We start from the raw sequence: 114782 nt of genomic DNA, 5'->3' as shown, positions 1-114782 counted from the left end.
GCGCGCAAGCACTGCCCCCGAGAGCGAATTGCTGGCCTGGTTCGAAGACAAGGCCAGCAGCCGTGGCTATCAGCTCAGTGACGGCCAGCGCCAGGTCATCCAGTGCATGGCCGAGCAATTGGCGCAGCTTGATCAGGGGCAACCGCGCAGCCTGTACCTGTACGGCTCGGTCGGCCGTGGCAAAAGCTGGCTGCTCGACGGTTTTTTCCAGGCCGTACCGGTAGAGGCCAAGCGGCGCCTGCACTTCCATGATTTCTTTGCCCGCCTGCACCAGGGCATGCACCGCCACCGGGCGCTGGACGACGCGCTGGGGGCAACCCTGGACGAGTTGCTGGGCCAGTGCCGGGTACTGTGTTTCGACGAATTCCATGTGCATGACATTGGTGATGCCATGCTGCTCACCCGGCTGTTCACCGCGCTGTTCGAGCGTGGGGTATTCCTGTTGGTGACGTCGAACTACGCACCTGAAGGGCTGCTGCCCAACCCGCTGTACCACGAACGCTTTCTGCCGGTGATCCGCCTGATCAAGGGGCGGATGCAAGTACTGGAAGTTGGCGGCGACACTGACTTTCGCAGCCTGCCGGCCAACCGCGAGCACCAGCGGTTCACCCAGGGGCACTATGTGTGGCCCGGCACTGCCCAGCAACGACAGGCGCTGAATGTACCGAGTGCGCAGCCGACCACCCTGGACATCAATAAACGCAGCCTGCGCGCACTGGCCCATGAGGGCCGGCAGTTAATGTTCGCCTTCGATGACCTGTGCGAGCAGCCAACCGCTGTGATTGATTACCTGGCGCTGGCGGCGCATTACGATACGTGGATCATCGATGGGCTGGACGACTTGTCGGAATGTTCGCTGGCGGCGCAACAGCGGTTCGTGAACCTGGTGGATGTGCTGTATGACCAGGACAAACAGGTGACAGTGATCGGGCGACGGCCGCTGGACGAGAGCCTGGGCGGGGCGATTGCCGACCTGATGCGCACCCGCAGCCGGTTGGGGCAGTTGCATCAGGTGGGGCCTGAGTACGTTATTGGCTGAACTGGCGCATTCGCGGGGCAAGCCCGCTCCCACAGAACCTGAAAACCGAGGGATTCCCGTGGGAGCGGGCATGCCCCGCGAAAGGGCCATCAATGCCACCCAATCAACCCGCCCGTGGCAGGTCCGCCAACACCGCCTCGATCTCCCCCAGCACCGCCGGATCATCCAAGGTCGACGGCGGCACATAATCCTGCCCATCGGCAATCTTGCGCAGCACCGCCCGCAGAATTTTCCCCGACCGGGTCTTGGGCAACCGCTTGACCAACCGCACCCGGTTGAAACACGCCAGCGCGCCGATTTCCTCGCGCACACTGCCCACCAGGTCCACCAGCAGCTGCGATTCGGCAATGCCCTCGCCATCCTTGAGCACCACCAGTGCCAGCGGTACCTGGCCCTTGATATCGTCATGCACGCCGATGACCGCGCACTCGGCCACCGCCCGGTGACGCGCCACCAGGTCCTCCATCTCACCGGTGGACAGGCGATGCCCGGAAACGTTGATCACATCATCCGTGCGCCCCATGATGTAGACGAAGCCGTCATCGTCCAGGTAGCCACCATCGCCGGTGTGGTAATAGCCGGGGTAGGTGCGCAGGTACGCCTGCAGGTAGCGCTCGTGATCCCCCCACAGCGTCTGGCTGCAACCAGGCGGCAACGGCAGCGCGATCACAATCGAACCCTGGTGGTTCGGCCCCAGCAAATGGCCGTCATCGTCCAGCACACGCACGTTGTACCCCGGCACTGCACGGTTGCTTGAACCCGGTCGCGCCGCGCTACCCTCCAGCCCGACGCAGGGCGCAGTGACCGGCCAGCCGGTCTCGGTCTGCCACCAATGATCGTGCACCGGCTTGCCGCTGACCCGCTCCAGCCATTCATGGGTACTCGAATCGAGTTTTTCCCCGGCCAGGAACACCTGACGCAGCGAGCTCAGGTCGTGCCCTTTGATCCGCTCACCGTCCGGGTCTTCCTTGCGGATCGCACGCATGGCGGTCGGCGCGCAGAACAACGCGTTAACCTTGTACTGCTCGACCACGCGCCAGTAGGCGGAGGCGTCTGGGGTGCGTATCGGCTTGCCTTCGTAAAACACGGTGGTGCAGCCACTCATCAACGGCCCGTAGACGATCAGCGAATGGCCGACCACCCAGCCCACGTCGGAAATACCCCACCACACATCGCCTGCCTGCATGCCATAGATGTGGCGCATGGCATAGCACAGGGCGACCGCGTTGCCGCCGTTTTCACGCACGATGCCCTTGGGCTTTCCGGTGGTGCCGGAGGTGTACATGATGTACAGCGGGTCACCGGCATCCAGCTCGACAGGGGCGACCGGCTCGGCCGTTGCCAGCGCCTGCAGCCAGTCCAGGTCACGGCCTGGCTGCAGTTGGGCGCGGGCCTGGGGCCGTTGCAGTACCAGCACATTGCGGGGCTGGTGACGGGCCAGTTGCAGGGCGCGATCGACCAACGGCTTGTATTCGATCACCCGGTCGAATTCCAAGCCACAGGAGGCAGTAAGCAGCAACGTGGGCCGGGCATCATCGATGCGCAAGGCCAGCTCGTTGGCGGCAAAACCGCCAAACACCACCGAATGCACCGCGCCAATCCGCGCGCACGCCAGCATGGCCATGGCGGCCTGAGGCACCATGGGCATGTAGATGATCACCCCGTCCCCTTGGCTCACCCCCAACTGCCGCAGCAGGCCCGCCAGGCGTGCCACCTCATCGCGCAATTGGCGGTAGGTGTACGTCTGTTGCTGACCGGTCACAGGCGAGTCATAGATCAGCGCCAACTGCTCGCCACGGCCCTGCTCGATCTGGTGGTCGAGGGCCAGGTGGCAGCTGTTCAGGCGGCCGTCGGCAAACCAGCGGTGGGTGCCGTCAGGGTTTTCCTGCAGGGTCAGGGAAGGTTTGCGATGCCAGGCCAGGTGCGCGGCCTGTTCGGCCCAGAAAGCGGCAGGGTCGGCGATGGAATGGGCGTAGCTGTGCTGATAAGTCATGTCGAAGAGAACCCGGTACTTGTTGTTATTGAAGGGCGAAACTTGAGTATGGACCGCCACGCCGGGCCCGCCATGGGACTAAAGTCACAACCGACCTGCAAATTTGCAGACAACGCGAATACGCCCCATAACAGTGCAAATTCTCTAGAATAGGCCTCCCCTTCAGCCACAGAGCAGCCCATGGATATCGATCAGGCCCGTACCTTTCTGGAAATCGTGCGCTGCGGCAGCCTGGTCGCCGCCGCCGAACGCCTGTTCGTGTCACAGACTGCGATCACAGCACGGGTGCAGCGCCTGGAACAGCAACTGGGCTGTCAGCTGTTCGTGCGCAGCCGCAACGGCGCCAGCTTGACCAGCGATGGCGAGGCCTTCGTCAGTTATGCCAACCAGCTGGTGCAGACCTGGGAAGCGGCGCGCCGTGACCTGCCGCTGCCCGAAGGTTGCCAGCAAGTGCTGCATGTTGGCGGCGAAGTGAGCCTGGGTAACCCGATGATGCTCGACTGGGTCAGTGCGCTGCACCGGGAGCTGCCCAGCCATGCCATCCGCAGCGAGGTGAGCGATGGCGAATCGCTGCTGCGCAAGGTCGAAATGGGCCTGCTGGACGCTGCGCTGGTCTATCAGCCGACCTACGGCCCAGGCTTGCAGGTGGAGCAGTTGATGGAGGAGAAGCTGATCCGCGTGCGCCGGGTCGACCAACCAGATCCGTACATCTACATCGACTGGGGAGAGGCATTCCGCCGCCAGCACGACGCTGCCCTGCCCGACTGCGCACGCCCGGCACTGAGTTTCAACCTCGGCCCGCTCGCCCTGCAGTTCATCCTCGACCAAGGCGGCAGTGGCTACTTCCGCACCCGCGTGGTGCAGGCCTACCTAGACAACGGTGTCTTCGAGCGGGTGCCCCAGGCGCCGGAATTCACCTACCCGACGTTCCTGGTGTACCCACGCAAGCGCGACAGCGAAGCGCTGCAACAGGCGTTCGCGATACTGCGCCGGCTGGTGGCCGCCGGCGCCAGCGATTGGTCACAGCGCTGGGACCCGGTTATCTGAGGCGTTGCCAGCGGCACTGAGCAACTGGCGCTTGAGCCCAGCGATCAGGTCGGTCTGGGTGATCACCCCGACCAGCTTGCCACTGTCGAGCACCGGCAGGCAGTGCAACCCTTGTTCACACAGCAGTGGCAACAGGCGCTCCAGCGGGTGCTGACTGCCGACACTGATCACCCGTCGGCTCATCACCTGCTCCATGCGCACCGCCTTGCGCCGCAACAGGCCGCGCCAACGGAACTGCCCCCGCTGCATGGCCGGCCCGACCAAGTCGCTGAGGCTGACGATGCCCACCAGCTTGCCGTTTTGCAGCACCGGCAGGGTTTTCAGGTGATGGCTGGCCAGCATTTTCCACGCCTGCTCCAGGGTGGTGTCCGGTGACGCGAACTGCACATCGCGGGACATCACGGATGCCGCGGTGATACCGCCAAGGCTGCGTTGCAGGGCATGCTGTTCGGTGGCAAGGATGATGCGTTCCAGTTCGTCGCGGGTGACATCGACGAACTCGCCCAATTCTTCAAGCGCCTGGTCCAGGTCGGCGCCGCTGACCCCGACACGCTCGCTGGGCAGCGGGTCATGGGTGTGATGCAACTCTTTGCGTGGGGCAACGCCCTTGGGGTAGCGCACGCCGGTCAGGCGGTTGTAGATCACCGCCACCGCCACCAGGATCAACGCATTGAGCAGCACCGGCTCCAGCAAATGATCACCCAGCGCCGTCAGCCCCGAGTCGGCCAGCACCGCGCTCACCGCTACACCACCGCCTGGCGGGTGCAGGCAGCGCAGCAGGCACATCACCAGCACCGAGATCGCCAGGGCCGCAGCAGCCACCCACAGCTCAGGCCCGAAGCCCTGACGCATGGCCAGGCCGACGGCACCCGCCACGGCGTAACTGCCCAGCACGGGCCAAGGCTGGGCCAAAGGCCCCGAATGCACGGCAAACACCAGCACTGCCGAGGCAGCCAAGGGGCCCAGAAGATGCAAGGCGATGCCAGGGCCGTAGGCCATGCTGGTGAGCCAGCCGGCCAGGAACAGGCCGAGCAAGGCACCCGCTCCAGCACGCAGCCATTCTTTGGGGGGAATATTCAGGGGCGCGGGCAACAGCCGCTGCAGACGACTTTCGGAACGCGAGGCAGGCATGTGAATAATCGAAATCGTGGTTTTACTGTTTAAAAAGAAAGCCCAGCCGAGCTGGCCTGGGCCCTGTATTGCCAAAGCAATAACGCAAGGGGCTCCGTCCGTGGAGAGATGGAAACTGGGAAGTTTCGTGAGGGGATTGTGCCGGGCCGGGTTGGCGAGGGCCAATTCAAAAAAATGCCGCTGTACTGCAATTTTTTTGCAGTGGTGATCTGGTCATGGGGCCACTGCGCGCCGCTCTAGGACTCACGGCAATTTTGTGGGGGCGGCCTTGCACCGCGAAAGGGGCGCAAAGCGGCCCCGGCATTATCTAGCCCTGCGCGGCAAGTCGATGCTGACCCGCAACCCGCCCAATGGGCTCTGAAGCAGTGTCAGCCGCCCGCCCCAGGCCTCGACGATATCGCGCACGATGCCCAGCCCCAGGCCATGCCCATCGACCTGCTCATCCAGCCGCGACCCCCGCTCCAACACCTGCAGGCGCTGGCTTTCAGGAATGCCGGGGCCGTCGTCGTCAACCCACAACTGATAACCCGCGTCGCTCGGCGCAATCCCAAGGCGCACTTCGCTGTCGGCCCATTTGCAGGCGTTGTCCAGCAAATTGCCCAGCAACTCCAGCACGTCTTCGCGGTCCCACGGCAGCAGCAGCCCAGGCGGCACGTCCCGCGCCAGCAACAGGCCTTCGCCATGGATCATCCCCAACGTGCCCAAAAGCCCTGGCAATTCGGCGTCGCAGTCGAACTGGGCACCGGGCAAAGCGTCACCGGCCAGGCGAGCCCGATTGAGTTCGCGCGCCAGGCGCTGCTGAATCTGCTCAAGCTGTGCGCGCATTTGCTCGCGCACGTCGGGCAGGCCTTTCAAACGCTCGCTGGACGCCAGGCTCAGCAATACCGCCAACGGCGTCTTCAGCGCATGGCCAAGGTTGCCCAGGGCATTACGCGAGCGGCGCAGGCTGTCTTCGGTGTGGCTCAGCAAATGGTTGATCTGCCCCACCAGCGGCGCCAGCTCTACAGGGACTTCGGCGTCCAGCTGCGAGCGCTGGCCCTGTTGCAACTGGGCAATCTGCTGACGGGCACGCTCCAGCGGGCGCAACGAGCGCTTCACCGTGATGCGCTGGAGCACCAGCACCAGTATCAACGCCACCAGCCCCATGCCCAGGCCGATCTGCTGCATGCGCCGGAAGCCTTCGCGTACGGGTGAGTAATCCTGCGCCACGCTGATCGAGATGTCCTGCCCCAGGCGTCGATAGTCGGCACGCAGCGCCAGCAGTTGCTGCCCCTCAGGGCCTAGTTCGTGGCTATCAGACAGCCCAGGCGCAGCCGGCTTGGGCATGTCCAGGTCCCACAGCGAACGTGAGCGCCAGGTACCTTGGTCAAAATCGATGCGAAAGTAATAACCGGAAAACGGCCGCTGGTAGGCAGCGGAAATGCGTCGCTCGTCCAACTGCAACCCGGAAGGGCCGCGCACCAGGGCCACCAGCAGGTTCTCGCTTTCCTTGCGCAAGCCGTTTTCCAGGTAGCGCTGCAGGCCGGCCTCGAACAACCACAAGGTGAGTTGCGCAAGCACCACGCCGACCACCACCAGCACCGCCACCAGGCCCAGGCTCAAACGCGCCTGGATCGACTTCACTCGACGCTCCCGGCGTACAGGTAGCCCTGCCCCCGGCGGGTCTCGATCACACTGCGGCCCAACTTGCGGCGCAGGTGATTGACGTGCACTTCAAGGACATTGGAATCCCGCTCGGTCTCGCCATCGTAGAGGTGTTCGGCCAGGTGGCTTTTGGAGAGGATCTGCTGGGGATGCAACATGAAATAACGCAACAACCGAAACTCGGCAGCGGTCAGCTGGATATCGACCCCATCGCGGCGCACGCATTGGCGGCTTTCATCCAGGTGCAGGCCGGCAGCTTCCAGAGTGGGTTGATTGGCCAGGCCGCGCGCACGGCGCAGCAAGGCCTGGATGCGCAACTGCAGCTCTTCCGGGTGGAAGGGTTTGCTCAGGTAATCGTCGGCGCCGGCCTTCAGGCCCTCGATGCGTTCGGCCCAGGAACCGCGCGCCGTCAGCACCAGCACCGGCGTGGCCAGGCCGCCTGTGCGCCACTGGGCCAGCACGTCCAACCCCGGCAAACCTGGCAGGCCGAGGTCCAGGATAATCAGGTCGTAGGGTTCGCTCTGGCCCTGGTACACCGCATCGCGGCCATCGGCCAGCCAGTCCACGGCATAGCCCTGGCGCTGCAGACCGGCGATCAGTTCATCGGCCAGCGGCACATTGTCCTCGACAAGCAACAGGCGCATTCAGTCGTCTTCCTCGTCTTTGAGCAGGGCACCGGTACTGGCGTCGAGCTTGATTTCACGTACCACCCCTTCGGCGGTCAGCAATTCGACTTCATATTCGTAGCGATCGTCGTCTTGTTCCAGCTCGGCTTCCAGCAAACGCGCGCCAGGGTAACGCCCCAGGGCGGTTTCCAGCAGCTGTTCGAGCGGCAGGATGACGCCCTTCTGGCGCAATGCCAGGGCTTCATCCTGATCGAGGTCACGGGCAGCCGCCAGGGAACAGACGGCCAGCAGCGAAAGCGCCAAATATCGTGCCGGCCGCGGTAAGTGGATCATCAGCTGTCTCGCGCGTCCTTGAGTACTTCACCGGTCTTGGCATCCAGGTCGACGTCCCACTCGACGTTCTGCGCATCGCGCAGCTCGACCTTGTAGATGTAGCGGCCGTATTCGTCTTCGAGCTCCGAATCGGTCACGGTGGCACCTGGGTGCTTGGCCACGGCGGTGGCTTTGAGCTCATCCAGCGACTTGATGGTTTTGGCGTTGACCAGTTTGACCACTTCGTCGGGCTGAACGTCCTTGGCGAAAGCGGCATTGGCGCCCAGGGCAAGGGCGGCAGCGGTGAACAGGGCAGTCAAGGTTTTCATCGTGTCTTCTCTCCTGAGAAATGTTCAAGTTGTCTACGGGGTTAAGATTACCCAGCGGTCCTTAATTCAACCTGAAAACAGCTGGCGCCATGATAAACTGCGCGCATTATTGATTCATACAGAGTTCTGACAGCGTGGAAATTTTCAAAGAGTTCACATTCGAATCGGCCCACCGCCTGCCCCACGTCCCAGCCGGGCACAAATGCGGTCGCCTGCATGGCCATTCGTTCAAGGTCGGCCTGCACCTGACCGGCCCCCTTGATCCGCACACCGGGTGGATTCGCGATTTTTCCGAGATCAAGGCGATCTTCAAGCCGATCTACGAGCAGTTGGACCACAACTACCTCAATGACATTCCAGGGCTTGAAAACCCCACCAGCGAAGTGATCGCCAAGTGGATCTGGGAGCAGGTCAAGCCGCTGCTGCCAGAGCTGTCCAAGGTGCGCATTCATGAAACCTGCACCAGCGGGTGTGAGTATACCGGGGACTGATCCGAGACATATTCCGGCCTCTTCGCGGGGCAAGCCCGCTCCCACAAGTGCCCCACATATTCTGAATATTGTGGGGCACTTGTGGGAGCGGGCTTGCCCCGCGAAGAGGCCGGCAAATTCACGACAAGGGTATCAACCCTGCCCATTCTCCAGGGCATCGCGCAAGAAGCTTGGGGCGATATAGCGCTGGTAATGCGCCTCGGACAGCAAAAAGAACTCCCGGTCGATCGCATCACGCAATTGCGGCAGCTCCCAGCCACGAAACTCGGGCAGCAAGACCATGCCGTAAGCCTCCAGGTCGCGGATCATCCGTGCCCCACGGGCGATCAACTGGTAGGCCCAGCAGTACTCCGACTGTTGTTCCACAAAGCGGATGGAACGCTGCTCCAATTGCAGGCGCAGCAGGCTTTTGTCGAAGACTTCCAGCTTGGCCATCATCACTTGCACCAGCAACTGCTCCAGACGCAGCCACACGGCGCGCTTCTGATCGTCGTCGTAGCCGTTCCAGTTGATCACTTCGTGGTGAAAACGCTTGCAGCCACGGCATACCGTGTCTCCGTAGACGGTGGAGCACAGGCCGACGCAAGGGGTCTTGATGGACTTGTTGGACATGAAAAACAACGGCTTGGCGGTGGAACACGGGCCCATGTTAGCCCTTTGTCTAACCAGGGTCACTCGTTAAAGTCATCTTCGCCGCCTTACCTTCGGGCTTTTTTTGCCGTAGAATCACACCGCCTTTTCAAGGCAACAATGTCCGTTGGAAGCTGTTTTCAAAGCGTCACGAGCACAGTTAATCCGGTAGAACGGCGTTGGCCCGGGCCATGCACCCTCGCATGCCCGCGCCAGCCCTCATCAGCTCCCCGTTCTGCAGGCGTAAAACTTTGAAAGCAGCTTCTGTAAGGATTCTCTGCGACCCTGGCTGGGCGGCCCAAGAAGCCGTGATTGCGCATGGGTGCATTGAATGCTGGATGAGCGTCCCGGACTCCCTTTAGGGACCACTGATGAGGGTAATAACTGTGCTTGAAGCCTACCGCAAACACATCGAAGAGCGTGCCGCCCTGGGTATCGTGCCCCAGCCGCTGAACGCCGAACAAACTGCAGGCCTGGTCGAGCTGCTGAAAAACCCGCCGGCCGGCGAAGAAGCCTTCCTCGTAGACCTGATCACCAACCGCGTTCCACCAGGGGTGGACGAAGCTGCCTATGTCAAGGCCGCTTTCCTCTCCGCCGTGGCCAAGGGCGAAGCCAAATCCCCGCTGATCGACCGCAAGCTCGCCACCGAGCTGCTGGGCACCATGCAGGGCGGCTACAACATCGAGACGCTGGTCGCGCTGCTGGATGACGCCGAACTGGGCGCCGTCGCGGCCGAAAAGCTCAAGCACACCCTGCTGATGTTCGATGCCTTCCACGACGTGGCCGAAAAAGCCAAGGCGGGCAACGTCCACGCCAAGGCCGTGCTGGAGTCCTGGGCTGCCGGTGAGTGGTTCACCTCGCGTCCGGCCATCGCCGACAAGTACACCCTGACCGTGTTCAAGGTGCCTGGCGAAACCAACACCGACGACCTGTCCCCTGCCCCGGACGCCTGGTCGCGCCCTGACATCCCGCTGCACGCCCTGGCCATGCTGAAAATGGCCCGCGACGGCATCGAGCCACAGCAGCCAGGTTCGGTCGGCCCACTGGCCCAGATCGAAGCGGTCAAGGCCAAAGGCTTCCCGGTCGTCTACGTCGGTGACGTGGTCGGTACCGGTTCGTCGCGTAAATCCGCCACCAACTCGGTGCTGTGGTTCTTCGGTGACGACATTCCGTACGTGCCGAACAAGCGCGCCGGCGGTTTCTGCTTCGGCACCAAGATCGCCCCGATCTTCTACAACACCATGGAAGACGCCGGCGCCCTGCCGATCGAATTCGACTGCACCAACCTGGGCATGGGCGACGTCATCGACGTGTACCCGTACAAAGGTGAAGTGCGCCGTCACGGCAGCGACGAGCTGGTCACCAACTTCGCGCTGAAAACCGAAGTACTGCTGGACGAAGTCCGCGCTGGCGGCCGTATCCCGCTGATCGTCGGCCGTGGCCTGACCGAAAAAGCCCGTGCCGAACTGGGCCTGGGTGCTTCCGACCTGTTCAAAAAACCAGAGCAGCCAGCTGAGTCCGACAAGGGCTTCACCCTGGCGCAGAAGATGGTCGGCCGTGCTTGCGGTCTGCCAGAAGGCCAGGGCGTGCGCCCAGGTGCCTACTGCGAGCCGAAGATGACCACCGTCGGCTCCCAGGACACCACTGGCCCGATGACCCGTGACGAGCTGAAAGACCTGGCGTGCCTGGGCTTCTCCGCTGACCTGGTGATGCAGTCGTTCTGCCATACCGCGGCTTATCCGAAGCCGATCGACGTCACCACCCACCACACCCTGCCAGACTTCATCCGCACCCGTGGCGGCGTGTCGCTGCGCCCAGGCGACGGCATCATCCACAGCTGGCTGAACCGCATGCTGATGCCTGACACCGTCGGCACCGGTGGCGACTCGCACACCCGCTTCCCGATCGGCATCTCGTTCCCGGCCGGTTCCGGCCTGGTGGCCTTCGCCGCCGCCACCGGCGTCATGCCGCTGGACATGCCAGAGTCGATCCTGGTGCGCTTCAAGGGCAAACTGCAACCTGGTATCACCCTGCGTGACCTGGTTCATGCCATCCCTTACTACGCCATCCAGAAGGGCTTGCTGACCGTCGAGAAGAAGGGCAAGAAAAACGCCTTCTCCGGCCGCATCCTGGAAATCGAAGGCCTGGACGAACTGACTGTCGAGCAAGCGTTCGAACTGTCCGACGCCTCGGCCGAGCGTTCCGCTGCCGGCTGCACCATCAAGCTGCCGGAAAAGGCCATCGCCGAGTACCTGACTTCCAACATCACCCTGCTGCGCTGGATGATCGGCGAAGGCTACGGCGATGCCCGTACCCTGGAGCGTCGTGCCCAGGCCATGGAAGCCTGGCTGGCCAAGCCTGAGCTGCTGTCGGCCGACGCCGATGCCGAATACGCCGAAATCATCGAAATCGACCTGGCCGACGTCAAAGAGCCTGTGCTCTGCGCGCCGAACGACCCGGACGATGCCCGCCTGCTGTCTTCGGTACAGGGCGAGAAGATCGACGAAGTGTTCATCGGTTCGTGCATGACCAACATCGGTCACTTCCGCGCTGCCGGTAAGCTGCTGGAGAAGGTCAAGGGGGGCATCCCAACCCGTCTGTGGCTGGCTCCGCCAACCAAGATGGACGCTCACCAGCTGACCGAAGAAGGCTACTACGGCATCTACGGCAAGGCCGGTGCGCGCATGGAAATGCCAGGCTGCTCGCTGTGCATGGGTAACCAGGCACGTGTGCAGACCGGTTCGACCGTGGTTTCCACCTCGACCCGTAACTTCCCGAACCGTCTGGGCGACGCGACCAACGTGTACCTGGCATCGGCCGAGCTGGCTGCTGTCGCTTCGATCATCGGCAAACTGCCGACTGTCGAAGAGTACATGCAGTACGCGCAGGACATCGACAGCATGGCTGCCGACGTCTACCGCTACCTGAGCTTCGACCAGATCGCCGAGTTCCGCGAGGCTGCGGCCAACGCCAAGATCCCGGTTGTTCAGGCGTAATCAGCAGTAAGCTGTAAGAAAAAACCCCGGCAGAAATGCCGGGGTTTTTTTATGTTCTTTCGGGCCTTTTCGCGGGCAAGTCGGACCGCGAAGAGAAGCGCATTGGCAACCTCAAATCACGAACAAATCCACAAACCTGTGCACCGCCGTCGATTCCAGCTTTTGCTGATCCTCGCACAGCTCGAAAATCTCCACACACCGCTGCCGCGCAAACCGTGTCGCCAGGTTCTCCCTGAACTTCGCCTCCAGCAACGGTATGCCCTCCCCCCGCCGGCGCCGGTGCCCGACTGGGTACTCCACCACCACCTGCTCGGTACTGCCGCCATCTTTGAAGAACACCTGCAGACCGTTGGCAATCGAGCGTTTGTCGGCCTCCAGGTATTCACGTGTGAAGCGCGGGTCCTCGACCACCTCCATCTTGTCGCGCAAGCGGTCGATGCTCGGATGGGCAGCGTGAAAAACGTCCTCGTAATGCTCGGCCACCAGGTGGCCAAAAATCAGCGGCACCGCCACCATGTATTGCAGGCAATGATCGCGGTCGGCAGCATTGGCCAGCGGGCCGACCTTGGAGATGATGCGAATGGCCGACTCCTGGGTGGTGATGACAATACGGTCCACCTCGTGCAGGCGATTGCGCACCTGCGGGTGCAGCAGGACGGCCGCCTCACAGGCAGTCTGGGCATGAAACTCGGCCGCAAAACTGACCTTGAACAGCACGTTCTCCATCACATAGCTGGCCAGAGGCTGCGGCAGACGCAACTCCTGCTGGGCGGAGGGTTTAAGCGCCAGATCCTTGTTGGTATGGCTGAACGACACGTCGTAAAAACCCCACTGTGGTGCAGTCAGCACACCGGGCACACCCATCTCGCCACGCAGCGCGATATCGGCCAGGCGCACACCCCGGCTCGACGCATCACCGGCAGCCCAGGACTTGCGCGAGCCCGCATTGGGCGCATGGCGGTAAGTGCGCAGCGCCTGGCCATCGACGAAGGCATGGGACAACGCCGAGAGCAGTTGCTCGCGGTTGGCGCCCATCAGCTTGGCGCACACCGCCGTGGACGCCACCTTGACCAGTATCACGTGGTCCAGGCCGACGCGATTGAAGGAGTTCTCCAGCGCCAGCACACCCTGAATCTCGTGAGCCATGATCATGGCTTCGAGCACTTCGCGCATCAGCAGTGGGCTTTCACCTCTTGCCACGTGTTTTTGCGACAGGTGATCGGCCACGGCCAGAATGCCGCCCAGGTTATCCGAGGGGTGGGCCCACTCGGCGGCCAACCAGGTGTCGTTGTAGTCCAGCCAGCGCACGGTGCAACCGATATCCCAGGCAGCCTTGACCGGGTCCAGGCGGTAAGCGGTGCCGGGCACACGGGCGCCGTTGGGCACCACGGTGCCTTCCACCAGCGGGCCGAGGTGTTTGGTGCATTCGGGGAAGCGCAGGGCCAGCAGGCCGCAGCCAAGGGTGTCCATCAGGCAGTTGCGCGCGGTGTCCAGCGCCTCGGGTGATTCAACCCGGTAGGTGAGGACATAGTCGGCGAGGGTTTGCAGCACCCGGTCGTAATCCGGGCGGTCGTTCAGGTCCACGTTGGCGCTCATCATCTGCTCCCTTCAGAAGTACTGGGGCTGCTTTGCAGCCCCCTCTTGAAGCCGAGCGCCAGTGGTGCGTCAGAAGCTATCGCCAGGCACCCTCACCCAGCCTTCCATCAACACGCGAGCACTGCGGCTCATGATTGCCTTGGTCACCGTCCATTCGCCCTTCGCCAGACGCGCCTCGGCGCCAACCCGCAAGGTGCCGGAAGGATGACCGAAGCGCACGGCACTGCGCTCGCCCCCGCCTGCGGCGAGGTTGACCAGCGTGCCCGGAACGGCGGCAGCGGTACCGATGGCCACTGCGGCAGTGCCCATCATTGCGTGGTGCAGCTTGCCCATGGACAGCGCACGCACCAGCAGGTCGATGTCAGCCGCCGCGACAGCTTTGCCACTGGACGCAGTGTAGGCGCTCGGCGGCGCGACGAAGGCCACTTTCGGTGTGTGCTGACGCCCGGCCGCCTGATCGACATGCTCGATCAGCCCCATGCGCACGGCGCCATAGGCGCGAATGGTCTCGAACCGCAGCAATGCTTGCGGATCGCCGTTGATCGCGTCCTGCAGTTCGGTACCGGTGTAGCCGATGTCGCTGGCATTGATGAAGATGGTCGGGATCCCTGCATTGATCAGGGTCGCCTTGAAGGTGCCAACGCCGGGCACTTCCAGGTCATCCACCAGGTTACCGGTGGGGAACATCGACCCGCCGTCGCCCTCTTCATCGGCCGCCGGGTCGAGAAACTCCAGCTGAACCTCGGCGGCCGGGAAGGTGACGCCGTCGAGTTCGAAATCACCGGTTTCCTGGACTTCGCCCTCTGTGATCGGCACATGGGCGATGATGGTCTTGCCGATGTTGGCCTGCCAGATACGCACGGTGGCGATGCCATTGCGCGGCAGACGCGAAGGGTCGACCAGGCCGCTGCTGATGGCGAACGAGCCAACTGCGGCGGAGAGGTTGCCGCAGTTACCGCTCCAGTCGACAAAGGCCTTGTCGATGCTGACCTGACCGAAGAGGTAGTCGACATCGTGCTCGGGCTTGATGCTGCGCGAGAGGATCACCGTCTTGCTGGTGCTTGAGGTGGCGCCGCCCATGCCGTCGATCTGCTTGCCGTAAGGGTCGGGACTGCCGATGACCCGCAGCAGCAGCGCATCGCGGGCGGGGCCAGGGATCTGCGCCTGCTCGGGCAGGTCGTCGAGGCGGAAGAATACGCCTTTGCTGGTGCCGCCACGGATGTAGGTGGCGGGGATCTTGATTTGTGGTGCGTGTGCCATAGCTGTGCTGTCCTGTCTGAAAATACACCAACCCTTGGGGCCGCTGCGCGGCCCATTCGCGGGGCAAGCCCGCTCCCACAGATGCAGCGCAGGCCTGCAATACAACAGCAAACCTCCCACAGATGCAGCACAGGGATGCAATACAACAGCAAACCTGTGGGAGCGGGCTTGCCCCGCGAATGGGCTGCGCAGCAGCCCCAGCCGTTAAGCGGATGCTTCGAGGAAATCCTGGGCAAAGCGCTGCAGCACCCCACCTGCCTCGTAAATCGACACTTCCTCGGCAGTATCCAGGCGGCACGTCACGGGCACTTCCAGCCGCTCACCGTTACGGCGCGTCACCACCAGGGTCAGGGTTGCACGTGGCGTGCGCTGGCCCAGCACATCGTAGGTTTCACTGCCATCGAGCGCCAACGTGTTGCGGTCCGTACCCGGCTTGAACTCAAGCGGCAGCACACCCATGCCCACCAGGTTGGTGCGGTGAATCCGCTCGAAGCCTTCCGCGACGATCGCCTCGACACCCGCCAGGCGCACGCCCTTGGCCGCCCAGTCACGCGACGAGCCCTGGCCGTAGTCGGCACCGGCGACGATGATCAGTGGCTGCTTGCGCTCCATGTAGGTCTCGATCGCCTCCCACATGCGGGTCACTTTGCCTTCCGGCTCAATGCGCGCCAGCGAGCCCTGCTGCACGCTGCCATCTTCCTTGCGCACCATTTCGTTGAACAGCTTGGGGTTGGCGAACGTGGCGCGCTGGGCGGTCAGGTGGTCGCCACGGTGAGTGGCGTAGGAGTTGAAGTCCTCTTCCGGCAGGCCCATTTTTGCCAGGTACTCACCCGCCGCGCTGTCCATCATGATGGCGTTGGAAGGCGACAGGTGATCGGTGGTGATGTTGTCCGGCAGCACCGCCAGCGGGCGCATGCCACGCAGGGTGCGCTCGCCGGCCAGGGCACCTTCCCAGTACGGCGGACGGCGGATGTAGGTGCTCATCGGGCGCCATTCGTACAGCGGCGCGACCTTCGGCCCGCGGTCCTCCTCGATGGCGAACATCGGGATGTAGACCTTACGGAACTGCTCCGGCTTGACCGAGGCACGCACTACGGCGTCAATCTCTTCATCGCTCGGCCAGATATCCTTGAGGCGGATCTCCTTGCCGTCAACCACGCCCAGCACGTCTTTTTCGATATCGAAACGGATGGTCCCGGCGATGGCGTAGGCCACCACCAGCGGTGGCGAGGCCAGGAAGGCTTGCTTGGCGTAAGGGTGGATGCGCCCGTCGAAGTTGCGGTTACCCGACAACACGGCAGTGGCATACAGGTCACGGTCGACGATCTCTTGCTGAATCACCGGGTCCAGCGCACCGGACATGCCGTTGCAGGTGGTACAGGCGAAGGCGACGATGCCAAAGCCCAATTGCTCCAGCTCTGCCTCCAGCCCTGCTTCTTCCAGGTACAGCTGCACGGCCTTGGAACCTGGCGCGAGCGAGGACTTGACCCAGGGTTTGCGTGCCAGGCCAAGCTTGTTGGCATTGCGCGCCAGCAGGCCTGCGGCGATCACGTTGCGCGGGTTGCTGGTGTTGGTGCAGCTGGTGATGGCAGCGATGATGACTGCGCCGTCCGGCATTTGCCCCGGGACGTCTTCCCAGGCCCCGGCGATCCCCTTGGCCGCCAGGTCGCTGGTGGCCACGCGGGCGTGCGGGTTGGACGGGCCGGCCATGTTGCGCACCACGCTCGTCAGGTCGAAGCTCAGGGTGCGCTCATAGACCGCACTGCTCAGGCTGTCGGCCCACAGGCCGGTGGCCTTGGCGTAGGTTTCTACCAGCTTGACCTGCTGCTCTTCACGACCGGTCAGCTTGAGGTAGTCGATGGTCTGCTGGTCGATGGCGAACATCGCCGCAGTGGCGCCATATTCAGGGGCCATGTTGGAGATGGTCGCACGGTCGCCCAGGGTCAGGGCGCGGGCGCCCTCGCCGTGGAACTCCAGGTAGGCGCCGACGACTTTCTGTTTACGCAGGAATTCGGTCAGGGCCAGCACCAGGTCGGTGGCGGTGATGTTCGGGGCCAGCTTGCCGGTCAGCTCGACGCCGACAATTTCCGGCAGGCGCATCCATGAGGCACGGCCGAGCATCACGTTTTCGGCTTCCAGGCCGCCAACACCGATGGCGATCACGCCCAGTGCGTCAACGTGCGGGGTGTGGCTGTCGGTACCGACGCAGGTGTCCGGATAGGCCACGCCGCGCTCGCTGTAGATCACCGGCGACATCTTCTCCAGGTTGATCTGGTGCATGATGCCGTTGCCCGGCTGGATCACATCGACGTTCTTGAACGCCTTCTTGGTCCAGTTGATGAAATGGAAACGGTCTTCGTTGCGGCGATCTTCGATGGCACGGTTCTTCTCGAACGCCTGCGGGTCGAAACCGCCGCACTCGACGGCCAGGGAGTGGTCGACGATCAACTGCACCGGCACCACTGGGTTGACCTGGGCCGGATCGCCGCCTTTGTCGGCAATGGCGTCACGCAGGCCGGCGAGGTCAACCAGGGCGGTCTGGCCGAGGATGTCGTGGCACACCACACGCGCCGGAAACCAGGGGAAATCGAGATCGCGCTTGCGCTCGATCAACTGGCCAAGGGAGGCGTCGAGGGTGCTCGGGTCGCAGCGGCGCACCAGGTTTTCGGCGAGCACGCGGGAGGTGTAGGGCAGGCCGTCGTAGGCGCCGGGCTTGATCGCCTCGACTGCCGCGCGGGCATCGAAGTAGTCCAGGTCGGTGCCTGGCAGGTGCTTGCGGAATGCGGTGTTCATCATGGAATCAGGCTCGGTCACAGGATTCGGAAGGTTGCTCCGCCCCAGTGGGAGCAGGCTTGCCCGCGAAGGCGTCAGCAGGTACACATCGGTTGCCCGGTCGGACGCCTTCGCGGGCAAGCCCGCTCCCACAAGGGAAACGGGTTGCCTCTCTAGATCTATTCAGCGCTGTTCGATCGGCACGAACTGGCGCTGTTCGACGCCGACATACTCGGCGCTCGGGCGGATGATGCGGTTGTTGGCACGCTGTTCGAACACGTGCGCCGCCCAGCCGGTCAGGCGCGAGCAGACAAAGATCGGGGTGAACAGCTTGGTCGGGATGCCCATGAAGTGGTACGCCGACGCGTGGTAGAAGTCCGCGTTGGGGAACAGGCGTTTCTGCTCCCACATGGTCTTGTCGATGGCTTCGGAAACCGGGTACAGGACCTTGTCGCCCACCTCGTCAGCCAGCTGCTTCGACCAGCCCTTGATCACCTCGTTGCGCGGGTCGGACTCTTTATAGATGGCATGGCCAAAGCCCATGATCTTGTCCTTGCGCTCCAGCATCCTGAGCAGTTCGGCCGTGGCTTCCTGCGGGTTCTGGAAGCGTTCGATCAGCTCCATCGCCGCTTCGTTGGCACCGCCGTGCAGCGGGCCGCGCAGCGAGCCGATGGCGGCGGTGACGCAGGAGTACAGGTCCGACAGGGTCGAAGCGCAAACACGGGCGGTGAAGGTCGAGGCGTTGAATTCGTGCTCGGCATAGAGGATCAGCGACACGTTCATCACCTTGACGTGCAATTCGCTCGGTTTCTTGCCGTGCAGCAGGTGCAGGAAATGCCCGCCGAGGGTGTCTTCATCGCTGGTGCAGTCGATGCGCACGCCATGGTGGGTGAAGCGGTACCAGTAGCACATCACGGCCGGGAACAGCGCCAGCAGGCGGTCGGTCTTGTCGTGCTGGGCGTCGAACGTCAGCTCAGGCTCCAGGGTACCCAGCACCGAACAGCCGGTACGCATCACGTCCATCGGGTGGGCGTCACGCGGGATGCGCTCGAGCACTTCCTTAAGGGCTTGCGGCAGGTCACGCAGGCCCTTGAGCTTATGCTTGTACTCGGCCAGCTGTGCTTTGTTTGGCAGCTCGCCGTACAACAGCAGGTAGGCCACTTCTTCAAATTCAGCGCCGGCCGCCAGGTCACGGACGTCATAACCACGGTAGGTCAGGCCGGCACCGGCCTGGCCAACGGTCGACAGCGCAGTCTGGCCGGCCACCTGGCCACGCAGGCCTGCGCCACTGAGTACTTTTGCTTCGGCCATGGTGTTTCTCCTTTCTTGAATTTGTTATGGATTTCTTGCTGGCTAATTCGGTTTGCCTGTGCTGGCCTCTTCGCGGGGCAAGCCCGCTCCCACAGGGGTGCCTTGAACCTGCACTATCCCTGTGGGAGCGGGCTTGCCCCGCGAAGAGGCCAGCACAGGCAATCACTCACCCTTTCTTCTGGGCAAACAACGCATCGAGGCTCTGCTCGAAGGCGTGGTACCCAATGGCATCGTAGAGCTCCATACGGGTCTGCATGGTATCGACCACGTTTTTCTGGGTGCCGTCACGACGCAGCGCGGTGTAGACATTCTCGGCCGCCTTGTTCATGGCGCGGAACGCTGACAGCGGGTACAGCACCAGCGACACATCGACCGACGCCAGCTCTTCGGTGGTGTACAGCGGCGTGGCGCCGAATTCGGTGATGTTGGCCAGGATCGGCGCTTTCACCCGATCGGCGAAGGTCTTGTACATCGAAAGCTCGGTGATGGCCTCCGGGAAGATCATGTCGGCGCCGGCCTCGACGCAGGCCGCGGCACGGTCCAGGGCAGCATTCAGGCCTTCGACGGCCAGCGCGTCGGTACGCGCCATGATCACGAAGCTGTCATCGGTACGGGCATCGACGGCCGCCTTGATGCGGTCAACCATTTCCTGCTGGGTGACGATTTCCTTGTTCGGGCGATGGCCGCAACGCTTGGCACCGACCTGGTCTTCGATGTGGATGGCAGCAGCGCCGAACTTGCTCATCGAGCGCACGGTACGCGCCACGTTGAACGCCGAGGCGCCAAACCCGGTGTCGACATCCACCAGCAGCGGCAGGTCGCAGACGTCGGTGATGCGGCGCACGTCGGTGAGCACATCATCCAGGCCACTGATACCCAGGTCCGGCAAGCCCAGGGAGCCGGCGGCAACGCCGCCACCGGACAGGTAGATGGCCTTGAAGCCGGCGCGCTTGGCCAGCAGGGCATGGTTGGCGTTGATGGCGCCGACTACCTGCAAGGGATGTTCGGCGGCAACCGCGTCGCGGAAACGTTGGCCGGGCGTGCTCTTCACAGTCATGAATCACCTCGTGGGCTGTTGTCGTTGGCGTCCAGGTAGTGACGCTCGATGTTGCGTTTGGACGCGCCGATGTGGCGGCGCATCAGGAGTTCGGCCAATTCACCATCACGGTCGGCGATGGCATCGAGAATCCGGTGGTGCTCGGCAAACGCCTGGCGCGGCCGATTGGGCGTGGCGGAGAACTGGATGCGGTACATGCGCACCAATTGGTACAGCTCGCCGCAGAGCATCTTGACCAGGGTCTGGTTGCCGCTGCCCTGGATGATCCGGTAGTGGAAGTCGTAGTCGCCTTCCTGCTGGTAGTAACCGACACCGGCCTGGAACGCCGCATCGCGTTCATGGGTGTCGAGCACCCGGCGCAGCTCGTCGATATCGGCCTGGCTCATACGCTCGGCGGCCAGGCGGCAGGCCATGCCTTCGAGCGACTCGCGGATTTCGTACAGCTCGATCAGCTCGGCGTGGTTGAGCGACACCACCCGCGCCCCGACATGCGGCACGCGCACCAGCAGGCGCTGGCCCTCGAGGCGGTGGATGGCTTCGCGCAGCGGCCCACGGCTGATGCCGTAGGTACGCGCCAGCTCCGGCTCGGAGATCTTGCTGCCTGGGGCGATATCACCCTTGACGATGGCCGCCTGGATACGCCGAAAGACGTTTTCGGACAAGGTTTCCGTTTCGTCTGCCAACGCAGGGCTGGGAGTGGAAAGGTCCAGCATATTGTCGACACCCTGATAACCACATGGCCAGAAATTAGCTAATTAAGCGCCATCAGTCAAAGGCAAAATCAATATTGTCGACAATCGTCTAATAACGAACTAACCCCGCCCTGCCGCTGTCAGATCGCGACGCGCTGGCGTCAAGACGTCGGCGTGATAGAATGCCGCGCCTCCGACGGAGTATGGATAGCGTGTCTGTCATCTATTCATGTTGTTGACAGATGAACGAGGAAGCTTGCGCAGTCGTTGCCAGTCGCCTTGCCCCGAACCCTGCACAGTACCGCGCCAGGATTATGAGACTTACACCCGTTTTATTGCTGCTATGCCTCACCCTGCTGCCGGCCATCGGCCAAGCGGCGGGCAAGACCGTGTACGGTCTCAACGAATACGCAAAACTGGGCGATCTTGACCTTGAGGTGGCCGCCAAGCTCGACACCGGCGCCAAGACCGCCTCGCTCAGCGCCCGCGACATCAAACGCTTCAAGCGCAACGGCGAGAGCTGGGTGCGCTTCTACCTGGCCATCGATGCCGCCCACTCGCACCCGATCGAGCGCCCCCTCGCGCGCGTCAGCAAGATCAAGCGACGGGCAGGCGACTATGATGCCGAATCGGGCAAGGCCTACACCGCACGCCCAGTCATCGAACTCGAAATCTGCATGGGCCAGGCCCTGCGCACCATCGAAGTCAACCTCACCGACCGCAGCGCGTTCCAGTTCCCGCTGCTGATCGGTTCCGAGGCGCTCAAGCACTTCGACGCGCTGGTCGACCCAAGCCTTAAATACGCGGCCGGCAAACCTGCCTGTGCCACCGACGCTCCTAAAGCAGAGTAATCCCGATGCGCTCTCTTACCCTCCATCTGAAAGTCCTGATCACCGTCCTGGTGCTGCTGGGCGTGGCGGTCACGGCTTATCAGATCTTCTTCCTCGGCATCCCGGTGACCGAGGATGAAACCGACGACCTGTGGAATATCGACGCCAAGGTCGAGTTCGTGGCCAGCACCAAGGACCCGGTCAAGGTGCAGATGTTCGTGCCGCCGCTGAACCGCGACTACGTCAGCCTCAACGAGAGCTTCATCTCCAACAACTACGGGGTGAGCGTCAACCGTGCCGACGGCAACCGCAAGGTAACCTGGTCGGCACGCCGCGCCAGCGGTAACCAGACCCTCTACTACCGTCTGGTGCTGACCAAGCGCTACAGCAACGAAAAGACCACCATCAAGGGCCCGACCTTCCGTGACAGCCTGGCGGTCGAAGGCCCCGAGAAAATCGCCGCCGAAGCCCTGATGGCGCCGATCCGCCAGCATTCGGCCGACGTCGAGACCTTCGTCAGCGAGACCATCAAGCGGGTCAACAACCTCAACGACGACAACGTCAAGCTGCTGCTGGCCGGTGACACCTCGGCCATGAAAAAGGCCCAGGTCATCGACCTGCTGCTGTCCATCGCGCACGTGCCGATGGAGAAGGTCCACACCATCCGCCTGGTCGCCGATACCCCGCAGACCCCAGAATTGTGGCTGCGCAGCTTCAACGGCAACGACTGGCTGTACTTCAACCCGGACACCGGCGAGCAGGGCCTGCCCAGCGACCGCCTGCTGTGGTGGACCGGTGACGACAACCTGATCACCGTCGATGGCGGCAAGAAAGCCAATGTCACCTTCAGCATGAACAACAGCGAGATGAACGCCATCCGCCTGGCCAAGCTGACCGACGAGAACACCGACGCCGACTTCCTCGAATACTCCCTGTACGGGCTGCCGCTGCAGACCCAGCAGACCTTCATGATCATGGTGATGATCCCGATTGGCGTGCTGGTGATCCTGGTCCTGCGCAACCTGATCGGCCTGCAGACCCTGGGTACCTTCACCCCGGTACTGATCGCCCTGGCCTTCCGTGAGACCCAGCTAGGCTTCGGCATCGTGCTGTTCACGGTGATCACGGCGCTTGGCCTGTCACTGCGCTCCTACCTCGAACACCTCAAGCTGCAGATGCTGCCACGCCTGTCGGTGGTGCTGACCTTCGTGGTGGTGCTGATCGCCGCCATCAGCCTGTTCAGCCACAAACTGGGCCTGGAGCGCGGGCTGTCGGTGGCGCTGTTCCCGATGGTGATCCTGACCATGACCATCGAACGCCTGTCGATCACCTGGGAAGAGCGTGGCGGTGGCCATGCCATGAAAGTGGCCATCGGCACCCTGTTCGCAGCGTCCGTGGCGCACCTGCTGATGATGGTGCCGGAGCTGGTGTACTTCGTGTTTACCTTCCCGGCGGTGCTGCTGATTCTGGTGGGCTTCATGCTGGCGATGGGTCGCTACCGCGGCTACCGCCTGACCGAGCTCGTTCGCTTCAAGGCGTTCCTGAAGAAGGCTGATGCCTGATGTTCGGACTGATCAAGACCTGGAAAGCCCTGGAGGCCCGGGGCATCATGGGTATCAACCGGCGTAATGCGGACTATGTCCTGAAGTACAACAAGCGCCACCTGTACCCGATCGTCGACGACAAGATCATCACCAAGGAGCGTGCGCTCGCAGCCGGCATCCATGTGCCGGAAATGTACGGCATCATCGAGACCGAGAAACAGATCGAGAAGCTCCACCAGATCATTGGCGGGCGCAGTGATTTCGTCATCAAGCCGGCGCAAGGCGCTGGCGGTGACGGCATCCTGGTGATCGCCGACCGTTTCGAGGACCGCTACCGTACGGTGTCGGGCAAGATCATCAGCCACGAAGAGATCGAGCACCAGATCTCGAGCATCCTTACCGGCCTGTACTCGCTGGGCGGCCACCGCGACCGGGCGCTGATCGAGTACCGGGTGACACCGGACCAGATCTTCAAGAGCATCAGCTACGAAGGCGTGCCGGACATCCGCATCATCGTGCTGATGGGCTACCCGGTCATGGCCATGCTGCGCTTGCCGACCCGCCAGTCGGGCGGCAAGGCCAACCTGCACCAAGGCGCCATCGGTGTGGGTGTCGACCTGGCCACCGGCGTGACGCTGCGTGGTACCTGGCTGAACAACATCATCAGCAAGCACCCGGACACCACCAACGCCGTGGACGGCGTGCAACTGCCGAACTGGGACGGCTTCATGAAGCTCGCGGCCGGCTGCTACGAGCTGTGCGGCTTGGGCTACATCGGTGTGGACATGGTACTGGACCAGGAAAAGGGCCCGCTGATCCTGGAACTCAATGCCCGCCCGGGCCTGAACATCCAGATTGCCAACGACTGCGGGCTGACCCAGCGCACCCATGCCATCGAGGCGCACATCGAGGCGCTGGCCAAAGATGGCGTGACCGAAGATGCCGAACAGCGCGTTCGTGTATCACAAGGGTTGTTCGGGCACGTGCATCCGCGCTGAGTCAGTAACGACGGGGCCGCTTCGCGAGCCATTCGCGGGGCAAGCCCGCCCCCACAGGTACAGCGTGCACCTTGAGCGCAACACCGTATCTGTGGGAGCGGGCTTGCCCCGCGAATGGGCTGCAAAGCAGCCCTCGGTCTCAACACAACGTTTGAATGTCGTTCCAGCGCTAGGCGCATTTCCTACACAGGTCTACAATCGCCCTCCTCGCTTTTACATCGCCGTCCACACTGATGCCGACCTGTACGCTCCACCCTCTGCCCTACCAGCCCGACCCTGCCGCCTATTTCGCCCGCCTGCGCCAGGCGCCCGGGGCGATCCTGCTCGACAGCGCCCGCCCCGGTGCCGAACGCGGCCGCTTCGACCTGCTCAGCGCCTGGCCCGTGCAACACCTGCACGCCCACGCAGACGAGGACGGCCGCGCCTTCCTCAAACGCCTGCGAGCCGGGCTGGCGCAACTCGGCCACGCCGACGTGCCCGATGGGATGGCGCTGCCGTTTGCCGGCGGCCTGATCGGCTACCTCAGTTACGACTTCGGCCGACGCCTGGAACAGCTGCCAAGCCTGGCGGTCGATGACCTGGGCCTACCCGATGCGCAGCTTGGCCTGTACAACTGGGCATTGGTAACCGACCACACGCTGGCAACCAGCCAGCTGGTGTTCCACCCAAGCCTGGCAAGCGATGAGCGCGAGCGCCTGATCGCCCTGTTCGAAACGCCCGACTACGCCAGTCATGGCGACTTCCACTTGCTGACCGCCATGACCGGTGACCTGAAACCCGAGCACTACCAGGCGGCGTTCGACCAGGTGCAACGCTACATCCAGGCCGGCGATTGCTACCAGATCAACCTGACCCAGCGCTTCCGCGCGCCCTGCCAGGGCGACCCCTGGCGCGCCTATCAGGCCCTGCGCAAGGCGTGCCCGACACCGTTCTCTGGCTACCAGCAACTGGCCGATGGCAGCGCACTACTGAGCTTCTCGCCAGAGCGCTTCATCCGCGTCAGCCAAGGGCTGGTCGAGACCCGCCCAATCAAGGGCACCCGGCCGCGCTCAAGCAACCCCGACGAAGATGCCCGCAATGCCGAAGAGCTGCTGCACAGCCCCAAGGACCGCTCGGAAAACCTGATGATCGTCGACCTGCTGCGCAACGACCTGGGCCGCACCTGCCAGATCGGCTCGGTCAAGGTGCCAGAGCTGTTCAGCCTGGAAAGCTACCCCAACGTTCATCACCTGGTCAGCAGCATCACCGGGCAACTGGCCACCGACAAAGATGCTCTGGACCTGATCGGCGACAGCTTCCCCGGTGGCTCGATCACCGGCGCGCCGAAAATCCGCGCCATGCAGATCATCGATGAGCTGGAGCCCACCCGCCGCGCCTTGTATTGCGGCTCGCTGCTGTATGTCGACGTACGTGGCGAAATGGACAGCTCCATCGCCATTCGCAGCCTGCTGATCAAGGATGGGCAGGCCAGTTGCTGGGGCGGCGGCGCGGTAGTGGCGGACTCGAACTGGCAGGCGGAGTATGAAGAATCGATCGCCAAGGTGCGGGTCTTGATGGAGACCTTGCAGCAGCTCTGATTCGGCGCCAGGCGTCTAAACCAACATTTTTTGTTACCATCACACCATTACGAGCGCACAGCGCCACAGCCAAGATGGAAACCGCCTGATGAGCCAAGCCTTTGACGTCGCCGCCCTCGCCGCGACCTATGCCAACAAGTCCCCGCAAGACATCCTCAAACTCGCCTTCGAGCACTTCGGCGACGACCTGTGGATCTCTTTCAGCGGCGCCGAGGACGTGGTGCTGGTCGACATGGCCTGGAAGCTGAACAAGCAGGTCAAGGTCTTCAGCCTCGATACCGGGCGCCTGCATCCGGAGACTTACCGGTTCATCGACCAGGTCCGCGAACAGTACAACCTGCCGATCGAAATCCTCAGCCCCGATCGCAGCAAGCTCGACCCCTTCGTCAAGGAAAAGGGCCTGTTCAGCTTCTACAAGGATGGCCATGGCGAGTGCTGCGGCATCCGCAAGATCGAGCCACTGCGCCGCAAACTGTCCACGGTAAGCGCCTGGGCCACTGGCCAGCGCCGCGACCAGAGCCCAGGCACCCGTAGCCAGGTGGCGGCACTGGAAATCGACAGCGCCTTCTCCACCCCCGAGCGTACCCTGTACAAGTTCAACCCGCTGGCACAGATGAGCAGCGAAGAAGTCTGGGGCTACATTCGCATGCTCGAGTTACCGTACAACAGCCTGCACGAGCGCGGCTTCATCAGCATCGGTTGCGAGCCATGCACACGCCCGGTGCTGCCGAACCAGCACGAGCGCGAAGGCCGCTGGTGGTGGGAAGAGTCAACCCAGAAGGAATGCGGCCTGCACGCCGGCAACCTGATCAGCAAGGGCTGATCGACAAACAAAAAACCGGCCCAAGGGCCGGTTTTTTTATGCGCGAACGGCTCAGTGCACCGGCAGCTCGACGCCCTCGAACAGCTCTTCGAGTTCCTGCTTGTTATGGCACTGAATGGCTTTTGCCATCACTTCACGGGTCAGGTGCGGGGCAAACTTCTCGATGAAGTCGCACATGAAACCGCGCAGGAAGGTGCCACGGCGGAAGCCGATCTTGGTGATGCTGGCCTCGAACAACTCGCTGGCATCCAAGGCCACCAGGTCACTGTCGAGCTTGGTATCGACCGCCATCTTGGCCACGATACCCACGCCCAGACCCAGGCGCACATAAGTCTTGATCACGTCAGCATCCGCCGCAGTGAACACCACCTTCGGCGTCAGGCCGCGGTGGTTGAAGGCCTCGTCCAGCTTCGAACGGCCAGTGAAACCAAACACGTAGGTGACGATGGGGTATTCGGCGACCGCTTCCAGGGTCAGTTTCGGCAGCTTGGTCAGCGGGTGGCCCTGCGGCACCACCACGCAACGGTTCCACTTGTAGCACGGCATCATGATCAGGTCGCCGAACAGCTCCAGTGCCTCGGTGGCAATGGCGAAGTCGACAGTGCCATCAGCGGCCATCTCGGCAATTTGCATCGGCGACCCCTGGTGCATGTGCAAGGCCACTTCCGGGTACTGCTTGATGAAACTGCTGATCACCGGCGGCAGCGCATAGCGCGCCTGAGTATGGGTAGTGGCGATGGACAGGGTGCCCTTCTTCTCGTTGGAGAATTCCTGGGCGATCTGCTTGATGCTCTCGACCTTGCGCAGGATCTCGCCAGCGGTATTGATGATACGTTCACCTGCCGGGGTGACGCGGGTCAGGTGCTTGCCGCTGCGGGCAAAGACTTCAACACCCAGCTCATCTTCGAGCAGGCGGATCTGCTTGCTGATACCTGGCTGGGAGGTATACAGGCTCTGCGCCGTCGCGGAGACGTTGAGGTCGTGGTGCGCCACTTCCCAGATGTAGCGCAGTTGTTGAAGCTTCATAGGTTTCCCTCGATTCAGCGGAGAGTCAGCGGCAGCAGGCAGCGACGATATATAACTATATTAGTGGTTCTGGAAATAAATCTAGAACTATTTTGTTACACGCGCCCCAGTAATAGCCTACAGCCAGCTTCACGTTTTCCTACGCCCCAGATGCTGTGCAAGCGGCACCATATACACCGGCACAGGCGATAGCTGCAGCAACCGCACTGCCGTTCGCCCAAGCGGTACATCAACGCCCGCACCTGCGCTGTGGCTTCCGAAAATCAACAGATCGACGCTCAAGCGCTGCGCCTGGTCGAGGATCACCTGGGCAGGGTCACCCTGGCGCACACGTACTGCCTTGATCACCGCCAGGTCCGCCTCCTCACCCAGTTCATCGCGAAAGTTTTCAAGTACACGTTGTTCAATATTGGCCATGACCGTGTTGACGCCCTGGCTGTGCAACTGGTCCAGCGTCTGTTCATCCAGATAGCTTTGCAGGAGCGATTCGGCAAACTGCCCCATGGGTTCCACCGCGTGGATCACATACAGCTCTGCATTGAACGTCCGCGCCAAGGCCAAGGCGTGCTGCATGACAAAAGGGGCGTAGACACCGAGGTCGGTGGCGTACAGCATGGAGCGGATCATTCGACCTCCTCGACTGCCGCTGCGGCAGAGCAAGCTTCAGCTTAGCAGCGCGCCGCACGCACGCTTTGCCGTCCGGCGTGCTGCCAGCGCGGGCTGTGGGGCCTTCAGGTGGGGCGAGCCGCACGGTCGATGAACGACAGCGCCTGATGCAGCATCTCCATGCGCGGCAAGCTGCAACCTGCCGCCCGAGCCTGCGCCAACGGCTCGCCATAGATGGCATGAAGCTCCAGCGGGCGCTGCTGGGCGTGATCGTGGTACATGCTTGGCCAGTAGTCGGGCATCCGCTCGGTAATCTGGAACAAATGCTCGGCATACCCCTCGGGCAGCACATGCCCACAGGCAGCGGCACCCTCTACCACCTCCGCCATCAAGGCCTGGATCAGTGCCCGGCTGTGCGGGTCGGCCATCAACGGCGTGGTGCTGGCGCCAAGCAACACCGAAAGCCCGTTATAAGGCACGTTCCACACAAGCTTCTGCCAACGCGCCTGCTCCAGGTTAGCCATGGCCCGCGACTCGATCCCCGCCGCCTGGAACAGCTCCGCCCCCTCCTGCACCAGCGCAGCGCCGCCATCGCCGGCAGGCCCGCTGTGATAGCCGAGATTGACTGCGCCCAGTGCCTGATGCCGAATAACACCGGGCGCCTGGCGGTTGACGCAAATGAAGCACAAGCCGCCAAGCAGGTGCATGTCATCGCGCAATGCCGGACGCAACTGCGCCTCCACCCCCAGGCCATTCTGCAACAGCACCACCCGCGCATCGGGCGCGGCAGCCTGCACGATCAACGGCGCCAACTGGTCGTTACTGGTGGCTTTGGCCCCCACCAGCAACCAGTCGCATTGCGGCATGTCGGCAGCACTGGCATACGCCTGTACCTTCATCCGCAACGCGCCGTGCACAGCACTTTCAAGCACCAGCCCCTGATCGCGCACCACGTCATACTCACTGCGAAGGAGAAAATGCACATCGAAACCAGCCCGCGCCAGCATCAATCCATAAAAGCCACCGATTGCACCACTGCCGATGATACCGATACGGGGTTTGCGCGGATGCATGCCAATCTCCAGGTAAATGTCAGTGGGCTTTTTTACACCGGTTCGTGCCCCCTGCGCACCCCAATTGCGCCACAGCACCGCCAGCGTAGGGAAAATCCCTGGGTTGACGGGGTCAAGCCCATTGTCGCGCCCCCCTGTAACGCGCTAAGGTTCGGCTCCCCGCTGCGAACATTCTTGCTGCTGGGCCGCACGGGGATTGCTGGCGGCCGGCACCCGTGACCTGACGAGTAACACGATGGCTGATTTACCGATCGACGACTTAAACGTTGCCTCCAACGAGACCCTGATCACCCCCGATCAGCTCAAGAAGGAAATCCCCCTCAGCGCCAAGGCTCTGCAGACCGTGACTGCCGGCCGCGAAGTGGTGCGCAATATTCTCGACGGCAAGGACCATCGCCTGTTCGTCGTGGTCGGCCCCTGCTCCATCCACGATATCAAGGCTGCCCACGAGTACGCCGAACGCCTGAAGGTATTGGCGGCGGAGGTGTCCGACACCCTGTACCTGGTCATGCGCGTGTACTTCGAGAAACCGCGCACCACCGTTGGCTGGAAAGGCCTGATCAACGACCCGTACCTGGATGACTCGTTCAAGATTCAGGATGGCCTGCACATCGGTCGCCAACTGCTGCTGGACCTGGCTGAAATGGGCCTGCCGACAGCCACCGAAGCACTCGACCCGATTTCCCCGCAGTACCTGCAGGACCTGATCAGCTGGTCGGCGATTGGCGCCCGTACCACCGAATCCCAGACCCACCGGGAAATGGCTTCGGGCCTGTCTTCGGCAGTCGGTTTCAAGAACGGCACCGATGGCGGCCTGACCGTTGCGATCAACGCCCTGCAGTCGGTATCCAAACCGCACCGCTTCCTCGGCATCAACCAGGAAGGCGGCGTATCCATCGTCACCACCAAGGGTAACCCTTACGGTCACGTGGTACTGCGCGGCGGCAATGGCAAGCCGAACTACGATTCGGTCAGCGTCGCGCTGTGCGAACAGGACCTGGCCAAGGCCAAGATCAAGGCCAACATCATGGTCGACTGCAGCCACGCCAACTCCAACAAGGACCCGGCCCTGCAGCCACTGGTGATGGAAAACGTCGCCAACCAGATCCTTGAAGGCAACCAGTCGATCATTGGCCTGATGGTCGAGAGCCATCTGAACTGGGGCTGCCAGTCGATCCCCAAAGACCTGAACGAACTGCAATATGGTGTTTCGGTGACCGACGCCTGCATCGACTGGTCCGCCACCGAGAAAACCCTGCGCAGCATGCACGCCAAGCTCAAGGATGTACTGCCGCAGCGCCAGCGCGGCTGAAGAGCAATAAAAAAGGGGCCGCGAACGGCCCCTTCTTTTTAGTCGATCAAACCTTGCTCGAGTGACGCTGCTGACGCTCCATGTAGCGTTCTACATAAGAGCACGACGGGATCACCGTGTAGCCCATCTGCTCGGCATACTCCAGGGCCCGCTCGGTCAGTGCTGCGGCAATACCACGCCCGCGCAGGGCGTTAGGCACGAAGGTGCGATAGATGTCCAGCGTCTGCTTGCCCAGATCCATGTACGTCAGATAGGCACGATGACCGTCCACGTTGGTCTCGAACTGATGACCGGCCTGGTCATGGTGGATGGTCAGCGCTTCGCTCATCACTACTCCTCGCAGGTCTTCTCGGCAGACCCATACCTTAACCGATGGTGGTTTATCCGGCACAGAATCCTCTACGCCACCTGTTGCCCCTTGGACCGCAAGGCGATTGCAAACGTTCTGCCTCCGGCACTCACAAGATAGTAGGCGCGGCACGCAGGATTGCTCAAGGTGGCAGCGGTTAAAATTGGCGAGAACCGTGGTTCAACCGACTCTTCCCGGTACGCCAACAGCCGCCGGATGTTCTAGGCCTTAAGACGCTCAAGGACAGTCAAAGTCACCGTTAGTTCAACAAAAAAGTTTCAGCACTACAATCGCTTGCGCTCCCTGTACGTTTTTTTCACAAACGCGTCGCAATTCTTGTCGGCGTGACCTGGAGCAACATTTTTTTTGCAGTTCTTGCGCTCAGTCAGTTTACTTACTACAAGTAATGGGTACTATGTACGCCGGCCAGTTTCTCTTTTCCGAGAGATGGCTCTTTAATAGAAAGTCCTTGAAGGGGAACACGATGAACAACGTTCTGAAATTCTCTGCTCTGGCTCTGGCCGCAGTTCTGGCTACCGGTTGCAGCAGCGTATCCAAAGAAACCGAAGCTCGTCTGACTGCGACTGAAGACGCAGCAGCTCGCGCTCAAGCTCGTGCTGACGAAGCCTACCGTAAGGCTGACGACGCACTGGCAGCCGCTCAGAAGGCTCAGCAGACCGCTGACGAAGCCAACGAGCGCGCTCTGCGTATGCTGGACAAAGCCAGCCGCAAGTAATAGTCCTCACGGATTGTTATGAAGCCGACCCACTTGTGGGTCGGCTTTTTTATTGCCGCTCAACAGGCAGCGCACAAACGAAAAGGCCTGCACTACGGCAGGCCCTGGGCAGCTCGCAAACCCTTATTGCAGTTCGGGCGGGATGCTCGTAACCATCGGTGCGGTACCCTGATTTTCGACCGGCACGGCAATCTCGACGGGCATGCCATCTTCAGCAGCGACCACATCACGCACCATGTCCCAGTTCATCCGCAGGTTGTTCGCCAGGTCTTCACGCTTGAGCAAGGCATTGATGACCGCCGTGTGTTTATCCACCACTGACGGGTTGCCCTGATCGTCCAGCGGAGTGTGCGCTTCGAGATAGACCTTGCCGGCACTGATGCCGAACTTGTAAGGCTCGTTGATGATGCGCACCGGTGTACCGACCGGGACCATCTTCGAAAGCTCCAGTACGTTGTTGTTGAGCATGCGGAAGCAACCATGACTGGTACGCATGCCAATGCCGAACTTCTTGTTCGAACCGTGGATCAGGTAACCCGGTACACCCAGCGTGAACTTGAAAGGCCCCAACGGGTTGTCGGGCCCCGCCGGTACCACTGTCGGCAGGATGTCGCCATCGGCGGCGTGCTCTGCACGGATGGAAGCCGGCGGCGTCCAGGTCGGGTTCGGGGTCTTGGCGGTGATCTTGGTGTTGGCAATCGGCGACCCCCACCCTTCACGACCGATGCCCAACGGGTAGGTATGCACCACGTTCTGCCCTTTCGGGAAGTAGTACAGGCGGTATTCGGCAAGGTTGATGACGACGCCTTCGCGCGGGCCTGGCGGCAGCACATAGCGGGTCGGCAGGATGATCTCGGTACCGGCGCCGGGCAACCAGGGGTCGACGCCCGGGTTGGCGGCGATCATTTCCAGGTAGCCGAGGTCGTTGGCAGTGCCAATGTCGGCGAACGTGTCCTCGTACTTAGCCTTGATCACCTGCACCTGGCCGACGATGTCTTCACCGGGGGGTGGCAGTGGCAGTTCCAGCGCAGCAGCGGGGCCCGCTACCAGCAGGGTGGCCAGGGACAGGCTACGGGTGACGGCAGGAAAGCGCGGCAACATCCGGTAAATCCTTCGAAAGGTGGGTCAAGAGGATCGATTGTACACCCGCCTCGATGCAAGCGGGAGGCATTGGCATCATGCAAGCGTTTCAGATGATGAAAGGTGTGTCAGGTTACGCGTCAAAGCTGCGGCCACACCGGGCGCATGCCGCGCCGCTGTGCGTCTAGAATGGCGCGGCAAAGCGTGCACAGCCGGTTGTCCCGGTAGATCGAGCGTTGCACACCCGACCACCGCGGCTGTGCGGGCAGCAGGCCGCCGCACAGGGTACGGTCGACCGGCACGCCCAGCTCAAGCTGGCGAGCCGCCAGGTGGACGCGGATTTCCTGGCAGGCAAACAGGTCGAGCTGTTCGTCAGGCTCGATCAGTTGGTAGGCATAAAGGGACCAGGCAGGGCGCGGCATCGGGGGCTCTCGAAACGGGGGGCGCAACCTTAGCCGAAAGCCGGCCCCGTTTAAAGCGTCACAGCAAGGGTTTTATCGCCGGCCAGGCATTTTCCAACAAGCGCTGCTGGGCACCTTGCGTCGGGTGGATGCCATCGGCCTGCATCAACTCCGGCACACCCCCTACGCCCTCCAGGAAAAACGGCACCAACGGTACCTGTTTTTCCACCGCCAACTGCTCATACACCTGGGCGAACGCCGTGGTGTAACGCACGCCATAGTTGGGCGGCAGGCGCATCCCAAGCAGCAGCACCTTGGCGCCAGCTTGCCGGGCACGCTCGATCATCGAAGCAAGATTTTGTTGCAATTGCTCCGGCGGCTGCCCGCGCAGCCCATCATTCCCCCCCAACTCCAGCACCACCACTGCCGGTTTGTGCGCTGCAAGCAGCGCCGGTAGCCGCGCCTGCCCCCCTGCACTGGTGTCGCCGCTGATCGAGGCATTGACCACCTGATCATCGAAACCTTCGTCCTTGAGCCGGGTCTGCAACAAAGAGACCCACCCTTGGCGGCTATCCAGGCCAAAACCGGCGCTGATACTATCGCCCACCACCAGCACCGTTCCCGCCGTGGCGCTCTGGGCCAGGCAACACAAGGCCAGACCGGCACTCAACCACCACATTCGCATTGGATTCTCCATGGGCCCCAGCATTCTCGTTGCGCAGAACCTTAGCAAAGTGGTCCCCAGCGCGGAAGGCGACCTGACCATCCTCCACGCACTTTCCCTAGACCTCGCCCAGGGCGACAGCCTGGCCATCGTCGGCGCTTCGGGCTCGGGCAAGTCGACCCTGCTCGGCCTGCTTGCCGGCCTCGACCGGCCCAGCGCCGGCAAGGTCATCCTCGCCGGGCACGACCTGGGGCCATTGGACGAGGACCAGCGCGCCCGCGTGCGCGCCGAGCATGTCGGGTTCGTGTTCCAGTCGTTCCAACTGCTCGACAGCCTCAATGCCCTGGAGAACGTCATGCTGCCACTTGAGCTGGACGGCCGTCGCGATGCCCGCGAGCACGCCCGAACCCTGCTCGAACGGGTCGGCCTGGGCAAGCGCCTGAGCCACACGCCGCGCCAGTTGTCCGGCGGCGAGCAGCAACGGGTGGCCATCGCCCGCGCCTTCGCCGCGCAACCTGCCGTGCTGTTCGCCGACGAGCCCACCGGCAACCTGGACAGCCATACCGGCGAGCGCATCAGCGACCTGTTGTTCGAATTGAACAAGGAACGCGGCACGACCCTGGTGCTGGTCACCCATGACGAACGCCTGGCCAGACGCTGCCGACGCCTGATCCGCCTGGACGCCGGGCGCCTGGTGGCCCCGGTGGAGGTCTAAGCCCGATGACCAGCATGCCCTTCTCCCGACTGTGCGGCCTGGCGCTACGCCAATTGCTGCGCGACATCCGCGCCAGCGAAGTGCGCGTGCTGTTCTTCGCCCTGCTGGTGGCCGTTGCCGCCAGCACCGCCATCGGTTACTTCGGTGCCCGCCTCAACGGCGCCATGCAACTGCGCGCCAGCGAGTTCCTCGGCGCCGACCTGGTGCTGCAAGGCAGCTCGCCGGCCCGCGACGAGCAGATCACTGCCGGCACATCACTCGGCTTGCGCCACGCACAGGTGGTCGAGTTCACCAGTGTGGTGGGCGGCGATAGCGGTATCCAGCTGTCCAGCGTCAAGGCAGCCGACGGTGCCTACCCCTTGCGCGGCCAGGTACGCAGCGCCGCAGCACCCTATGCCGAGGAAGCCCCCGGTGGCGGCCCGGCACCAGGCGAGGCCTGGGTCGAACCGAGGCTGCTGGCCGCACTGGGGCTGTCGATCGGCGACAGCATCGATGTGGGCATGAAAACCTTGCGCATGAGCCGCGTGCTGACCTACGAGCCGGACCGCGCCAATAACTTCTATAGCCTCACCCCGCGGGTGATGATGAACCTGGCGGACCTGCAGGCGACCGGGGTAATCCAGCCCGGTAGCCGGGTGTCCTACCGCGACCTGTGGCGCGGCGACGTCGAAGCGCTGGCCCAGTATCGCCAGGCCGTGGAGAAAGACCTGGCAGCCAGCCAGCGACTGCGCGACACCCGCGACGGCAACCAGCAGATCGGTGGCGCCCTGAGCAAGGCCGAGCGCTATCTGAACATGGCAAGCCTGGTGGCGGTACTGCTGGCCGGCGTCGCCGTGGCCATGTCGGCCAGCCGCTACGCCGCCCGGCGCCTGGATGCCAGTGCGCTACTTCGCTGCCTGGGCCTCTCCCGTCGGCAGGCACTGGGCCTGTACTGCCTACAACTGGCCATGCTTGGCCTGGTGGCCGCCGTGGCAGGCGCCCTGCTCGGCTGGCTGGCGCAATTGGGCCTGTTCCGCTTGTTGCACGGCCTGCTGCCGAGCGTGGTACCACCAGGCGGAATCGTACCGGCGCTGGCCGGCATCGGCACTGGGCTGGTGGCCCTGGCCGGTTTCGCCCTGCCGCCAATTGCCGCCCTCGGCCAGGTGCCCCCGCTACGGGTGCTACGCCGTGACCTGCTGCCGGTGCCGCCCAGCAGTTGGCTGGTGTATGGCGCCGCCCTGCTGACCCTGGGCCTGATCATGTGGCGCCTGAGCCTCGACCTGCTGCTGACCTTTGCATTGCTGGGCGGCGGCCTGGTCGCCGCGGTGGTACTTGGCGGCCTGCTGCTACTGGGCCTGCGTAGCCTGCGCCAATTGTTGGTCGGCGCACCACTGGCCTGGCGCCTCGGGCTGGGGCAACTGTTGCGCCATCCCTTGGCGGCTGCGGGCCAGGCCCTGGCTTTTGGCCTGATCCTGCTGGCCATGGCGCTGGTGGCTCTCCTGCGCGCCGAACTGCTCGACACCTGGCAAGCGCAACTACCCAAGGACGCCCCCAACCACTTTGCCCTGAATATCCTGCCGGATGATCGCGAACCCTTCGCCCAACGCCTGCAGCAGGTCAACGCAAGCTCCGCACCGCTTTATCCAGTGACACCCGGCCGCCTGATCCAGATAAACCAGCAGCCGGTGCAGCAAATCGTCAGCAAGGACTCCGCAGGCGAGCGGGCCGTGCAACGCGACCTCAGCCTGACCTGGGCCGCCGAGCTGCCCGATGGCAACCAGCTGACGGCAGGCAACTGGTGGCAAGCCCTGCCTTCGGGCAACGAGATCCCCGGTGTATCGGTGGAGACGGAGTTGGCCACCAGCCTGAAGCTGCAACTGGGCGATCTGCTCACCTTCGACATTGGCGGCCAGCAACGCCAGGCCCGGGTCAGCAGCCTGCGCAGCGTGCATTGGGACAGTTTCCAGCCGAATTTCTACATGATCTTCCAGCCTGGAACCCTGCAAGGGTTGCCAACGACTTACCTCACCAGCTTCTACCTCGCCCCGGGCCATGACCTGGATGTGGTCGCCCTGTCGCGGGCTTTCCCGGCGGTGACCATCTTGCAAGTAGACGCTTTGCTTGATCAGCTGCGCAGCATCCTCGCCCAAGTCACCCTGGCGGTCGAATACGTGCTGTTGTTTGTCCTGGCGGCAGGGTTAGCGGTGCTGTTCGCGGGCTTGCAGGCAACGCTGGACGAACGGATTCGCCAAGGCGCCCTGCTGCGCGCACTGGGCGCGGCGCGGCCATTGCTGGTCAAGGCACGGCGTATCGAGTTCGGCCTGCTGGGTGCCGCCAGCGGGCTGCTTGCGGCACTGGGTTGCGAACTGATCACGCTGGTGTTGTACCGCTATGCCTTCGACCTGCAATGGACCCCACACCCGTGGCTGCTCGTGCTACCGCTGGCAGGGGCAGTGCTGGTGGGTGGCGCAGGGGTGCTCGGCACAAGGCGGGCGCTCAATGCCAGCCCGTTGACGGTGTTGCGGGAGGGGTGAAAAGCCGTGCAGAAAAAAGGCGCCGGCGATAACGCAGGCGCCCTTGGCGCAAGTACTGGGAAGTCGAGACTTACAGGCCGTCGAACACCTCAGAAACGGATGAGAGCGGGTAATGCGTTGGGTACGGGAGGGTGGCCACACCCGACTCAATCGCAGCGCGTGCTACCGCATCGGCCACCACGGTGATCAGACGAGCGTCCAGCGGCTTCGGAATGATGTACTCACGGCCGAATTCCAAGCCCTCGACGCCGTAGGCTTCGCAGACTTCCTTCGGCACTGGCAGTTTGGCCAGGTCTTTCAAGGCAATGGCGGCGGCAATCTTCATTTCTTCGTTGATGCGCTTGGCGCGAACATCCAGGGCGCCACGGAAGATGAACGGGAACCCCAGCACGTTGTTGACCTGGTTTGGGTAGTCGGAACGACCGGTGGCCATGATCACATCGTTACGGGTGGCATGAGCCAGCTCTGGGGCGATTTCCGGATCGGGGTTCGAGCAAGCGAACACGATCGGGTTGGCCGCCATCGACTTCAGGCCTTCTGCGCTCAGCAGGTTCGGGCCGGACAGGCCAACGAACACGTCGGCACCGTTCAGGGCATCAGCCAGGGTACGCTTGTCGGTCGCCTGCGCGAATTGGGCCTTGTACCGGTTCAGGTCGTCGCGACCAGCGTGAATCACGCCGCTGCGGTCGATCATGTAGATGTTCTCGATCTTGGCACCCATGCTGACCAGCAGCTTCATGCACGAAATGGCGGCAGCGCCGGCCCCCAGGCAGACGATCTTGGCGTCTTCCAGCTTCTTGCCGGCAATTTCCAGGGCGTTGATCATGCCGGCGGCGGTGACGATCGCGGTGCCGTGCTGGTCATCGTGGAAGACCGGGATGTCGCACTGCTCGATCAGGGCGCGCTCGATCTCGAAGCACTCTGGGGCCTTGATGTCTTCGAGGTTGATGCCACCGAAGGTGATCGAAATGCGGCGAACGGTGTCGATGAAAGCTTGCGGGCTTTGTGACTCGACTTCGATGTCGAACACGTCGATGCCAGCGAAACGCTTGAACAGAACACCCTTGCCTTCCATGACCGGTTTCGAGGCCAGTGGGCCAAGGTCACCCAGGCCCAGGATGGCGGTGCCATCGGAAATCACCGCGACCAGGTTGCCCTTGCCGGTGTACGAGTAGGCCAGCTCAGGCTCACGGGCGATTTCGCGCACGGGTTCGGCAACACCCGGGCTGTAGGCCAAAGAGAGGTCGCGGGCGGTGGCGGTAGGCTTCGAGAGCTCTACGCTGAGTTTCCCAGGACGTGGCTGGGCATGGTATTCGAGAGCATCGTTTTTGAGACTCATTGCGGCATCCTACAAGGGTCTGGCCCCGAGCTTACGGCTGGGCGGACTTGTTTTTATCAGGTGTTGCCGCGCAAGGATGTTACGGGTGTGCGTGGCACCCCTTTCATCCTTACGCAGCGAACGAGGCGCTTAAAAAATTCGATCGCTTTTTGCGTAGTCTTCAACCACGTCTATCAACGCCTGGTGAACAACAGTGTGGTCTTGGGTGGCCAACGCCATGTCCAGCTTATTCATGTATTCCAGCAACTGGCGGTGGTTACGCCTGGCGAAATCAACCTCCAGTGCTTGGTCCTCATAAATGAGTACGTAGGTTCGGCAGAACCCGGCAATCAAGAACGCTGCACAGGCTTGGAAGGGCTCATTCTGGATGATGGTTTCGCAGTGCGTGTTGGCGTGCTTGAACGAGTCGGTGCCAGGGAGAGCGGCGGCGAAACGTTGCACCATTTCTGAAAAGTTCATACTTACCTAAACCTCTTGTTGGGCACTAAGCACGCTCAGCGCGGGCGGTGAAAGAAAGGCGCTGGCCACGTACCGAACCGTCTACCGCTGCCCCATCCCACACTCGTTCGCCATTCACAAAGGTGGCGACGATGCTCGAAGAAAATGCGGTGTCATCGAAAGGTGTCCAGCCGCACTTGGAAAGCACCTCATCGTTGGTCACGTAGTGCGGACGCTGAGGATCAACAAGAACCAGGTCAGCTGCGTAGCCTTCGCGCAGATAGCCGCGGCGGCTCACCTGGAACAGTTCAGCCGGCGCATGACTCACGACTTCAACCAGTCGCTCGAGGGTCAGCTCGCCTTGGAATACACGCTCCAAGGCGCTTTGCAGTGCATACTGGACGAGCGGAATGCCTGATGGCGCCTGGCTGTAATTGCCTTGCTTCTCGTCAAGCAGATGCGGCGCGTGGTCTGTAGCCAAAACGTCGAGGCGGCCTTCAGCCAGCGCCTTCACGATGGCATCTCGGTCATGCGCAGACTTGATGGCCGGGTTGCACTTGATCAAAAAGCCCAGTCGGTCATAGTCGTGATCGGTGAAGTGTAGGAAATGCACACAGGTCTCAGCGGTAATGCGCTTGCCTGCGATTGGCCCTGGTTCAAACAGCTCAAGCTCCTCTGCGGTGGAGATGTGCAGCACATGGAGTCGAGTACCGTGCTTGCGTGCCAACTCAATGGCCAGACGAGTAGATTTGATGCATGCCTGGCGTGAACGAATCAGCGGGTGTTCACGGGCTGGAATGTCGTCGCCGAAGCGCGCTTTGGCTTTCTCCAGCGCCGCGTTGATCATTGGCGTATCTTCACAGTGCGTGATGATCGGCACCGGGCAGACACGGAAGATCTCGTTCAACACTGCTGGGTTGTCGACCAGCATGTTGCCGGTCGATGCCCCCATGAACACCTTCAAACCTGGCGTGCTGGCCGGATCAATCTCACGAATCGCTTCCAGGTTGTCGTTGCTTGCGCCCATGTAGAAGGCGTAGTTCACGACACTCGACTCAGCAGCAATAGCGTACTTCGCTTCCAGGCTTGCACGATCCAGCGCGGCGGGCTTGGTATTGGGCATTTCCATGAAGCTGGTGATACCACCCGCTGCACAGGCCCGAGACTCACTGGCGATGTCAGCCTTATGGGTCAGGCCAGGCTCCCGGAAGTGCACTTGATCATCGATCATCCCCGGCAGCAGCCACAGGCCAGTCGCGTCGATCAGTGCCTCTCCAGGCCGCTGTTCGAAGGCTTCGCCGATGGCATCGATGCGACCATTTCGCACTCGAAGATCCCCGACCCAACTGCGCCCTTCGTTGACCAAGGTTGCATTACGGATCAGCCAAGCGTTATCTCGCACGGTCATGGTTTCAGCTCCAATGTAGACAGATACAGCACCTGCGTCGCCGCCAGGAAATCGTCCAACCCCATTGCTTCATGAGGGTTGTGAGACCCATGCTGATTACGGATGAAGATCATTGCGCTAGGGATGCCGACGTTCGCGAAAACCGCTGCGTCATGACCAGCACCGCTAGGGATGAGCACGCCTTTCCAGCCTTTCTCACGGGCGTGTCGAACGAGAACGTCTGTCCAGGGGGCATGCATAGCTGCGGGGGCCGTATCGATTCGCTTGTCGAATTCGAAGCGAACCTGGCGAGACGCTTCGATTGCTTTGGTCTCGGCCAGCGCCGCCGCATAAAACGCCTCAAGCGTTTCATGATGCAGGCTGCGCATTTCGAGGCTGAAGCTGACTTCGCCGGGGATGCGCGAGACAGCGTGGTGGGCGGCATTGGTTCCAAGAGTACCGACGGTAACCACCAGATCGCGTTCGGCCGCGATGAATGCTCTCCACAGCTCGTCGATTCGAGCAACGAGCTCACTCACGGCAAACACGGCGTCGTGGCGGTCTTCGCGAGCGACAGCACCTGAGTGGCCGTCTTCACCCAGGCAACGGACCTGGTTATGACGGACATTCCCGCGGATGCCGGGAACGACACCCAGGGCTTGCCCCATACGCTCCAGCGACTCGGCTTGCTCAATGTGGATTTCGAGGTAGCCGGCAAACTGCGAGCGATCGATAAGCCACTCTTGGCGCCGAATGGCCTCAAGATCTGCACCCGCCGCCTCCATCGCTTCAGCAAGCGTACGTTTGCTGAAGCGGTTGGTCAGGCGAAGGTCCTGATCAGTCAGCCCGCCAAGCAGCGCTCGCGACCCGATGTACGACTTGCCGTACCAGGCGCTCTCTTCGCCCCGCAGGCCAATGACGCGAATGGGTTGCGCCGTTTCTACTTTTTCCTGGTCCAGTCGGCACAGGCAAAGCAGACCTGCGACAACGCCGGCCAGTCCATCGTAATTGCCGCCTTGGGGGACTGAATCAAGATGCGAGCCGTACCACAAAGCAGGCTGACCATTGTCGCTTTTGCGTTTGAAGATCACATTGCCAGCGCGGTCAGGCACCACATCAAGACCCTGCGTCAAAGCGAAATCGGTCAGGTAAGCAATGGTGTCGTTTTCGCCCGGGCCATAGCTTTCCCGAGTGATGCCTTCGTGGGCATCGCGGGACAGCGATGCGACATCGTTGAACAGCTTTTCGGCCTGCTCACGCCATTGGGCAGTCATGGCAGTGCTCCGAACGGTTCTGCGGGCGAGTCATCCAGAGCCCCGATCAGCGCGCTAATAGAAGAAACACCTTTACGCTGACAGAAGGCCGCCAACTCACCCACCATCGTGTTCATGGTCTTGGGGTGAAGGAAGGTTGCCGTCCCCACCTGGACAGCCGATGCGCCGGCATAGATGAATTCCAACGCATCATCAGCCGTGGAGATGCCGCCGCAGCCAATGACCGGGATTTCCAGAGCCTGAGCGCATTGGTAGGTCAAGCGAACCATCAGCGGTCGAATAGCCGCCCCCGAGATACCTCCCATGAAATTCCCGAGCCTTGCACGACCCTGCTCGATATCGATGCAGAGCCCGAGCAACGTATTACCCACCACCACGGCATCTGCACCGGCGTCTTGCGCAGCCCGTGCAACCGAAACGACGTCTCCAGCGTTAGGGGTCAGCTTGACCCACAGCGGGAGCGAGGTGACCTGGCGCATCAGTGCGACTACGTTTCGGGTACTTTCAGCCTGCATGCCAAACGACTGGCCATGAGCCTCCAAGTTAGGGCAAGAGATGTTTGCTTCGATACCTGCTACACCAGGCACATCACTCAGCCGGGCAGCTAGCTCGGCAAAGCCTTGAGCCGTTGGGGCCGAGATGCTCACGATCAGCGGCGAATCGAAATCCCGGTAGAACGGAACGACCTTGTCAATGAACAGATCAGCACCCTTACTTGGGATGCCGATCGCGTTCATCATCCCGTCCGCCAACTCACAGACGCGTGGCATCGGGTTTCCGGTTCGCTTTTCTGATGTGATGGTCTTGGTGACCAGGGCACCGAGCTGGTTGAAATCCAGCAGGTGAGTCAGCTCCTCTGCGAAGGTGCCCGACGCTGGCATTACCGGGTTTTTCAGGCGCAGTCCGCCGACTTGTACGCTGAGATCAATCATCACACCACCTCCGCCAGGTCAAACACCGGGCCTTCAAGACACACCCGCTTCCCCACCTTCAGCCCATCGACCTCGAACACTTCGACGCAGCACTGACACATGCCCAGACCGCAGACCATCTGCTGTTCAAGTGCCACTTGGCCTACCAAGCCAAGCTCGGCGCTGAGTTTCTTGAGCAGACGGGTCAGCCGCTTCGAACCGCAGGTAAAGAGCGCGTTGGTTTTCTCTCGCGCGATGATTTGTCTCAGCAGCGGCTCCAGTTGCTCTGGTGCGCTGCTGCCGTTTTCGTCCAGCACTGCCTGTACATCAGCGCCGAGCGAGGCGAATCGGTCACGTGAAAGCAGGCTTTTCTCACTGCGGGCACTCAGCACCGCGGTCAGTCGGATACCCATCTGATGCGCAGCCTCAGCCAGTGGTGCGAGCGTGGCTAAGCCAACACCGCGAGCCACGATGATCATGTGCCCCCAGGAAGGGTCCAGCTCGAAACCCTTACCCAGTGGCCCCAGAATCTCCAACGTCTGCGATTTGCGGAGCGTTTCCAGACCGTAAGTGCCTTTGCCTGTCACCTTGTACAAGAACTCGACTTGGCCATTGCTGGGGTCAGCCTTGTAGGTGCTCATCGGTCGACGGAAGTACGGCTTGTTCTCCCCTTCGTTTGGGCACAGCAGGTTGAAGAACTGCCCCGGCAGCGACTGGCATGCAGCACCGTCGGCTTGAAGCACTAGGCGCTTGTACTCATCGTTGACCCATTCGTTGGAGATGACGACTGCCAACGTGTCGTTAGGTGGGGTGATGGCAGTGGCCTGGCAGCAACCGGAAATCACGTTCATTTAAGTGGCCTCGCATTTGTCTAATTTTTTATACAGCACGGTCAATAGAAATTGCCGCCTCGACGTAGAGGCGGCAGATAAAGCGATTTTCCAGGGATTACCTGGGGTTAATGTACTGAAGCCAAACCGCCATGTCTAATTTTTGATACAAATAAGACAAGCCATCCTGATAGTCGGCTTCGATAGTTAAGCCGGCTGAGGCTTTTTCAGCTGTTCGCTTTGACAGGCAGGAAGCAGAAAGACCGTAGCGGCCATCGCCACAACGTAAAGCGACGAGAGCAGCATGATCGCGGCAGAGAACGAGTAATGGAGCGCTACAGCCCCCACCACCAGAGGACCGAAGCCGCCTGCGGCCCGTCCAATGTTAAAGAGTACGTTCTGCGCTGTGGCCCGAATCTGCGCCGGGTAGAGGTCTGAAATCAAAGCGCCATAGCCGCCGATCATGCCGTTTACGAAAACCCCCATGAGTGCGCCGGCGAACAGCATCACCGTCGGGTTATCAAGGTTTGCATAGGCGATGACCATTAAGGCTGCACCGGCTTGGTAAAGGAGGAACATCTTTTTGCGGCCGAAGCGGTCCGCCAGCTGACCAAACAACCAGATCCCAAATGCCATGCCCACCACCGTTACTGCAGTCCAGGTACCAGACGCCATGAGCGAGAAGCCGAATTTTTTGGACAGGTAGCTGGGCATCCAGATCATCAGGCCGTAGTAGCCAAAGTTCTGTACCGAAGTCAGTACCATCACCCCGATACTGGCCTTGGTGGTCTGCCGATCTTTGAACAGGTCAGTGAATCGCCGGGCAAAAGGAACAGGATCAGCCGCAGCCTTCACGAACTCAGCCGGCTCACTCATGGTGTGGCGGACAATGAGCGAAACGAAAGCAGGCAGCAAGCCGACCAGGAACATGCCACGCCAGCCGATATAGGGCAGAAGCAATGGGGTGAGAAGAGCAGCGGCAAGAACACCCGCTTGCCATCCCATGCCCACGTACGAAGACGCTCGGTTGCGCCGGTGAGCTGGCCAGGTCTCAGCAATCAGCGCCATGCCAATGCCGAATTCACCTCCCAATCCGAAACCTGCGAGGGTTCTATAAATCAACAAGTCCCAATAGCCTTGGGCGACCGCACAGAGACCGGTGAAAATAGAAAAGGTAAGGATACACAAGGTCAGCATTCGAACCCGGCCGTAGCGATCGCTCAGTTGGCCGAAAATCAGTCCACCTGCCACCGCTCCCAGCAACGTCCAGGTCACCAGCGAGCCCGCCTCCGATGAGGTCAGCGCAAGGCCGATGGTGATCGCAGGCAGCATGAATCCGAGAATCAGTAAGTCGAAGCCGTCCATGGCATAACCCGTCACGCTCGCAATCAACGCTTTGTGCGGTGACGCATCCTTTTTTTGAACCTTGTCAGACGAAGCCATCGTGCCTACCTCTTGTTTTTTGTATTGTTTTTTAGACGCCCCAGCGCCTTTGATCGCCAGGGACTACGCCTGCCGGTCCTTCAAAGGGCTTTCTTCAGGGTACAGCTAGTGCGTGAGGCTGTCTAAATATTTAGATTATTCAGTCATACCAAAGCGATATAAGCATTAAAGGTGCCATTCTAGGTTGATGGAAAGCGCGTCCACATCGATACCCTCCCCCTTTCGATTGCCGAACTTGTTACGCCAGTATTCGTATCCTGGCCCGATCCAGAACACGTTTTTCCGTGCCCCGACCAGCTGTCCTGCATCGATCATCAAGGACGTACGCATCAGTTGCTCATCAGCGGTGGGGTTGTTCCGGTAGTCATCACCTTTCTCGGTGTTGTAGCTGTAAAAGCCCTGGAATTTCATCGGCACGCTGCCGACCGCAAACGGGACACCCCACGTCAGGTTCAACTGATAGAACGGATCGAACAGCATCGATGAGTGGTTGCCAGGTAAGTCACAGATGTCGAGGCCGCAGTGGTTCCATTCCCGTGCGTAGTAAAGGCTGAGGTCGAGAAAACCCGCCGGCAGTGCGAACTTGAGCGTTGGACCGATCACCACCATTCGCTTGCGCGACTGGAACGCGTTGTTCTTGGTGTTCCAATCCAACCCCATGGTCAACGCAACATCCCTAACCGGGCCGAAGGCTAGAGGTTTATCGAAAATCCGGCCGTACTGCAGTTGATTGCGGTAGGTCAGATAGATCTCGGTGGCGCCACTGTCGCTGTCCTTTTTGGGGTCATTGTGATCCGACTTGAACACGTCCAGGTTCGCAAATTGCTGGCCCAATGCGTAGGTGCTGACATGGGTGAGCTGGGCAATGTGCTTCGCCACGTCCTTCTTCTTGCCAGGGTCTGAGAAATGGCTGCTGTAGCGATATCCGATGAAGGTGTCGCTGAAGGCTGGGGGTTGGCCTGCCATGACAACGGGGGTCAAAAAAAACGCGAACACGGGCACGCCGATGCTGGTCTTCATTACCGAAGCTCCAATCAGGTTGTTGGGTTACGAATGGGCAGAAGAATGTTGCCTAGCTGTAAGGTTCAATGACCAAAGCCAAGCAATCAGGCAAGGAAGTGCTACAACAGGGTGCGAGCTGGGTTCTATGACACATACCCGCAGAACGGCGCGAAGTGGGTTGGGTAGACATGAGCCGGCCTTTTTTGTATTTTTTAGACGAACAACCTTGCCTGTCTAAATATTGATACACTTGCAGCATGGCTTCGTCAAGCCGATCTGGTCGGACACGCGCACTCACCCAAAAATGATAAGGATTCTCAGTGAACCAGATTGATTACGAAGCGATCGGCGAGCGTCTTCGGGCATTTCGAATAGGCCGCCAGCTGAACGCCGATCAGGTCGCAGAGAAGCTCGGCATCTCGCGTGCCGCCGTCTACCGTCTTGAGCTCGGCAAAATCGTAAAGCTCGAAACGCTGGAACGCTTGGCAGAACTGTTGAAAGTGTCGCTAACCAGCCTGCTTGGCTCTGACACGGAATACTTCGACAATGCGTTGGGGTACTTCGAGCGCATGCGGCAGCTTGAAGCCAGGTCCAGCAGTATCATCTCCTACTTCGACCCGTTCTCGTACCTGCTGACAACGCCGGGGTATTCTGAGCTGTTCAAAACGATGCTCTACGAAGCCAGGCCTCAGGGTTTCAGTGCTGCGCAAGCGGCAATGGAGGACCAGATACTGAGTATTCTCGACGAACGGAAATCCACCTTTTCCCGACAAAAATTCCAAGTAAAGTCCATCGTCAGCTTGCGCCAGATCGAACGCTATCTGCACATTGGTTTGGTAGGCCGTTTGGATTTGCCGCCTAGCGTGCGAATGGAGCGAGCGCTGCTGGCACGACGAGAAATCGAGAACCTGATCAGTGTTGTGGATTCGAACAGCGATCATCCAAATATTTATCTGATCGATGAAGCACTGCCCAGCGCCACATTCCAGATCTTCGAACAGCCCACCACGCGCTACGTGGCGGTCAGTCCCTACCGCCTAGGCGAACTGCCTAATCTCCATGTGGGCATTGCCAGCGTGACCTCCTCGGCTCAAGCGGTAGACATGTACAAATCGATGTCCACCGATTTGCTGAGCCGCGCCTACTCAGGGCGTGATGCCACACAAAAACTTCAGCAACTGCTGGCAAAGCTGTGAGGGGTAAATGATCTTCCTGACGCTGCGCATGGCGCAAGCCCGTGCATTGTGACCAGACATTGAATCGATAACAGGCAAAGCATGGCTACTAATCTGATTACTGAAGCTGGCTATCAATCCTTGAAAGATGAGCTGGATTGGCTGTGGCGTGAAGAGCGACCGGAGATTACTAGAAAAGTAACCTGGGCGGCGTCTTTGGGCGACCGAAGTGAAAATGCGGACTATCAGTACAACAAAAAAAGGCTAAGGGAAATAGATCGCCGTGTACGGTACCTCCGCAAGCGGATCGAAGACCTTCGTGTCGTGCCTTACTCCCCCACTCAAGAAGGTAAGATTTTCTTTGGGGCCTGGGTAACTATTGTCAACGAGGCAGATGAGAGCAAGAAATTCCGCATTGTAGGCGGCGATGAAATTTACGATAGAAACGATTTTATTTCTATCGACTCACCCATGGCACGTGCGTGCATTGGCAAGGCAGTAGGGGATGAGATTGTGGTACGTACGCCAACGGGCGATGCCTTTTGGGAAATCACCGCAATTGAATACAGTGCGGTGGAAGACACCCCCCGATTCTCAAAACCCTGAAACGCCTCCAAACCAGCCACCGCCACGTCAAGCCGCAGACTGCAGCGATGGCCGATACTGAAAAGCACATGGGTTGCGCACAATAGCGTTCGCCTCAGCGGCGGGTAATCAGGCCTTGACGAGCGATGCGGGTGAGGTGGCCAATGACTTCAGCAGCCTCGGCCGAGGCCGGGGCCTGGATCACTGCCAGATCGAAACGGTCGTTGCCGTACTGCGCGAGATGGCAGCAGGCTTCGGTGAACTGAATAAGAAAGGCACGCGCCTGGCCCTTGCGACGTGAAAGGCCTTCGAGATGACGCAAAAGGGTGGGCTGATGCTGGCCACCGAGCAGGATGCGCGGTGTGCGTGAAGCCTGGCTGGCAGGCAACGGGCTTAAGCAGACACTAGTACGTGGGCTACGTGGGCAACTCATGGTGCTTCTCTCCGCCTCGCGAATCCCGCTGGGCAGCGGTGGGAGGCGTCACCGAACCAGCGCTTTAGCGGTATTTCGGATGACCTGGAGGGGCCTCTCCTGCGCCCCGCAAGTAGCTGTTTAAATCGGCGCAGTCGGTATGCTAGAGCTACACGCGCAAAGATTCAAGCCTCAAGCTGCACGTTGCAGCTTGAGGCCAAGCGCTTGTCAGCGGGCGATCAGGCGGTCGAGGGAGAAGCGGCCCGCACCTTCGATCATCACGGCCAGGGTGCCGGCCAGCAGGGCCAAGGCAAACTCATAGCCATTGTTGGACATGAACAGGCCATTGCCGATGTGCACCGAGAAGATCGCCACCACCAAGGTCACCGACAGTGCCAGGGCGGCCGGGCGAGCCAGCAGTCCGATCACCAGGGCCAGTCCGCCGAAGAACTCGGCACTGCCGGACAGCAAGGCCATCAGGTAACCCGGTGCCAGCCCGATGCTTTCCATCCACTGGCCGGTGCCCTCCAGGCCATAGCCGCCAAACAGGCCGAACAGCTTCTGCGCGCCATGCGCCATGAAGATGAGGCCGACCAGGATACGGATCACGCTGAGGCCAGCGCCTGCACGGGTAGCGATTACTGCGTTGAGGGTGGTGGTGTTCATGTTGAGGCGTCCTTGAAAGCGGGAAGATGTGTTGGAATGGGCGCCATAATAATCAATTGAATGAATATGAAAATCGCAAAAAACCCAAGATAACAATCGATAAAATCGATTTATCAGCGCTTGGCTACCCGCTCCAGCACCGCACGTTCACGATTGAACGCCAGGAAGTACTTGTTGACACTGTTAACGAAATTGACCGGCCCCATGCCCACCTGCTCCATCGCAATGCGCTCGGTCTGGAAGAACCACTGGTTGCCGTTGAGCCCACGCCGGCGCGCTTCGGCACGCATGGCCTGGACGCGCTCGGGCCCCAGGTTGTAGGCCGCCAGCACGAACGCCATGCGCTCTCGCTCGTTGATCTGGGGGCTGGCGAAGAACTTGCGCCGGATCAACGCCAGGTAGCGGGCACTGGCCTGGACATTGCCGTCAACCGTGGCGGTATTGCTCACCCCTACCCGCTGGGCGGCCGATGGCGTGATCTGCATCAGGCCATGGGCACCACCGGTGCCGCGTGCCGAAGGGTTGAGTGTCGATTCCTTGAAGCCCAGCGCGGCCAGATTGAGCCAGTCGATCTGCTGAGCCTGGCCATGCTTCTGCAGTACCGCACGCACCGCACTCAGGCGCTGGCGATCCTTGCTGGCCAAGGGGTTGTGCACACGGTACTGGCGGCGGTAGATACGCTCGAACGCGGCATCCTGGTTATCTGGCGCGCGATAGCCCTGAAGAAAGCGATCGACGGTGGCCAGCAACTGCGGCGCGTCGCGCCCCACATACCAGCGCATGGCTTGCGGCGCACCCAGGTGCACACGCGTGTCCAGGCGCAGACGCGGCATGACCCTGGCCCATCGCTGGGCAATCGGGCGCTCTACCACCGTCAGGTGGTAGATGCCGGCCTGGACCATCTCCAGCACATCCTCCACTGCCAGGGTGGAGTCCACCCACTCCACCTTGATCGGCGCACGCTTGCGCAGTGCCAGCTGCTGGTTCACCTGCTGGATCAAAGGGCCCGCAGCACTGGCGCTGGTCAGGGCCACTGTACGGCCGGACAACTGCTCGACATGGCTGAAGCTGCGCTCGCCTTTGCGCCCGACCAGCAACAACGGCACCTGGTCCAGCACCGGCGCGCTGCTGCTGACGCCCCGCACCACCACAGGGTCGAGCAGTTCGCCTGGCGCAGCCAGATCACCCTCGCCGCGCTGCAAGGCACCGAGCAACTGCTCCTTGGCCCGAGGGATGAGTTTCAGCTGGATCTGCTGCCCGTCAGCGGCGCGCGCATTCAGGTAATGCTCAAGCGCACGCAGGCGGTAGTATTCGATGCCGACGGGCTCGCCCTTGACCTCGCCAGAGCTGTTGCGGCTTTGATTGACCAACACCCGCAACACTTTGCTCGCACGAATCTGCTGCAGGTCACGCAACTTGCTGGGCGGGATATTCTGCTGCGGCCCTGGCAGGCGTGCGTGGGCGGCACCGGCAGAGGTCAGCCCAAGCATCAGCAGGAAGGTCAGCAGGTATCGCAGCATGCGAAAACGTGTCCGAGGTCGGTGGGCGGCGCTCATGTGGCATGGCCGCCTGGTGATAAATGACGGCAGAAGACCACAGCAACAGCATGAAGTTCTTGGTTTTTTCCGAAAAACGCGGATTTTGTTATGCTGGCCGGCCCGCGGCACGAGGTAGCACCATGCAACTGATCGATATCGGCGTCAACCTGACCAACAGCAGTTTCCACGACCAACAGGCCGCCATCGTCGAGCGCGCCATCGAAGCCGGCGTGGCACAGATGATCCTGACCGGTACCAGCCTTGCGGTCAGCGAGCAGGCACTGGAGCTGTGCCAGCAGTTGGACGCGGCCGCCGAACACCTGTTCGCCACCGCTGGCGTACACCCCCACGATGCCAAGTCTTGGGACGCCGGCAGCGAGCGACAACTGCGTCAGTTGCTGAATGAGCAACGCGTGCGTGCAGTCGGTGAGTGCGGCCTGGACTTCAACCGTGACTTCTCCCCTCGCCCACTACAGGAAAAGGCCCTGGAGGCCCAACTGGCGCTGGCAGCCGAACTGGGCTTGCCGGTGTTTCTGCACGAACGCGACGCCAGCGAGCGATTGCTGGCCATCCTCAAGGATTATCGGGACCACTTGACCGGCGCCGTGGTGCATTGCTTTACCGGCGAACGCGAAGCACTGTTCGCGTATCTGGACCTGGACCTGCACATTGGCATTACCGGCTGGATTTGTGACGAACGCCGTGGCACGCACCTGCACCCCCTGGTCGGCAACATCCCTGAGGGACGCCTGATGCTGGAGAGCGATGCGCCGTACCTGCTGCCGCGCAGCCTGAGGCCCAAGCCGAAAAACGGCCGTAACGAGCCGGCGTTTCTGCCCCAGGTGCTAAGGGAGGTGGCGCTACACCGAGGCGAGTCCGTGGAACACACGGCAGCCCATACAACCGCAGCGGCACGGGCATTCTTTCGGCTTGGCCAAGCCGCTCCATGCTCTGATTTTTCTTGATACACATCAAAAGGGCTTCTAGCGTGAGCAGGCACAATGATGGCACCTTGCCAATATTGTTTCCGCTCAACTCAGAGAAGACCTGCCCATGGGTGCCTGGCTTAGCAATGTTTCCCTGAAGTACAAATTTTGGGCCGTCAATGCGGTGGCCTTTGTCACGACCCTCTTGCTGGTGCTCTACGCCGTGCATCTTGAGCAGCGCGCCCGCGCGGACGCCGCTCAAGCCCAGGCCGCGGCACAGGCCCAGTTGTTGTCAGCCTGGCCCGCCGGGCAAGCACTGCCCCGGCAAGCCAATGTCATCAGCTGGTTGCCCGGCCAGACACCAAGCTTTGCCGGCGAACCGCTCGAAGCCCTGCGCAACGCCCAGGGCTGGGTCGATCTGCCCGCCGCATGGCTGCTGGGCGATAACCCGCTGCGCGGCGCCCAGGTGCTGCACAACGGCGACCAGCAGGTGGCCGTGCTGGCCCAGTCACCGAGCGTGCGTCAGGTGTTCATCGACCGCTTCACCAACTATGCCGTCTGTGTGCTGATACTGATGCTGGCCATGCTCGGCGCCTCGCAGTTGCTGATCCGCTTTCTGCTCAGCCAGCTCAACACCCTCAAAGACGTCATGCTGCACGTGGAGAAGACCGGCGATTTGTCGGCGCGCGTCCCCCTGGCGTGTGGCGACGAAGTCGGCCAGATGGCGGGCGCCTTCAACGCCATGCAGGCCACCTACCACCGCGTGGTCAGCACCGTGGCCCTCACCGCCGCGCAACTCGACTCCGGCGCCGCGCGCCTGGCGGCGAGCATGAACGACGTACGCCACGGCATGCTCGGCCAGCAGAGCGAGACCGACCAGGCCGCCACCGCCATCAACGAGATGTCCGCCACTGTGCACCACATCGCCCAGCATGCCGGTGCCACTCGCGATCTGTCGCAGACCGCAGATACCCTCGCTGGCAGTGGCCAGGAGGTGGTCAGCCGCGTTCAAGATTCGATTTCCGGGCTGTCCAGCGGCGTGCAACAGACCGCCGAGATGATTCGCCAACTGGCCGAGGACAGCCAGAAAATCAATGGCGTGGTCGGGGTGATTCACAGCATTGCCGAACAAACCAACTTGCTGGCACTCAATGCTGCCATCGAGGCAGCCCGTGCCGGTGATCTTGGCCGTGGCTTCGCGGTGGTCGCCGACGAGGTACGCAACCTGGCAAAGCGCGTGCAGACCTCCACTGACGAGATCACCACCATGGTCTCTGCGCTTCAATCCGGCACCCGCGATGCGGTTGAGTTCATGCAGGAGAGCTCGTACAAAGCCGACGATTGCGTCAGGCAGGCCCAGGCCGCTGGCGAGGCGCTGGCCGAGATTACCGGTGCGGTCGCGCAGATGCGCGAAAGCAACACCCAGATCGCCGTGGCGGCCGAGCAACAGAGCCAGGTGGCCGAAGAAATGAACCGGGCCGTGGTCAGCATCCGCGATGTCACCGAACACACCGTGCAACAGACCGTTGGTTCGGCCACCACCAGCAACGAACTGGCGACCCTGGCCGGCGAGCTGAACAAGGCGATTGGCCAGCTCAAGCTATAGTCAGCATTACCCGTCACGATAGCCAGCCTCGATTGGCCTCCTCCCGGGGGCCGCACTAAGCTTTGGGCATGACCGAGAGGAACTGCCCATGAGCAAACGCCTGCCCAACCTGCCCGCCTGGCAATGGCGTGGCTATCACCATAATCATCGCCACCCGGCCAACCTGGTGCTGCACTTGATCGCCGTGCCGCTGTTCGTTCTCGGCGCGCTGCTGATGCTGTCCGGCCTGTTCGCCCTGGACCTGGGTCAGATTGCCGTGGGCGTCATTTGCGTGATTGCAGGCCTGGGCCTGCAGCGCCAGGGGCATCGCCTGGAGGCCGAGCAACCCGAGCCGTTCGCCAACCGCAAGGACGCTGTGCAGCGCTTGCTGACCGAACAGTTCATCACCTTCCCACGCTTTGTGCTGAGCGGCGCTTGGTGGCGCGCCTGGCGCGAACGGCACAAGCACCGCCACTGAACACTGTCACCGGCTTGTGGGCTACGCAAAAACCGTGACCGTCTGCCGGCTCAACGCCAGTAGCTCGCCTTCTGCCGACCACAGGGCCGCTGCGGCATGCCCATAACCATCACGCGCGTGCTCGGTCTCGACGCAATAGCGGCACCAGTCCAGTGTCGAGAGCGTGGGCGTTGGCTGGATGAATTCGATGGTCCAGGTCAGCGTACTACCCGCTGCCGGTTGCTTCAGGTAAGGCAACAGGCTAGGCGGCCAGGCGTCGACCAGGGCCAGCAGGTGAGACACGTTCAGCGGCTCGTCAGCGATGTCCCGCAGCCTCACCCAACCGCCCATATGCCGTGAATCGTTGCCACTGAACGGCAGCCCACCCACGGCCCAACGCAGGGCTATATGGCGCATGAACTCCGGTGTCAGCCCTTTGATATAGGGAAGCTCAGGGCCGGCTTGCGCCAACGGTTTCATGGCGAAAGCAGGCTGCGCCGGGACGTCCACCACCGAGGGGCGGCCAGCACCGAAATTGCCCTGCACCAGCGTTACGACCTGCCCGTCCTGCACCGCACGGCCGAGCAAGGTACTGACTGCCTTGCCCTCACGCAGCACTTCGACTTCGAAACGAATAGGCACATCCGCCGCCGCAGGAGCGACGAAGCTGATGGCCAAGGAACGCACCGGGCGGTCATCGGCCAGTTTCAGGCGCATCGCCTCGTAGACCATGGCGGCCATCAATCCACCGAAGGCTGCGCGGCCCTGGGCCCACGAAGCAGGCACCGAAACCGATTGAGGATTGGCTCGAACGGCGTCGAGCAATTGGGTGAAATTCATGGCAAGGGGGCTCCTGCACCGTGTCGATCCGGGGCACGCCGTTCACGCGCCCTGCATCGAATCATACTAACCAGCCAGTGCGCACCGATCAGGCCCTGAATCGGTCATTTGCCGGGCTATCGCTGCTTCAACGCTGCCTGCAAGGCATCCAGCGTGACATCGGATTTGCCTTCGGCCTCATGCAGCTGCTGCTCCCAGTCGAGTGTGCATGCGGCCAGCTCGGCATGCTCGCGGGCCTGCAGCAACCATTGCAGACGGTCATGCCACGTACCCAGATCACCCTGAGCCTTTTTCAACAAGCCTTGCAGTTTTTTTCCGGCATGCTCAAGTTGCGGATAGGCCTCATCGCCATAGCGTGCACGCTTGATCAACAACCGCAGCCGATGCCGATCATGGGCAGGGTCAGCCAGCGCCTTGCGCAGCTTGCGCCATTGCTTGTCCAGGCGCTTGTCGATGCGCTTGTCCAGCGCATCGACCAGGCCCTCGCGATCAGCGGCGCGCAGGAACAACGGGAACGCATCCACGATCACCAGCAGACGGGTCAGTTGCGCGCTGCCTGCCACACTGGCAAAGGCCTTGCCACGCCCCGCCAGCCGTTGCAGCCCCGCCTCGGTCATGCCCCGCCCGAGCAACTCGGCCGCCAGCACTTCACGGTCACGTAACGGCGTTGTCAACGTGCCCAGGGCCTTGGCGGCGTCCTCCAGTTGCTCGACACCCGGTAACCCTTGCAGCGGCCGCAGCAGGCTGCGCAAGCGCCGTACAGCGATGCGCAGGTCGTGCAGTGCCTCGCTGTCGGTGTCGGCGGCAAGGCGCTCGCGGCAGGCCAGCAGGCGCACCTGCAAGGCCAGAATCTGTGACACCACATGATCGAGCATGGCAGACATGGAACGCTCCTCGGTCAGCGGCCAGCGCGCGACTCACGAATGTAGAAACGCGCCTTCTCGGCCTTTTTGGTACAGCCTTCAAAACCTTCGAACTGCTGTTGGGTCTTGGCGCCGGTCAGCAGCGACAAGGCCTTCGAATAACTCACAGTACCGGCAAAACCTTCGGCCTTGGCCAGGTCGAGCTCCTTCCAGGCGGCATCCAGCTGGGTCGCGCAGCTGTCACGGTAGGCCGTCTTGCCCGCACAGCCAGCCAGGGCCAGGGCAATCAGTGGAAGGTAGATCCAGGCTTTCATCGGTAATTCCTCAAAGTGAAAAGAGTGGCTGTTCGACGCACAGGCAATCAAAAAGTGCCCGCGCGGGGCTTTGCTTAGCGTAGATCAGCGCGGTCTACATTGAAGCACAGGCAGCAATGGGTGCATTGTTAAACCATGGTTGCACAGGCCGAGGGAAAATCATGAGCAAACGCGTGGCGCTGGTACTGGGATCGGGTGGTGCAAGAGGGTATGCGCACATCGGTGTGATCGAAGAAATAGAGCGGCGCGGTTACGACATCGCCTGCATCGCCGGCTGCTCCATGGGGGCGGTGATTGGCGGCATCTACGCTGCTGGCAAGCTTGAGGAGTATCGCAACTGGATCGAAAGCCTCGACTACCTGGATGTGCTGCGCCTGGTGGACGTCAGCTTTCGCCTCGGTGCAATCCGTGGTGACAAGGTATTCGGCCAGATCCGCAAGATCGTCGGCGAAATCAATATCGAGCAGTTGCGTATCCCTTACACCGCAGTGGCCACCGACCTTACCAACCAGCAGGAAATCTGGTTTCAGGAGGGCTGCCTGCACCAGGCCATGCGGGCTTCGGCGGCAATCCCCAGCCTGTTCACGCCGGTGATGCAGGGCAACCGCATGCTGGTCGATGGCGGCATTCTCAACCCGCTGCCGATTGTGCCGGTGGTGTCCAGCCACTGCGACCTGATCATCGCCGTCAACCTCAACGCCACCAACCAGAAGCAGTACCACTTGCCCGTGATCGAACGCCCGGCAGCCTTCAAGATGCGCTTCGATGCGCTGCTCAGCTCCCTGGGTTCACGCCTGCCCTTCCGGCGCAAGCCTGCAGAAGAACTGATACGTATCGAACAGGAGATCGTTGCCGAAGGGCTGGCGCCGCCCAGCCCTTGGCTGGCGGGCACCGCAGACCCGGAAGGCCAGCAGCCGGCGGCGGCGCCCGAACGCGAAGGTGCGCCCAAGTCAGCCACCGGCTCATTCATCATCGACAACGTCGGGCCTGCCTCACTGCTGGACCTGATCAACCAGAGCTTCGAGGTCATGCAGACCTCGTTGGCGCAGTACAAGATCGCAGGGTATCCACCCGACGTGCTGATCAACGTGCCCAAGCGGGTTTGCCGGTTTTTCGAGTTCTACAAGGCACCAGAACTGATTGCCCTGGGGCGGGAGATTGCGCGGGATACGCTGGACAACTATGAAGGGGCGAAGCGTTAGGAGGCCGCTCCTACAAAGGGCCAGAAACAAGACAGGCCGCATTACGCGGCCTGTCTTGTCATGCAACGATCACTCAGTAACGGGTGATATCAGCATTGGCTTCCAACTGCTTGCGATAGGCAGCGAAGTCCTGCTGGCCAGCACGCGAAGCGAGGTAGCGGCGGATTTGCTGCTTCTCTTCATCGGTGGCGGCGGCGCCTTCGTTGACACCTTTAAGCTGCAAGACGACCAGGCTGCCATCGCCCAGGACCACACTGCCGTACACCGGCTTGTCCTTGGCTTGCGGCTTGCCCAGGCGGAACACGGCCTGCAGCTCGGCCGGGTCGATACCGTCCTCACCACGGGTCACCGCCTCATAGGCTTTCCAGCCCTGGCCTTCATGGACGCTGTCAGCGGCGATGGAGCCATCACGCAGGCCGGCAATCAGCTTGTCCGCCTTGGTCTTGAGCTCGGCAGTCGCCTTCTCTTTGGCCAGGTGTTCGCTGATGGTCTTGGCCACCGCTTCCAGCGGCAGTTGCTCCGGCTTGCGGTGCTCCTTGACGCGCAGCACGACGGTGGTTTCCGGATCGAGCTCGATGGCGGTGCTGTTGGCACCCTCCTCCAGCACTTCCTCGGAGAACGCCGCCTGAACCACCGCACGGTTGGCAGTGATGCCTTCGCCGCCCTCACGACCGAACGCTGCTGAGGTTTGCACCTTCAGGTTCAGGTCCTGTGCTGGCTGACCCAGGTCAGACGCCTCGTAGGCCGCATCCTGCAGCTGCTTGCTGGCGTCGACGTAGCGCTGTTCGACCAGCGGGATCTTCAGGTCACGGGTGAGCTTGTCCTTGAGGCTGGCGAAGCTTGGCACTTCCGGCGCTTCAACACCCAGCAGCTTGATCAGGTGATAACCGAACTCGGTGCGAACCGGGGCCGATACCTGGCCATCCTTCAGCTGGTACAACGCATCCTCGAAGGCCGGGTCGTACACGCCTGGGCCGGCGAAGCCGAGGTCACCACCGCTGTTGGCCGAACCTGGGTCCTGGGAGAACTCCTTGGCCAGTGCGGCGAAGTCTTCACCCTTGGCCAGGCGCTGCTCGATCTCTTCGGCACGGGCTTTGGCCTGGGCGTCGGTGACCTTGTCGTTGACCTCGATGAGAATGTGCGCGGCATGGCGCTGCTCGGCGAGGTTGGCGATCTCTTTCTCGTACTGGGCCTTGAGCTCGTCGTCGCTAACCTTGACCTGGTCGAAGAACACCGACTTCTTCAGCTCGATGTAGTCGATCACCACCTGGTCAGGCGACATGAACTCCTTGGCATGCTTGTCGTAGTGCGCCTTGACCTCGTCATCGCTGACGTTCACCGCGGCCGGATCGGCCTTGAAGGTCAGGGAGGCGAAATCACGGGTCTGCTTCTCCAGACGGGCGAACGCTTCGACCTGCTTGTCAGTGACGAAGCTGCTGCCGGCAAGGCCGGTGCGCAGCTGGCCGATGAGCATTTCTTCGGCGAGCATGTCGCGGAATTGCAGGCGGCCGTAGCCCATCTGGCGAATGACCTGGTCGAAACGATCGGCGTTGAACTTGCCGTCAACCTGGAACTCCGGAGTCTGCAGGATCACTTCATCCAGCGCGGCCTCGGAGAAGGCGAACTTGGCATCTTCGGCACCTTGCAACAGCAGCTTGCGCGTGACCAGGCCCTTGAGCGCCTCATCTCGCAGCAGCTTGTCATCCAGCAGCGCAGGGTCAAAATCCTTGCCCAACTGTTGCACCAGCTGGCGGCGCTGCATGTCGGCCGCCTGGCTCAGCTCGTTCTGGCTGATGGTCTGGCCGTTCACCTTGGCGGCGTCCTGGCTATGGCTGGCTGCCTGGAAAATGGCCTCGAAACCGGTCAACGCCATCAACACGACGATAAGGCCGATGATGGTCTTGGCAATCCAACCTTGTGAATTGTCCCTGATATTTTGCAGCATGCGTCCCCCAGAAACGGCTGTACCACTGCGTCGACAACCGCGGAGCGTGGGTAGAATCCTGATAAAAGAAAGGCGCATCCGAGGATGCGCCTTTTCTTAGCAAACGTGTCAGGCGGGAACGTTTGCGACCCGCCTCACGTGCTCGGACCTGGCCAGGCCGGGTCCGGCTGAAAGAGACGACTTAGTTGACGGCGTCTTTCAGGCCTTTGCCAGCCTTGAAGCCTGGAACCTTGGCAGCTTCAATCTTGATTGCCTTACCAGTTTGCGGGTTGCGGCCGGTGCGCTCGGCGCGATCCTTGACCGAGAAGGTACCGAAACCTACCAGTACCACGTCGTCACCTGCTTTCAGGGCACCGGTCACGGAGTCAATTACTGCGTCCAGCGCGCGGCCGGCTACAGCTTTCGGGATGTCTGCAGAAGCGGCGATAGCGTCAATCAGTTCCGACTTGTTCACTCTAAGTCCCCTTATTTCTCTATTGAGTTTGTTTCTAAGTATGTAATGAAAAGCGTATGAAACGAGCGCTGGGTGGCCTGATAACAATAGCGTGCCGCTTTATAGCAAGGCCCCGAAAAAACTGTCAAGGAAAGCCCCCCAGCCAAAAACTACTAATGCGTGCTGATTCTTTCCTTAGCATCGCTGTCGCGCTTCTCATCCTTCGCGACAATCTCCGGAGCCACATCTGGCAAGGGCTCCGGGGCGTATTGCAGCGCAATTTGCAGGACTTCGTCAATCCATTTGACCGGTTTGATCTGAAGATCCTGTTTGATATTTTCCGGAATCTCCTTCAGATCGCGAACATTCTCCTCGGGAATGATCACCGTCTTGATGCCGCCACGGTGTGCCGCCAGCAGTTTTTCCTTCAAACCGCCAATGGCCAACACCTGGCCACGCAGGGTGATTTCACCGGTCATGGCCACGTCGGCACGCACCGGAATCTGCGTCAGCGCCGAAACCAGCGCAGTGCACATGCCAACGCCGGCACTCGGGCCATCCTTGGGCGTGGCACCTTCTGGCATGTGGATGTGCACATCGTGCTTCTCATGGAAGTCGGCTGCAATGCCCAGGCTGCGGGCGCGGCTGCGCACCACGGTCTGCGCGGCAGTGATCGACTCGACCATGACATCGCCCAGAGAGCCGGTCTTGATCAGTTGGCCCTTGCCGGGAATGACCACAGCCTCGATGGTCAGCAGTTCGCCACCCACCTGGGTCCATGCCAAGCCGGTCACCTGGCCGATCTGGTCCTGCTGCTCGGCAAGGCCGTAGCGGAACTTGCGCACGCCCAACAGGTGTTCGAGCTGCTCGCTGGCCACCTTGACCTTGACCTGCTTCTGCCCGGTATGTTCCTTGACCACCTTGCGGCAGACCTTGGCAATCTGCCGCTCCAGGCCCCGCACACCGGCTTCGCGGGTGTAGTAGCGGATGATGTCGCGGATCGCCGAGACGTCGATCTCGAGCTCTTCCTTCTTCAAACCGTTGGCCTTGACCTGCTTTGGCACCAGGTACTTGACCGCGATGTTGATCTTCTCGTCTTCGGTGTAGCCCGGCAGACGGATGACTTCCATCCGGTCCAGCAGTGCCGGCGGGATGTTCATCGAGTTCGAGGTGCACAGGAACATCACATCCGAGAGGTCGTAATCGACTTCCAGGTAGTGGTCGTTGAAGTTGTGGTTCTGCTCGGGGTCGAGCACCTCGAGCAATGCGGAGGCAGGGTCGCCACGCATGTCGCTGCCCATCTTGTCGATTTCGTCGAGCAGGAACAGCGGGTTACGCACCCCTACCTTGGTCATCTTCTGAATCAGACGACCCGGCATGGAGCCAATGTAGGTGCGACGATGGCCACGGATCTCGGCCTCGTCACGCACGCCGCCCAAGGCCATGCGTACGAACTTGCGGTTGGTGGCGGCAGCGATCGACTCGGCCAGCGAGGTCTTGCCCACGCCAGGCGGGCCAACCAGGCACAGCACCGGGCCGCGGATTTTCTTGACGCGCTTTTGCACGGCAAGGTATTCGAGGATACGTTCCTTGACCTCTTCGAGGCCATAGTGGTCGGCATCGAGGATTTCTTCAGCCTTGGCCAGGTCCAGGCGCACCTTGCTCTGGGCCTTCCACGGCACCTGCACAAGCCAGTCGAGGTAAGAGCGAACCACCGTGGCCTCGGCCGACATCGGCGACATCTGCTTGAGCTTGTTCAGCTCGGCCTGGGCTTTGGTCAGGGCATCTTTGGGCAGGCCAGCCGCTTCGATGCGCTTTTTCAGCTCTTCGACTTCGTTGTGGCCTTCGTCGCCATCACCGAGCTCCTTCTGAATGGCCTTCATCTGCTCATTCAGGTAGTACTCGCGCTGGCTGCGCTCCATTTGTTTCTTGACCCGACCACGGATGCGCTTCTCGACCTGCAACAGGTCGATCTCGGCATCCAGCAGCGCCAGCACGTGCTCGACGCGGGTCGCCAGGTCGACGATCTCGAGGATTTCCTGCTTCTGTTCGATCTTCAGCGCCATGTGCGCGGCCATGGTATCGACCAGGCGGCCAGGCTCTTCGATGCTGTTCAACGAGGACAGCACTTCGGCAGGGACTTTTTTGCCCAGTTGCACGTACTGTTCGAACTGCGACAGCAACGTGCGCACGAAGACCTCAGACTCGCGCTCGGCGGCGTCGACTTCGTCGATCAGGGAGACTTCGGCACGGATGTGCCCTTCCACTTCCGTGAAGCGCTCTACCGCGCCACGCTGCTCGCCTTCGACCAACACCTTGACGGTGCCATCGGGCAGCTTGAGCAATTGCAGTACGGTGGCAACGGTGCCGACGCGGTACAGGGCATCTTCGCCTGGATCGTCATCGGCCGGGTTTTTCTGGGCCAGCAGCAGAATCTGCTTCTCGCCCGTCATCGCGGCCTCTAGGGCTTCAATGGATTTTTCGCGCCCCACAAACAGCGGGATGACCATGTGCGGGTAAACAACGACATCGCGCAATGGCAAAAGAGGCAAGTCGAGGGTGGTCTTCATGATTTCGCCTCTAACAGCGGCCTTTATGGCCGGAAACCGGTGGAAATGATGCTTGGACCTAATGTGGGGGCACGCCTGGGAAATTACAAGCGCTTGCGCAGGAAAAGCAGAAAGGGGCCCGTAGGCCCCTTTCTTGCTTGCAACCAACAACTGACGTTCACCTGAATCAGGCGTCAGGTGCGGCCTTGGCTTGCGGCTCGCTGTTCTCGTAGATCATCAGCGGCTGCGAAGTACCCTCGATGACACTCTCATCGATCACCACCTTGCTGACATCCTTCTGCGAAGGGATCTCGTACATGGTGTCGAGCAGCACGCCTTCGAGGATCGAACGCAGGCCACGGGCGCCGGTCTTGCGCTCCAACGCCTTGCGAGCAACGGCCTTGAGTGCATCGCTGCGGAACTCGAGGTCAACGCTTTCCATCTCGAACAGCTTGGCATACTGCTTGGTCAGCGCGTTCTTCGGCTCGGTGAGGATCTGCATCAAAGCAGCCTCATCCAGCTCATCGAGCGTCGCCAGTACTGGCAGACGGCCAACGAATTCAGGGATCAGGCCAAACTTGACCAGATCGTCCGGCTCGACTTCACGCAAGGACTCGCCAACTTTCTTGCCTTCTTCCTTGCTGCGTACTTCCGCGCTGAAACCGATGCCACCCTTGGTGGAGCGGTTCTGGATGACCTTTTCCAGGCCAGAGAACGCGCCACCGCAAATGAACAGGATGTTGCGGGTATCAACCTGCAGGAATTCCTGTTGCGGGTGCTTGCGCCCACCTTGCGGTGGAACCGAAGCAACGGTGCCTTCGATCAGTTTCAACAGCGCCTGCTGCACGCCTTCGCCCGAGACGTCACGGGTGATGGACGGGTTGTCCGACTTGCGCGAAATCTTGTCGATCTCGTCGATGTAGACAATGCCCATCTGGGCTTTTTCCACGTCGTAGTCGCACTTTTGCAGCAGCTTTTGAATGATGTTCTCGACGTCCTCACCCACATAACCGGCTTCGGTCAGGGTGGTGGCATCGGCAATGGTGAACGGTACGTTCAGCAGACGCGCAAGGGTTTCGGCGAGCAGGGTCTTGCCCGAGCCAGTAGGCCCGATGAGCAGGATGTTGCTCTTGCCAAGTTCGACTTCGTCGCCCTTCTTGTCACGCTGGTTAAGGCGCTTGTAGTGGTTGTACACCGCTACGGCCAGCACCTTCTTCGCGCGCTCCTGACCAATCACGTACTGGTCCAGGATGCCGCTGATTTCTTTCGGCGAAGGCAATTTGTGCGCGCTGCTCTCGGCCTGGGCTTCCTGCACCTCCTCACGGATGATGTCATTGCACAGGTCGACGCACTCGTCGCAGATAAATACCGAGGGCCCGGCAATCAATTTGCGCACTTCGTGCTGGCTTTTGCCGCAGAAGGAGCAATAGAGCAATTTGCCGCTGTCCTCGCCGTTACGGGTGTCAGTCATTCGATCGATCCAATCCGGTAGGCTTGCAACACAAGATGAAGGCAATTGCGGGCTTTTTCAAGTCCGCAGGTAGGCGCTTTCGGCACCTACCTGCTCTGGCCCCTGGGATCAGGAGGCCAGTTGCCGCTTGTCGTATACCGAGTCGATGAGGCCGTACTCGGCCGCGCGCGAGGCGCTCATGAAGTTGTCACGCTCAGTATCACGCTGGATGGTCTCGAGGTCCTGGCCGGTGTGGTAGGCCAGCAACTCGTTGAGACGCGCCTTGATACTGAGGATTTCCTGGGCGTGGATCTGGATGTCGGTAGCCTGGCCCTGGAAGCCGCCGAGCGGCTGGTGAATCATGACGCGCGAGTTCGGCAGGCAGTGACGCTTGCCCTTGGCACCGGCGGTCAACAGGAAGGCGCCCATGCTGCAGGCCTGGCCGATGCAGATGGTCGAAACGTCCGGCTTGATGAACTGCATGGTGTCGTAGATCGACATGCCAGCGGTGACCGAGCCACCCGGCGAGTTGATGTACAGATGGATATCCTTGTCCGGGTTTTCCGCTTCGAGGAACAGCATCTGCGCTACGACGAGGTTGGCCATGTAGTCTTCTACAGGACCCACCAGGAAAATCACTCGCTCCTTCAACAGGCGCGAGTAGATGTCGTAGGCGCGTTCGCCACGGGCGGACTGCTCGATAACCATCGGGACCAGGCCGCCTGCGGCCTGGATGTCAGAGCTCTGCTGAATATAAGAATTGCGGGACATGTCCTGCGCTCACTCCCAAATAGTCATGGCTTGAATACGCACAAGCCAGCGCGAAGGCTGGCTTGTGGGGGTTTCCTACGAGAGTAGCGTATTACTCGGCTTCGGCAGGTGCCTCAGCTGGCTTTACGGCTTCTTCGTACGAGACCGACTTGTCGGTCACAGTCGCTTTCTGCAGAACAGTATCTACAACTTGCTCTTCCAGCACAACCGAACGGACTTCGTTCAGTTGCTGGTCGTTCTTGTAGTACCAGGAGATGACCTGCTCTGGCTCTTGGTAGGCAGAAGCCATTTCTTCGATCATTTCACGAACCTTGCCTTCGTCCGGCTTCAGTTCGAACTGCTTGACCACCTCAGCGACGATCAGGCCCAGGACCACACGGCGCTTGGCTTGCTCTTCGAACAGCTCGGCTGGCAGTTGCTCAGGCTTGATGTTGCCACCGAACTGCTGAACAGCCTGCACGCGCAGACGGTTGACTTCGTTTTCCAGCAGGGCTTTTGGCACTTCGATCGGGTTGGCGGCCAGCAGACCGTCCATGACCTGGTTCTTGACCTTGGCCTTGATCGCCTGACGCAGCTCACGCTCCATGTTCTTGCGAACTTCGGCGCGGAAACCTTCCAGGGTCGATTCCTTGATACCGAACTGAGCGAAGAAGGCTTCGTTCAGCTCAGGCAGCACAGGTGCCGAAACACTGTTGACGGTGATAGTGAACTCGGCGGCCTTGCCGGCCAGGTCCAGGTTCTGATAGTCCTCTGGGAAGGTCACGCTGACAACGCGCTCTTCGCCAGCCTTGGCGCCTACCAGGCCTTCTTCGAAGCCCGGGATCATGCGGCCGGAGCCCAGTACCAGCGGAGTGCCCTTGGCCGAACCGCCAGCGAACACTTCACCGTCGACCTTGCCGACGAAGTCGATGTTGACCTGGTCGTCGTTCTGCGCAGCGCGGTCAACTTCTTCGAAGCGGGTGTTCTGCTTGCGCAGGACTTCCAGCATCTTGTCCAGGTCGGCATCAGCCACTTCGGCGCTCAGGCGCTCGACGTTGATCGACTCAAGGCCGGCAACGGTGAACTCTGGGAACACTTCGAAGATAGCGACGAATTCCAGGTCCTTGCCTTTCTCGAAGGACTTCGGCTCGACGGCTGGAGCGCCGGCCGGGTTCAGCTTCTGCTCGACCACAGCTTCGTAGAACGAAGACTGGACCAGATCACCGAACACTTCCTGGCGAGCGTCAGCTTCGAAACGCTGACGGATCACGCTCATCGGCACCTTGCCAGGACGGAAGCCTGCAACCTTGGCGCGACGGGCAGTCTGTTGCAGACGCTTGTTGACTTCGGTCTCGACGCGCTCGGCCGGGACGGCGATGGTCATGCGGCGCTCGAGAGCGGAAGTGTTTTCAACAGAAACTTGCATGGATATTCCTCGTTGCACAGACGTTAGCCGGCGTTAGCCCGACTCCAGAATCAAGGGCAAGCATTCTAGTGAGTCGCGCAGCAGAAGTCACCCCACTCGGGACGACGGGAAACCACGCCGGTCGATTAACTTGCAAGGCCCGCACGGCTTAGCGCCGAGCCCCTTTCAATTGAGGCTGCGCGCCACCGCTGGCGACGCGCAGCCGTAATAACTTGTCAAACAACTGCAGCCTACAAAATCGCCTCCTTTATTGAGGGTCGATCTCGTTGAACTGGCAGTACTCTTCCCACGACATACCCAGGGCCTCGGCAACCTCGCGCTGCGTCTCCAGGCGCATGGCCTGTAGCTGCTCGGGGCTTTCGGCAATCAGTTGCAGCGCCAGCTCCCAAGGCTCGACACCCTGCTCCTGCGCCGCATCTTCGAATGCCCATTCGATCTGCTGGGCTTGCTCACGCGCATCCAGCTCGCGGATTTCTTCGAGCAATTGCGGATTGGCTTCGGCGAAGCGCTGCAGCGCCAGGGCCTGACGGGCTTCTTTTGCAATCATGGCGTTTTTCCTCTGCCGACCGTGGGGCCGGTGTTTCAACCGGCTGAAATCTATCAGCTTTTATTGGGGTGTCACCAGAGGATTGCAAGGGGCGGGAGTGTGAAGTATTCGATTTGAGCCCTGTAGCGCCTTTGAGATCGAGCGCCGCCCGCGCGGCGCCCCGACTTGCTCGCGATGCGCCGCGCGGGCGGCGCTCGACCTCAAGAGCCCCGCAAACCTTCCACTCTACACCTCGCAGCAAACACAAAAAAAGCCGCAATCAGCGGCTTTTTCGCAGCACAAAAAAACAAAGGCGCCCGATCTCACGATCAAGGCGCCTTCGAAAAATATGGGGTGGACGATGGGAATCGAACCCACGACAACCGGAATCACAATCCGGCGCTCTACCAACTGAGCTACGCCCACCATATTGCGGTGTTGCGGTACAACTTTACAGAAGCATGGTGCGGACGAAGAGACTCGAACTCTTACAGCTTGCGCCGCTGGAACCTAAATCCAGTGTGTCTACCAATTTCACCACGTCCGCGTAACGCTTAAAACAAAGGCGCCAGATACTATCAAGGCGCCTCTGCAGAATATGGGGTGGACGATGGGAATCGAACCCACGACAACCGGAATCACAATCCGGCGCTCTACCAACTGAGCTACGCCCACCATATTGCGGTACATCTACTTGCTTGCCTAAGCTGCCTGATGGCGCACCCGGCAGGACTCGAACCTGCGACCATCCGCTTAGAAGGCGGATGCTCTATCCAGCTGAGCTACGGGCGCATAAGCGATCAGCCTAACCGAACGATGCTTTAGCAGTGAACCGCTAAACCACTCATTCTGCCCGACTTTGCCAACCAGTGCTAGGCAGTGCCCGACAAGTGCGGCGAATGTTATAGCCGAGCTCCTAGGTCGTCAACATCTTTCTCAAAAAAATTTAAATTATTTAAGGGGTTAGGGGATTTGCCCGACCACCCGCCTTTGCCCTCGCGTCGTGTCGTGCGAGAATGTGCCTTCTTTATTGTTTCCTTCTCGATGGTTAATCACGCGTCTATGACTGCACACCTAATCGATGGCAAGGCGATCGCCGCCAGCCTGCGCCAGCAGATCGCTCAACGTGTCGTGGAGCGTCGCCAGCAAGGCCTGCGCACCCCGGGCCTGGCTGTGATCCTGGTCGGCACCGACCCCGCCTCCCAAGTCTATGTCTCGCACAAGCGCAAGGACTGTGAAGAGGTCGGCTTCATTTCCCAGGCGTTCGACCTGCCCAGCGAAACCACGCAGCAAACCCTGACCGATCTGATCGACCGCCTCAATGATGACCCGGCCGTCGACGGTATCTTGCTGCAGCTGCCGCTGCCAGCACACCTTGACGCCTCGCTGCTGCTGGAGCGCATTCGCCCGGACAAGGATGTCGATGGCTTCCACCCCTACAACATCGGCCGCCTGGCCCAGCGCATCCCGCTGCTGCGTCCGTGCACGCCAAAAGGCATCATGACCCTGCTCGAAAGCACCGGTCAGGACCTGTACGGCATGAATGCGGTAATCGTCGGCGCGTCCAATATCGTTGGCCGCCCCATGGCCATGGAACTGCTGCTGGCCGGTTGCACCGTGACCGTCTGCCACCGCTTCACCAAGGACCTGGCCGGCCACGTCGGCCGGGCCGACCTGGTGGTCGTGGCTGCAGGCAAGCCGGGGCTGGTCAAGGGTGAGTGGGTCAAAGAAGGCGCCATCGTCATCGACGTGGGCATCAACCGCCAGGACGACGGCAAGCTGGTCGGCGATGTGGTCTACGAGACAGCCCTGCCGCGCGCGGGCTGGATCACGCCGGTGCCGGGTGGCGTCGGGCCGATGACCCGGGCATGTCTGCTGGAAAACACGCTGTATGCGGCCGAAGAGCTGCATAAGTAAGATGGCGTGAAATGAAAACGGCACCTCCTACAGGTGCCGTTTTTTTTGCCTGAGGTTTATCGCCTTGGCTGCACCGGCCTCTTCGCGGGGCAAGCCCGCTCCCACAGGTTCATCGCTGCCGAACGTGTGGGAGCGGGCTTGCCCCGCGAATCGATCACTTGCGCGCCGCCTCCCACGACTTCAGCAACTCGCTGTAGCTCACCGTCTCGCCCTTTGGCTTCTCGTTGGCCAACTTCGGTTTTGGCGCCCCCGGCTGGTCGTACCAGTACTGGGCATCCTTTTCCGGGTTAAGCTTCGGTGCGCAGGTCGCCTGGGCATTGGAACGCTGCAACCGTTCCATCATGCGATCCTGATCGCGGGCCAGGCCATCCAGCGCTTGCTGCGGGGTCTTTTCGCCACTGGCCACTTCGGCGATATGGCTCCACCACAATTGCGCCAGCCGCGGGTAATCCGGCACGTTGGTGCCGGTGGGCGTCCATTGCACCCGCGCCGGGCTGCGGTAGAACTCCACCAGCCCACCCAGCTTGGGCGCCAGGTCGGTCATGGCCTGGGAGTTGATGTCCGACTCACGAATCGGCGTCAGGCCGACGATGGTCTTTTTCAGCGACACCGTCTTGGAGGTCACGAACTGAGCATACAACCAAGCAGCCAGGCGTTGCTTCTCGGGGGTGGACTTGAAGAAGGTCCAGGACCCGGTGTCCTGATACCCCAGCTTCATCCCCTCCTCCCAGTACGGCCCTTTGGGCGACGGTGCCATGCGCCACTTCGGCGTACCATCAGCGTTTACCACCGGCAAGCCGGGCTTGGTCATGTCGGCGGTGAAGGCGGTGTACCAGAAAATCTGCTGGGCAATGTTGCCCTGCGCCGGCACCGGGCCCGCCTCGGAGAAGGTCATGCCCTGGGCTTCCTTGGGCGCATAGGCACGCATCCAGTCCACGTACTTCTGCGTCGCGTACACCGCCGCCGGGCCGTTGGTATCCCCCCCACGGGTGACGCTTGAACCCACCGGATGGCAGTCCTCCACGCGGATCCCCCATTCGTCCACCGGCAGGCCATTAGGCAGGCCTTTGTCGCCACCACCGGCCATCGAGAACCAGGCATCGGTGAAGCGCCACCCCAGCGACGGGTCCTTCTTACCGTAGTCCATGTGGCCATAGACGCGCTTGCCGTCGATTTCCTTCACGTCTTCGGTGAAGAATTGGGCGATGTCCTCGTAGGCCGACCAGTTCACCGGCACGCCCAGTTCATAGCCGTACTTTTCTTTGAACCTGGCTTTTAGCTCAGGCCGCTCGAACCAGTCGGCACGGAACCAGTAAAGGTTGGCGAACTGCTGATCAGGTAGCTGGTAGACCTTGCCATCCGGCGCGGTGGTGAAGGAAATGCCGATGAAATCCTTGAGGTCGAGGGTCGGCGAGGTGTAGGCCTTGCCCTCGTTGGCCATCAGGTCGGTGATCGACTCGACCTTGCCATAGCGAAAGTGCGTACCGATCAGGTCCGAGTCATTGACCCATCCGTCATAGATGTTCTTGTCCGATTGCATTTGTGTCTGCAGCTTCTCCACCACGTCGCCTTCCTGCAGCAGGTCGTGGGTCAGCTGGATGCCGGTGATCTCGCTGAAGGCCTTGGCCAACACCTTGGACTCGTACTCGTGGGTGGTGATGGTTTCCGACACCACGTTGATCTTCATCCCACGAAACGGCTCAGCGGCCTTGATGAACCACTTGAGCTCGGCCAACTGCTGCTCAGGCGTCAGGGTCGAAGGTTTGAACTCGCTGCCGATCCACTTCGATGCCGCGTCTTCGTACTGGTCGGCCCATGCAACCCCCTGTACGCTGGCCAACACCAGCAACGCGGCCAGGGTCAAATGTCGCCGTTTGTCATTGTTGTGGAACATTGTGATCTCCCGATTGAGTTATTCCCGGGGCCGTCGCTCAGCCCCAGCGCAGCACCACCACGAGCCAGCCCAGCGACAGCAGCGAGGCCACCCACAAAGGCCAGTCGCTGATCCCGACTACCAACAAGTGCAGGTAGGCGCTGACCAGCAGGCCGATGAACAACCGGTCGCCACGGCTGGTGACGATCGGCAGGAAGCCGCGCCGCTCCACGCAGGGGCGGCGCAGTTCAAGCAGGGTCATGCACACCAGCAGCACGCCGACGGCCGCGAAGAACAGCGCCGTGGGCAGGGTCCAGGCCATCCATTCCATGCATTACCCTCCTCACACCCGGCCGAGGGCAAAGCCCTTGGCCACATGGTTGCGGACAAACCAGATCACCAGCATGCCCGGCAGGATGGTCAACACCCCGGCAGCAGCCAGCACGCCCCAGTCGATCCCCGAAGCGGACACCGTTCGGGTCATCACCGCAGCGATAGGCTTGGCGTTAACCGAGGTGAGGGTGCGCGCCAGCAGCAGTTCGACCCACGAAAACATGAAGCAGAAAAACGCCGTCACGCCGATACCGGAGCCAATCAGCGGAATGAAGATCTTCACGAAGAAGCGCGGGAAGCTGTAACCATCAATGTAGGCTGTTTCGTCGATTTCCTTCGGTACCCCCGACATGAAGCCTTCAAGGATCCACACCGCCAGTGGCACGTTGAACAGGCAATGGGCCAGTGCCACGGCAATGTGCGTATCAAACAGGCCAATCGAGGAATACAGCTGGAAAAACGGCAACAGGAACACCGCCGGCGGCGCCATGCGGTTGGTCAACAACCAGAAGAACAGATGGCGGTCGCCGAGGAAGCGATAGCGCGAGAAGGCATAGGCCGCCGGCAACGCGACCGTCAGCGAAATGAGCGTGTTCAGGCACACGTAGTACAGCGAGTTGATATAGCCGTTGTACCAGCTGGCATCGGTAAAGATCACCCGGTAGTTGTCCAACGTGAATGCCTGCGGCCACAGGGTCAGGCCGCCGAGGATCTCGCTGTTGCTCTTGAACGACATGTTCAGCAGCCAGTAGATCGGCACCAGCAGGAAGAAGAAATACAGCAGCAGTGGCAATGCCTTGCGCGTGCTCATGGCCTAGTCCTTGTCGGCGTGCGTCATGGCGGTGTAGAACACCCACGACACCAGCAGGATGATCAGGAAGTACACCAGCGAAAACGCTGCGGCCGGCCCCAGGTCGAACTGCCCTACCGCCATGCGCGTCAGGGTCTGGCTAAGGAACGTGGTGGCATTGCCGGGCCCGCCACCGGTCAGCACGAACGGCTCGGTGTAGATCATGAAACTGTCCATGAAACGCAGCATCACTGCGATCAGCAGCACGTTCTTCAACTTCGGCAGCTGAATATGGCGGAACACCGCCCAGGCCGAAGCCCGGTCGATGCGAGCGGCCTGGTAATAGACATCGGGTATGGCGCGCAGGCCCGAATAGCACAGCAGCGCCACCAACGACGTCCAGTGCCACACGTCCATCACCAGCACGGTGAGCCAGGCGTCGAAGGGGTCGCCGGCATAGTTGTAGTTGACCCCAAGCTTGGCCAGCGTGGCGCCGAGCAGGCCAATGTCGGCGCGGCCGAAGATCTGCCAGATGGTGCCGACCACATTCCAGGGGATCAGCAGCGGGATGGCCATCACGATCAGGCAGACCGAGGCCATGCGCCCTTTGGTCGGCATGGTCAGGGCGATGGCGATGCCCAGCGGGATCTCGATCAACAGCACGCAGCCCGAATAGATGAACTGGCGCAGCAAGGCATCGTGCAAGGCCGGGTCGCGTAGCACCTGGCGATACCAGTCGGCGCCGACGAAATAGCGATTGGACTGGTCGAAGATGTCCTGCACCGAATAGTTGACCACAGTCATCATCGGCACCACCGCACTGAACGCCACCAGCACGAACACCGGCAGTACCAGCCACCAGGCCTTGTTGTTGGGCACCTTGTTCATGGCCCGGCCTCCAGCAGCACATCGTCGACGTAAAGCATCAGCCACTGGGTCGGTAGATTCACCCAGGCCTGGCCCACCGGCAGCGGCCGATCCTCGCCCAGGCGCGCCTTGAGCGTGGCGCCGCCAAGCTCGAAGGTGACGATGCGGTAGGTGCCCAGGTCTTCGACATCCAGCACCTGCGCCGCAAAGGCGTGGTCGAGCGGGCTGTCCCAGAGCTGCACGAACTCTGGCCGGATGCCCACTTGCAGGCGCCCCACCGCGGTTGCCGCCAAGCGTTCGCGCAGGCCCTCGGGCAAGGCCAGGTGCAAGCCGCCAAAACTCACGCCGTCGGCTTCGGCGCGCACATCGATGAAGTTCATGCCGGGGCTGCCAATGAAGTAGCCGACAAACGTGTGCCGTGGGCGCTCGAACAGCTCGCGCGGGGTGCCGAACTGGACGATGCGCCCACCGTGCATCACCGCGATCTTGTCGGCGAAGGTCGAGGCCTCCAACTGGTCGTGGGTGACGTAGATCATGGTGATGTTGAACTGCTCATGGATCTGCTTGAGCTTGCGCCGCAGCTTCCACTTCAGGTGCGGGTCGATCACTGTCAACGGCTCATCGAAGAGGATCGCCGAAACGTCATCGCGCACCAGGCCACGGCCCATCGAAACTTTCTGCTTCTCGTCGGCACTGAGGTTGCGCGCCTTCTTTTTCAGCACAGCGGACAGGTCGAGCACCTCGGCGATCTCTTCCACCCGTGCCCGCACCCTGCCCTCGTCCATCCCCTGGTTGCGCAGGGGGAAGGCCAGGTTGTCGAACACCGTCATGGTGTCGTACACCACCGGAAACTGAAACACCTGGGCGATGTTGCGCGCCTGCGGCGACAGCGCGTTGACCGGCTTGCCGTCGAACAGCACCTCGCCGTGCGAAGGCGTGAGCAGCCCCGAGATGATGTTGAGCAACGTCGACTTGCCGCACCCCGAAGGCCCGAGCAACGCATAAGCGCCTCCTTGCTCCCAGACGTGCTCCAGCGCATGCAGTGCGTAATCCGCCTCCGAGGTCGGCTGACGGCTGTAACTGTGCGCCAGCTGGCGCAGGCGGATCTCGGCCATCAGCGACTCCTCGCCTGACGCAGACCTGGGGCCTGTACCAAGGCCCCGGCATTATCGAAGACAAACAACTTGTGCGTAGGGATGAACACACGGATCGGCGTGTCCACCTGGTACTCGTGCACGCCCGGCAGGTGCAAAATCATCCGCCAATGCTCGTTGCGCACATGGAGGAAGGTTTCCGAGCCACTGATTTCGGCCAACTCCACCAGCACCGCCAGCTCCAGGTCATCGTCGTGGGTCGGCACCAGGGTGAGGTGGCTGGGGCGCACACCAAAGCGGTAGTTACCATCGCCCAGGCGTTGCAGGTCGGCATTGCGGGCGAAGTGCACCGCCTGGGCAAGGCTTACCTCATTGCCCGCGATGCGTCCGGGTATCAGGTTGATCGGCGGCTCGGAAAACAACTCGGCGGCCAGCACGCTGCTGGGCTGCTGATAGACCGCAGCGGTCGGGCCGCTCTGTACGATGCGCCCCTCATGCAGGATTGTCGTGGTACCGCCCAGCGCCAGTGCTTCATTGGGCTCGGTGGTGGCGTAGACGGCAATGCAGTTGCGCGCCGCAAACAGCGCCCGCAGTTCCTGGCGCAGGCCCTCGCGCAGCTTGTAGTCGAGGTTGACCAGCGGCTCGTCGAACAGGATCAACGAGGCATCCTTGACCAGCGCCCGGGCCATCGCCGTACGTTGCTGCTGGCCACCGGACAACTCCAACGGCAAGCGCTGCAAGTACGCTTCGATGCGCAGCATCTCGGCGGTTTCCTGCACCCGTCGGCGGATCTGCGCCTCGGCCAGGCGTGCCTGGCGCAGGGGTGAGGCGATGTTCTCGTACACGCTCAGGGTCGGGTAGTTGATGAACTGCTGATACACCATCGATACATTGCGCTGGCGCACCGGTACGCCGGTGACATCGCTGTCGGCCATCAGCACGCGGCCTTGGTCCGGTCGGTCGAGCCCGGCCATCAGGCGCATCAGGCTGGTCTTGCCGGCCAGGGTGCGGCCCAACAACACGTTGAACGAACCCGGTTCGAAACGCAGGGATGCATCGACGATGCAAGCCTGGTTATCGACACTGCGGCTGACCTGCTCCAGCACCAGGGACATGGCGTGGCCTTTTGTGATGGTTGTCCTCTGGGCACAGCCAGTTTCGTGCCACACCGGCCTGATCGCTCTGGCGCGCGCCCTCACCGCCCACGGTTAGCCATTGACCGTTCACAACTGAACACTCGCGGGTTTGACAATGAACAACCGTGGACAACACTGAACAGCGGTCGGCTGATAACAACAATCACACAGGACAGGCCCATGGCCGCATCCACTTCGCCGCATGCCCAACTGATCCAGGCATCCTGGGCGCGTTGTCGCGATCATGGCCTGCAACCGCAAAGCGCACCCGACTTCGATTGCCTGACCCCAACCGAACTGCACGCGCTACTGGAACGCCGCCAGGCCTTGCTGCGCCTGACCCGCGATGAGGTCCTGCCGCAATACGCACACCTGCTGGGCAACGCCAGCTACCTGGTGATGCTGGCTGACGCCAGTGGCTGCCTGCTCGACACCTGGGGGTCGCGGCGCTTCGTCGACCCGCGCCAGCGCCATGGCTTTAGCGCCGGCGCCCACTGGCACGAACGCGGCGTGGGCACCAACGCTCTCGGCACGGCCCTGGTCTGCGCCGAGGCGATTCATGTTGGCCCGGATGAACACTTCCTGCGCCAGAACCGCTACCTGTGCAGCGCCGCAGCGCCGGTGTTCGATGCCGAACGGCAACTGGTCGGCGCGCTCGATGTGGCCAGCGACGGGTACCTGCCCGCCAGCCAAACGCTCGGCCTGGTTCGGATGATGGGCCAGAGCCTGGAGAACCGGTTGATAGTGGCGGAGCATGCCGACCACCACGCCCAACTGCTGTTCAACAGCGCCTGCGACAACCTCGACAGCCCCTGGGCAGGCTTGTTGGTATTCGATGAGCGCGGCCAGGTGGTCGCGGCCAATCACCGCGCCGACAGCCTGCTCGGTGACAACCTGCTTGGGCAAAACCTTGAGCACCTGTTCCAGATCCCGTTGCAGCAGTTGCTTGCCCAGCCCCAGCAACAGCCGTTTGCCCTGCAGGCGGCCGGGCGTCACCGCTTCCACTGCCAGTGGCAACCGCCCCGCCACGGCCCCACCCACCCGGCGCCCTTTCACGGCGACCCACGCCTGGGCAAAGCCTTGGCCCAAGCCAGCCTGTTACTGGAGAAAGACATCCCGGTATTGGTCCAAGGTGAAACCGGGGTTGGCAAGGAAGTCTTCGTCGAGGCCCTGCACCGCGCCAGCAGCCGCGCCGGGCAACCGCTGATCGCGGTCAACTGCGCGGCGATCCCCGCCGAGTTGGTCGAGTCGGAGTTGTTCGGCTATGACAAAGGGGCCTTCACCGGGGCTCATCACAAGGGCAACCCGGGGCTGATCCGCAAGGCCGATCACGGCATCCTGTTTCTTGACGAAATCGGCGACATGCCGCTGGCGACCCAAGCCCGGCTACTGCGCGTGCTGCAGTCGCGCAGCATCCAGCCGCTGGGCAGCGGCGAGCCGGTGCCAGTGGACATCCGCGTGGTGTCGGCGAGCAATCGCGACCTGGCCGAAGCGGTGCGCACCGGTCAATTTCGCGAAGACCTCTACTACCGTGTGGCCGGGTTGACCCTGGCCTTGCCAGCATTGCGTGAACGCAGTGATCGGCGCGAGTTGATCGAGCAGACACACGCCCGGCATCGTGCCCCTGGGCAACCCCGGCAACTACCCCCAGACACACTCGAACTGCTGTGGCATCACCCATGGCCGGGCAACCTGCGCCAACTCAACAGCGTACTGCAGGTGGCCCTGGCCCTGGCCGGCACCCAGCCAATCGGCATCGAGCACTTTTCAGCGTGTTTCCTTGCTCAAGCCGGCGCAGCCCCGACACCGCTACCAACCCCGGTGCAACCGCCCCCCACAGATTTGGCCAACTTGCTGCACACCTGCGGCGGCAACATTTCTTCGATGGCACGTTTGCTGGGTATCAGCCGTACCACCTTGTACAAACGCCTGCGCGAGCAGGGGCTGGAACCCTCGCACCCGCAGGGTGGCCACTAAAGGTGCTATCAGCGTACTCAAACAGGGCCACCGCTCGTCATTACCCTCACTGCTCCACCCCATCAGGAGCAGCCCATGACGCATTTGCAACCCCATCACGTAGCCCTGATTCAGCAACGCATGCCCGACTGGCTTCGCCAGACCACCCAGCACCAGCGCCAGGCCCTGAGAGCCCAGATGCGCCAGAGCCGTCGGGCCACCCGCGCACTGCAGAAGGCGCTTGCCCCCCTGCAATCGGTAGAGACGTTCTGCCGGCCGCTCTTGAACGACGCGCTCGCGCACTGGTACCCCGGCGTTGCGATGCCGCCACTGGACACGACGCTGCTGGTGGACCGCACCTCTGAACAACCGCATCGGATGACCTGGCTCGAAGCGGCCATGCAAAACCTGCAAGCGGATACGCCGGTACACCTCTACGCCAACCAGGATGCGCTCGAACCCGAGCCCCTCGACCCTGAGCGATTCGTCAAAGGCGTGCGCCGGCTCGACCTTGGCCAGCGCTACCTGGACCACCTGCACGAACACATCGACACCGCTGCTTTTCGCCTGTTGCTGCGCGAGCAGGACAGCGCCGCCTTCTCTGCCGAACTGGCCTCAGCCCAACTGCAAGGGCACATCGACAGCCGCGGCGAAAACCTGGGCGCGGCCGCGCTTGCCGGTGCGCTGGAGGTGCCGACGCTCAGTGGCGCCCGAAGGCTTCAATGTGGCTACCTGAGCGTCCTCGGCTTCCCGCTGAGTGGCGCTCTGCTGGTGCGACTGGAACCGCGCGCGCACACCGAACCTTGCCTGCTTTACCTGCCTGGGGACCCGCAAGGCGCCATACGCCAATATTCGTCCTTGCAGGCTGTGGGCACAGCGCTCACACGCCGGTTGTGGGATGAACACTTCCGGCTGTTCTTCAAACGTTTTGTCAGCCATGCGCAACAGCCCGACTTTGCCGCAAAGCTTCGGCAAACACTGTATCCACGCTATCCCTACGCGTTGCTGTACCCCACTGCGCCGACGCTGGAAAAGGGCGAGTCATTCAGCTGGATCAAGCGGCTGTTCCCCTCCCCTCATGACCTGTGGCAGGAAACACTCGACAAGAACGCCCGCGTGCCGCTGGATTTTACCGCGTGGACCGGCGACTGCTTCAACGCCAGGGCCAGCATGCAGGTGCAAACCACCCTGGCCGATGCCGTGACCCTTGCCGTGCCCACCGCACAGCTGGACGCCGCCGCGCAACGCGCACGCGTGCTCGGTTGGCTGAGTGTCGGCCTGACGGTGCTGAATGTGGCCAGTTTCTTGGTGCCGGCCCTGGGCGAGCTGATGCTGGTGGTCGGCGGTGCACAGATCGTGGGCGAGTTCCTGGAAGGCATCCATGCGCTGAACGAAGGCGAAACCGACGCTGCCATCGACCATCTGTTCGGTGTGTTCGACAGCGTGCTGCAGTTCGCCGCACTGGGCGCCCTGCACGGCGCGTTCGCCCTGGCCGGCCCCCTGGAAAGCTGGACACGCATCCCCGGTAGCGCGGGCCAGCGCCTGTGGCATGGCGACCTGCGCCCCTTCACCCGTGAAGCCCTCTGGCCGGCTGCGCCAGCAGGCTTGCACGCCCGGCCGGGCCAAGCCTGGATCAACCTGGAGGGCAAGGCCATGCCCCTGGAAAAAACTTCGCAAAGCCGCTGGCAACTGGCGCCAGCCAAAGGCCATGAGTATTCACCTCGCCTGTTTGGCAATGGCCAGACGCCGTGGCTGCTTGAGCACGAACAACCCTTGGCATGGGACGCGGCCAAACTGGTACGGCGCCTCGCCAACAGCAGCCCGGCGGTCGCTGATCAGACCCTGCTCACAGCGCTGCGCTGCAGTGGCTGGAGCGAAGCGGCCGTGCGCCGAGTAGTGGTCGATCAGGAAGCCGCCCCTGCCCTGCTGCTCGACTGCCTGCAGGCGCTGGGCGCCACCGATAAAACCGCGACGGCCTCGACCGACGCGGCCACGCGATTGCTTGAACGAGACTTCCCGGCCCTCAGCCGCAGAGCCAATGCCGAGATTATCGCCCATGCCAGCACCCAAGGCCTGGCCCTTGGCCAAGGCAACGGCCGCTTGCCACTGTCGATCAACGAAACAGCCCGCATCTACCTGCGCGAGGCCCGCATCAACCGCGCACTGTTGCGCTTTTATCAGGACAGCGGCCCTGTACAGGATCGCGACGCACTGGCCCTGGGGTTGCTGGATCGGTTACCCGGCTGGACAGGTGAGGCGCACATCGAACTGCGTGAGGGCAGCCTGACTGGCCCACGGCTCAAAGGGACCGGTGCGCAGGGGCACCCCAGCAAGACCGTGGTGCGCGATAACCGAGGCTACCAACCCCACGACGAACAGGGCCAACCGCTGGCCGGCCACACGACACTCTACCAGGCCATTCTCAACGCCCTGCCTGACAGCGAACGCAACGCACTGGGCCTGCAGATTCATGACCCTCTGCCCCTGCGTGATGCACTGTTCGAACACGCCGCCGGCAACCGCACGCACACTGCCAGCCAACTGGGCATGGCCCCTGTGCGCGCACTCTATCGGCTGCCAACGCGTGTTACGCAGAGCGGCCGTATCGGCTACCCGCTCAGTGGCCGAGGCCGGGGCTGGCAGAATGACAACGAGCTGTTCGACACGCTGTTCCCCAGCCGACAACCGGGTGACCGTGAAGGGTTGCGCCAGCGCTTGCGCCTGGAGGCGGGGGAAAGCCCAGGCGCGTTTACCCGGCTGCTTGAACGCTTGCGCGAAGAATACCAACGCTTGAACACGACGCTGGACGCCTGGGTCAACGACCCGGACGGCCTGGCTGTGGGCGCGATCGAACAGCGCCGTGCGGCGCGTACGGACGCCGCACGGCGCATACGCCAAGCCTGGCGCAGGGAGAGCTTGCAGGATGATCTGGTGGACTTGACCCTGGAAGCACAGCACCTGGGTGCCTTGCCAACGCTGCCCACACGCCTGCAACACGTCAGCTGGCTGACGGTGGTGGACTCACGCAGTGGCGAAGCGTCCAACCTGGACAGCTTCCTGCAGGCCTTCCCTGGGGTACGCAATCTGGACCTATCGAACAACCAGCTACGCTGGCTGCCTGATTCGCTGGCCGCGATGAGCGAGCTGGAGCACCTGGATCTTGCCGACAACTTCCTGCCCATGGAGGAGGCACGCAACCTGGAGGTACTGGCACGCCTTCCCCGCCTGCGCCGGCTCAACTTGTCTGGGGCCCTGGAGAATCTGCCCGTCGCCGCCCTGCAGCGTCTCGGCCAGTTGCAGCACCTGTATGCACTGCAGGCCGACTTGAACAACCTGGCACTGCAGGCCGCACACTTCGAAGCGTTACAAGGCTGGCCCGCGCTGACCGATCTGAGCCTGGGCGGATGCCAGATCACCCTTACCGTAGAAAGCCGCACCGCCCTGGCCGGCCTCAATCGGTTGCAGTCCCTGCGCCTGGGGGAGAACCCGCTGCAGCTGGCACCTGACGTGAGCGGCTGGCAGCACCTTCAAACCCTTGACCTCGACCGCGCCGATATCGCCCAGTGGCCCGAGGGCCTTCAAGGCCTGATGAACCAACGCCCTCTGGTGTTGCGCTCACTCGATCTCAGCGGTAACCACTTGGTCAATGCCCCCGAATTTCACGATACAGCGTTCGCCGAAGCCATACGCAATGGTGAAGAAGGCACCTATTACGACTTCGATGACAACCCCTTCAATGAGCGCGCCCAGCGCAGCCTGTTCGGTGCCGGGCTGGCGGCCATCCCGGACATGGAAGCGTTGGAGGATGAGCGTTGGCTAATCGAATTGCCCGCCGACCTTGAGGCACACCGGCAGGCCAACACCGAAGCCGCCGAGTGGGCGCCTGTGTACCGCCTGTTCGAACGCATGGCGCAGACGCCGGATTACCAGGTGAACCCGCAGCGCACACGCGAGCGCATCGCGCATTTACTGCGCACGCTGACCGACGAAGGCGTCGATGACGCGGGCTGGGGCCTGGCCGATCTGCGTGAGCAGGTGCTCACCGACATCAACGACGCGGCCGAAGCCTGCGTGGATCAGGCCAGCCTGCTGTTCCAACGGGTTGAAACGCAGGTGTCGGTGTGGCGTAGCGTGGCCACCGCCCAGGCAGGCGCCTCGGACGAGGCTGTCGCAGTTTCCGTCGCCCGTGGCCTGGCCCGTCAAGGCCGGTTGGATGAACGCATAGGCGCACTGTACAACGCTCGCCGTGCACGCCGGCAGGCCTTGAGCGCTGCGCAGAACGACGCCGAACGCCAGGCCGCACCTGCCTTGGTGGCAGAAGATGATTTGAGCGATGCGCACCTGAGCGACCCGCAAACCCCACCCGACGAAATTGAAATAGCCCTCATCGCACGCATCACCCTGCGCGAGCACCTGGGCCTGCCCGAACAACCCGGGCAGATCGCCTTCGGTTACCTTGCGCAATTAAGCGAGACCACCTTGCAACGTCTTGCCCTGGCAGTCGAGGGGGAGGTAGATGCGGCCTTCATGACTCGCTGGGCGAGCGAGCAGCGCTTCTGGCGCGCCTGGGTTCGCCGGCTACGGCCCGAGCCTTTCGAGACACTTGCACGGGACTGGGAGGCCGCCTCGGAGTATTACACCGAGTTGAGTGAGCCCACCTCAACGCCTGGGGCCTACGGTGGCCCTGCTGTTCCGTCAGCGTTCATCACCGCGCTGGAACAGGAAACCCGCGCGGTACCGGAGCTGGTGTGGCGGGTGCAAGGCACCTTGCAGCGCATCGACCTGGTGTCGGGGCGGTACCGTGGAGAAAGCGAGGTTTACGCACTCGCCGGCCGCCTGCTGCTCAGTACCCGCCAGCAAGCACAAGACCTGCTCTACAGGCAATTGACCCAGGCACTGTTCCACGTTACCTGATGCGCCGAGGGCGGCAGGCCTTGGTGCATGAAATACCGGGGGCTGCCTGCAGTCCTTCGCAGGCAATTCCCACAGAGCAAAAGTTAACGCATTGGTTTTGTGGGAGCAGGCTTGCCCCGCGAACACCGGCGAAGCCGGTGCCATGCTCCGCGTGGCCTCATTCGCGGGGCAAGCCCGCTCCCACAGGGATCTGCGGTGGGAGCAACTGTCTTCTTGTGGAAGCTGGCCTTGCTGGCGATGGGCCGCGCCGCGGCCCTGATACATCACCCGCCGCGCCATTCCTCGGGCTGCCGATAGCCCTGCGCCCAGGCCACCACCTCGCTCGCCGGCATCGGTCGGGCAATGTAATACCCCTGCGCCAACTCGCAACCCAGCCCCATCAGCACCCGCCCGTGCTCGACACTTTCCAGGCCTTCGGCAATCACCTCTCGGCCAAACGCACGGGCCAGCCCGATCACCGCCCCGGTCAGGGCCAGGTCGTCCTGATCATGGAGGATGTCGCGCACAAACGACTTGTCGATCTTGATCGTCTGGGTCGGCAACCGCTTGAGGTAGCTCAGCGATGAATAACCCGTACCGAAGTCGTCCAGCGAGAAGCGCACGCCCAAGGCCCGGCAGGCATCCAGGCAGCGGCTGACATGCTGCAGGTTGTCGATCGCCACCGACTCGACGATTTCCAGGTCCAGCCGCGTCGGGTCAACCCCCGGATGCTCCGCCAGCAACTGCTCCAGGCGCTCGACGAAATCACCGCGCTGCAAATGGCGCGCCGCAATGTTGACACTCAGCGACCAGGGCTGCCCCAGCCGTTGCCAGGCCTGCAGCTGGCTCAGGGCCTGGTCGATCACCCATTCGCCAATCTCGATGATCAGGTCGGTCTGCTCCACCCAGGGCAGGAACTCGCCGGGGGGCACCAGGCCGCGGCCCGGTCGTTGCCAGCGCAACAACCCCTCGAAACCCAGGACCTGGCCGCTGCGCAAGTTGACCTTGGGCTGGTAGTAAAGGCACAGCTCGTGATTGCGCAGCGCCCGGCGCACGCGTGCCACGGTCTGGTGGGTAGCCTTGAGCTCCTGCTCCTGAGACACATCGAACAGGTGATAACGGTTGCGCCCACGCTGCTTGGCCACATACATGGCCTGGTCGGCGTGGCGCACCAGGGTATCGGCGTCCTCATCGTCGAGCGGATAGAGCGTGACGCCGATACTGGCGCTCAGCGAGAGGGTGTGCTCGCGCACCACATACGTGGCCGCAAGCGCGCGCAGCACCCGGCGCAGGGCCGCGTGTAGCTGACGGTCGTCGCTGACATTGCGCAAAATCAGCACGAACTCGTCACCCGACAAGCGCGCCACTGCATCGCCGCCGCGCAAGATGCCCTTCAGGCGCTGCGCCACTTCGACCAGCAGCAGGTCGCCGGTGGCATGCCCGTAACCATCGTTGACCGCCTTGAAGCCATCCAGGTCGAGCATGCACACCGCCAGCGGAATGTCCTCGCGGCGTGAAAACGCCAACGCCTGGTTGAGCAGGTCGGACAGGTAGGCACGGTTCGGCAGGCCCGTCAGCACATCGTGCCCCACCCGCCATTGCAGGGTGTGCAACAGCTGACGTTTCTCAGTGACATCGAAGCGAATCGACACATACTTGCGCACCTTGCCAGTCAGTGGGTCGACCAGCGGCACCATGGTGCTGTCGACCCAGTACAACGATCCGTCCTTGGCGCGGTTGCAGATCTCGCCCTTCCACACCTTGCCGGCAGCCAGGGCCCGCCACATGCCGACGAAAAACTCCGGCTCGTGCAGGCCGGAATTGAGAATACGGTGGTTGGCGCCGAGCAATTCGTCACGGCTGTAGCCGGAGATACTGCAGAACTGCTGGTTGACATAGGTGATGCAACCCTGCAGATCGGTTTCGGAAAAGATCGCGGCCGCGTCCACGGCCGCGCGATAGTTATCGTCCATAAGCATCCTGCCCTAGCGGTTGAAGCGCTCCACGAGGGCGCGCAATCCGGCGCACACCTCTTCCAGCTCGGCACCGCGCGATGCGGCGGCATTGGCGCTCTGGGCGCTGTGCTGAGCAATGCCCGCCACACCGTTGATTTGCCGCGACACCTCTTCGGCCACTGCGGACTGCTGCTGCGAGGCCGTGGCCATCTGCTGGCTCATGTCGCTGATACGTTGCACCGCCGCACGAATACCATGCAGTGCCTGTTGTGCCTCTTGTACCTGCGCAACGCCCTGCTCGGCACCCTGGATACCTTGGCTGGCAATGGCCACGGCTTCCTCGGCACCGCTGCGCAGGCCATCGATGATGGCCTGGATATGCAAGGTCGATTGCCGGGTCTTGTCGGCCAGTGCCCGCACCTCGTCGGCGACCACGGCAAAGCCACGCCCCTGCTCGCCGGCACGGGCGGCCTCGATGGCCGCATTGAGGGCCAGCAGGTTGGTCTGTTCGGCAATGCCACGGATCATCCCGGCAGCCTCGGCGATGGCACCGGTCTGACCGGCCAGGTGGGTGACCGCCTGGTTGATCTGGTCCACCGTGCCGGCCAAGGCGCGGATCGCCGTGCCGCTGGCATCGGCAACCCGGCTGCCCTGCTCGGCCAGCAGGTGCGCGGTATGCGCCTCGGCTGCGGTGAGCTGCACATGGTTGACCACTTCGCCGATCGATGCGGTCATCTCGGTCATGGCCGTTGCGCTCAGGTCGGTTTCCGCGCGCTGTTCCAGCAATGCCGTTTCGGTACCGCGCGATAAACGCCCGGCATCATGAGCCGCCACTGCCATCTGCGTGGCGAGGTCACTGAGGCGGGTCAACGCGGTTTTCAGGCGCGCCTCTTCCCCGATCAAAATCAGCTCTAGTTGCCCGGCCGCACCCGGCAAGTCGCTGTAGGTCAGGGCGGCGATCGGGTCGGCGAAGGTGCCTTCGGCGCCCTGTATGACCCGCCGCAACTGGCGGCCCAGGTCGTTGCGCATCCACAGCCCATAGGCCGCGAACAACCCCAAGGTTACCGCATGGCCGGGCCAGCCTGACCAGAGCTGATTGGCGCCAACCGCCAACAACCCACCCAGCAGTGGCAAGGCCAAGGCCTGGGCCAGCAGGGCCAGGCGGCGCCCCTTCGGCAGCGCCGACTGGCCCTGGCGCAAGCGTGCATACAGGGCCTCGGCACGGCGCACCTGCTCGCGGGTCGGGCAGACCCGTACCGACTCGTAGCCGATCACCCGGCCACCTTCCAGGATCGGCGTGACGTAGGCATTGACCCAGTAGAAGTCGCCATTGCGGCAGCGGTTCTTTACGATGCCCATCCAGCTCTTGCCGGCTTTCAGGTAACGCCACATCAACTCGTACACCGCTGCGGGCATGTCCGGGTGGCGCACCAGATTGTGCGGGCTGCCGATCAGCTCGGCCTCGCTGTAACCACTGATGGCGGCGAATTCGGGATTGCAGTAGGTGATCAGGCTGGCGGTGTCGGTGGCAGAAATCAGCCGCTGACCCGAGGGGAAACGTTGCTCGACCGGGGTTACCGGGAGATTGAGACGCACGATGAGACTCCATTCACTGACGAACCGGTACTCTGCCCATCGACGGCCATCGGAACCGATCCGTATCGATCCGCTCAAATGTGCACATGTGCTTCCAGCCACACCGGCATGAGGCCGAATGACACTGGAGACTCGACGATGACTGTCCGGTCAAGCCGCGAATTCTACGAAATTCATCACATAAATCAAATAAAGGTGATCGATCATGGCGTTGCGCCATGTGGATAGATATCGTTAAGTTCTTGATTCTAAATGGGAATTAAGTGATGACGAGATCAGCCCTGGGTTTTGCTCTGCGCCGCTACCGCAAGCTAGCGGGTCTGACCCAGGCACAATTCGCTGAGCGAACCGGCTTCGACCCCAAGACCATCAGCCGTTTCGAGACCGGCGCCTATACACCCAGCATCGATGCGCTCATGGCGTTCGCAGGTGTACTGGGCGTCAAACCCAAGGACTTCTTCGCCGAGCCGGACGACGAAGAGGAGCAGCGCGCCTATCTGTTCGGCGTCATCCACAACGCCCCACCCAAGGATCTTGGCAAGCTGATTGCAGCAGTGGATGAGGCATTGGCCAAGCCCTGATCTGGTCCACCCGATTTCCTCTGATCGCACGGTTGCCCCGCCCCATGGCACGCACCAAGTTAGAGCCTGGCATGGCCAATTGCACCACAACTGGTCAGACCGGTAAGGCCAAAAAACGCTTGCGCTGTAGGAAATTTCGCGCTTTTATGGCCTCGCGCTGAACAAACCGGTAAGACCACAATAATTAAGTCCTGCGCTCTTTGCCCCTCGTGGCATCGAAGCAAGGACACCGATCAGAGATCACTCCCATGCTCAAATGGTGCTCGCGTTCGATCTTCCTGCAAGTCGTGCTGGGCCTTGCCCTCGGCATCGCCTGCGGCCTCAGCTTCCCCGAAGTCTCCCTACAACTCAAACCCCTCGGTGACGGCTTCATCAAGCTGATCAAGATGCTCATCGGCCTGATCGTGTTCTGTGTAGTGGTCAGCGGTATCTCCGGTGCGGGCGACCTCAAGAAGGTCGGGCGAATCGGCCTGAAGTCGGTCATCTACTTCGAAGTACTGACCACCATCGCCCTGGTGATCGGCCTGGTGTTCGCCTTCAGCAGCGGCATCGGCAGCGGCGCCAACATTCATCTGGACCAGTTGTCCAGCGCCGACGCCAGCAGCCTGGCCGAGCGCGGCCAGCATATCCATGGTGCCACCGCGTTCTTCATGGACCTGATCCCAACGTCGGTGATCGGCGCCTTCGCCGACAACAACATCCTGCAAGTGCTGCTGTTCTCGGTACTGTTCGGCAGCGCCCTGAACCTGGTGGGCGACTCGGCGGCGGGTATTTCGCGGCTGATCAACGAGCTTAGCCATGTAATCTTCCGCATCATGGGCATGATCGTGCGCCTGGCGCCGATTGGCGTGTTCGGTGCAATCGCCTTCACCACCAGCAAATATGGCCTCGAATCGCTGCAGCACCTGGGTGGCCTGGTCGCGCTGTTCTACCTGACCTGTGCCGGTTTCGTGCTGATCGTGCTGGGTACCGTCATGCGCCTGTCGGGCCTGAAACTGCTGCCGCTGATCAAATACCTGCGTGAAGAGCTGACCATCGTCCTCGGTACCGCCTCTTCCGACGCCGTGCTGCCACAGATCATGCGCAAGCTCGAACACCTGGGGATAGGCACCTCCACCGTCGGCCTGGTCATCCCGACCGGCTACTCGTTCAACCTCGACGGTTTCTCCATTTACCTGACCCTGGCCATCGTCTTCATCGCCAACGCCACCGGCACGCCACTGGAGATGACCGACCTGTTGACCATTCTTCTGGTATCGCTGGTGACTTCCAAGGGTGCTCATGGCATCCCAGGCTCGGCGCTGGTGATCCTCGCCGCCACCCTGACCGCCGTGCCGGCCATCCCCGTGGTGGGCCTGGTACTGGTGTTGGCAGTGGACTGGTTCATGGGTATCGGCCGGGCGCTGACCAACCTGATCGGCAACTGCGTGGCCACCGTGGCCATCGCGCGCTGGGAGAAGGACATCGACCTGGAGCGCGCGCAGAACGTACTCGCTGGCAAACCCGGTTTTGCCCACACGCCCCGCAAGCAGCCCAACACCCATCAACAGGAATTCTGATCGAACGAGGCCGGCGATGACGCCGGCCCTTCCAGGAGCGAACCGTGATCAGCTCATCGACCGTCGTCAACTCAGTGGTGGAGAAACTCCGCCAAGCCCTGGCCCGCGGCCAGTGGCGCACCGGCGACATGCTGCCTGGCCAGCGCGAACTGGCCGAACAACTGGGCATCAGCCGCCCCAGCCTGCGCGAAGCCGTCACCGTGCTGGAAACCCTGGGCCTGGTGCGCGCGCTGCCGGGCAAAGGCGTGCTGGTACTGGATGCCGATGCTGCCCTGCAGGAGCCGGGCATCGACACCAGCGCGTCGGCCAGCCTGGCCGATGTGCTGGAGCTGCGCTACACCCTCGAACCCTTCATCGTCGGCCTGGTGGCGCAATCGGCCAACAGCCACGACATTGGTCAACTGCGCCTGACGCTGATGGACATGCGCGAAGCGCTGGAAGCCGATGACACCGAGGCCGGGGTCAAAGCCTACATCGCTTTGCATGAGGCGCTGTTCGCCCTGACCACCAACCCGATCTTCCAGAGCGTGGTGCAACAGACCAGCAATGCCCTCAAGCAGAGCGCCGACATGCTGCGCAATTCGCCCGAGCACCTGGCCGCACGGCTGAAGGAGAACGAGGCCGTGGTGCGCGCCATCCGCGAACGCAACAGCGCCGAGGCCAGTGCACAGATGCGCCAGCACATCCTTGCCGAAGGCCAGCGCATGGGCATTCAACTGAACATCCCGGACGAACATCCACGCACTTGACCCCAGGAGAGCGACCATGACTGCCTGCGCCCACGCCGCCCCCCGCCTGCCTGCCCTGCTCGCCGCTGGCGAAACCCGCCTGTCGGCCGACCAGATCTACCCACGGCTGTTCGATGCGATTCTTGAGCAACGCTTGCCGCCCGGCGCCCTCTTGCCCGAGCAGGCGTTGGGCCATGCCTTTGGCGTAAGCCGCACGGTGATCCGCCGGGTGCTTGGCCGCCTGTCGGACCAACAGGTGGTGGTCCAGCGCCCCAGTCACACCGCGCACCTGGCCGCCCCTGACCCGGACCAGGCGCGCCAGGTGCTCAGCGCCAGGCGGCTGGCCGAAACCACCTTGATCACCCTGGCCGCGCAGCGCGCACGGCCAGCGCAAATCCGTCAGTTGCGCCAGCTGGTCGAGCGAGAGCGCCAGCACCACGAAAGCGGCGAGCGTTGCGCGGCCATCCGCCTGGGCGGCGAGTTTCACCTGAAGCTGGCGCAGGTTGCCGCCAACGCACCGCTGGCGCGGTTTCTCAACGGCCTGGTGCCGATGACCTCGCTGATCATCGCCCGCTATGAATCGCCTTGCTGCGACCACTGTGCCTGGGAAGAACATGCGGCCATCATCGATGCGGTGGAAGCAGGTGATGCAGCGGCGGCGCTGGCACTGATGCACGAGCACCTGGACCGGCTGCAAGACAAGCTCGACCTGGGCTGAGTTTTTTGGCCGTTGTAGGAGCGTAATCTCTATACTCGAGAGACCACCCCAGCCTCTACCCAGGGAGGCGGCCGCGTGAGCTCGCGCACCCCCTTACTGCTACTGTGCCTATTGCTCGCCCTCGGCGGCTGTGCGAGCAAGCGCCCGCCTGCCCCTCCGCCGCCCGCGGTGCTTACCCCGGCCACCTGGCAGCGTATCGATCAGGACCTGATCGATGCCTCGGTCGGTGCCGCAGGGTCGGCCAACGATTACGCCCGGCGCTCCATGCGGGTATGGAAGGAGCAGGTGCAGCAACGCACCGAGCGCGACTTCATCCCGTGGTTCACCGGTTACTGGACCCAGCAATGGCTGACCCTCAAGGTCGCCTGGTACAAGCTCGGCAGTGGCGAGGGCCGCGAGCCTGCGGAAAAACGCCTGGCGCTGTACCTGCAGGAGCAGTACCACGAACGGGTGATCGAGCCTGTGGCCGAGCAGATCAACCCCGAGGGTATCCGCGACCGCGCCTGTGAACTGTACGTGCAACTGGTCGGCCAGCAACTGCCGGCCATCATCGCCCGCTACAACGCGCCGCCCGAGCAATTCAGCCAGCGCCTCAATCGCATCCCCGCCATTGCCTTGGGCCCGCCCGATGCACGCAACGCCAGCCTCTATCAACTGCTGCGGGCCAAATCACTGGACCAGCAACCGGCCTGGCAAGCCATGCGCCAGCATCTGCACCTGCAAGCCAGCAAAGGCCCTGGGCAGACCGACGTGGGCCTGTCGTCGGTGGCAACGCGTGCCAGCGAAAAGCTCGGTGCCACCCTGGCCCCACGCGGCATCGCCAGCGCCGTGGCCTCGGCGGTGGGCAAGGTAGCCGGGGCGATGATCTCGGTGGCGGCGGCCGGTTACGGCCTGATCACCCACGACCGTGAACAACCGCAGATGGTAGAGCAGTTGCGGGTCATCCTCAATGTGGCGCTGAACCAGGAGTGGCAGGAACTGATGGAGAACCGCCAGAGCGGGGCGATGGCGGGGGTGTATTACCTGTCAGGGCAGGTCGAGGACAGTTTACTGGCCAGTGCGCCGCGGCCGGTGGAGCCGCAGGCCGAGCAGAAGCAGGAGCCCCTATTGATACGCCTGCCACCGTAGCGGTTGCTTGTACCGGCCTCTTCGCGGGCACAGCAGCTAGTCAGGCGGTAGCCAACGCCGAATTGGGCAACCCGAAGATCCGGTCGAACGCCCAGTTGTAGGCAAAGGTGTAGCACGGCACCAGAATAATGAACGCAAGGTCCACCAAAAACGCCTCCACCAGGCTCATGCCCAGCCACCAGGCAATCAGCGGAATCAGGTACACCACCAAGGTCAGCTGAAACCCGATGGCATGCGCCACGCGCCGCGCCACGCTGCGCCCACGTTTGGCCTGGCGGCTTTCCCAACGCTCGAACAGCGTGTTGTAGATCAGGTTCCAGAGCATGGCGATAGTGGTGATCATCACCGCCAGTGGCCCGGTGTGGGAAGCCTGAGTGTCTGACAGATAAGCCAGCCCGAGGGTCGACATGCACAGCCCGATCAATTCATAGAACGTTACATAGACCAGTTTGCGTTTGAGTCCCTGCACCCGGGATTACCTCCAATGACTGAAAACGAGGGGTGCGAGGATGCTTCAATCTGCTTGACAGTAAAAGTCAGCAGCTGTCAGATCAACTGACAGGAGGCTGCCATGAACTTTTCCAGCGACAACATTCAGCTGTTTCTCGCCGTGCTCGACCGCGGTTCGTTCTCCGCTGCCGCGCGCGCCTTGCACCGCGTCCCCTCGGCCGTGAGCATGGCGATCGGCAACCTTGAAGCAGAGCTCGGCTACAGCCTGTTCGAACGTGGCCCGCGCGAAGTCCGCGCGACCGCCCAGGCCTTGGCTCTGGAGCCCCACGCCAGGTTGATCGCCGAGCAGCTCGGGCTGCTGCAGGTGCATGCCCTGGAGCTGTCCCAGGGACTTGAGAGCAGCCTGACCATCGCCGTGGTCCCGGACATCGACCAGCGCCCGCTGCTGGCCGCCATCGCCCGGCTCGGTGAGCGCTACCCGCTGCTGGACATCGCGCTGCTCAGCGCCCCGCAGGAAGACGCCCTGCAGCTGCTCGACAGTGGCCGCGCCGACCTCTGCGTAGCCTTCGCCGGCCTGCAGGTCGACGCCCGCCGTGGCTTCCAGCACATCGGCATCGAGTCGCTGGTGGCAACCCTCTCACCTGCCCACCCAGCCGTGCTCGACGACCGCGTTCGGTATCTCGAAGACCTGATCAACGTACGCCAGATTCTGGTGCGCAGCCGTGACCTGCCGCTGACCGACCCGCGCGCCCTGATTGGTGCCACGCATTGGTCCACCGACAGCTTCGATATCGCCCTGCAAATGGTCGAAGCAGGCCTGGGCTGGGGGGATCTGCCGCTGTCACGCATCGCCCCCCTGCTGGCTGCCGGGCGCCTGGTGCGGCTGGAATTTCGTAATACCCGTAATGAATTGCAGTTGCCGGTGCACATCTTGTGGCGCAAACAACACCCGCTGCACCAGGCGGCACGCCTGTTGATCGAACAGCTGTGTAGGCGTTGAACGCCGTTCGTCGAAACGGCCTAAAGAAATTTCGCTAAGTGTTTCAATTTTTTACCCCGCAAGCCGATAGCCAATCGACAGGCCGCAGCGCGTCATGAGCGCGCAACGCCCTCCCCTCATTGGCTCAAGGTCTCGAAACATGAACCTGAAATTTCGCCACAAGATCCTGCTCAGCGCCTGCGGCGTCGTGGTCCTGGCTTTTGCCCTGTTCACGCTCTACAACGACTACCTGCAACGCAACACCATCCGCCAGAACATCGAATCGTCGGTGCAGCAATCCGGTGCACTGACCGCCAGCAGCGTGCAGAACTGGATGAGCGGGCGCATCCTGGTGCTGGAGAACCTGGCCCAGGACATCGCCCTGCTCGGTGCCGGTGACTCCCTGGCCGGGCTTGTCGAGCAGCCTTCTTACACGCGCAATTTCCTGTTCACCTACCTGGGCCAGGCCAACGGTGCCTTCACCCAGCGCCCCGACGCCCAGATGCCCGCCGGTTACGACCCCCGCCAACGCCCGTGGTACAGCACCGCGGCAAGCGCCGGGCAGACCGTGTTGACCGCCCCTTACCAAGGTGCCGTCGGCGGCCTGATGGTGACCATTGCCACCCCCGTGAAGGGCAAAGGCAATGGTGAGCTGCTGGGTGTGGTCGGCGGCGACGTGACCCTCGACACCTTGGTCGAGATCATCAACTCGGTCGATTTCGGCGGCATCGGTCACGCCTTCCTGGCCGACAGCAATGGCCAGGTGATCGTCAGCCCCGATAAAGACCAGGTGATGAAGAACCTCAAGGACATCTACCCTGGCAGTGGCCTGCGCGTCGCCTCAGGCATGCAGGATGTCACCCTAAATGGCCAGGAGCGCTTGATTTCCTTCGCCCCGGTGTCTGGCCTGCCGTCCGCCCAGTGGTACATCGGCCTGTCGATCGACAAAGACAAAGCCTACGCGGCCCTCAGCCAATTCCGCACTTCGGCGATCATCGCCATGCTCATCGCCGTGGCGGCCATCGCCGGCCTGCTTGGTTTGTTGATCCCGGTGCTGATGCAACCGCTGACCACCATGGGCCGTGCCATGCGCGACATCGCCGAAGGCGAAGGTGACCTGACCCGCCGCCTGGCGGTGCAGAACAAAGACGAGTTCGGCGAACTGGCTACCTCGTTCAACCGTTTCGTTGAACGCATCCATGCCTCTATCAGCGAAGTGTCCTCGGCGACCCGCCTGGTGCATGACCTGTCGGAAAAGGTCGTTAATGCATCCAACGCTTCGATCACTGGCTCCGAAGAACAAAGCATGCGCACCAACAGCGTGGCAGCAGCGATCAACGAACTGGGCGCCGCCACCCAGGAAATCGCGCGCAACGCTGCCGATGCCTCGCAGCATGCCAGCGGTGCCAGCGAGCAGGCCCATGGCGGCCGCGAAGTGGTCGAGGAAGCGATCAGCGCCATGACCGCCCTGTCGCAGCGCATCAGCGAATCGTGCGCGCAGATCGAAACACTCAACACCAGCACCGACGAAATCGGCAAGATCCTCGACGTGATCAAGGGCATTTCCCAGCAGACCAACCTGCTGGCACTCAACGCCGCCATCGAGGCCGCCCGTGCCGGTGAAGCCGGCCGTGGTTTTGCCGTGGTCGCCGACGAGGTCCGCAACCTGGCGCACCGCACCCAGGAATCAGCCGAAGAAATCCATCGCATGATCACCAGCCTGCAGGTGGGCTCGCGTGAGGCGGTGCACACCATGAACACCAGCCAGGTCTCCAGCGAACAGACCGTGCAGGTGGCCAACCAGGCCGGTGTGCGTCTGGCCAGCGTGACCCAGCGCATTGGCGAGATCGATGGCATGAACCAGTCGGTGGCCACCGCCACCGAAGAGCAGACGGCCGTGGTCGAGAGCCTCAACCTGGACATCACCCAGATCAACGCCCTCAACCAGCAAGGCGTCGAAAACCTGAACGAGACACTGCTGCACTGCGATCAACTGGCCCAGCAGGCTGGCCGCCTGAAGCAGCTGGTAGGCAGCTTCAGAATCTGATTGCCACGTTAGTCGGCACGCCCTCTCCCGCTTTCTGTGGGAGCGGGCTTGCCCGCGAATGGGCTGCACAGCAGCCCCTTACACCACTACCGCCTTCGCAGCCTTGCCCCGCCGTACCCATGCCAGCAACACCGCTGCCATCAGCACAAAGCCCAGATACCCAAACAGCGGATACACCTCGCCCACCAGGCTGATGAACCCCACCAGGCTGCAGCCAAACGCCACCACACCGGTCACCACCGAGCCCCAGCGGAACTTCGCCGTGCCCGCCGGCATCAGCCGCGAAAGGAACGAGAACAGGGTACCCACCGCGGTGTTGACGATCATGCCGAAAATGATCAGGCACATCACCAGCCCCAACAACGGCGACACCTCATTGGCGATCGACAGCATTGGCATCGGCAAGTCGGCGACACTGTCCAGGCGTGACAACAGCCCAGCGCTCATCACCAACATCAACCCACCCAGCGCCGCACCGCCCAGCAACCCGCCCCACACTGCCGTCTTCTCACCTTTGGCCGAGCCGCCCAGAATGGCCAGGATCGGCGCACCGGCAACGATGTTGTAGGACACATACAAGAACGCGCCCAGCAGCCAATGACGGGTGCCCGCCTGTTGCTGGCTGGCCAGGTGATTGAGGTCGGCGAAGCTCTGTTCGCGGGTGAACACGGCGTACAGTGCAATCGCCGAAGCCACCAGAATCAGCAACGGCGTGATCGCGCCAATGGCCAGGATCACCTTGCGCACGTCCAGGCACACAATGCCCACCACCACGACCGTCACCAGCACACTGCCAGTCAACGCCGGGATGCCGAACTGCTGCTCCAGCAATGCACCGCCACCGGCCAGCATGACCACGGTGACGGCGAACATGAAGAAGGTGATCAACCAGTCGACGAACAGGCCCAGGTGACGGCCACAGATAGCCTGGATCACATCCTTGTGCGAGGTGGCCCGCTGGCGGTTGCCCAACCCCGCCAGGGCCATGCCAAGGAAGGTGAACAAGGCGGCACTGACCATGGCGCCGACCAGCCCCCAGACACCGAAATCGACAAAGAACAACAGCAGTTCCCGCCCCGAAGCAAAGCCCGCCCCCACGATCACGCCAACGAATGCGCCGGCGATTTTCAGCTGCTCTTGCATGTGAACCTCTGGATTTATTGTTGTTATGTGTCACTGCGGCAGAGAACGTGTGTAGGAGCAGCCTTGTGCTGCGAAAGGCCTCTTCGCCGCACAAGGCTGCTCCTGCAATTTCCCGCTAGATCAGTGAACGCCTACGCTTGACCGACAAACGCCTGCACTTCGATTTCCACATCCACCCCCAGCGCCAACGCCGAAGCCACAGTCGAACGGACGGGCAAGGCGTCGCCGAAGAACGCTTTGTAAACTTCGTTGAAGCCTGCAAAGTGGCTCATGTCCGACAGCCACACCGTGGCCTTCACCACCTGGTCGAGGCGTGCTCCGCTGGCCGCCAGGCTTTCAACGATGCGTTCGCAGGCCGCGCGGGTCTGGGTCTGGATATCACCGCGCACCACTTCGCCGCTGGCACTCATCGGTATCTGCCCGGAGAGGAACAGGAAACCACCGGCTTTCACCGCACGGGAAAACGGAAACGGCAGGCTGCTGGGAAAACGCTGGATGTCATTGCTCATGGAAAGCTCCTTTCTGGGTTACTGGAAACGTGCCGGGGACAGGCGCTCGGGCGCCACCCCCTGGCTAACAAGGCTAGGGCACAGCGGCTGACCGAGCAGCAGGTCAGCCGCCAGGCGCGAAGCACCTGCGGCCGACTGGATGCCATAGCCGCCTTGTGCCGCCAGCCAGAAGAACGCTGGCGTGCGCGGGTCAAAACCGATCACCAAATCGCCATCGGCAACGAACGATCGCAAACCCGCCCAACTGTGGCTCGGACGACGGATGCTCAACGTGGTCATGGCTTCGATGTTGTAGATGCCCAATGCCACATCGAGCTCTTCAGGGGCGGCATCCTGGGGCTCGACCGGGTCGGCGTTGGCGGGAGAGCCGAGCAACTGACCGGCGTCGGGTTTGAAATAGAAGCTCTCGTCAACACCAATGACCGCCGGCCAGCGGGCGAAGTCCTGGTCTGCTGGGCCAGGGAAGGTAAAGGCACTGCGTCGGCACGGTTGCAGCCCGATGGGGTTCACGCCGCACTGCTCGGCGACGCGGTCGGCCCAGGCACCGGCGGCATTGACCAGTTGGCGCGCCTGTACACGGCTGCCATCGCTCAGTTCTACCTGCCACAGCGCATCGCGGTAGCAGGCCTGGGCCAACTCCGCGTTGCAGCGCAGCTGCCCGCCGGCGGCGCGATAGCCACGCAAAAAGCCTTGGTGCAGCGCATGGACGTCCAGGTCCATGGCGCCCGGCTCCAACACCGCGCCAGCCAGCACCTCGGCGCGCAGGCTCGGCACCAGCGCCAGCGCCGCGTCGCGATCGAGCAGGCTGACCTCGGTGCCATTGGCCAGGTTCTGCGCGTGGGTCTGCTCGAGCAGTTGCTGTTGTTCAAGGCTGGCCACGTAAAGGCAGCCGCGCGGCTCAAGCAATGGGTGTTCGCAGAAGCCTTGTGGCGGCGCTTCATAAAATGCCCGGCTGGCGCGGGTCAGTGCCTGGATTTGCGGCGTGCCGTAGGCCTCCATGAACATGGCTGCAGAACGCCCCGTCGAGTGGTAGCCCGGCTGCGACTCGCGTTCGAGCAGCAGCACCTGTTGCTGGCCAGCCAGGCGATAGCCCAGGGAGGCACCGGCGATCCCGGCGCCAATGATCAGGGTGTCGTAGATCGGGGTCATGCACGCTCCTGTTTCGGTTATTATCATTTATGAGAATTCTAATATATGAGAATTTAGAAAAGCGCAAGTGTCCAAGGTAATATGCCCGACCAATGCCGTATGCCGAGTACCCCGAATGCCCGATGACCACCCCGATGCCCTGCCCCTGCTAGACCGCGCCGCCGTCGGCAGGCGCCTGCGCCAGGTGCGCAAGGCGCGCCAGCTGACCCTCAAGCAATTGTCCGAAGCCAGCGGCGTGCCGGTGTCGACCTTGTCGAAAATGGAGCTTGCCCAGGTATCGGTCAGCTACGAAAAACTGGCAGCCGCCGCCCGTGCACTGAATGTCGATATCGCCCAGTTGTTCCGTGCCAGCGGCACGGCCGAGGCGCCGGTGCCGGTTACCGTGGTGGTTGATTCACTGGCTGCGGTCGCGGGGTACGCAACCGGTACCTACGACTACCACCCGATCGCCGGCGCGTTCCCCGAACGTCGCATGACACCCGCCTATGCCCGCATCATTGCGCGCGAACGCGGGCAGTTCGACGATTTTATCCGCCATCCTGGCCAAGAGTTCGCCCTGGTAATCTGCGGGCGTGTGCGCATCGAATTCGAGACCGGCGAAGCGGTCAGCATCGGGCCGCAGGAGACCGCGTACTTCAACAGCCAGGTGGGGCATATCTACTTGTCTGAGAGCGAAGATGGCGGGGACGCACATGTGATGGTGGTGATGACAGACCGTTGAGCCGTGCGGTTTCAAGTCCAGGACAGGCAACACGCGGTTATAACCTAATAACGAACTAGTCTATTTGGCTATAAAAAATTCTATATGCTGGCTTCCATCCGATAACGGGCAAAGTTGGGCAGTCGAGTAGCGTATGGATGTAGGTTCTTTCGGTTTCACCCTTGCCGGGCTGGTCGTGGGTTTCATCGTCGGTATGACCGGCGTCGGTGGCGGCTCGCTGATGACCCCTATCCTCTTGTGGTTTGGCATCAACCCGGCCACCGCTGTCGGCACCGACCTGCTTTATGCCGCCATCACCAAGGCCAGTGGCGTGTGGGTGCATGCCCGCAACAAGAACATCGACTGGAAAATCACCGGCCTGCTGAGCCTGGGCAGCGTGCCTGCGGCGGCACTCACCCTGTGGTTCCTCAGCACCCTGCACACCGACACCTCGGCGCTCAACGCCATCATCAAGCAGGGCCTGGCCGTGGTGTTGATCCTCACCGCACTGGCTATCCTGTTCAAGTCGCGTTTGCAGGCATTCGCCAGCCGCCATGCCGGTGACCACTACCACCTCAGCGACCGCAGCCTGACCACGTTGACCGTGCTCACCGGTGTTGTGCTGGGCGTCATGGTTACCCTGACCTCCATCGGCGCTGGCGCACTCGGCACCGTGGCGCTGTTCCTGTTGTACCCGTTCCTGGTGACCCGCCGCCTGGTCGGCACCGAAATCGCCCACGCGGTGCCCCTGACCCTGGTCGCGGGCCTGGGCCACGCCGGCATGGGCAACATGGATTGGTCGTTGTTGGGCTACCTGCTGCTGGGCTCGCTGCCGGGTATCTACATGGGCAGCCACCTCACAGGGCGCATTTCCGACCGCGTGCTGCGCCCGTGCCTGGCGGCGATGCTGCTGCTGATCGGCTACAAACTGGCGTTCTGAGCCACGCTTGCCACTGCTATCAGCCCAGCCGCAGACGCCACTGCCCGGTAAAGCTGAGTTCTAGGCGCGATAGCGGCAACACATCGATGCGCTGGTGGGTGCTCAACGGGCACCCCAACAGCTGTACCAGCACAGCGCGGATGACCATGGGGTGGGTCACTGCCAGCCACTCGCCCGGCGTGTCGAACGCCGCCAGCCAAGCCCCCACACGCTGGCACAGCTGCGCGAAAGACTCACCGCCATGTGGCGTGCTGGCCGGATTATCCAGCCACTCGGACAACGCCTGCGGATCCTGCGCCTGCAACTGCTTGAGCGACAGGCCCTGCCAATGCCCCAGGCCACAATCTGCCAATGCAGGCTCGACACGCGCCTGTGTCTGCGCCGAAAACCAGGCCGCCGTCTCGCAGGCTCGGCGCTCCGGCGCTGTCAGTACCCGTACTTCAGGGCCGATTGCCACAGGCGGTTGCTCCAGCGCCAGCATGCCGTCTTCGGGCGTGGGCAAGCGCCCGGTCTTCTGAGCTTGGGTCAGGGCATGGCAAACAAGGGTCAGGCGAATGGCTTTCACCGGTGCTTCCTTCAGGGCAGGCGGGGTGAATGGTTTAGCATGCGGTGGTGTTTTTTTCTGCAACTAGATGCACCACCTAGGCTATTTGCCACTAGTAATTCCCTTTCAGACGGATCTTCCCCTGCTGTACCCTTAGAAAACAAAGAAGTTGCTGCATGACCGATATGACACGTCGATCGTTGGTAGGCCTGTGCATGCCCCTACCGCTGCTCGGCTAGCTAAGTTGGGCCAGTGAAGCCCCAACGGCTGCCAGCCCTCGCCCGATATGTATCAACTACAACGAAAGCCCGTTGGACCCAAACTCGGCAGCCCGCCAAGCGATGAGCGAGGATATCAGCCTGTACAGACGCTATCCTTACTACGCACTGTATCGACTGATTGATGTATTCGCCGGCTAGCATGGGCCTGGACGAGGAGCAGGGGTTCTGTGGCTCCAAACTCGCCCAGCAGCATGCGGTGATGGTATTTACCGGGACGCGCAGCCTGGTGGTGGCCGAACCGTCTTATGAAGCGACGGCGCAAGCCGCCGAAGGTCTTGGTACCACTGTGCACAGCATCAACCTGAACGCCAGCCACGCTCACGACATAGACGCTATGCTCGCGGCCGACCGCTCACCGGGGCTAATCTGCCTGTACAACCCCAACAACCCAACCGGTAGCTTGACACCACGCTAGGCCATCGAACGGTTGCTCACGCATAAACCGGTCGGCAGCGTGGTAGTAGTGGACTAGGCCTAAATTCATTTCAACGATGCCCAGAGCTGTATCGGCTCGGTCAAGCAATAGCCTGAGCTACTGGTACTGCAGACCTTCTGCAAACTCTATGGCATGTCAGGTGCGGCCTGAGCCTGGCCATTGCTCAGGCGCCGCTGCTGAAACGTCTTTAAGTCTACGACGGCCAGAATCTATCCGCTGCCCCCGCGCTGATGGCAGGCCTGGCCAGCCTGCAAGACCGCCAGTTGGTCCCCCAACGCAAGGCCGAAAACGCCCGACTGCGTGAACCGACGATCACCTGGCTGGGCGAACGTGGCTTATGTGTGAGCGTTGGAGATGAATAGGACATACAGCGGTTCGCGAGACGTTTGCCAAGGTGATGCTGGGAAAAAAAACTCACTACAGATCTCACCCCCCTAAAATATCCAATAACTTCAAGTTGCAACATATTAGAAAGAAAACCGAGAAGCAAGGTAGCCACAGCAACAGATTGACCAGACATCTCTAACCATACGTTAAATAGAGCTTGGTCTATCCGCTCTCACCACTCGTATCAACCACACATTTAGAAAAGTACGCTTTGTTTACTCCGCAATCCGGACACACCCAGTCACTAGGGAGATCAATAAAATCTATTTCAACCAAAACGCCTGACTCTTGGCACACCTGAACCCCATCATATTCATACCAACACTTACGACAAATATATCGACCTTCCGTCATATTTTCACAACCCCGCCAAAGAAGAAAGATTCATAAGCGTGTTTTTTTCCAACCCTGACTAGCGGCTGCGAGCTCACTCAAAAGATATGAAACCATGACTTTAACTCGTTTCGACAAAAACCTTCCAGATTGATAAACGACCCATGCAGTACCCTGTGGTTCCCCTTTAAAAACCCAATCAGGCAGCAAAACCTGCAACCTATTGTCTCCAATTGCTTCTGCAGCCAAGCACACAGGCAAACAAGAGATACCAACACCCGAAAGTGTGGCAGTTAACGTAGCCTCAGGACACTCTGACAAATATCTACCTGGAATTACTACATCACAGCTTTCCGAGACCGATGAGAATCTCCAACATTGTTTATTAGGGTCCCCCACGAAAGGAATACAGCTATGCGAGGTCAAGTCTGAAGGATGATTCGGCCTACTAGATTCCCTGAAATAATTTTCAGCCGCACAAATCACAAAGTCAATCTCGCAGAGCCTGCGCGCGATCATGCCCTCCGGAGGTTTATCGGTTATTATTATCCCCAGATCAATGCCATCTGATATAAAGTCAAACCTTTCACCACATAGCATTTGGACATCCACTTCTCTGTATCGAGACAAAAAAGCAGGAATCAACTTACTACACGCCGCATACAAAGATTTTGTCACTGCAATGCGTATCAAGCCCTGGGGGTTCTCTGTAAGCTTATCTTTTAATCTAAAAACATCAGCTGACGATTCAAGCACACTTTTGCAGTACCCATAAACCTCCTCTCCCTCCGGGTTTAATTTCAAGTTTCGCGTCGTGCGCTCTAGCAGCCTCAAAGACAATGCGCTCTCCAACTTTGTAATTTGCTTACTAATTGAAGAGGCAGTGACACCCAGCCTGACGGAAGCCTCGACAAAACTCCCACTCTCAACAACCACAGCAAATGTCGCCATGCAGGGCAAAATATCAACATGACTCTTTGGTAGGTAGCCTTTAGATTCCATTTCTTGACCACTCACTTTTATGTAAATGTGGCGCTACTGCATCGCACCGCCTTCACCTCTAACTTACAAATCCCAAGACCCACCCATTAAACCAAATGCAACACTACCGCACCAGCTAAAACCAAGCCGATACCCAGCCATTGCAACAAAGTTAATCTATCCCTATAAAATATGTAACCAAGAACAGCCGCCACGCCTCCTGAAAGCGTACTAATTACTGTCACAACTGCAACAGACCCACTGAGCGCTCCATATGAAAAAGCTGTAAATCCCCCTAAATTAAATAGGCTTGCGCCACCTAGCGCCCCATAAGAACTCAACCCAATTCTTTTTTTAGTTTTCACACTGAAAACCAGTGGCATCAGAAGCAAAGCTCCAACCAAGTAACTCATCCACAACATATTCACGGCACCGACAGCAGGCAAAGCATAGTTTCCTTGGACCCAGAAACTGCTCCCATAAAGGATGGCAGCTATCAGAGCAAAGCAGATGGCACCTCCCTCCTTCCTATTGCTCACAAACCCATGAGACTTATGCCCCAACCCTACAAGCATTACACCGAATGCGCACACACCTAACCCAAGAATCTGGTAAGAGGTCAGAATCTCCCCACTCATCCACGCCAATAATGTCGTAAAGATACCGTACGACGTTACCAACGGAGCAACTATTGCGATTCTGCCATGCTCGAAGGCTCTAGTAAGTGAAACGGCACCAAGCAATGTTAGAATTGCGGCCGATGCACATATAAGGACAACATCCACAGGCAATCTAATGATGAATGAGAACCCACTGCTGGATATGAATACGAAACCACTCAGCATGAGAAACCCTATCAACTGACTGAAGAATACAGAATATTTCACACCAAAGGTTCGCGCATTCACTCCTACTAAATAATCAGTAACCCCCCAACACAAAGCGGCCACAAGCCCCATTATCACATCCATTTCTTGACCTTCTTAAGTTGCGCCAAAACGCGAATTATCGTCACCCCTTTGGACATCCGCCACCCTGCCCAAAATAACTATTTAAGAAGACCAACATTGGAACTGTCAACATCATGGATGCGACAGAAAGGATCAATAGCACAGTATAGGAATCGTCTGACAAGAGCCCCTCTCGATATCCTACAGCCAGCACAACCAACTCAGCAGTACCTTTCGTACTCATTAGTATCCCGAGCTGCATTGACGCGCGCTGCCTCATGCCTACAAGTAATCCCGCAATATAGCAGCTGATAATTTTGCTAATTGTGGCCCCCAATAAAAATACGAACAACCAGAACCAAATATGCACCTGTGAAAGGCCACTTACAGAAATCATTCCTCCAGAAGCTATAAAAAACATAGGAATAACAAGCTGCCTAATACCAACCAGGTACTTATCCCAAGCACCTTTGACCCCAGCCACATCACCCACCACATAAGCAGCTAGTAAAGCGCCAACTGAGCTATGAACCCCAAAAAATTCTGTCAACTGCGAGGAGCCAAGCACAATTATAACTGTCACCACCACCTTCGCACCATCACCAAGCCCAGCCACTAACTGTGACTTCATTATTATCGGTCTCACTACAAGCAGCATAGTCGCGACATAAATAAGCCCAACCCCAAAATTTAATGCAATGCCGCCTCCTACCCCAGCGCCCCACACAATTAAAATAGCAGCCAACGCACACCAGACAAAAATATCTGTATACACTGCTGCAACAACAGCAACGCGACCTGTTTTAGCCTCAACTATCGCAATATCATCCAGAAGCAAAACCAGAACAGGGAGCGCAGTAACTGAGAATGCAACACCACAAAACAAAATATAACCAAGCATGGTATGCTGCAACCCCATATCCTCACTAGAATAGAAGGCCAAAACCCCACCAACAGCAAAAGACGTTACAACACCAAAGAATGCAACCAAAGCAATTTTACTATTACTGAGATCTCCTTCTCTTCGAGAAATACCGTGCCAGCATATCTCTACTAAGATTACTATCAACCCGAGTTCACCAAGGGCATTCAACAAACCCCTAGTCTCAGGTAACCCTATCTGGAATGCGATACTTGGTAGATAGGCGTCAAATATAGCCGACCCCATAAGCATACCTGCAACTATATCACCAAGCACTCTAGGTTGCCCGAACGCTACTACCGCCCTTCTACAGACCACGCACACAAACAATAAAACCAACATTACAACTATCAACTTAGACATGATAACACCCGTGCCAATCACCTCCGAAAAATCAAACCTCGTTAACTCAATCGAAAATCAGCGCAAGCGTTTTATGTACAAAGTCAGAGTCTCTAGCCAATACCTCCTGACTTTCATGAACAAGGTAAACCATGCCCCAAGATGATAGAAAATCTCGCGTCCGCCCTACAATTTCGCCCTCCACCACTGATAATTCCAACATATAAAATGAGTCAAGGCCTTCCACCTTCTCCAATCCGGATATACTTTTAACCACTCCAGACACATTGCAAATCAAGCAGCAAATACAAAAGTGCCTGCTAAACTCAACCGATTCAAACGCTCTCGAAAATCCACCCAGATAGACATCTATGTTTAGCTCATAGCAATTCACACCAGAACAAGCCTCTATTAACCTCGGAACATTCGCCCCTGGCAATCGGCCATTCTGCTCAATAATCAGCGGCCCACTCGAGCCGATCTTTAACTCGATATCATTAATACCCCAAAAAAATTCAAGAGCACTATTAACCTCTGACGCATATGAAAATGCGAGAAGCGCCCGACTATCATTAAGAGAAAGTGAGCGTATATTTTTATAGATACTTGGATTGCCATCTGCCTCGACCTTCTCGTACCTAGCAAAGCACAGCATTATCTTACGCCCACTCAGACCGCAATTCGCAGTCACAACAAAATACTCATCACCCGCCAAGTATTTTTCTACCAGCGCATAAAACTCGCCATCAGATTGGATTTCTCTATCTTTTTCGACAGCCTGAACTGCCGCGTACAACTCTCGATAATTACGGCAAACTTTGACATTGCGGCTACCCGTGCCCTGAGCCGGCTTCACGACTAACGGGTAGTCATTTTGCTGGAATTTATCAATCTTAAGCTCCTCTAGCCTGACTCCACGAGCCCAAGTAGCCGGTACGCCTGCAGCAATTAACTTTTCTTTCAACTCTAATTTATTTAGTCGGGCCTGGGAACTTTCAACGGGATTACCAAGTAATCCATACATACTACTTAGCGCATCGGAAAGCTTAATACCCACGTCAGACCCAGGGATAACTGCACGAATACTGTACCGAGAAAGCGCTTGCACTGCTTCATCAAGTTCATCTGCATAAACAATAGATTCAAACTCACTTAGGTTTTGTAGACGACGAACCGATTCAGACAACCGCTTAACGCTGATTAAAGCTATACTCAAGTAGCCGTGTTTTTGAATCTCCGCACCGTAATAACGCGCAGAACTTATCGGATCCACAACAACCACAGCTGAAAGCTTAGTCACTGAGAGATACTCCGCATCATTTTGTACATGTGATGATAATAACGCAGCGCCACGTTATAACGAATACTAACACCCAGCGCTAGTTCTCGGACAACTCCCTCCCCACAACCGGCATAATGATCCAGAACAACCTCTAGCCACGCATTACTATGCCGGGTATCGATACTGATATGAGACTGGTGATACGCTATTACTTTTTTCGGCACCTGTAGTCGTTCAAGAGCTTCTGTAGTTGCCCGAAAACGGACAGGGGCCGAACCTTCAATGATCCCTATAGCACCGATCAGTCTTGCATTGTATTCCCGCCTCAGCGCCCACATCAACAGAACGTTACCATTCATAAGGCACTCTAACGTTGGGTGCTCTGCTGTTATGTTTGCCTGCCGCAGGATATCTCGCATGAAGATAGAGGAATCTTTGAACATCATAGTGTGGACTGCAGCGGCATTGCCATTCCCCATTTCATCCCAATAGTTCTCCGCCGCCACCATCTTAGGCTTTAGTGGCATCCCCAACTGCACCATCGCCATTAAATCATCGAATGCCCCATCCACTAGCTCTTCCATGCATATGTAATAGGCTATTTGCTCTAAACTTGCTTTCCGCCTCAAAAACTCGATGAAGAATCGGATATCGGAATTCATCCTACGCTCCATAACCAGATACCAGTTTATGAACTCTGCTTTGACCTTAGGCAATCCAGCCAAGTCAATACACCCCTCTTCAACCGCATTCCAATTATTTTCTAATGAATATACTGAACGCCTCAGCGCTTCAGCATCTCTACCAAAACCGATTATGCTTTCGGGCGCACCAAGTGCCTTTTTGTAATACACAGCAAGCTGTTTTTGTTCCTCATAACCCAGAGCACCCATAGCTTCCTCTCAATAAATGGAAATTGGCCCATAAGAATTCTTCAGATCGAATGCTTGGTAAGAAGGACCTTTTTCGAACAACCAAGTCAATCGTTCATGTGCTTCCAAAAGACTAGGGACATGCCCCCTCTTCACCCACCACAAAACCATCCTAGGGTGCATAATTTTGTGGAACCATTCATGGCCTTTACTCAGCATTTGAGCATGTGGCGTGTGATAGAGAAACTTCTTCAGAGACGCAACATCATCCCAAACTGATAGCGTATATAGATATCCTTCGCCCCATAAGGCTTGAAGCCCTTCCTGATCCTCGTTAGTTTCTCTCCAAATAAAACCATCTGAACTCTCTGCAATGCTATTGATGCGATCAACATTCGCATAAAACCCTGCCATCTCCACTGATTCTTTTGGAAATCTCGGCTTCACCAAATCAAATTGCGCCAATACCTTACCCATCAATCCTCCCAGCTTTGGATTTCAATGATATTTTTATCAGGATCCCGAACATACACAAAAGTACATACTCCGACCCCCTCAACCGGGAGCTTTGCCAACCGCCCCAGCATCTTCCCACCATAACGAATTACATTTGCGCACACAGAATCGAGATCTGTAACTTCAAATGCTAGATGCGTGATACCACGAGTATTCGCGTGCTTTAAGGGTTGCCGAATGTGCCTGCTGTATTGGAATATTTCCAGTGTAGGTCCATCGCTCCCAAATCCTGGCAAGCGTAAATGCAAACCTTCGATCTGTGGCCTGGAAACTCCAGTGCCTTCAGCAACGGAGCACCCCGATAGCTGCCTAACTGGACCAAAAGGCACACAGTGGAATACGTCAATATAGAACTGAGATAGCCTCTTCCAGTCTGGAGTAATCAGATTTGTGTGTGAGAACTTAATGGCACTCATGCTTACTCACCTATCAATCTCGAAAAACGAACGTTTCATGTTCTACTTTACGATCCTTATCTCGTGCGCGCTCCCATGTCGTATTCAGAATAATCCTTCTTACATTTTTAGTAAGGGGCTTCACTCGATGCAATGTCGTATCAGCTTTCAGTAGATAGACATCTCCTGAGGAATGAAAATACGAGTCTATTTTATTTTCGAGCAAGAGATTTTCCACTCGTGGATTACTTTTATCCCAGCGAGTGTGAGGCACACATTCCAATAGTCCTCCGCACTCGATATCGGGCGCTTCTACCACCCAAATAATAGTGTATGGGTAGTCGCCCCAGTGCCAACCGTGAGTATCACCGGCCTTATGCTGGCTATTGATGATATAGTTATCCCATTTCCAGGGAGTTGGAATCACATCCTCCTTAACTATACCACTGATCAAACCCGCTAAATAATTAGACTTATACGCCCTCGGAATATATCTACCCTCCTGCTCTATGGTCTCCTGGGGGACATTACTCAAATATCGAGGGGTATTCCCGGTTGATTCAATAAGAAAATCTCTCCGCTTTGCGAAGTTCGAGAGGAGATACTTAACATCGCTGGTGATTTCTTGATTGATCTCACTGTCTATCAAGTGATTTATCTTAAGATACCCATCACGTTCAAAACGGTGCCGCTCCCAAAAAAAGTCACGCCCAGCAAATGGATTTTCCTTTAGCAGATCGCTTGTTTTTACATGTTCAAATTTACCTGATTGATCTGACATATTCATCGCTCCCTTTTGATTGCTGAATGCCTCAGCGACATTGAACAAATCCTACAATCGACAGAGCAAATCAATAAAGTGGCTGCGCGGCAGTTTACAAGTTCCAAAAGCACTGGAATTGACGCGCAAAACCTAAAGGGAATTTTGAGTTATATTTTCTCACCCAATTCCACTAGACACATCAAGAAAGGCGAGCTAAGGACGACTGATAAACTGCTTACGATTCCGGATCGGAGCATAGGTAATTTGAGGGATCCGCATGATCGAAAAAGGGTTCACGAATTCCTACATACCTCCATTCCTAATAATGAGGCCGAAATAGGAGGTGACATGAGCCGTCATCGCTACCCCAAAGAATTCAAGACCTTATCGGTCAAGCAAGTGACCGACAGGGGAAAACCTGCTATCGATTTTGCCCAGCACCTGGGCGTATCCGTTCACAGCCTCTACTCCAAGATAAAGCTCTACAGCAAGCCCCAAGAACAGCGGCGACAAGCGATGATCAGCAGGCTGAGCTTCGCAAGCTAGACGTTGAAATCAAGCATGTGACTGAAGGGCAATACATCTTGAAGAAGGCCACAGCGCACTTTGACAAGAAGCGCGGCTGAAGTACTCCTTCATCAAGAAGCACTCGCCGGATTACCGGGTGCGTCGCATTTGCCATAACCTCAATGTATATCCCAGCGGCTAACGCTTACTGGCCGAACCCAAGAAGGTCAACGGTTACTCGGTTTGATCAGGCATGTTTGGCTGGAAAGCGGAGGTTTGTACGACAACCCCGAAAATCACGATGACCTTCGGGAGCTCGGTGAGACCTGTGGGCAAAATCGAGTCGGGCGCTTGATGCAGGTAGAGGGGCTGCGTTCGCAAGCGGATTACCCCTGTCGACCCGGGTTATAAGGCGAAAACCAACAATCGCCTCGCATCGGCTCTGCACGAAAAGGAGATTTCGCAAACTGCATGGAACAAGTCAGGAAATCATGGCGGCACAGCTTTTCGCGAGCTTGGTGGAGCGTGTAACGATCCGGCGGTTCTCTTTCAGCCAACCAAAAAAGCGCTCGATGATTTGGCGCTGTTGGTACGTGGGCCGATCAAACAGTCTGCAGCGAGGGACGGGTTGCATTCGGTATTGGTCGCAGTAGCAGCGTAGCGCTTCGGGCGTCGTAGGCCTTGTCTTTAAAGCGTTTACGCGGACGGCCACGTTGGCTCAATGGGATGCAGACTTCGGCCAACAGTGGTTGAGCATAGCTGATGTCATTGATTTGAAGCCGAAGAGGAGGAAGCGCAACGGTGTCCCGTTGCCGTCGCAGGGCATATGGATTTTGGTTATCAGGACTCCGCGCCTGCGGCCTAAAGCGTAATCGGCAGACTCGTCAGCCCCCTTTTTCCGGCGCTAGAGGAGGCTCTGCGCGTACTGCGGTTGAGTCGATCATCCAAGTTTGCAAATCTTCATTCAATCTTAGGTGCAAGCGTTTGGACATCTGATCGAATGTCCCCTGATTTCGACAGCCCCGAAACCATTTATACGCCGTTGACCACGGGGTAAAGCGTTCCGGCAAATCTCGCCACGCAGCACCCGAGCAGAGTACCTGTAGCACGCCTTCGAGCATCAAGCAGTCGCTCAGGCGAAGCCGCCCCTGGCCACGTGTTTCGATGAAGAGAGCGGTAACCACAGTCCAGCTCCCGTCCGTGAGTTAGCAACGTTTTCACATCACAGAATTCATTTCCGTAGATGGCTGGAAACTCTAAAAAATTCAGCTTTCGAGGAGCGCCGATTGGGTTTTTCGGGATTTCGTACAGAACCTAAAGATACAGATTGCCCATGTTTTCGTTAGCTCATCCACTGGCTGTTGTTGGGGTTCTACCTGAAGTGATAGCCGCTATGAGCCGGAAATTGTCGCTAATGGTCGGCTTTGGGGCCGATAGCTGTCCTCCGAGAAGGATTGCTCTGGGTCGATTGCAGGCAGTCGCGACCGGCTGCTTTCGACCCAGAGCTGCCGTTCGCCACCGGCAAAAATCGGCCAAAAGCAGCCGATCATGAGGGCAGCTAACGGTCAGTCGATTATAGAGTCAGTTCTGAACGCCTAGTTGGCGCTGTCCGCATACTAGGTGAAGCACGGCAAAGGCCGAAGCGCCCAGTGACGAACTATGCGAAAGCCTGCCGATTTTGCATGCAAATACCCACGCGATGCCCGGCAGATCGAAAAGCTGAAGAAATGAGTGGAGGCTGAACCTCTCATGGATCACAAACTAGGTTCGCCGCCCCCCTTCCTTCGTCGATGCAGCGCCGCTAACGACACAATCCGCGCTCAGCCTTCTTCTGCACCATTACAGTTATCTTCCTTCCATGATTCCATTTTTGGCCTCCCTCGTTCGAACCAAACTACACCTTCAGACCGTCTCCATGCTGCATGAGAATTTCCTCCGCCTGGCCAAACGCCTCGCTCCGCTACAAACGTCCACACGCACGCCAAATTTTTATCTTTCAATAGCTGCTCAAATATGTCCTGCCGTATGTAGGCGTGTGAACCATCGTCAGGGTCCATGCTGCTGATGAATTGGGGCGTCCCTAGCACATCCACATAGACACGCGGATCTAAGAGCATAGGGGTAATGGAAAGCTGATTTGCCAACCAAGGGGCTGGTAAATGTGCAGAGGCTCCATCCGGAAGGGAGGCATCCAAATGGGACTCCCAATGATATTTAAGGCAGGGAAATGCCACCTCGAGCTCACCTTGGTTATGAAAGCTGGCAGGTGTCCACATCACCTGATCCCAGGTAAAGCGCCATGGGGCCTCAAGCAGATAGCCCTCGTCCGTGCAACTGCGTCCCGACCACCTCGAAACATCCAGAGAACGCTGAGTGCTCAGAAAGCGAATCAACTGTTTTTGATCTTTTTTCCTGACAACGACAGGCAGGAGGAAACGCCATTCCTGCTGACGTAGCCCGTGCTCTCGGGTCTCTCCATCGTCGTAACGATTTGTAACGGAGCGATGCTCGTAAAGGACTAGCCACTTTTCCCCAACCTTGTCGGTTCGGCCTACGAGACTAGGCATCCCGAGGCTAGGGTCAAGCTTGAAAGGCCATTCCTGAAGGCAGTCTTCGGCTGCTTCCTCGGAAACAATTGGTGAGATATCTACAGAACCAAAACCGGAGTCGGACAACCCTTGAAGAACAGTAGGGTCAATGTCTCGATGGAAACCTAGGTCGATGGATGAACGGTAATTACGCGTTCCATCGACTCGCGCTTCGGAGAGCCAGTTACTATCGGATAGTCGGCAAAGGAGTTCATCGAGCGCAAGCCACTCATATTTGGCACCAATCCGCTCAAAGATTGGCCTCTCGCGGGAATAGCTGTGACGGTGAGAGCTATCCGATGGGAAGAGTTCTTCTGTCCATCCGAAGTCATAGGCGCGCTTTGCGACCCACCGTTTGGCCGCAGACATGTCGACACCTGCCAACGTGCTCGGGTACTTTTCCGAGCGGTCGATGCACCATTTGAACTCGTCGGTAAATCTTCTTTTTTCGTCAACATCCAGTAGATCAACAAGCTTCTTCTCTAGCTGCTGAAGCTCCTCGGAGTGGTCATGCGCCTCGAAGTCCTCAAGCGCCTCAAACTCCTCAAGTTCCTCAAGTGCCTCGACTGGGCGGAGCAAGAATCGGAACGGATTAAATTGGAGAGCACTGATCGCATCGACGATTGCTTGCCTGTCTGGGTAAGGGGCAATTACCTCTGTATCGAATCGCTCGTTCATCTCGGATTGTGTGTGGGGCATTTGAGAAGTCAAAGCAACGTTCGAAAATGAGCTGACACGATGCTTGATCTCATCAGCGAACTCACTTATTCCGCCAGTGCAAGAACGCTTGATTTCGTCACCTCCAGCTTTTGTGGCGACATCATCGAGAAGAGCTTGTGAAACAGTAAATTGAACAGGCTGAGATTGATAAGGTGGCCTACAGGCACTGAGATCGACCTCGGTAGGCAGGCAACTATGATGGGCAGCCAGCTCAACAATCCCCGATGCATAGTCCCTAAGCATGATCGATAGCGGAACGCACTGCTTAGAGAAAACCATCCGGTAAGCTATCGGGGAGTAATGCTCCAACCGCATTGGAGATGGATCGATACAACATGCGCCATAACCAGCCCCGTGCAACCGCTCCATTACGTAGAGATCATCAAGGCCAGCGAACCTCTCGCACAGTTCACCGTAGAGCTCGACCTTCGAAAGCAGCAATGCGGATAGCGCCTTGGTCGCTTTGTCTCTGATTTCTCTATGCGATGACGCCGTCAGCCACGTGACCGCAAGCCCGCAAAGAAGCTGTACCTGTCGATCCGTTTTCTCGGTCTGACTGGTCAAGCACCAGTCCAGGAGGCGGCGGATCGTGCTGCCATCCGCCATATCGAAGTCGTTGATTTTCACCGTCCAGGAAGCATCACGCTCTGGCATCGTTTTAGTAATCAGAATGTCGTGGAGTAGTTCAGCGTTCCAAGGGTGATCAACGTTGGCACAGAGTTCGATCAGCACGTAGAGTTGGCTATCATCGACATCCAAGATAGCCTGGTAATATCGCCAAGTGCGCTCCGTGAAGGCGTTTGAGCTACGCCAACGCAAGCTCTCTAGGAAGGCGCCTCTGACCGAGTCGTCGTTGATCCAGATATCAATATCCCTCGGAAGCACATCCAAAAGCTCTGAGCCGAAACGCTCAGGCACTTGGATAGACAAGGCTTCAGCGAGACCAGCCCACTCCCATTTGAATCTGTCGCCGTCAAGAATGAAGCTCAAAACTCCATTCTCCAGTTCGAGCCCTAGATCCGTCACACCCTTGAGCAGCGCATCCGCCATGAGGTGGTCTTGGAGTCGCTGGAAACTGAACCTCACGATATCCTCGACCGGAGCAAATGGATCAATTTCAAGCTGGCGCGGTGGTGGGTCGAGTCGAAAAATTCCGTTCTTCTGCAGGACGTCAAACCAGGTTTTGGAAGGTGGGGAAGGAAAACTCGAAAACACTTCCGTCGAAATTCGCACAGCATCGGCCAAAAGCACGTAATCGCGCCTGTCTGTGGCCATCAACCTGGCGATGGCCGAGATTGCCGCTGTAGTAGGAGCGAGCAGATCTTCGCTGCCGTCTCTTCCGACACCTAGATTTCGCGCGACACTACGGATGTAAAATGCAAAAACCTGCTTCGTGCCATGCAGGCCTCTGGGGAATTGCTTACAACCGTCTCGGGCAAGGGCAACGCACGCGCTGCGAAGAAACAGCGGATTGACAAATTCAGCGGAAAGCCAAGGCGTATCAGGCTGGGAAATGCCTCTCTTGTGCAGGTAGACCTTCGCGGCCCTCGACTGCTCTACATTCGTCACGAAGCCACGAATGGAGAAGGCAACTGTCGTCTCCATCACTTTTGGCGGAACTACATACGGCGTGTACTCAGTACGACAGGTGACGACCAGAACGAGGTTCTCGTAAGCGTTGACTCGGGCGATCAGAGCGGGAAGTTCATTCCTCCATAGTTGCGCACCGGCACCTTCGTTGATGGCATCGATCAGAATGAGTCCGCGCTTTTGAGCGGCCTCAGCGGCAGAACTCATGGCCTGCAAGAATACCTCTGGCTCAACAGTCCCCAGCCCGAGTGTTTCTGTCGCTTGCCTCCAAAAACCCAGAGAGCCTAATTGCTGCCCCAAAATCAAAACCACCGGGTGCCCATCTGAAATGGCTTTTTGAGCAACGGTACCGAGTGTGTGCGATTTGCCTGTGCCAGCCTTCCCTGTCAGAAGGGCAAAACGGTTTTGCTCAGCGGAATAAAATTTCCCCTCCAGCTTTGAACTCAGGCCGTAGAGAGCATTTGAAAGCTCGTCCAGCTTGTGGCTCAGGTAGTTCATGTCCGAAGAGGAGTAATCCCTTCTGGATTCAGACTTTGGCATATTTTGCCAAGCCCAGCCCTTCAATTCGTGGACGCTATGAGAGGCGTCTGAAAAGGCTGCAACGCAATCGAGAATGGGCCAAGGCTCCCAAGAGTCGGAGCTAAATCTGCTGCCGAATGCTGAAGCTTTGGACGCTTCCTGCTCGACACGCTGGATACCAGCGATGAGCCCGGCGTCGGAGTCATCCTTTACGAAGTTGCTGAGCTTGGCTGCTTTGGCTACGGCGGAAAAAGCAGAGGTGAGTTCGGTGGTGACTTCCTCATCGCGAAGGAGCACTTTAAAGAGGCTCTCGATTCCAACCTCTACGTGATCTTCCGGGTGATATCGCTCATCGAGTGACTCTACGGCGAGTTCTACATTCTTGCGAAACCATTGCCCAGACATCTCCAACTCGCCAAACCAGAACTTTCGTAGGCCCTCAGCTGTAGGGTGTAACAATTTGTCGGTCAGGTCAGACGCTGTCCAGGCCACGAACTCAACCGTGGGGATACTGCTTTGGGCACAAAGCGCTTCCCAGGCAAGCTTGTGCGTATTCCAGTGCTCCCACCCTTTTTTCCCTGCGCCCTGCGCCCCGCTGCGATCAGTAAGGTCGCAGGGAATGGCAATCACATACTGTTTCAGCTCAGGGTGAGATTTCAAAGCCTGCTTTACCGACTCGTCGATTTTGCTCCAATCGACATCCCGTGATCTAAGGTAATACTTGGCCTGATAACCGACCTCAGAACCGTCCTGAAGAACCCAATAGCTCTCGATCCCTCCGTCGCCTCCCGAGCCTTCGATCCGCCGGAACTCTATGGCGCTCTCGGGGCGGTCGCGCCTGGCAAGTTGGCAGACGAGCTCCTCGAAAGACAATCTTTGCCCGTGGTCTTTTCCGACGATTTTTGAATAGTCCATTGGGTTTCCATCTGAGATCCGGATTTTTCATCGACAGGGCACTGTTCCCATTAGGGCTAGGTGCTCAGCGGCGAGTATGCGCTGAAAAGATTTGACGATAAATGGAAGATGAATAGCCTCTAGTTTCGTAGACACCACTGAACGGCGGCTTCTGGTCGATTGCCGACCTCGGCGAAGGGCTGCTATGGGTCGAGAGCAGTCATTCACCTAGAGAGAATAATCAATTCCCACAGCCCGTTGCTCAAGGAACTGCTGAACAAGTGACACCGAAGACGGATACCTATCTCACTTGCGGCGAGCGACGCTTCGCGAGAATGAAGCACCTCACATTCGAGACCGACACGGCCACTTTGCAGCCGATCACAGCGGTTCGGCGCTTCGACGCGCCAGCACCTACAGGTACAGAGCGAATACCAAAGTTGGGCACACACCAAATTTCAGGCACAAAAAAAGAGGCCCTTAGGCCTCTTTCTTGTGATCCCAGCGACGCACTGAGGATCGAATTTGGAGCGGGAAACGAGACTCGTATCTGGTGTCCGACTCGTTGAAATTTAAGGGGTTTCTTTTCTAGCCGGAGCAGGAAAAGACTTGATTCTGGACTTGTTTCTAGAGCACATCAAGCGGTCATGGTGCCGGTGTGAGGCATGCTTTCGCACCGCGGACCTGCCGCCGATGATCCGGGCTGCCCGCATCATCGACGATTGACTTTATTGTCCGTTTTTAACCCGACTCCAAACACGCGTGCGCAGCCGGTCGGTCTCCAGCGGCATCGCTTCCAGCACAAAGAGTTTCTTCATCACGCTTTCAGGCGGGTACACCATCGGGTCGTTGAGAATGGCCTTGTCGACCATGCCTTCAGCGGCAGCATTGCCGTTGGCATAGTGCACGTGGTTGCTGATGTCAGCCATGACGTTGGGGTCCAGCAGGTAATTCAGAAACGCGTAACCGGCAGCTTCATTCGGAGCATCGGCAGGCATGGCGACCATGTCGAACCACATGGGTGAGCCTTCCTTGGGGATGGCGTAGGCAATCTGTTGGCCATTGCCGGCCTCATTGGCTCTGGCGGCCGCCTGCATCACGTCGCCAGAGAACCCGACGACCAGACACACGTCTCCCGTTGCAAGATCGCTGGTGTACTTGGAGTTGTGGAAGTAATTCACATAGGGCCGCACTTTGAGTAGCAGCGCCTGGGCCTTCTCGTAGTCGGCCTTGTCCTTGCTGTGATGCCCAAGCCCCAGGTAGTTCAAGGCGATGGGAAGGATCTCGGGGCCATTGTCGAGCATGGCTACGCCGCATCGGGCGAGTTTTTTCATGTTCTCCGGCTTGAAGATGATGTCCCATGAGTCTATCGGTACATCGCCCAGGACTGCCTTGACCTTGGCGACGTTGTAGCCGATGCCGGTGCTGCCCCACAGGTACGGGAAACCGTATCGGTTGCCCGGATCGTTGGCCTCCAGAACTTTCATCAGCGTCGGGTTGAGGTTCTGCCAGTTCGGCAGTTTGCTACGGTCCAGCGGTTTCAGCGCACCGGCCTTGATCTGCCGGGCCATGAAGTGGTTGGAGGGAAACACCACGTCATACCCGGAACGGCCGGCCATTAGTTTGGCGTCGAGGACCTCGTTGCTGTCGTACACGTCATACTGAGTCGGGTGCCCGGTATGGCTGGTAAAGTTTTGCAGGGTATCTGGGGCAATGTAACTGCTCCAGTTGTAGATCCTGACGGTGTCTGCCGCCTGAGCGGTGGACGCGATCAACAGTAGCGGAACGATCGATTTCAACATACGAGACCTCAACCTTTGTTCTAAGCGTTATGGATGAAGGCAGTTCAGAAAATCAGCACATAGCTTTTGCGAACGGTTTCTTGTATGTCCCAGACTCCCGTGGTGTTCGCAGGCAACATCAATGCGTCGCCGGCCTGGATATAAAGAGCCTCACCGCCATCCGGGGTGAAGGTGCAGCGTCCCTGGATGAAATGGCAGAACTCCTGTTGCACGATCTGGCGCCGCCAGCGGCCGGGGGTGCATTCCCACACGCCGGCTTCGACGCCGTCATCGCGTTCAACGCTTGTCGTGGCAACCTGCGAAACCGGCTCACCCAGCGGTACGCCGACAGCGCCCGATTCCCCGAGAGACAAGTGCGGGGTGTCGCGAAAATGATCGATCTTCATGGGAACGGCTCCTTGGACTTCATCAATCGTTCCATGCAACCCGCCAGACCCTCGGCCATCCGGCGACGCCAGCGCGGTACATGGAGGTTGGCCAATATCCGATCCTCGTGAACAAAGCTCTGGATAATGGCGTTGTAACCCAGCCAGCGCAGAGGCTCTGGCTCCCAGCGTGGCAACGAGGCCAGCGGACGGTCGGCCCACACCCAAGGCTGGCGTGTCAGTTCGTTGTCCTGACCAAGAATCAGCGCGGCCACGGTGCGACCACCCAGGTTGCTGGCGCCTACGCCTTCGC

At 60.2% G+C, this 114782-nt stretch carries 99 protein-coding genes, 4 tRNA genes and 3 pseudogenes (2 of these 106 only partly in view); 33 read left to right on the top strand and 73 right to left on the bottom strand.

Features of this window, described 5'->3' with window-relative positions:
• Positions 1-1039, top strand: the 3' portion of a protein-coding gene (gene zapE, locus OGV19_RS06505) for a cell division protein ZapE (RefSeq protein WP_264312617.1). The gene continues 47 nt to the left of window position 1, outside the view; only the last 1039 of its 1086 coding nucleotides appear in the window; its start codon lies beyond the left edge, outside the window; its stop codon occupies positions 1037-1039.
• Between the two features lie 103 nt (positions 1040-1142).
• On the opposite strand, the gene OGV19_RS06500 is transcribed toward zapE, so the two are convergent.
• Positions 1143-3032 carry a propionyl-CoA synthetase gene (locus OGV19_RS06500; protein WP_264312616.1) on the bottom strand — a complete coding sequence of 630 codons (1890 nt, stop codon included), beginning with the start codon at positions 3030-3032 and terminating at the stop codon, positions 1143-1145.
• A gap of 180 nt (positions 3033-3212) precedes the next feature.
• Here OGV19_RS06500 and OGV19_RS06495 point away from each other — a divergent pair, with 180 nt between their 5' ends.
• Positions 3213-4079 (top strand): LysR family transcriptional regulator, encoded by an 867-nt coding sequence (locus OGV19_RS06495; protein WP_264312615.1) that lies wholly within the window; start codon positions 3213-3215, stop codon positions 4077-4079.
• On the opposite strand, the gene OGV19_RS06490 is transcribed toward OGV19_RS06495, so the two are convergent.
• The 5 genes from OGV19_RS06490 to OGV19_RS06470 form a co-directional block, all read right to left on the bottom strand.
• Positions 4053-5210 carry an HPP family protein gene (locus tag OGV19_RS06490; RefSeq protein WP_264312614.1) on the bottom strand — a complete coding sequence of 386 codons (1158 nt, stop codon included), beginning with the start codon at positions 5208-5210 and terminating at the stop codon, positions 4053-4055. The two genes, OGV19_RS06495 and OGV19_RS06490, sit on opposite strands and share 27 nt — an antisense overlap.
• A 303-nt stretch (positions 5211-5513) precedes the next feature.
• Positions 5514-6833: an ATP-binding protein gene (locus tag OGV19_RS06485; protein WP_264312613.1), complete on the bottom strand. Its 1320-nt coding sequence runs from the start codon at positions 6831-6833 to the stop codon at positions 5514-5516.
• Complete coding sequence (locus OGV19_RS06480; protein WP_264312612.1) at positions 6830-7498, bottom strand: response regulator transcription factor; 669 nt, start codon at positions 7496-7498, stop codon at positions 6830-6832. Before OGV19_RS06480 ends, OGV19_RS06485 begins: the two co-directional genes overlap by 4 nt.
• Positions 7499-7813 carry a PepSY domain-containing protein gene (locus OGV19_RS06475; RefSeq protein WP_264312611.1) on the bottom strand — a complete coding sequence of 105 codons (315 nt, stop codon included), beginning with the start codon at positions 7811-7813 and terminating at the stop codon, positions 7499-7501. It abuts the gene before it with no gap.
• A complete protein-coding gene (locus tag OGV19_RS06470) occupies positions 7813-8121 on the bottom strand; it encodes a PepSY domain-containing protein (protein ID WP_264312610.1) in 309 nt (102 codons plus the stop codon). The genes OGV19_RS06475 and OGV19_RS06470 overlap by 1 nt, the downstream gene beginning before the upstream one ends.
• A gap of 134 nt (positions 8122-8255) precedes the next feature.
• Between OGV19_RS06470 and queD the strand changes: the two genes are divergently transcribed.
• Entirely contained in the window at positions 8256-8612 is a 357-nt protein-coding gene (gene queD / locus OGV19_RS06465; RefSeq protein WP_033699061.1) for a 6-carboxytetrahydropterin synthase QueD, read from the top strand.
• A gap of 132 nt (positions 8613-8744) precedes the next feature.
• Here queD and OGV19_RS06460 read toward each other — a convergent pair whose 3' ends face one another.
• The gene (locus OGV19_RS06460; protein WP_264313896.1) at positions 8745-9224 is read right to left on the bottom strand and encodes a DUF1289 domain-containing protein; all 480 of its coding nucleotides are present in this window, start codon (positions 9222-9224) and stop codon (positions 8745-8747) included.
• Positions 9225-9628: 404 nt separating this feature from the next.
• On the opposite strand from OGV19_RS06460, the gene acnB reads away from it, so the two are divergent.
• Positions 9629-12238 carry a bifunctional aconitate hydratase 2/2-methylisocitrate dehydratase gene (gene acnB / locus OGV19_RS06455; RefSeq protein ID WP_264313895.1) on the top strand — a complete coding sequence of 870 codons (2610 nt, stop codon included), beginning with the start codon at positions 9629-9631 and terminating at the stop codon, positions 12236-12238.
• A 111-nt stretch (positions 12239-12349) separates the two neighbouring features.
• Here acnB and prpD read toward each other — a convergent pair whose 3' ends face one another.
• The 6 genes from prpD to OGV19_RS06425 all read right to left on the bottom strand — a co-directional run bounded on the left by prpD (position 12350) and on the right by OGV19_RS06425 (position 20947).
• Complete coding sequence (prpD, locus tag OGV19_RS06450; protein WP_264312609.1) at positions 12350-13834, bottom strand: 2-methylcitrate dehydratase; 1485 nt, start codon at positions 13832-13834, stop codon at positions 12350-12352.
• 69 nt (positions 13835-13903) lie between these two features.
• Positions 13904-15094 (bottom strand): 2-methylaconitate cis-trans isomerase PrpF, encoded by a 1191-nt coding sequence (gene prpF / locus OGV19_RS06445; RefSeq protein ID WP_264312608.1) that lies wholly within the window; start codon positions 15092-15094, stop codon positions 13904-13906.
• Positions 15095-15298: 204 nt separating this feature from the next.
• Complete coding sequence (acnD, locus tag OGV19_RS06440; RefSeq protein ID WP_264313894.1) at positions 15299-17887, bottom strand: Fe/S-dependent 2-methylisocitrate dehydratase AcnD; 2589 nt, start codon at positions 17885-17887, stop codon at positions 15299-15301.
• Positions 17888-18049: 162 nt separating this feature from the next.
• A complete protein-coding gene (gene prpC / locus OGV19_RS06435) occupies positions 18050-19177 on the bottom strand; it encodes a bifunctional 2-methylcitrate synthase/citrate synthase (protein ID WP_264312607.1) in 1128 nt (375 codons plus the stop codon).
• A gap of 166 nt (positions 19178-19343) precedes the next feature.
• Positions 19344-20234: a methylisocitrate lyase gene (gene prpB, locus OGV19_RS06430; protein WP_264312606.1), complete on the bottom strand. Its 891-nt coding sequence runs from the start codon at positions 20232-20234 to the stop codon at positions 19344-19346.
• Positions 20231-20947, bottom strand: a complete 717-nt coding sequence (locus OGV19_RS06425; RefSeq protein WP_027593922.1) for a GntR family transcriptional regulator — start codon at positions 20945-20947, stop codon at positions 20231-20233. The genes prpB and OGV19_RS06425 overlap by 4 nt, the downstream gene beginning before the upstream one ends.
• Positions 20948-21240: 293 nt before the next feature.
• Here OGV19_RS06425 and OGV19_RS06420 point away from each other — a divergent pair, with 293 nt between their 5' ends.
• From OGV19_RS06420 to OGV19_RS06400, 5 genes are all read left to right on the top strand, one after another.
• Entirely contained in the window at positions 21241-21777 is a 537-nt protein-coding gene (locus OGV19_RS06420) for a retropepsin-like aspartic peptidase RloA (RefSeq protein WP_027593923.1), read from the top strand.
• A 5-nt stretch (positions 21778-21782) separates the two neighbouring features.
• The gene (locus tag OGV19_RS06415) at positions 21783-23318 is read left to right on the top strand and encodes an osmotic stress tolerance membrane protein RloB (RefSeq protein WP_264312605.1); all 1536 of its coding nucleotides are present in this window, start codon (positions 21783-21785) and stop codon (positions 23316-23318) included.
• Positions 23318-24298, top strand: coding sequence for an alpha-L-glutamate ligase-like protein (locus tag OGV19_RS06410; RefSeq protein ID WP_264312604.1), 981 nt, complete (start codon positions 23318-23320; stop codon positions 24296-24298). Before OGV19_RS06415 ends, OGV19_RS06410 begins: the two co-directional genes overlap by 1 nt.
• Before the next feature lie 233 nt (positions 24299-24531).
• The gene (gene pabB / locus OGV19_RS06405) at positions 24532-25875 is read left to right on the top strand and encodes an aminodeoxychorismate synthase component I (protein WP_264312603.1); all 1344 of its coding nucleotides are present in this window, start codon (positions 24532-24534) and stop codon (positions 25873-25875) included.
• 88 nt (positions 25876-25963) lie between these two features.
• Complete coding sequence (locus OGV19_RS06400) at positions 25964-26698, top strand: phosphoadenylyl-sulfate reductase (protein WP_264312602.1); 735 nt, start codon at positions 25964-25966, stop codon at positions 26696-26698.
• 51 nt (positions 26699-26749) lie between these two features.
• Here the strand turns inward: OGV19_RS06400 and cysB are convergent, their stop codons facing one another.
• The 3 genes from cysB to OGV19_RS06385 form a co-directional block, all read right to left on the bottom strand.
• A complete protein-coding gene (cysB, locus tag OGV19_RS06395; protein WP_027593928.1) occupies positions 26750-27724 on the bottom strand; it encodes an HTH-type transcriptional regulator CysB in 975 nt (324 codons plus the stop codon).
• A 129-nt stretch (positions 27725-27853) separates the two neighbouring features.
• A complete protein-coding gene (locus OGV19_RS06390) occupies positions 27854-28351 on the bottom strand; it encodes a universal stress protein (protein ID WP_027593929.1) in 498 nt (165 codons plus the stop codon).
• Positions 28352-28455: 104 nt separating this feature from the next.
• A complete protein-coding gene (locus OGV19_RS06385) occupies positions 28456-29403 on the bottom strand; it encodes a putative 2-dehydropantoate 2-reductase (RefSeq protein WP_264312601.1) in 948 nt (315 codons plus the stop codon).
• Between the two features lie 235 nt (positions 29404-29638).
• Between OGV19_RS06385 and OGV19_RS06380 the strand changes: the two genes are divergently transcribed.
• Positions 29639-30715 carry a 3-deoxy-7-phosphoheptulonate synthase gene (locus tag OGV19_RS06380; protein WP_033699083.1) on the top strand — a complete coding sequence of 359 codons (1077 nt, stop codon included), beginning with the start codon at positions 29639-29641 and terminating at the stop codon, positions 30713-30715.
• A gap of 46 nt (positions 30716-30761) precedes the next feature.
• Here the strand turns inward: OGV19_RS06380 and OGV19_RS06375 are convergent, their stop codons facing one another.
• Positions 30762-31043: a GNAT family N-acetyltransferase gene (locus OGV19_RS06375; protein WP_025338432.1), complete on the bottom strand. Its 282-nt coding sequence runs from the start codon at positions 31041-31043 to the stop codon at positions 30762-30764.
• Between the two features lie 505 nt (positions 31044-31548).
• On the opposite strand from OGV19_RS06375, the gene oprI reads away from it, so the two are divergent.
• On the top strand, positions 31549-31800 hold the full coding sequence (gene oprI, locus OGV19_RS06370) for an outer membrane lipoprotein OprI (protein WP_003259780.1): 252 nt from the start codon (positions 31549-31551) through the stop codon (positions 31798-31800).
• 123 nt (positions 31801-31923) lie between these two features.
• Here the strand turns inward: oprI and OGV19_RS06365 are convergent, their stop codons facing one another.
• The 3 genes from OGV19_RS06365 to OGV19_RS06355 form a co-directional block, all read right to left on the bottom strand.
• Positions 31924-32901 (bottom strand): L,D-transpeptidase family protein, encoded by a 978-nt coding sequence (locus tag OGV19_RS06365; RefSeq protein WP_264312600.1) that lies wholly within the window; start codon positions 32899-32901, stop codon positions 31924-31926.
• Positions 32902-33020: 119 nt separating this feature from the next.
• The gene (locus OGV19_RS06360; protein ID WP_264312599.1) at positions 33021-33302 is read right to left on the bottom strand and encodes a hypothetical protein; all 282 of its coding nucleotides are present in this window, start codon (positions 33300-33302) and stop codon (positions 33021-33023) included.
• Positions 33303-33360: 58 nt separating this feature from the next.
• Positions 33361-33966, bottom strand: coding sequence for an arylesterase (locus OGV19_RS06355; RefSeq protein WP_264312598.1), 606 nt, complete (start codon positions 33964-33966; stop codon positions 33361-33363).
• 10 nt (positions 33967-33976) lie between these two features.
• Between OGV19_RS06355 and OGV19_RS06350 the strand changes: the two genes are divergently transcribed.
• The gene (locus tag OGV19_RS06350) at positions 33977-34660 is read left to right on the top strand and encodes an ABC transporter ATP-binding protein (RefSeq protein WP_033699089.1); all 684 of its coding nucleotides are present in this window, start codon (positions 33977-33979) and stop codon (positions 34658-34660) included.
• A gap of 5 nt (positions 34661-34665) precedes the next feature.
• On the top strand, positions 34666-37173 hold the full coding sequence (locus OGV19_RS06345; protein WP_264312597.1) for an ABC transporter permease: 2508 nt from the start codon (positions 34666-34668) through the stop codon (positions 37171-37173).
• Positions 37174-37243: 70 nt separating this feature from the next.
• On the opposite strand, the gene OGV19_RS06340 is transcribed toward OGV19_RS06345, so the two are convergent.
• From OGV19_RS06340 to OGV19_RS06305, 8 genes are all read right to left on the bottom strand, one after another.
• Entirely contained in the window at positions 37244-38512 is a 1269-nt protein-coding gene (locus OGV19_RS06340; protein ID WP_264312596.1) for a malic enzyme-like NAD(P)-binding protein, read from the bottom strand.
• Positions 38513-38641: 129 nt separating this feature from the next.
• Entirely contained in the window at positions 38642-38971 is a 330-nt protein-coding gene (locus OGV19_RS06335) for a hypothetical protein (protein ID WP_264312595.1), read from the bottom strand.
• A gap of 25 nt (positions 38972-38996) precedes the next feature.
• Positions 38997-40358 (bottom strand): dihydroorotase, encoded by a 1362-nt coding sequence (locus OGV19_RS06330; protein ID WP_264312594.1) that lies wholly within the window; start codon positions 40356-40358, stop codon positions 38997-38999.
• Positions 40355-41611 carry a Zn-dependent hydrolase gene (locus tag OGV19_RS06325; protein WP_264312593.1) on the bottom strand — a complete coding sequence of 419 codons (1257 nt, stop codon included), beginning with the start codon at positions 41609-41611 and terminating at the stop codon, positions 40355-40357. The genes OGV19_RS06330 and OGV19_RS06325 overlap by 4 nt, the downstream gene beginning before the upstream one ends.
• Entirely contained in the window at positions 41608-42543 is a 936-nt protein-coding gene (locus tag OGV19_RS06320; RefSeq protein ID WP_264312592.1) for a dihydroorotate dehydrogenase, read from the bottom strand. Before OGV19_RS06320 ends, OGV19_RS06325 begins: the two co-directional genes overlap by 4 nt.
• Positions 42543-43373 (bottom strand): dihydroorotate dehydrogenase electron transfer subunit, encoded by an 831-nt coding sequence (locus OGV19_RS06315; protein ID WP_264312591.1) that lies wholly within the window; start codon positions 43371-43373, stop codon positions 42543-42545. The genes OGV19_RS06320 and OGV19_RS06315 overlap by 1 nt, the downstream gene beginning before the upstream one ends.
• A gap of 186 nt (positions 43374-43559) precedes the next feature.
• On the bottom strand, positions 43560-44795 hold the full coding sequence (locus OGV19_RS06310) for an MFS transporter (protein ID WP_264312590.1): 1236 nt from the start codon (positions 44793-44795) through the stop codon (positions 43560-43562).
• A 165-nt stretch (positions 44796-44960) separates the two neighbouring features.
• Positions 44961-45815, bottom strand: a complete 855-nt coding sequence (locus OGV19_RS06305) for a hypothetical protein (RefSeq protein WP_264312589.1) — start codon at positions 45813-45815, stop codon at positions 44961-44963.
• Positions 45816-46117: 302 nt separating this feature from the next.
• On the opposite strand from OGV19_RS06305, the gene OGV19_RS06300 reads away from it, so the two are divergent.
• Together OGV19_RS06300 and greB are read left to right on the top strand one after the other, a co-directional pair.
• The gene (locus OGV19_RS06300; RefSeq protein WP_264312588.1) at positions 46118-46993 is read left to right on the top strand and encodes a helix-turn-helix domain-containing protein; all 876 of its coding nucleotides are present in this window, start codon (positions 46118-46120) and stop codon (positions 46991-46993) included.
• A gap of 81 nt (positions 46994-47074) precedes the next feature.
• Positions 47075-47578 (top strand): transcription elongation factor GreB, encoded by a 504-nt coding sequence (gene greB / locus OGV19_RS06295; protein ID WP_264312587.1) that lies wholly within the window; start codon positions 47075-47077, stop codon positions 47576-47578.
• A 94-nt stretch (positions 47579-47672) separates the two neighbouring features.
• Here the strand turns inward: greB and OGV19_RS06290 are convergent, their stop codons facing one another.
• The 3 genes from OGV19_RS06290 to OGV19_RS06280 all read right to left on the bottom strand — a co-directional run bounded on the left by OGV19_RS06290 (position 47673) and on the right by OGV19_RS06280 (position 50155).
• On the bottom strand, positions 47673-47990 hold the full coding sequence (locus OGV19_RS06290; RefSeq protein WP_264312586.1) for a hypothetical protein: 318 nt from the start codon (positions 47988-47990) through the stop codon (positions 47673-47675).
• A gap of 207 nt (positions 47991-48197) precedes the next feature.
• On the bottom strand, positions 48198-48635 hold the full coding sequence (locus OGV19_RS06285; RefSeq protein ID WP_264312585.1) for a DoxX family protein: 438 nt from the start codon (positions 48633-48635) through the stop codon (positions 48198-48200).
• 113 nt (positions 48636-48748) lie between these two features.
• On the bottom strand, positions 48749-50155 hold the full coding sequence (locus OGV19_RS06280) for an MltF family protein (RefSeq protein ID WP_264312584.1): 1407 nt from the start codon (positions 50153-50155) through the stop codon (positions 48749-48751).
• 158 nt (positions 50156-50313) lie between these two features.
• Here OGV19_RS06280 and OGV19_RS06275 point away from each other — a divergent pair, with 158 nt between their 5' ends.
• The 3 genes from OGV19_RS06275 to OGV19_RS06265 all read left to right on the top strand — a co-directional run bounded on the left by OGV19_RS06275 (position 50314) and on the right by OGV19_RS06265 (position 53162).
• Entirely contained in the window at positions 50314-51138 is an 825-nt protein-coding gene (locus OGV19_RS06275) for a TatD family hydrolase (protein ID WP_264312583.1), read from the top strand.
• Between the two features lie 88 nt (positions 51139-51226).
• Entirely contained in the window at positions 51227-52705 is a 1479-nt protein-coding gene (locus OGV19_RS06270; RefSeq protein WP_264312582.1) for a methyl-accepting chemotaxis protein, read from the top strand.
• An 88-nt stretch (positions 52706-52793) separates the two neighbouring features.
• The gene (locus tag OGV19_RS06265; protein ID WP_264312581.1) at positions 52794-53162 is read left to right on the top strand and encodes an Mpo1-like protein; all 369 of its coding nucleotides are present in this window, start codon (positions 52794-52796) and stop codon (positions 53160-53162) included.
• A gap of 21 nt (positions 53163-53183) precedes the next feature.
• Here OGV19_RS06265 and OGV19_RS06260 read toward each other — a convergent pair whose 3' ends face one another.
• The 3 genes from OGV19_RS06260 to OGV19_RS06250 all read right to left on the bottom strand — a co-directional run bounded on the left by OGV19_RS06260 (position 53184) and on the right by OGV19_RS06250 (position 55158).
• Positions 53184-53981 (bottom strand): acyl-CoA thioesterase, encoded by a 798-nt coding sequence (locus OGV19_RS06260; protein ID WP_264312580.1) that lies wholly within the window; start codon positions 53979-53981, stop codon positions 53184-53186.
• Positions 53982-54097: 116 nt separating this feature from the next.
• Positions 54098-54865: a CHAD domain-containing protein gene (locus OGV19_RS06255; protein WP_264312579.1), complete on the bottom strand. Its 768-nt coding sequence runs from the start codon at positions 54863-54865 to the stop codon at positions 54098-54100.
• Between the two features lie 14 nt (positions 54866-54879).
• A complete protein-coding gene (locus OGV19_RS06250; protein WP_264312578.1) occupies positions 54880-55158 on the bottom strand; it encodes a hypothetical protein in 279 nt (92 codons plus the stop codon).
• A gap of 161 nt (positions 55159-55319) precedes the next feature.
• Between OGV19_RS06250 and OGV19_RS06245 the strand changes: the two genes are divergently transcribed.
• On the top strand, positions 55320-56360 hold the full coding sequence (locus OGV19_RS06245; protein ID WP_264312577.1) for a patatin-like phospholipase family protein: 1041 nt from the start codon (positions 55320-55322) through the stop codon (positions 56358-56360).
• A 73-nt stretch (positions 56361-56433) separates the two neighbouring features.
• Here the strand turns inward: OGV19_RS06245 and OGV19_RS06240 are convergent, their stop codons facing one another.
• The 11 genes from OGV19_RS06240 to OGV19_RS06190 form a co-directional block, all read right to left on the bottom strand.
• Complete coding sequence (locus OGV19_RS06240; protein ID WP_264312576.1) at positions 56434-58305, bottom strand: SurA N-terminal domain-containing protein; 1872 nt, start codon at positions 58303-58305, stop codon at positions 56434-56436.
• Between the two features lie 181 nt (positions 58306-58486).
• Complete coding sequence (locus OGV19_RS06235; RefSeq protein WP_172220696.1) at positions 58487-58759, bottom strand: HU family DNA-binding protein; 273 nt, start codon at positions 58757-58759, stop codon at positions 58487-58489.
• 152 nt (positions 58760-58911) lie between these two features.
• On the bottom strand, positions 58912-61308 hold the full coding sequence (gene lon, locus OGV19_RS06230) for an endopeptidase La (protein ID WP_264312575.1): 2397 nt from the start codon (positions 61306-61308) through the stop codon (positions 58912-58914).
• 166 nt (positions 61309-61474) lie between these two features.
• Entirely contained in the window at positions 61475-62758 is a 1284-nt protein-coding gene (gene clpX, locus OGV19_RS06225) for an ATP-dependent Clp protease ATP-binding subunit ClpX (protein WP_033699106.1), read from the bottom strand.
• Between the two features lie 108 nt (positions 62759-62866).
• Positions 62867-63508, bottom strand: coding sequence for an ATP-dependent Clp endopeptidase proteolytic subunit ClpP (clpP, locus tag OGV19_RS06220; protein ID WP_012271562.1), 642 nt, complete (start codon positions 63506-63508; stop codon positions 62867-62869).
• A gap of 91 nt (positions 63509-63599) precedes the next feature.
• Entirely contained in the window at positions 63600-64913 is a 1314-nt protein-coding gene (tig, locus tag OGV19_RS06215; RefSeq protein WP_264312574.1) for a trigger factor, read from the bottom strand.
• A gap of 247 nt (positions 64914-65160) precedes the next feature.
• A complete protein-coding gene (locus tag OGV19_RS06210) occupies positions 65161-65460 on the bottom strand; it encodes a DUF6388 family protein (protein ID WP_264312573.1) in 300 nt (99 codons plus the stop codon).
• Between the two features lie 329 nt (positions 65461-65789).
• A tRNA-His gene (locus OGV19_RS06205) sits at positions 65790-65865 on the bottom strand.
• A 36-nt stretch (positions 65866-65901) separates the two neighbouring features.
• A tRNA-Leu gene (locus OGV19_RS06200) sits at positions 65902-65986 on the bottom strand.
• Positions 65987-66038: 52 nt separating this feature from the next.
• A tRNA-His gene (locus OGV19_RS06195) sits at positions 66039-66114 on the bottom strand.
• Between the two features lie 40 nt (positions 66115-66154).
• Positions 66155-66231 (bottom strand) — tRNA-Arg (locus OGV19_RS06190).
• Between the two features lie 270 nt (positions 66232-66501).
• Here OGV19_RS06190 and folD point away from each other — a divergent pair.
• Entirely contained in the window at positions 66502-67356 is an 855-nt protein-coding gene (gene folD / locus OGV19_RS06185) for a bifunctional methylenetetrahydrofolate dehydrogenase/methenyltetrahydrofolate cyclohydrolase FolD (RefSeq protein ID WP_264312572.1), read from the top strand.
• A gap of 154 nt (positions 67357-67510) precedes the next feature.
• Here the strand turns inward: folD and OGV19_RS06180 are convergent, their stop codons facing one another.
• From OGV19_RS06180 to OGV19_RS06155, 6 genes are read right to left on the bottom strand one after another with little or no spacing between them, the layout of a single operon-like run.
• Positions 67511-69250 (bottom strand): ABC transporter substrate-binding protein, encoded by a 1740-nt coding sequence (locus tag OGV19_RS06180; RefSeq protein WP_264312571.1) that lies wholly within the window; start codon positions 69248-69250, stop codon positions 67511-67513.
• Positions 69251-69287: 37 nt separating this feature from the next.
• On the bottom strand, positions 69288-69560 hold the full coding sequence (locus OGV19_RS06175; protein WP_264312570.1) for a DUF2160 domain-containing protein: 273 nt from the start codon (positions 69558-69560) through the stop codon (positions 69288-69290).
• A 12-nt stretch (positions 69561-69572) separates the two neighbouring features.
• Complete coding sequence (locus tag OGV19_RS06170) at positions 69573-70373, bottom strand: carbohydrate ABC transporter permease (RefSeq protein ID WP_264312569.1); 801 nt, start codon at positions 70371-70373, stop codon at positions 69573-69575.
• A 3-nt stretch (positions 70374-70376) separates the two neighbouring features.
• A complete protein-coding gene (locus OGV19_RS06165) occupies positions 70377-71240 on the bottom strand; it encodes a carbohydrate ABC transporter permease (RefSeq protein WP_264312568.1) in 864 nt (287 codons plus the stop codon).
• Positions 71237-72334, bottom strand: coding sequence for an ABC transporter ATP-binding protein (locus tag OGV19_RS06160; protein ID WP_264312567.1), 1098 nt, complete (start codon positions 72332-72334; stop codon positions 71237-71239). Before OGV19_RS06160 ends, OGV19_RS06165 begins: the two co-directional genes overlap by 4 nt.
• Complete coding sequence (locus tag OGV19_RS06155) at positions 72334-73428, bottom strand: ABC transporter ATP-binding protein (RefSeq protein WP_264312566.1); 1095 nt, start codon at positions 73426-73428, stop codon at positions 72334-72336. The genes OGV19_RS06160 and OGV19_RS06155 overlap by 1 nt, the downstream gene beginning before the upstream one ends.
• 201 nt (positions 73429-73629) lie before the next feature.
• Between OGV19_RS06155 and OGV19_RS06150 the strand changes: the two genes are divergently transcribed.
• Together OGV19_RS06150 and OGV19_RS06145 are read left to right on the top strand one after the other, a co-directional pair.
• The gene (locus tag OGV19_RS06150) at positions 73630-75426 is read left to right on the top strand and encodes a sigma-54-dependent Fis family transcriptional regulator (RefSeq protein WP_264312565.1); all 1797 of its coding nucleotides are present in this window, start codon (positions 73630-73632) and stop codon (positions 75424-75426) included.
• Positions 75427-75501: 75 nt separating this feature from the next.
• Positions 75502-80319 (top strand): dermonecrotic toxin domain-containing protein, encoded by a 4818-nt coding sequence (locus OGV19_RS06145; protein WP_264312564.1) that lies wholly within the window; start codon positions 75502-75504, stop codon positions 80317-80319.
• A 263-nt stretch (positions 80320-80582) separates the two neighbouring features.
• On the opposite strand, the gene OGV19_RS06140 is transcribed toward OGV19_RS06145, so the two are convergent.
• The 3 genes and pseudogenes from OGV19_RS06140 to OGV19_RS27740 form a co-directional block, all read right to left on the bottom strand.
• Positions 80583-82271, bottom strand: a complete 1689-nt coding sequence (locus OGV19_RS06140) for a putative bifunctional diguanylate cyclase/phosphodiesterase (RefSeq protein WP_264312563.1) — start codon at positions 82269-82271, stop codon at positions 80583-80585.
• Between the two features lie 12 nt (positions 82272-82283).
• Positions 82284-83483, bottom strand: a complete 1200-nt coding sequence (locus OGV19_RS06135) for a methyl-accepting chemotaxis protein (protein WP_413470128.1) — start codon at positions 83481-83483, stop codon at positions 82284-82286.
• A 36-nt stretch (positions 83484-83519) separates the two neighbouring features.
• A pseudogene (locus OGV19_RS27740) lies at positions 83520-83849 on the bottom strand (PAS domain-containing protein); the annotation flags it as partial.
• Positions 83850-84115: 266 nt separating this feature from the next.
• Here OGV19_RS27740 and OGV19_RS06130 point away from each other — a divergent pair.
• From OGV19_RS06130 to OGV19_RS06110, 5 genes are all read left to right on the top strand, one after another.
• A complete protein-coding gene (locus tag OGV19_RS06130) occupies positions 84116-84430 on the top strand; it encodes a type II toxin-antitoxin system RelB family anti-toxin (RefSeq protein WP_264312561.1) in 315 nt (104 codons plus the stop codon).
• A gap of 248 nt (positions 84431-84678) precedes the next feature.
• Positions 84679-85989 (top strand): C4-dicarboxylate transporter DctA, encoded by a 1311-nt coding sequence (locus tag OGV19_RS06125; RefSeq protein ID WP_264312560.1) that lies wholly within the window; start codon positions 84679-84681, stop codon positions 85987-85989.
• A 44-nt stretch (positions 85990-86033) separates the two neighbouring features.
• Positions 86034-86738 carry a FadR/GntR family transcriptional regulator gene (locus tag OGV19_RS06120; RefSeq protein ID WP_264312559.1) on the top strand — a complete coding sequence of 235 codons (705 nt, stop codon included), beginning with the start codon at positions 86034-86036 and terminating at the stop codon, positions 86736-86738.
• Positions 86739-86754: 16 nt separating this feature from the next.
• On the top strand, positions 86755-87435 hold the full coding sequence (locus tag OGV19_RS06115; RefSeq protein WP_264312558.1) for a GntR family transcriptional regulator: 681 nt from the start codon (positions 86755-86757) through the stop codon (positions 87433-87435).
• 75 nt (positions 87436-87510) lie between these two features.
• Positions 87511-88563 carry a hypothetical protein gene (locus tag OGV19_RS06110; protein WP_264312557.1) on the top strand — a complete coding sequence of 351 codons (1053 nt, stop codon included), beginning with the start codon at positions 87511-87513 and terminating at the stop codon, positions 88561-88563.
• Positions 88564-88603: 40 nt separating this feature from the next.
• Here the strand turns inward: OGV19_RS06110 and OGV19_RS06105 are convergent, their stop codons facing one another.
• On the bottom strand, positions 88604-89032 hold the full coding sequence (locus OGV19_RS06105) for a PACE efflux transporter (protein WP_264312556.1): 429 nt from the start codon (positions 89030-89032) through the stop codon (positions 88604-88606).
• 102 nt (positions 89033-89134) lie between these two features.
• Here OGV19_RS06105 and OGV19_RS06100 point away from each other — a divergent pair, with 102 nt between their 5' ends.
• Complete coding sequence (locus OGV19_RS06100; protein WP_264312555.1) at positions 89135-90013, top strand: LysR family transcriptional regulator; 879 nt, start codon at positions 89135-89137, stop codon at positions 90011-90013.
• Positions 90014-90152: 139 nt separating this feature from the next.
• A complete protein-coding gene (gene mcpA / locus OGV19_RS06095) occupies positions 90153-92039 on the top strand; it encodes a methyl-accepting chemotaxis protein McpA (RefSeq protein ID WP_264312554.1) in 1887 nt (628 codons plus the stop codon).
• Positions 92040-92117: 78 nt separating this feature from the next.
• On the opposite strand, the gene OGV19_RS06090 is transcribed toward mcpA, so the two are convergent.
• The 3 genes from OGV19_RS06090 to OGV19_RS06080 form a co-directional block, all read right to left on the bottom strand.
• The gene (locus OGV19_RS06090) at positions 92118-93182 is read right to left on the bottom strand and encodes a YkvI family membrane protein (RefSeq protein WP_264312553.1); all 1065 of its coding nucleotides are present in this window, start codon (positions 93180-93182) and stop codon (positions 92118-92120) included.
• A 131-nt stretch (positions 93183-93313) separates the two neighbouring features.
• Positions 93314-93691, bottom strand: coding sequence for a RidA family protein (locus OGV19_RS06085; RefSeq protein WP_264312552.1), 378 nt, complete (start codon positions 93689-93691; stop codon positions 93314-93316).
• An 18-nt stretch (positions 93692-93709) separates the two neighbouring features.
• A complete protein-coding gene (locus OGV19_RS06080) occupies positions 93710-94840 on the bottom strand; it encodes an NAD(P)/FAD-dependent oxidoreductase (protein WP_264312551.1) in 1131 nt (376 codons plus the stop codon).
• Positions 94841-94955: 115 nt separating this feature from the next.
• Between OGV19_RS06080 and OGV19_RS06075 the strand changes: the two genes are divergently transcribed.
• The gene (locus OGV19_RS06075) at positions 94956-95561 is read left to right on the top strand and encodes a helix-turn-helix domain-containing protein (protein ID WP_264312550.1); all 606 of its coding nucleotides are present in this window, start codon (positions 94956-94958) and stop codon (positions 95559-95561) included.
• Between the two features lie 133 nt (positions 95562-95694).
• Positions 95695-96480 carry a sulfite exporter TauE/SafE family protein gene (locus tag OGV19_RS06070; RefSeq protein ID WP_264312549.1) on the top strand — a complete coding sequence of 262 codons (786 nt, stop codon included), beginning with the start codon at positions 95695-95697 and terminating at the stop codon, positions 96478-96480.
• A 19-nt stretch (positions 96481-96499) separates the two neighbouring features.
• On the opposite strand, the gene OGV19_RS06065 is transcribed toward OGV19_RS06070, so the two are convergent.
• Positions 96500-97045 (bottom strand): histidine phosphatase family protein, encoded by a 546-nt coding sequence (locus tag OGV19_RS06065; RefSeq protein ID WP_264312548.1) that lies wholly within the window; start codon positions 97043-97045, stop codon positions 96500-96502.
• A gap of 381 nt (positions 97046-97426) precedes the next feature.
• Here OGV19_RS06065 and OGV19_RS06060 point away from each other — a divergent pair, with 381 nt between their 5' ends.
• Positions 97427-97720, top strand: a complete 294-nt coding sequence (locus OGV19_RS06060; protein WP_264312547.1) for an aminotransferase class I/II-fold pyridoxal phosphate-dependent enzyme — start codon at positions 97427-97429, stop codon at positions 97718-97720.
• Between the two features lie 570 nt (positions 97721-98290).
• On the opposite strand, the gene OGV19_RS27735 is transcribed toward OGV19_RS06060, so the two are convergent.
• The 9 genes from OGV19_RS27735 to OGV19_RS06020 form a co-directional block, all read right to left on the bottom strand.
• Positions 98291-98482, bottom strand: a complete 192-nt coding sequence (locus OGV19_RS27735) for a rubredoxin (RefSeq protein ID WP_413470112.1) — start codon at positions 98480-98482, stop codon at positions 98291-98293.
• Between the two features lie 30 nt (positions 98483-98512).
• Positions 98513-99463 carry a LysR family transcriptional regulator gene (locus OGV19_RS06055; RefSeq protein WP_264312546.1) on the bottom strand — a complete coding sequence of 317 codons (951 nt, stop codon included), beginning with the start codon at positions 99461-99463 and terminating at the stop codon, positions 98513-98515.
• 86 nt (positions 99464-99549) lie between these two features.
• Complete coding sequence (locus tag OGV19_RS06050) at positions 99550-100413, bottom strand: DMT family transporter (RefSeq protein WP_264312545.1); 864 nt, start codon at positions 100411-100413, stop codon at positions 99550-99552.
• Between the two features lie 40 nt (positions 100414-100453).
• Positions 100454-101677 (bottom strand): cation:proton antiporter, encoded by a 1224-nt coding sequence (locus tag OGV19_RS06045; RefSeq protein WP_264312544.1) that lies wholly within the window; start codon positions 101675-101677, stop codon positions 100454-100456.
• Positions 101678-101723: 46 nt separating this feature from the next.
• Positions 101724-102956, bottom strand: coding sequence for an ATP-grasp domain-containing protein (locus tag OGV19_RS06040; RefSeq protein WP_264312543.1), 1233 nt, complete (start codon positions 102954-102956; stop codon positions 101724-101726).
• Positions 102953-103831, bottom strand: coding sequence for an iron-containing redox enzyme family protein (locus OGV19_RS06035; RefSeq protein WP_264312542.1), 879 nt, complete (start codon positions 103829-103831; stop codon positions 102953-102955). Before OGV19_RS06035 ends, OGV19_RS06040 begins: the two co-directional genes overlap by 4 nt.
• Positions 103832-103840: 9 nt before the next feature.
• Positions 103841-104287: a DUF3291 domain-containing protein gene (locus OGV19_RS06030; RefSeq protein ID WP_264312541.1), complete on the bottom strand. Its 447-nt coding sequence runs from the start codon at positions 104285-104287 to the stop codon at positions 103841-103843.
• Complete coding sequence (locus tag OGV19_RS06025; RefSeq protein ID WP_264312540.1) at positions 104287-104742, bottom strand: VOC family protein; 456 nt, start codon at positions 104740-104742, stop codon at positions 104287-104289. The genes OGV19_RS06030 and OGV19_RS06025 overlap by 1 nt, the downstream gene beginning before the upstream one ends.
• 13 nt (positions 104743-104755) lie before the next feature.
• A complete protein-coding gene (locus OGV19_RS06020; protein WP_264312539.1) occupies positions 104756-105502 on the bottom strand; it encodes a HalD/BesD family halogenase in 747 nt (248 codons plus the stop codon).
• A gap of 330 nt (positions 105503-105832) precedes the next feature.
• Here OGV19_RS06020 and OGV19_RS06015 point away from each other — a divergent pair.
• Positions 105833-106425, top strand: a pseudogene (locus OGV19_RS06015) (IS3 family transposase); the annotation flags it as partial.
• Positions 106426-106472: 47 nt separating this feature from the next.
• On the opposite strand, the pseudogene OGV19_RS06010 reads toward OGV19_RS06015, so the two are convergent.
• The 5 genes and pseudogenes from OGV19_RS06010 to OGV19_RS05990 all read right to left on the bottom strand — a co-directional run.
• Positions 106473-107175, bottom strand: a pseudogene (locus OGV19_RS06010) (IS5 family transposase).
• Between the two features lie 636 nt (positions 107176-107811).
• The gene (locus tag OGV19_RS06005; protein WP_264312538.1) at positions 107812-112323 is read right to left on the bottom strand and encodes an NACHT domain-containing protein; all 4512 of its coding nucleotides are present in this window, start codon (positions 112321-112323) and stop codon (positions 107812-107814) included.
• Positions 112324-113030: 707 nt separating this feature from the next.
• Positions 113031-114104 (bottom strand): polyamine ABC transporter substrate-binding protein, encoded by a 1074-nt coding sequence (locus OGV19_RS06000; RefSeq protein WP_109755298.1) that lies wholly within the window; start codon positions 114102-114104, stop codon positions 113031-113033.
• A 44-nt stretch (positions 114105-114148) separates the two neighbouring features.
• Positions 114149-114490: a cupin domain-containing protein gene (locus OGV19_RS05995; RefSeq protein ID WP_027912458.1), complete on the bottom strand. Its 342-nt coding sequence runs from the start codon at positions 114488-114490 to the stop codon at positions 114149-114151.
• Positions 114487-114782, bottom strand: the final stretch of a protein-coding gene (locus OGV19_RS05990; protein ID WP_043042110.1) for an NAD(P)/FAD-dependent oxidoreductase. 1129 nt of this gene lie beyond the right edge of the window; the window shows 296 of its 1425 coding nt (coding positions 1130-1425); the start codon falls outside the window, past its right edge — the gene reads right to left on this strand; it ends in the stop codon at positions 114487-114489. Before OGV19_RS05990 ends, OGV19_RS05995 begins: the two co-directional genes overlap by 4 nt.

This window comes from Pseudomonas putida (genome assembly GCF_025905425.1).
GTDB lineage: Bacteria > Pseudomonadota > Gammaproteobacteria > Pseudomonadales > Pseudomonadaceae > Aquipseudomonas > Aquipseudomonas putida_AF.
Note: the sequence above shows the minus strand (reverse complement) of the source record. Positions and strands in the feature narration are given on the sequence as shown.

Bases quoted from the DNA above. Each gene is read 5' to 3' on its own strand.
- OGV19_RS06115 (WP_264312558.1), top strand. From the start codon at position 86,755: ATGACTGCCTGCGCCCACGCCGCCCCCCGCCTGCCTGCCCTGCTCGCC.
- OGV19_RS05995 (WP_027912458.1), bottom strand. From the start codon at position 114,490: ATGAAGATCGATCATTTTCGCGACACCCCGCACTTGTCTCTCGGGGAA.
- OGV19_RS06275 (WP_264312583.1), top strand. From the start codon at position 50,314: ATGCAACTGATCGATATCGGCGTCAACCTGACCAACAGCAGTTTCCAC.
- OGV19_RS06460 (WP_264313896.1), bottom strand. From the start codon at position 9,224: ATGTCCAACAAGTCCATCAAGACCCCTTGCGTCGGCCTGTGCTCCACC.
- OGV19_RS06340 (WP_264312596.1), bottom strand. From the start codon at position 38,512: ATGAGTCTCAAAAACGATGCTCTCGAATACCATGCCCAGCCACGTCCT.
- OGV19_RS06400 (WP_264312602.1), top strand. From the start codon at position 25,964: ATGAGCCAAGCCTTTGACGTCGCCGCCCTCGCCGCGACCTATGCCAAC.
- OGV19_RS06035 (WP_264312542.1), bottom strand. From the start codon at position 103,831: ATGGGTGCTCTGGGTTATGAGGAACAAAAACAGCTTGCTGTGTATTAC.
- mcpA (WP_264312554.1), top strand. From the start codon at position 90,153: ATGAACCTGAAATTTCGCCACAAGATCCTGCTCAGCGCCTGCGGCGTC.
- prpB (WP_264312606.1), bottom strand. From the start codon at position 20,234: ATGACTGTGAAGAGCACGCCCGGCCAACGTTTCCGCGACGCGGTTGCC.
- lon (WP_264312575.1), bottom strand. From the start codon at position 61,308: ATGAAGACCACCCTCGACTTGCCTCTTTTGCCATTGCGCGATGTCGTT.
- OGV19_RS06365 (WP_264312600.1), bottom strand. From the start codon at position 32,901: ATGTTGCCGCGCTTTCCTGCCGTCACCCGTAGCCTGTCCCTGGCCACC.
- OGV19_RS06360 (WP_264312599.1), bottom strand. From the start codon at position 33,302: ATGCCGCGCCCTGCCTGGTCCCTTTATGCCTACCAACTGATCGAGCCT.
- OGV19_RS06305 (WP_264312589.1), bottom strand. From the start codon at position 45,815: ATGAAGACCAGCATCGGCGTGCCCGTGTTCGCGTTTTTTTTGACCCCC.
- clpP (WP_012271562.1), bottom strand. From the start codon at position 63,508: ATGTCCCGCAATTCTTATATTCAGCAGAGCTCTGACATCCAGGCCGCA.
- OGV19_RS06260 (WP_264312580.1), bottom strand. From the start codon at position 53,981: ATGAATTTCACCCAATTGCTCGACGCCGTTCGAGCCAATCCTCAATCG.
- OGV19_RS06270 (WP_264312582.1), top strand. From the start codon at position 51,227: ATGGGTGCCTGGCTTAGCAATGTTTCCCTGAAGTACAAATTTTGGGCC.
- OGV19_RS06170 (WP_264312569.1), bottom strand. From the start codon at position 70,373: ATGAGCACGCGCAAGGCATTGCCACTGCTGCTGTATTTCTTCTTCCTG.
- OGV19_RS06500 (WP_264312616.1), bottom strand. From the start codon at position 3,032: ATGACTTATCAGCACAGCTACGCCCATTCCATCGCCGACCCTGCCGCT.
- OGV19_RS06060 (WP_264312547.1), top strand. From the start codon at position 97,427: ATGTATTCGCCGGCTAGCATGGGCCTGGACGAGGAGCAGGGGTTCTGT.
- tig (WP_264312574.1), bottom strand. From the start codon at position 64,913: ATGCAAGTTTCTGTTGAAAACACTTCCGCTCTCGAGCGCCGCATGACC.
- OGV19_RS06055 (WP_264312546.1), bottom strand. From the start codon at position 99,463: ATGGAATCTAAAGGCTACCTACCAAAGAGTCATGTTGATATTTTGCCC.
- acnD (WP_264313894.1), bottom strand. From the start codon at position 17,887: ATGAACACCGCATTCCGCAAGCACCTGCCAGGCACCGACCTGGACTAC.
- OGV19_RS06390 (WP_027593929.1), bottom strand. From the start codon at position 28,351: ATGATCCGCTCCATGCTGTACGCCACCGACCTCGGTGTCTACGCCCCT.
- OGV19_RS06085 (WP_264312552.1), bottom strand. From the start codon at position 93,691: ATGAGCAATGACATCCAGCGTTTTCCCAGCAGCCTGCCGTTTCCGTTT.
- OGV19_RS06335 (WP_264312595.1), bottom strand. From the start codon at position 38,971: ATGAACTTTTCAGAAATGGTGCAACGTTTCGCCGCCGCTCTCCCTGGC.
- OGV19_RS06045 (WP_264312544.1), bottom strand. From the start codon at position 101,677: ATGTCTAAGTTGATAGTTGTAATGTTGGTTTTATTGTTTGTGTGCGTG.
- folD (WP_264312572.1), top strand. From the start codon at position 66,502: ATGACTGCACACCTAATCGATGGCAAGGCGATCGCCGCCAGCCTGCGC.
- OGV19_RS06330 (WP_264312594.1), bottom strand. From the start codon at position 40,358: ATGACCGTGCGAGATAACGCTTGGCTGATCCGTAATGCAACCTTGGTC.
- OGV19_RS06075 (WP_264312550.1), top strand. From the start codon at position 94,956: ATGCCCGATGACCACCCCGATGCCCTGCCCCTGCTAGACCGCGCCGCC.
- cysB (WP_027593928.1), bottom strand. From the start codon at position 27,724: ATGAAGCTTCAACAACTGCGCTACATCTGGGAAGTGGCGCACCACGAC.
- OGV19_RS06160 (WP_264312567.1), bottom strand. From the start codon at position 72,334: ATGGCCGAGATCCGCCTGCGCCAGCTGGCGCACAGTTACAGCCGTCAG.
- prpF (WP_264312608.1), bottom strand. From the start codon at position 15,094: ATGGCACACGCACCACAAATCAAGATCCCCGCCACCTACATCCGTGGC.
- OGV19_RS06320 (WP_264312592.1), bottom strand. From the start codon at position 42,543: ATGATTGATCTCAGCGTACAAGTCGGCGGACTGCGCCTGAAAAACCCG.
- OGV19_RS06480 (WP_264312612.1), bottom strand. From the start codon at position 7,498: ATGCGCCTGTTGCTTGTCGAGGACAATGTGCCGCTGGCCGATGAACTG.
- OGV19_RS06100 (WP_264312555.1), top strand. From the start codon at position 89,135: ATGAACTTTTCCAGCGACAACATTCAGCTGTTTCTCGCCGTGCTCGAC.
- OGV19_RS06000 (WP_109755298.1), bottom strand. From the start codon at position 114,104: ATGTTGAAATCGATCGTTCCGCTACTGTTGATCGCGTCCACCGCTCAG.
- OGV19_RS06250 (WP_264312578.1), bottom strand. From the start codon at position 55,158: ATGAAAGCCTGGATCTACCTTCCACTGATTGCCCTGGCCCTGGCTGGC.
- OGV19_RS06140 (WP_264312563.1), bottom strand. From the start codon at position 82,271: ATGGACGATAACTATCGCGCGGCCGTGGACGCGGCCGCGATCTTTTCC.
- prpC (WP_264312607.1), bottom strand. From the start codon at position 19,177: ATGGCCGAAGCAAAAGTACTCAGTGGCGCAGGCCTGCGTGGCCAGGTG.
- OGV19_RS06125 (WP_264312560.1), top strand. From the start codon at position 84,679: ATGCTCAAATGGTGCTCGCGTTCGATCTTCCTGCAAGTCGTGCTGGGC.
- OGV19_RS06245 (WP_264312577.1), top strand. From the start codon at position 55,320: ATGAGCAAACGCGTGGCGCTGGTACTGGGATCGGGTGGTGCAAGAGGG.
- OGV19_RS06490 (WP_264312614.1), bottom strand. From the start codon at position 5,210: ATGCCTGCCTCGCGTTCCGAAAGTCGTCTGCAGCGGCTGTTGCCCGCG.
- OGV19_RS06005 (WP_264312538.1), bottom strand. From the start codon at position 112,323: ATGGACTATTCAAAAATCGTCGGAAAAGACCACGGGCAAAGATTGTCT.
- OGV19_RS06475 (WP_264312611.1), bottom strand. From the start codon at position 7,813: ATGATCCACTTACCGCGGCCGGCACGATATTTGGCGCTTTCGCTGCTG.
- OGV19_RS06150 (WP_264312565.1), top strand. From the start codon at position 73,630: ATGGCCGCATCCACTTCGCCGCATGCCCAACTGATCCAGGCATCCTGG.
- OGV19_RS06355 (WP_264312598.1), bottom strand. From the start codon at position 33,966: ATGCGAATGTGGTGGTTGAGTGCCGGTCTGGCCTTGTGTTGCCTGGCC.
- OGV19_RS06375 (WP_025338432.1), bottom strand. From the start codon at position 31,043: ATGAGCGAAGCGCTGACCATCCACCATGACCAGGCCGGTCATCAGTTC.
- prpD (WP_264312609.1), bottom strand. From the start codon at position 13,834: ATGAGCGCCAACGTGGACCTGAACGACCGCCCGGATTACGACCGGGTG.
- OGV19_RS06030 (WP_264312541.1), bottom strand. From the start codon at position 104,287: ATGGGTAAGGTATTGGCGCAATTTGATTTGGTGAAGCCGAGATTTCCA.
- OGV19_RS06280 (WP_264312584.1), bottom strand. From the start codon at position 50,155: ATGCTGCGATACCTGCTGACCTTCCTGCTGATGCTTGGGCTGACCTCT.
- pabB (WP_264312603.1), top strand. From the start codon at position 24,532: ATGCCGACCTGTACGCTCCACCCTCTGCCCTACCAGCCCGACCCTGCC.
- OGV19_RS06285 (WP_264312585.1), bottom strand. From the start codon at position 48,635: ATGAACACCACCACCCTCAACGCAGTAATCGCTACCCGTGCAGGCGCT.
- OGV19_RS06415 (WP_264312605.1), top strand. From the start codon at position 21,783: ATGCGCTCTCTTACCCTCCATCTGAAAGTCCTGATCACCGTCCTGGTG.
- OGV19_RS06025 (WP_264312540.1), bottom strand. From the start codon at position 104,742: ATGAGTGCCATTAAGTTCTCACACACAAATCTGATTACTCCAGACTGG.
- OGV19_RS06240 (WP_264312576.1), bottom strand. From the start codon at position 58,305: ATGCTGCAAAATATCAGGGACAATTCACAAGGTTGGATTGCCAAGACC.
- OGV19_RS06310 (WP_264312590.1), bottom strand. From the start codon at position 44,795: ATGGCTTCGTCTGACAAGGTTCAAAAAAAGGATGCGTCACCGCACAAA.
- OGV19_RS06165 (WP_264312568.1), bottom strand. From the start codon at position 71,240: ATGAACAAGGTGCCCAACAACAAGGCCTGGTGGCTGGTACTGCCGGTG.
- OGV19_RS06380 (WP_033699083.1), top strand. From the start codon at position 29,639: ATGGCTGATTTACCGATCGACGACTTAAACGTTGCCTCCAACGAGACC.
- OGV19_RS06385 (WP_264312601.1), bottom strand. From the start codon at position 29,403: ATGCATCCGCGCAAACCCCGTATCGGTATCATCGGCAGTGGTGCAATC.
- OGV19_RS06255 (WP_264312579.1), bottom strand. From the start codon at position 54,865: ATGTCTGCCATGCTCGATCATGTGGTGTCACAGATTCTGGCCTTGCAG.
- OGV19_RS06495 (WP_264312615.1), top strand. From the start codon at position 3,213: ATGGATATCGATCAGGCCCGTACCTTTCTGGAAATCGTGCGCTGCGGC.
- OGV19_RS06090 (WP_264312553.1), bottom strand. From the start codon at position 93,182: ATGCAAGAGCAGCTGAAAATCGCCGGCGCATTCGTTGGCGTGATCGTG.
- OGV19_RS06470 (WP_264312610.1), bottom strand. From the start codon at position 8,121: ATGAAAACCTTGACTGCCCTGTTCACCGCTGCCGCCCTTGCCCTGGGC.
- oprI (WP_003259780.1), top strand. From the start codon at position 31,549: ATGAACAACGTTCTGAAATTCTCTGCTCTGGCTCTGGCCGCAGTTCTG.
- OGV19_RS06050 (WP_264312545.1), bottom strand. From the start codon at position 100,413: ATGGATGTGATAATGGGGCTTGTGGCCGCTTTGTGTTGGGGGGTTACT.
- OGV19_RS06315 (WP_264312591.1), bottom strand. From the start codon at position 43,373: ATGAACGTGATTTCCGGTTGCTGCCAGGCCACTGCCATCACCCCACCT.
- OGV19_RS06210 (WP_264312573.1), bottom strand. From the start codon at position 65,460: ATGATTGCAAAAGAAGCCCGTCAGGCCCTGGCGCTGCAGCGCTTCGCC.
- OGV19_RS06145 (WP_264312564.1), top strand. From the start codon at position 75,502: ATGACGCATTTGCAACCCCATCACGTAGCCCTGATTCAGCAACGCATG.
- OGV19_RS27735 (WP_413470112.1), bottom strand. From the start codon at position 98,482: ATGACGGAAGGTCGATATATTTGTCGTAAGTGTTGGTATGAATATGAT.
- OGV19_RS06265 (WP_264312581.1), top strand. From the start codon at position 52,794: ATGAGCAAACGCCTGCCCAACCTGCCCGCCTGGCAATGGCGTGGCTAT.
- OGV19_RS06325 (WP_264312593.1), bottom strand. From the start codon at position 41,611: ATGACTGCCCAATGGCGTGAGCAGGCCGAAAAGCTGTTCAACGATGTC.
- OGV19_RS06175 (WP_264312570.1), bottom strand. From the start codon at position 69,560: ATGGAATGGATGGCCTGGACCCTGCCCACGGCGCTGTTCTTCGCGGCC.
- OGV19_RS06155 (WP_264312566.1), bottom strand. From the start codon at position 73,428: ATGTCCCTGGTGCTGGAGCAGGTCAGCCGCAGTGTCGATAACCAGGCT.
- OGV19_RS06345 (WP_264312597.1), top strand. From the start codon at position 34,666: ATGACCAGCATGCCCTTCTCCCGACTGTGCGGCCTGGCGCTACGCCAA.
- OGV19_RS06420 (WP_027593923.1), top strand. From the start codon at position 21,241: ATGAGACTTACACCCGTTTTATTGCTGCTATGCCTCACCCTGCTGCCG.
- OGV19_RS06350 (WP_033699089.1), top strand. From the start codon at position 33,977: ATGGGCCCCAGCATTCTCGTTGCGCAGAACCTTAGCAAAGTGGTCCCC.
- greB (WP_264312587.1), top strand. From the start codon at position 47,075: ATGGCTACTAATCTGATTACTGAAGCTGGCTATCAATCCTTGAAAGAT.
- OGV19_RS06130 (WP_264312561.1), top strand. From the start codon at position 84,116: ATGACGAGATCAGCCCTGGGTTTTGCTCTGCGCCGCTACCGCAAGCTA.
- OGV19_RS06020 (WP_264312539.1), bottom strand. From the start codon at position 105,502: ATGTCAGATCAATCAGGTAAATTTGAACATGTAAAAACAAGCGATCTG.
- OGV19_RS06070 (WP_264312549.1), top strand. From the start codon at position 95,695: ATGGATGTAGGTTCTTTCGGTTTCACCCTTGCCGGGCTGGTCGTGGGT.
- clpX (WP_033699106.1), bottom strand. From the start codon at position 62,758: ATGACTGACACCCGTAACGGCGAGGACAGCGGCAAATTGCTCTATTGC.
- OGV19_RS06425 (WP_027593922.1), bottom strand. From the start codon at position 20,947: ATGCTGGACCTTTCCACTCCCAGCCCTGCGTTGGCAGACGAAACGGAA.
- OGV19_RS06290 (WP_264312586.1), bottom strand. From the start codon at position 47,990: ATGAGTTGCCCACGTAGCCCACGTACTAGTGTCTGCTTAAGCCCGTTG.
- OGV19_RS06080 (WP_264312551.1), bottom strand. From the start codon at position 94,840: ATGACCCCGATCTACGACACCCTGATCATTGGCGCCGGGATCGCCGGT.
- OGV19_RS06180 (WP_264312571.1), bottom strand. From the start codon at position 69,250: ATGTTCCACAACAATGACAAACGGCGACATTTGACCCTGGCCGCGTTG.
- OGV19_RS06410 (WP_264312604.1), top strand. From the start codon at position 23,318: ATGTTCGGACTGATCAAGACCTGGAAAGCCCTGGAGGCCCGGGGCATC.